This is a genomic window from Sphingomonas sp. Leaf25 (assembly GCF_001421635.1).
Taxonomy (GTDB): domain Bacteria; phylum Pseudomonadota; class Alphaproteobacteria; order Sphingomonadales; family Sphingomonadaceae; genus Sphingomonas.
In genome coordinates this window covers 307-112670 of record NZ_LMKU01000002.1, presented here as the reverse complement: position 1 = coordinate 112670, position 112364 = coordinate 307, and the positions used below count along the sequence as shown (strand labels likewise).

The window sequence follows — 112364 nt, the reverse complement described above, 5'->3', positions numbered from 1 at the left end:
TTCGACATGGTGGCGGTGCGGCACCTGACCCGTGCCGAGCTGCGGACCGAACGGCAGGCGACGCGGACCCGGCGGTTTATCCTGGGGCTGGCGGGAACCGGATTGCTGATGATTCCGTTCGTCAACTTCGTTGCGCCGCTGATCGGCGCGGCGATGGCGACGCACCGGTTCCATCGGATGCGCCCAGGGGGGATGACACCATGCGACGCACCGCCGCGCTCTTTGCGGGACTGACGCTTTCGGCCTGCGCGACCGGCCCGGTCGTGCGCCAGAACGCACTGCCGACGCCCCCTGCCCCCGCCTATGGCACGATCGGGCTGGAGCGGGTGATGGGGCAGAATGCCACGACGATCGGCCAGTTGTTCGGCCAGCCGCTGCTAGACCTGAGCGAAGGGCCGGGGCGCAAGCTGCAATATGGGTCGGACATCTGCGTGCTCGACGCCTATCTCTATCCCCCCGCCGCCGGCGGCGTGCCAGTGGTGCGCCATGTCGACGCCCGGCAGCGCAGCGGCGCGCCGATCGACCGGGCAAGCTGCGTCGCCGCGCTGACCCGCGCACGCGGCGGGCGCTGAACCCTTTTCCCCTGCGGCCGGGCATCGTGCCCGGTGACGCTTTCTACCGGAGCCAGACGATGAAGCAGTTGGTCGCCTTCGACCTCGATGGAACGCTTGCCGAGAGCAAGCAGCAGATGGGCGCGCCGATGGCGGAGGCGCTGGCCGATCTGCTCGGCGTCGCGCATGTCGCGATCATTTCGGGCGGCGACTGGCCGCAGTTCGAGAAGCAGGTCGCGGGGCACCTGCCCGAGCGCGCCGACCTCAACCGGCTGTGGATGATGCCGACCAGCGGGACCAAGCTGTACACCTATGGCGACGGTCGCTGGAACACGGTCTACGCCGACCTGTTCGACGATGCGACCAAGGCGAAGATCCTCGAGGCGTTCGACGCCGCGCTGGAGGCGACCGGCTTCACCCCCGAACAGACATGGGGGCCGCGGATCGAGGATCGCGGGAGCCAGATCACCTTTTCGGCGCTCGGCCAGCAGGCGCCGATCGACGCCAAGGAACATTGGGACCCCGATTTCGCCAAGCGCAAGATCATCCAGGCGGACCTGCGGCAGCGGTTGCCCGGCCTGTCGATCAACATGGGCGGCGCGACGTCGATCGACATCACCAAGGAAGGCGTCGACAAGGCGACCGGCCTTGCCAAGCTGGCCGACATAAGCGGCATCGCCACCGACGCCATGCTGTTCATCGGCGATGCGATCTTCCCCGGCGGCAATGACTATGCGCCAAAGGCGGCGGGGATGGACACGGTGAAGATCCGCGATCCGCAGGAAACATTGGCCGTGATCGAGGCGATCATCGCCTGCCAGAAGTGATCGTTTCCCCCTGCCCCGCGTCGTGCGGGGCAGGTCCAAAGTTTACAAAGTTTACACTTGCGCGCGTTTCATGCGCGCCGTGCCTGTCCGGTAGCAAGCCGTTGAGATCGAACGGTTCAAGGAGCAATCCGGTCCTCGCATGACCCGACAGGTGTAGGACAATGAAAAGGGCCGCGCCTCCCTGTCGGAGACGCGGCCCTTTTTGCCGTCAGGCGCTACCGCTTACGCGGCGAGCTTGCGCAGCACGTACTGGAGGATGCCGCCGTTGAGGAAATATTCCAGTTCGTTGACGGTATCGATCCGGCAGCGGGTCTGGAAGCTCTCGGTCGTGCCGTCGGCGCGGACCATGATGACCTCGACGTCCTGACGCGGGCGGATGGCGGCCACGTTCTGGATCGTGAACGTCTCGTCGCCGGTCAGGCCCAGCGTCTGGCGGGTGACGCCTTCGGCGAACTGGAGCGGCAGCACGCCCATGCCGACGAGGTTCGAGCGGTGGATGCGCTCGAAGCTTTCGGTGATGACCGCGCGGACGCCCAAGAGGTTGGTGCCCTTGGCCGCCCAGTCGCGCGACGATCCGGTGCCATATTCCTTGCCCGCGATCACGACCAGCGGCGTGCCGTCGGCCTTGTGGCGCATCGCGGCGTCATAGATCGGCATGACCTCGCCCTCGTAGCGGCTCATGCCGCCTTCGACGCCGGGGACCATCTCGTTCTTGATGCGGATGTTGGCGAAGGTGCCGCGCACCATGACGTTGTCGTTGCCGCGACGCGCGCCATAGCTGTTGAAGTCGGCACGGGCGACCTGCCGCTCCATCAACCATGCGCCGGCCGGGCTGTCGGCCTTGATCGATCCCGCTGGCGAGATGTGGTCGGTGGTGATCGAATCGCCGAGGATCGCCAGCGGCTTCGCCTCGATGATGTCGGCGACCGGGGCCGGCGTCATCGTCAGCCCGTCGAAATACGGCGGGTTTGCGATATAGGTGCTCGACGTCGGCCAGTTGTAGGTGTCCGACCCTTCGACCTCGATGCCGGCCCAGTGCTTGTCGCCGGCGTAGACGTTGCCGTAGCGCGAGCGGAACATGCCGTCGTCGATGTTGGCGGCCATGAGGTCGGCGACCTCTTCGTTCGTCGGCCAGATGTCCTTGAGATACACGTCCTGCCCATCGGTGCCCTGACCGATCGGCGTGCTGACCATGTCCTCGGTGACGGTGCCCTTCAGCGCATAGGCGACGACGAGCGGCGGCGAGGCGAGGAAGTTGGCGCGCACGTCGGCCGACACGCGGCCTTCGAAGTTGCGGTTGCCCGACAGGACCGAGGCGGCGACGATGTCGTTGCCGTTGATCGCCGCGCTGATCGGCGGGCTGAGCGGACCCGAGTTGCCGATGCAGGTGGTGCAGCCATAGCCGACGAGGTTGAAGCCGACCGCGTTCAGATCCTCGGTCAGCCCGGCCTTGTCGAGATAGTCGGTGACGACCTGCGAACCCGGTGCGAGCGAGGTCTTGACCCAGGGCTTGGGCTTGAGGCCCAGTGCATTGGCCTTGCGCGCGACGAGGCCGGCGGCGACCAGCACCGACGGGTTCGAGGTGTTGGTGCAGGACGTGATCGCGGCGATGACGACGTCGCCGTCGCCGATGTCATGGGTTTCGCCCTCGACCGCGACGCGGACGGCAGCGTCCTTCTTGTAGACCTTGGTCAGATCGGCGTTGAACACGTCGTCGACGTTCGGCAGTTCGACGCGGTCCTGCGGACGCTTCGGGCCGGCGAGCGAGGGGACGACCGACGACATGTCGAGTTCGAGCGTGTCGGTGAAGATCGGGTCGACCGCATTCTCGTCACGCCAGAAGCCGTTGGCCTTGGCATAGGCTTCGGTGAGCGCGATGACTTCGTCGGGCCGCGCGGTGAGGCGCATGTAATCGATCGTCTTGTCGTCGACCGGGAAGAAGCCGCAGGTCGCGCCATATTCGGGCGCCATGTTGGCGATGGTCGCGCGGTCGGCGAGCGTCATCGAAGAGAGGCCGGGGCCGAAGAATTCGACGAAGCGGCCGACCACGCCCTTGGCGCGCAGCATCTGGGTGACGGTGAGCACCAGATCGGTGGCGGTGATGCCTTCGCCGAGCTTGCCGGTCAGCTTGAAGCCGACGACCTCGGGGATGAGCATCGACACCGGCTGGCCGAGCATCGCCGCTTCCGCCTCGATCCCGCCGACGCCCCAGCCGAGCACGCCCAGACCGTTGACCATCGTGGTGTGGCTGTCGGTGCCGACCAGCGTGTCGGGGTACGCGATCGTGCCCGAGCCGTCGGTCGATTCCGACGACCAGACCGCCTGCGCGACATATTCGAGGTTCACCTGATGGCAGATGCCGGTGCCCGGCGGCACGACCGAGAAATTGTCGAGCGCCTTCGATCCCCACTTCAGGAACTCATAGCGTTCGATGTTGCGCTGATACTCCAGCTCGACATTCTGTTCGGCGGCTTTGGGCGTGCCGAATTCGTCGACCATGACCGAGTGGTCGATCACGAGGTGGACCGGAACCTGCGGGTTGATCTTGGCCGCGTCGCCGCCAAGGCCGGTGATCGCGTCGCGCATCGCCGCGAGATCGACGACGCAGGGAACGCCGGTGAAATCCTGCATCAGCACGCGCGCCGGGCGATACTGGATTTCGCGATCCGAGCGCGCATCCTTCTGCCAGTCGACGATCGCCTGTGCGTCTTCACCGGTTACGGTGACGCCATCCTCGAAGCGGAGCATGTTTTCGAGCAGCACCTTCATCGAGAAGGGCAGCCGCGACACGTCGCCGAGCTTTGCCGCGGCCTTGGCCAGCGAATAATAGGAATAAGTCTTGCCGCCGACATCGAGCGTGTCGCGCGTGCCGAGCGTGTCCTGGCCAATTGCGGTCATGCGGGTCCTTCCCATGGGTGACGCGGCGGGGATGGACACCGCCGGTTCGGGAGGAGTGCCCATGGGCGCGCCGCGGTCGCGAATGCGTAGCTTACCGCCGCGCCTTAGCAACGTGGACGTGCCGGGGGAAGTGGGTGAATCCGGGCTTTCGGGCACTGGTAGCGGTATCATTGCATAGCGCAATTGATCGCGATTTGCAATAGCAATTATAGATTGTACAGGCGGCGCAGGAATGCGCGGTGCCGGGGTGAAGGAACCGGGTGCGCGAGGCGTGATCGCGAGGCGGCAAGGGCCTTGCCCGCGCCCGGCGCTGCGCGCAGGGACTGGCACGATATGGGGAGGCGATGATGCGGATGGCGACGATCGGGGGACGGCGGGTGATGTTCGTCATGGCGACGGACCACGAATATGGACCTTCCCTTAGCGAACGCTTCGTGCCGCTAGTGACGGGGGTTGGCCCTGTCGAAGCGGCGATCGGGGTGACGCAGGCGCTGTGCGGGCTGGCGGCCACCGGTGCGTTGCCCGATCTGGTCGTATCGATCGGGTCGGCGGGGTCGCGCACGCTGCCGCTGGGATCGGTGTGGCAGGTGGCGAGCGTGTCGTGGCGTGACATGGACGCGACGCGGATCGGCGTGGCGAAGGGGGTGACGCCGTTCAGCGACCATGCCGCCGAACTGCCGCTGGCGACGCCGATCGCCGGCTGGCCGGTGGCGCGGCTGTCGACCGGCGCGAATATCGTCGGCGGCGACGAGTACGATGCGATCGATGCCGACATGGTCGATATGGAGACGTTCGCGGTGCTGCGCGCGTGCCAGCGCTTCGGCGTGGCGGTGATGGGGTTGCGCGGGATTTCGGACGGGCCGGGCGAGCTGGAGACGCTCGGCGGGTGGACCGCGATGCTGGGGGTGCTCGACGAGCGGCTGGCGGCGGCGGTGGACCGGTTAGGTTAGCGGTCGCGCTGACTGGTTCGCCACGAACGTCATCCCGGCGAAGGCCAGGATCTCCCGCTGATGACGCACGGCAGGCGCCGGTTGAGGCCCCAGCCTTCGCTGGGGCGACAATTTGGGTCAGGCCAGATCGAGGAACACCACGCCGGGGATGGCGAGGCGTTCGGGGGTCACGGTGAGGCGGCCGTCGGCCTCGATTGCGAACACGGTGACGGTGCCGCTGCGTTCGTTGGCGACGAGGAACCGGCGGGCATCCTCCAGCGCGAGGAAGAAGCGCGGCCAGTGGCCGCCGCAGGGGATGTGCTGGATCGGGCGAGCGTCGCCCTTCGCATCAAGGGCGAAGACCGCGATGCTGTCGTCCCCCCGGTTCGAGGCGTAGAGGCGGCGGCCGGTGCGGTCGATCCACAGATGCGCGGCGGCGGACGCGCCGGTGAAGCCGGGCGGGAGTAGCGACTGCGACGCGCGGGTCGTGAAGCTGCCGTCCGGTTTCGCGTCGAGCGTGACGAGGGTGTTGGCGAGTTCGGTCACGACATAGGCGACCGGCAGCCGGGGATGACGCGCGAGGTGGCGGGGGCCGGAGCCGGCGGGGGCCTGCCACGCGAGGCGGGGCTGCGACGGCGTCGTGCCCTGCATCGTGTAGGCGAAGACCGCGTCGGCGCCGAGGTCGACCGCGTGGAGATAGCGGCCATCAGGGGTGAAGCCGACCCAGTGCGCGTGCGGGCCGGCCTGACGATCGGCATTCGGGCCGGTGCCCGTCTGCTGGCGGACGGCGGGCGCGGCGGGAATGCCGCCCCGGTTCAGCGGATAGACCGCGACCGTGCCCGAGGAATAGTTGGCGACGGCGAGCATCCTGCCCGCGCGGTCGATCGCGACATGGCACGGATCGTCGCCGCCGCTGGGCAGGTCGGCGAGGATGCCGCCGGCGCGGTCGGTGGCGATCAGCCGGCCCTTCGCGCTCTCATGGACGAAATACGCCTTGTCGCCGCGCGATACGCCGAACGACAGGTCGCTGAGTTTGCCGATCGGTTCGGCAACCTGCCAGCCGGTGGTGGTCGGATCGATCGGATAGAGCCCTGCCCCGCCGCGCGCCGTATAGGTGCCGGCAACCAGCGCCGGGCGGGTAGTGCGGGCGGCGGCGGGCAGGATAGCGAGCGCGGAGGCGGCTCCGGCCCCGGCGAGGACATGGCGGCGGGTGGTCATCCCCGCACCATGCCCCCGACCGGGCGTTCACGCAATCAGGCGGCGGCGAACACGCCGCAGGCGATGCGGCCGCCCGAATTGCCCGACGGATCGGTGCGATAGTCGTCGGCATTGGCGTGGATGACGAATGCCGCGCCATCGGCGTCGAGCAGGCCGTCCATCGTGCCCGACGGGAGCGTGACGTCGAGCGAACCGCTGCCGTCCGCGCCGATCGTCAGATTGGGCGCGTCGCCGCCGTGCGGGCCGGCGGGGTTGCTGGTGCCGTGCTGGCGCTGGGTCGGGTTCCAGTGGCCGCCGGCGGTGGTGAAATCGGGGCCGTCGCAGCGACCGGTGGTGTGGACGTGCGCGCCGTGCGTGCCCGCCGGCATGTTCCGCGCGACGATACGGACGCGGATGCCGTCGCCGACCTGCGTCGCGGTGACGGTGCCGACATCGGCTCCGGCGGCGGTGCGCAACGGCGCGGTGGCGGTGCGTCCGGCGGTTTCGCCGGTGGTGGTGGCGCAACCGGCGAGCGCGGTGGCGGCAAGACTGGTCAGAAGGGTGGCGCGCAGCATCGTTCAGGACTCCCCGTTGGTTATGGAACGCAATGGTTCAGCGGCGTTCGGGTTCCGGCATCGGCCCGGCGAGCAGCAGCGGATCGATCCGCGCGTCGTTCCATTTCATGCCCCAGTGGAGATGCGGCCCGGTGGCGCGGCCGGTCGCGCCGATCGCGCCGACCGGCTGGCCCTGCCGCACGCGATCACCCGGCTTCACGTCGATCCGCGACAAGTGGAGGAACGCCGAGTTCAGCCCCATGCCATGGTCGATCATCAGCAGATTGCCCTCCAGCGTGAACGGCGCGGGTGCGGCGAGGATCACGACGCCATCGGCGGGGGCGACGACGGGCGTGCCGGTCGGGCGGGCGACGTCGACCCCCGAATGATAGGCGCCGGGTTCGCCGGCATAGATTCGCTGCGAGCCGAACAGGCCGGAGATGCGGCCGGTCGCGGGCCAGATGAAGCGCTGTCGCCAGCCGCCTGAGTCGCTGCTGCGCGTGCGCGCGGCGGCGATCTGCGCCAGTTCGGGGGCGCGGCGACGCTGGAACTCGGCGGACGGTTGCGAGACGCGCGGGAGCGTGGGCAGGCGTTCGATCCGCCACGTGCGCGTCGCTATGGCGAGGGTGCGGGTGATGCGCCGGCCATCGGCGAGCGTCGCGGTGAGCGTGGCGGCGGGGCCGGCGTCGCGATCGAACGCGATCACGAAGGCGCGGTCGGGGGCGAGCCGGACCGGCGTGCCGTCGAGCGTCAGCGCGGTGGTGCCGGCGGGTGCCCGGCCGGTCAGCACCGCCCCCTGCCCCGGGGTGCCGGTGAGGTCGATCGCGGGAACCGGCGCGGGCTGGACGATCGCGGGCGGGGGGAACGCGATCACTTCGGCGCCAGCGCCTCGGTCGCCGCCTCGGCGGTGGCATAGGCTTCCTGTCGCGGGGCGTTCCAGTATTTCAGGTCGTCGAGCGGGATGCGCGTTTGGCTGACCGCGCAGGTGACGTAGTCGCCGTCGACCAGCACGCGGAAATTGTTGGTGAGATACTGGAGCTTGGCGGGGCGGGCGTCGGGCTTCAACATGGGGCGTTCCGGTGTTTGTGGGACGGGCGGGCGTCCGATGGCACTTTCTTGCCCCTCCCTGACAAGGGAGGGGTTGGGGTGGGTTGGCCGGTGGCGGGCGTGGCGTTTCCTCGCAGGCCGACCCACCCCCGGCCCCTCCCTTGTCAGGGAGGGGAGTTTGCCTTGCTACAACAGGCTCGGCTGGGTCGGTTCGACATAGGCTTTGGTGCCCGCGCGCTCAACCTTTGCGTCGAGCGTGCCGTCGCGGAAGTGGAGTTGCAGTCCGCCCGCCGCGCGTGCTTCGGCGGCCGACGCGATCGTCTTGCCGGTCGCGCGGGCGACGACGCGGACATAGCCTTTCTGCAACAGATTGTCGGGGTTCACGCTGTCGAGCATCCGCGCGGTGCCGTCGAACCGGGCGCGGGCGCGCCCCAGCGCCTGGGTCAGCATCGCCGGGCGCAGCGCGCCGCCGCGCCGGTCGAGGTCGCGGCGCGCGCCGGCCAGCCGCCGTTCGAGCGCCAGTGACAGCCGGGCGCTGACGTCGTCGAGCCGCTGGCGCTGCGGGCCGAGCAGCGCGTCACGCCGGGGCATCACGCGGACCAGCGCGGCGAGGCGTTCGCTGCCGCGTTCGTGATAGCGGCGGACATAGCGTTCGGTACGCAGCGACAGGCTGGCGATGGTGTTGGCGAGATCGGCGCGGACCGGCACCGCCATTTCGGCGGCGGCGGTCGGCGTCGGCGCGCGCAGGTCGGCGGCGAAGTCGCACAGCGTGGTATCGGTTTCGTGGCCGACCGCCGAGATGATCGGGATCGGCGAGGCGGCGACCGCGCGGACGACGACCTCCTCGTTGAACGACCACAGGTCCTCGATCGAGCCGCCGCCACGCGCGACGATGAGGAGGTCGGGGCGGTAGACGGTGCGGGGGTCGGCTTCCGCTTCCGTCACCCCTGGCTCGTTCCGGGGTCCACCGTTCGGCAGGAGCAACGGCTGCGGCGTTTGCGGATCGGTGGACCCCGGAACAGGTCCGGGGTGACGAAGGGGGGGGCGTGGCGGCAATGCGCCGAAGCCGCGTATGGCGGCGGCGATCTCGGCGGCCGAGCCTTCGCCCTGCACCTTGCATGGCCAGACCAGCACATGGCTGGGGCAGCGGTCGGCCAGGCGGTGGAGGATGTCGCGGATCACCGCGCCGGTCGGCGAGGTGACGATGCCGATCGTGCGCGGCAGGAAGGGCAGCGCGCGCTTCTTCTCCGCCGCGAACAGCCCTTCGCCGGCGAGCTTGGCCTTCAGTTTCTCGAACAGCGCCATCAGCGCGCCTTCGCCGGCCAGTTCGAGGTGGTCGATCACGATCTGGTAGCGCGAGCGGCCGGGATAGGTGGTGAGCTTGCCGGTGGCGATCACCTCGACGCCGTCCTGCGGCGTGAAGGCGAGTTTGCTGGCCGATCCGCGCCACAGCACGCCGTCGATCAGCGCGGCATCGTCCTTCAGCGCCAGATAGACATGGCCCGAGGTCGCGCGCTTGTAGCCCGAGATTTCGCCGCGCAGGCGGACGCGGCCGAATTCGCCCTCGACCATGCGTTTCAGCCGGCCGGCGAGTTCCGACACGCTTTCGGGGGCGGCGTTGTCGTTGGCGCGCGGCTCGGCTACGAGCCGGCTGGTTGTGAAATCGGGGAAGCGATCGTCCATGAATGTCCTGTTGATCGGATCGGGTGGGCGCGAACATGCGCTGGCATGGAAACTGGCGCAGTCGGATGCCCTCGATACGCTTTATGCCGCGCCCGGCAACCCCGGCATCGGCCGCTGCGCCAAGCTGGTGCCGCTGGACGTGACCGATCACGATGCGGTGGTGCGCTTCTGCGGCGAGGCGTCGGTCGGGCTGGTGGTGGTGGGGCCGGAAGCGCCGCTGGTGGCGGGGTTGGCCGACGATCTGCGCGCCGCCGCGATTCCGGTGTTCGGGCCGTCGGCGGCGGCGGCGCAGTTAGAGGGATCGAAGGGGTTCACCAAGGACCTGTGCCGCGAGGCCGATATTCCGACCGCCGGCTATGTCCGCGTCAGGACGCTGGACGAGGGGGTCGCGGCGCTGTCGCCGTTTTCGCTGCCGGTGGTCATCAAGGCCGATGGCCTCGCGGCGGGCAAGGGCGTGACGATCGCGATGGACCGCGCCGAGGCGGAGGCCGCGCTGGCCGCGATCTTCGAACAGCCCGGCGGCGAGGCGGTGATTGAGGAGTTTCTGTCGGGCGAGGAAGCCAGCCTGTTCGTGCTGACCGATGGCGTGTCGCTGATGCCGTTCGGATCGGCGCAGGACCACAAGCGGGTCGGCGACGGCGATGTCGGCCCGAACACCGGCGGCATGGGGGCATACTCCCCCGCCCCGGTGCTGACCCCGGCGCTGGAACGACTGGCGATCGACACGATCGTCGCGCCGACCGTGGCGGCGATGGCGGCGCGGGGCACGCCCTATTCGGGAGTGCTCTATGCCGGGCTGATGCTGACCGAGCGGGGGCCGAAGCTGATCGAATATAATGCGCGCTTCGGCGATCCCGAGGCGCAGGTGCTGATGGCGCGGCTGGACAGCGACCTGTTGCCGATCCTGCTGGCGGTGGCCGAGGGGCGGCTGGACGAGGCGGCGGCACCGGTGTTCTCGCCGGACGTGGCGTTGACCGTAGTGATGGCCGCGCCGGGCTATCCGGGCACGCCCGAGACGGGCCGGCCGATCGGCGGGATCGACGCGGCGGAGGCGGCGGGGACGACGGTGTTCCACGCCGGAACCCGAAGCGGCGATACGGGCGTTGTGACCGCCGGTGGCCGGGTGCTGGCGGTGACGGGGCGCGGGGCCAGCGTCGCGGCGGCGCAGGCGGCGGCGTATCGCGGGGTCGACACGCTCGATTTCCCTGGTTTCTGCCGGCGCGACATCGGCTGGCGCGAGATCGCGCGCGAGAACGGACAGGCATAAGGACGAATCATGCAGGACAGCGGCACCACTCCCCTCCAGTCGCCGGGCGTGCTCGGCGTGCTGACGACCGCGCATTTCGTGCTGATCGCGGTGCTGATGGTGCTGACGATCGTCGGCATCGCCTATGGCATGAAGCTGGCGCGCCGGCGGCGCGAGGGCACGCGCGAGCTGGAGGAGGCCGGGCATCTGGAGCGCACCGGTGACGGCGCGGTCGACGATCCCGATGCGCTAGGCGAAGCGGTGGCGGCACGTGATGCGGTGCCGGCAAGCGCGGACGGACCGGGACGCGATACGGCGGACGTGGTGCAGGTGGCCGGGCCGGTACGGGACGAAGCACGGACGGTTGCCCCTGCCCCTGCCCCGATCTTTGCGCCGGTAGCCGTGCCGGTCGCGGCGCCGGTTGCCGCTCCCGTGGCGCCGGTGGCGGACGCGACCGACCTGACGCTGCTGAAAGGTCTGGGGCCAAAGGTCGCGGCGATGCTGGTGGATCGGGGCATCGCCGACATCGCGGCGCTCGCCCGGCTTGACGATGCGCAGGCGGACGATGTCGCCGCGACGCTCGGCACCTTCGCACCGCGCATGGCGCGCGATCGCTGGGTCGAACAGGCACGCTATCTGGCGGCGGGAGACAAGGCGGGGTTCGAGGCGGTGTTCGGCAAACTGTGATCGATCGGCTGGCGGTTTGTCCCGCGACCGCCTAACCCGGGCGGATTGTTCCGGGGAGAAGCGAGCCATGTCACCGATCATCACCGCCCTTGCCGTCGCGGTGGTGGCGACCGCCGCACCTACGCTCGCCGCGCCATCGGCCACCGTGCCGCTGAGCGTATCGCCGACCCGGTCGACGACGATGGTGACATGGGTGCCCGACCGGGTGCGCGGCGTCGTGCTGCTGTCGACCGGACACGGGTCTTGGCCCGAACGCTATGAGGATGCCGCCGCCGCGTGGCGCGATGCCGGCTTCGCGGTGATCGCGCCGGTGCATGTCGATTCGATGCACTATCCCGATCGCGCGAAGTTCACGATGCAGGCCAGCTTCATGGAGCGCATCGCCGACCAGCGCGCGGCGGCGACCTATGCCGCGCGGACATGGCCGGGCAAGCCGGTGGTCGCGGCCGGGCACAGCTTCGGCACGCTGATCGCGCTGTGCATAGGCGGCGGGCTGGCGCATATCGCGCCGTTCCGCGAACCGGCGGTGAAGGCGGTGCTGGGCTTCTCGTCGCCCGGCCGCATCCCCGGCCTCATCACCCCCACCGCCTATGCCACCGATGCGCTGCCGATGATGGTCATCACCGGCGATACCGATGTCGTGCCGGGCTTCGTCACCGACTGGCACGATCACCTGTTCCCGGTGCAGAGCGCGCCGGCGGGCGACAAGTTCGCGGTGGTCTATCGCGGCGGCGGCCATGAACTGGTCGGCAAGGCCGATGCGCCGGGCCATGCCGCCGCGATCGCCAACAGCGTGCTGTTCCTGAAAGCATATGGTCTGGACGACAAGGCGGCGAAGCGCACGCTGGCGCGGAAAGCCGACACCGCGCAGGAGGCGTGGACGCGGCGGTAGTAGGAGCCTCCGGGACCCGCACGCAGGCGGGTTCCGGGGCGGTGCCGAGCCGCTATTCGACCTGCGCGACCAGCAGCTTGTCGATCTTGCGGCCGTCCATGTCGACGATCTCGAAGCGCCAGCCCTGTTCGGTGAAATGCTCGCCCTCGGTCGGCAGGTGCTTGAGCACCGCCAGCGCGAGGCCGGCGACGGTCGCGTAATCGCGGTCCTCGTCGAGATCGATGCCGATGCGCTCGGCGAGCTGGTCGGCCGGGGTCTGGCCCGAGACGAGCAGCGATCCGTCCTCGCGGCGGAAGATGTGCGGGTGATCGACCTCGACGTCGGAGGCGAAGTCGCCCGCGATCGCGCGCAGCAGGTCGGCCGGGGTCACGATCCCTTCGAAATGGCCGTATTCGTCGTGGACGAGGCCCATCGGCACGTCGGCGCGGCGGATCGCCTGCAGCGCGTCCATCGCATCGACCTGATCGGGCAGCACCGGCGCCTCGTGGAGCAGCACGCGCAGGTCGAGTACCTCGCCACGCGCCATCGCGCCGACGATGTCGCGCGCCTGCACCACGCCGATCACCGCGTCGACCGATCCTTCGGCGACGGGCATGCGGGTGTGCGGCGCGGCGGCCATCGCCGCGCGGATGCCGGCGTCGTCGAGCGTCACGTCGAGCCATTCGACGGCGGTACGCGGCGTCATCACCTCACGCACCGGCCGGTCCGCCAGGCGCACGACGCCGGAAATGATCGAGCGTTCATGCTCCTCGATCACGCCCGAGCGGCTGGCCTCGGCGACGAGCAGGTGGAGTTCCTCCGCCGTCACCCGATTTTCCGATTCGCGGTTCATGCGCAGCAGCTTGAAGATCAGCGACGAGGTGGTGTCGAGCGCCCACACGAACGGCGCGGTGATCCGCGACAGGTACAGCATCGGCAGCGCCACCAACACCGCGATCGGTTCAGGGCTGCGCAGCGCGAACTGCTTGGGCACCAGTTCGCCGATCACCAGGCTGGCGAAGGTGGTGATGCCGATCACGACGCCGAAGCCGACGTTGGGGCCGAGCGCTTCCGGGACGCCCAGCAGCACTAGCCGTTCGCCGACCGGCCCGCCGAGGCTGGCCCCCGAATAGGCACCCGACAGGATGCCGATCAGGGTGATGCCGATCTGGACGGTGGAGAGGAATTTTCCGGGGTCTTCGGCCAGCCGCATCGCGGTCTGCGCACCCTTGCCCCCCGATTTTGCCAACCCTTCCAGCCGGGCCTTGCGCGCAGAGACGATGGCGAGTTCGGACATGGCGAACACGCCGTTCAACGCCACCAGCGCGAGGATGATGACAACGTCGAACCAAGGGAAGGGGGAAAGAGGTTCCATCGAACTGCGATCACCCATGCCGCAATGCTGACCCCAGCACAACCGCGCTGTCAGCCTTTGTTCAACCGGAGCATATCAAAACGCAAACGGAACAAGCGCGTGGAAACGGGCGTTCCGGGGGCAACAAACCATTGCTATCATCGTGGAGGACAACATGGGCGGCGCATCGAAATTCTGGGTTGCAGGGGCATTGTCGGCGGCATTGCTGACCGGCGGCTGCGTGACCGATCCCGAAACCGGGGAACGCACCATCTCGCGCGCGGCGATCGGCGGCATCGGCGGCGCGGTGGGCGGTTATCTGCTCGGCGACCTCGTCGGCGGGCGGCGCGACCGGACCGAGAAGATTCTGGGCGCGGGCATCGGCGGCCTCGCCGGGGCCGGGATCGGCGCGTACATGGACAAGCAGGAGCGCGACCTGCGCGCCCGCACCGCCGGCACCGACATCGACGTGACGCGGCGTGGCGATGACCTGTTCCTCAACATGCCCTCCAGCATCACCTTCGCCACCGACAGCGCGGCCGTCTCGTCGCAGTTCCGCCCGACGCTCGACCGGGTGGCCGACGTGCTGCGCGAGTACAACCAGACCTATATCGACGTGTACGGCCATACCGATTCGACCGGGTCCGATGCGTATAACCAGACGCTGTCGGAACGGCGCGCGGCGGCGGTGGCCGATGCGCTGGCCGGGCGTGGCGTGCAGGCGGCGCGGATCGGCACACGCGGCTTCGGCGAATCGCAGCCGGTCGCGTCGAACGAAACCGAGGAAGGCCGTGCGGAAAACCGCCGGGTCGAGATCAAGATCGTGCCGATCGAGCAGGGCGACCTGCGGTAAGGTTTCCGGTTTACGCCAAGGCGGCCTCGCATGCGGTTGGCATGCGGGGCTGTTTTCGTTTTCGCTTCCCGAGGAGGGCAGAAGAAGGTTGGTTCGCGCGGAGGCGCGGAGGGGTTTTGTCCGGGGCTTGTGTTGGGTTTCCGTCGTTGGCGCGGCGTTGCCGGGAGCTTCGGAGTCGCGCGAGGTGAGCTTCGTCTTTCCGGCGCAGGCCGGAACGCATCTTCTCCGAGGCCGAAGCAGAAAGCGCTGGCGTTGCGGTTATGGATCCCGGCCTTCGCCGGGATGACGACTATGGCAGGTGTGGTGGGTGCAGGCGGTGTCGGGTATCCCTCTGCGTCTCCGCGTGAACCAAATTTCTGTCGTTCGAGGAAGCAGGATTTCCGGCGCGTTATCGGCGGCAGGCAAAGAAGGTGCGGAGCAGGTCGGCCGATTCGCGTTCGGCGATGCCGCCGTAGATGTCGGGGAGATGGTGGCAGGTCGGCTGGGTGAAGAAGCGCGGGCCGTGTTCGACCGCGCCGCCCTTGGGATCGCTCGCCCCGTAATAGAGCCGGGCGATGCGGGCATGGGCGATGGCGCCGGCGCACATCGCGCAGGGCTCCAGCGTGACCCACAGGTCGCAGTCGTCGAGCCGGTCCTGCCCGAGTGCTGCCGCCGCCGCGCGAATCGCGAGGATTTCGGCATGGGCGGTCGGATCGCACAAGGCGCGCGGGGCATTGGCGGCGACCGCCACCACTACGCCCCGGCGCATCACCACCGCGCCGACCGGTACTTCGCCCGCGCCCGCCGCTTGGGCGGCAGCGGTGAGGGCGTGGGCCATGGGCGTGGCGTCGAACATCGCCCCGCCCTGCCATCCGGGCAAGCGGCGCGCCAGAGCGTCAGTTGGCGTTGGCGGGCTTTTCGACGCTGATCGCCGGCACCTCGACCGTGCGGTTGACGGTGCCGACCTCGACCTTGCTGACGTCGACGTCGAACTTCGGCGCCTGTCCGCCCTCTACCTTGACGCTGGGCAGCGCGGCGGTGCGGGTCTGGTCGATGCTGATGAAGCCGAGCGCCATGAGTCCGGCGCCGATCAGCGCCACCAGTCCCAGAATTGCCAAAATCGCGCGCATGCTCGTCCTCCCACTATATGCCGATCCGAATCGATAGCGTAACAACGCATCGCTCAAGCCGGGGTTGCACCGGTCCGCGACCGGTTGACGCGGGGCCCGGTAATCGCTATCCGCGCCGTCTTTCCGGGGGACTTGCCCCTGCCCAAGAATCAGGATCAACGATCATGTCGCGCATCTGCGAACTGACCGGCAAGGGCCGGCAGGTGGGTCACAATGTTTCCCACGCCAACAACAAGACCAAGCGCACGTTCCTGCCGAACCTGCAGAACGTCACGCTGATGTCGGATGCGCTGGCGCGTTCGATCCGGCTGCGCGTGTCGACCCACGGCCTGCGCTCGGTCGAGCATGTCGGCGGCCTCGACAACTGGCTGCTCAAGACCAGCGACGACGATCTGTCGCTGCGTGCCCGCCGCCTGAAGCGCGACGTGAAGAAGGCGGCGACGGCAACCGCCGCCTGATCTTCTCGACGTTCGACAAGTACAAAAACCCCCGAGCGGTGTCGCCGCTCGGGGGTTTTGGTGTGTGCGCCCGGTATCAGGGCAGATCGACGCGGAACTTGAGCAGCAGCGAGCGTTCCCAGAATTGCTGATTGTCGTCGGAGGCGATCCACAGAATCGGGCGGCCGTTCTCGATCTCCAGCGACAGCGCCTCGAAATTGTCGTGGGCGACGGTCCCCTCGAACCGGGCGATGGTGCGGCCGCGAATGACCGCGCCGGGGCGAAGCTGCGTCAGGTCGGCGATCTGTAGCCGCGCGGTAAAGAGCTGGCGCGGGTCGAAGTCGCGCAACAGCACCAATAGCCGGCCATCGGGCAGCGCCGCCGCGTCGGTGACGCTCCAGCCCTTGTCGGCGACATATTGGAAGCGATACCAGCGCGTGCCCGGCCGGGTCGGGTCGCCGAGAAAATGCAGCGCGGAAAAGCCCGGCTTGCGCGGGAGCATATGGCTTTCGCTCAAGGCCAGCGTCGTGCCGTCGGGCAGCGTCGCCATCGATTCGGGCCCGCTGTTCTCCCACCATTTGCGCATGCCCCGCGGGCGGACCGATGCGAGGGTCGAGGTGAAGCCGGCGTCGTAGCGATAGATCGCATTGGCGCGCTCGAAGCCGACGAGGACGCTGCCGTCGGGGCGGACCGCCATCGATTCGCTGTCGCGGTCCTGCTTCTGCCAGCCGGTGCCGGGACCGCCGGGCAGTTCGGCAGCGGTGGCGTCACGGATGCGCCAGTCGCGCCCCATCGTGAAGCGGACGAGGCCGCCGCCGTCGGACAGCAGCGTGAAGCGGTCGCCCGCGACGTGCATCGACGAAAAGCCGCCGAATGCCGGGTCGTCGCTGTGAAGCTGGACCCCGCCCAGATAGGTGAGCGCGCCGACCCGCCGGTTGCCGCCGCGATCGATCGCGACCGGCGTCGCGCGGATCGCCATCGCGCCGGGGCGCAGCAGCGGCAATCGTTCGGACCCCGACCAGCCGGGGACGAGCAGCAGTCCGGCGAGAATGACGAACAAGATCCGCATGGCCTTGCCGTAGTGGCGGGGGCCGCGCACGGCAACTCGCGGCATTGCACAACGGCGCGGCTTGCGCGATCAGCGCTCCCCATGATCCAGCCCGATGTCGTCGACCTGACCAGCCGCCTGCTCGCCTGCGCGAGCGTGACTCCCGCGATCGGCACGGTGTTCGACGTGGCGGAGGCGGCGCTGGTGCCGCTGGGGTTCCATGTCGACCGCTTCATCGTCGGTGAGGCGCCTGACGGGCCAGTCGAGAACCTGCTGGCGGTGCGGGGGGAGCGCGGGCGGCATTTCGCCTTTGCCGGGCACCTCGACGTGGTGCCGCCGGGCGAGGGCTGGCGGGGCGGGCCGTTCGACGGGCGGGTCGAGCATGGGCTGGTGCATGGGCGCGGCGCGGTGGACATGAAGGGCGCGGTCGCCGCGTTCATCGCCGCCGCCGCGCGGGTGCCGGCCGAGGCGGGGATCGTCAGCCTGATCCTGACCGGCGACGAGGAAGGGCCGGCGGTGTTCGGCACGCGCGCGCTGATCGACCGGATGCGGGTGCGTGGCTTAGCCCCCGACCTGTGCCTTGTCGGCGAGCCGACGTCGCAGGCGCGGCTGGGCGACATGGTGAAGATCGGGCGGCGCGGGTCGGTCAATATCTGGATCACCGTGCCCGGGCGGCAGGGGCATGTCGCCTATCCGCATCTGGCCGACAATCCGGTGCCGAGGCTGGTCGCGGCGCTCTCGGCGATCGATGCGGTGACGCTCGATACCGGCAATGCGTGGTTTCAGGCGTCGAACATCGAGATCACCGACATCACCGTCGGCAATCCGGCGACCAACGTGATCCCGGCGCAGGCCAGCGCGCGGCTGTCGATCCGGTTCAACGACGAACACCGTGGGCACGACCTGATCGATCGGGTGCGCTCGATCGTGCAGGCACATGCGCCCGAGGCGGTCGTGGAGGGGCGGGTATCGGGCGAGGCGTTCCTGACGCCGCCCGGCGCGTTCTCGACGTTGATCGCCGGGGCGATCGAGCGGCACACCGGGATCATGCCCGAGTTGTCGACCACCGGGGGCACGAGCGATGCGCGGTTCCTGTCGGCGCTGTGCCCGACGGTGGAGTTCGGGTTGCTGAATGCGACGATGCACAAGGTCGACGAGGCGGTGGCGGTCGACGACCTGCGGCGGCTGGTCGACATCTATGCCGACATCGCGGTGGCGGGATTGGCGGGGTAAGCGCTACCCATACGTTCGTCATTCCCGCGAAGGCGGGAATCCATAGCCGCCGACGTTTCGGCAAGATTCGCGACCGTCGCGTCTATGGGTTCCCGCCTGCGCGGGAACGACGAAGCGGTGGCGAGGGCGGCTTACCGCTCGCGGCGCAGCACCAGATACAGCGCACCCTGCCCGCCGTGGCGGGGGTGCGCGGGGCGGATCGAGGCGACGCGGTCGGCGTGGCGGCCGGCCAATATCCAGTCGGTGATCGCCGAGCGGATCGCGCCGCGCGCATGGGGCCGTTCCGAATCGGGGCGCGGCGGCTTGCCCGTCACCAGCAGCAGCACGCGGTCGCCGCGCTGGATCGATCGCGCCAGCCCCTGATCGAGCAGCCCGTGCGCCGAGGCCAGCGTATGGCCGTGCAGGTCGAGCGTCGAGTCGGGGATGACCATGCCGCGGGCGATTCGACGGTCCCAGCTTGCATCGAGTGTCGGCCCCGGCTGGCGCGCGCGCGTCGGAGCGACGGGTGCGGGAGCGACAGGCGCGCGGACCGGTTTGGGCGCGGGTGCGCCGTGTTTTTCGAGGCGGGCAAGCGGCAGCGGCGCGACGCGGGCCGGGTGCAGCGGCTTGATCGCCGAAACCACCCGTGCCCATAGCGCCGCCTCGGCCGGATCAAGGCGTCTGGGTGCCACTGCCGATCCGGGCGAGCGTGCCGAGGGGGAGCAGCAGGAAGGCGGTGCCGCGTGCGCTCATGCCGCCGGCGATCGCGCGCGCCTCGTCGCCCGCGCCCCAGAAGGTGTCGAAGCGATTGGCGCCCTTGATCGCGCCGCCGGTGTCCTGCGCGATCCACAGGCCGGTGGCATCGGTGCGGTCCATCGAGAGGAACACCGGCGCGCCCAGTGGTACGAACTTCACGTCGACCGCCGCACTCCCCTGCCCCACCACCGGCAGGCCCATCGCGCCCAAAGGACCGGGACCGGTCAGTTCGCGGAAGAACACGAAACTCTTGTTCTCGCGCATGATCGCGCGACCCTCTTCGGGATTCGCGCGGAGCCAGGCCATGATGCCCTGCATCGACGATTGTCCGGGGGCGAGCAGGCCGCGATCCTTCATCAGCTTGCCGATGCCGGTATAGTCGCGGCCGTTCTGCCCGGCATAGCCGATGCGCATGACGCCGCCATCGGGCAGCAGCAACCGGCCCGATCCCTGCACCTGAAGGAAGAAGATTTCGACCGGATCGGCGGCCCAGCCGATCTCCAACCCGCGTCCGGCCAGCGCCCCTTCCTCGATCGCGGTGCGATCATAATAGGGCACGAACTTGCTGCCATCGACGCGGCCACGGATGCGCTTGGCCTTGAGGTCGGTCGAAAACAGGCCGAGGTCGACCTCGATCAGATCGGCGGGGACGCCGTAGATCGGCGTTTCATAGCCGCTGCGCCGGGTGCGTGCGCCGTGGATTTCGGGTTCGTAATAGCCGGTGGCGAACGCCTTGCCGTCGCCGACCTGCACCGTTTCGAACCAGCGGGCAAAGAAGGCGCGGGCATTGGCCGGATCGGTGGCGCGGGCCGCGTCGCATGCCGGCTGCCAGTCGGCACCGCGCGTCAGCCCGGTCGGATCGGTGCGACGGACGAGCGACGGGCAACTGGTGCGGAACGCGGACAGGGCGCGCGCGGCGGTATCACCGATGATCGGCAGCGTCGCGACCGGCGGACCGGCAACCACGCCGGCAGCGGCGGCGGTCGTCGCCCCGGTAATCGGCATGACGCCCAGCACCGGGGGCAGCGGTACAGCGGCGGTCGGCTGGCGCACCGGCACTGGCCGCACGACCGGCGCGCGGGCGGTATCGCGTGTCGGCGGGCGATCGGGTGCCGGACGCGCGCCGATCGTCTCGGCGCCGCGCGGCACGATCGCGTTCGAACAGCCGCCCAGCAGCAGCGCTACGGCAAATGCCGCCCATCCCCCCCGGTGCATTTGGATCAGGCTTCGTCGGTATCGGCGAGTTTCCAGTTCGGATCGGCGCTGCGCACCGCGCGGGCGAAGGTCCACATGTCATGCGTCTCGACCGCGTCGGACATCGACCCGGCGATGATCGTGCCATCGGCGTCGCGAGTGATCGACGCGATGTCGGCATCGAAACGCACGGTGATGCGGGCGACACCGGCCTCGACCGAGGCTTCGGTGACGGCGGCGCGTTCGATCGTCACCAGCCGGTTGTCGAGGACATGGCCGGCGGCGGTACGTTCGGCAATCGCTTCGACAAAGGCGTCGCGCACCTCGCGTTCGGTCAGCCATTCGAGCGAGTCCTGGTCGCCCTTCCAATAGGCTTCGAGGATCGTGCGATAGGCCGATTTCGCGCCGTCGAGAAACTGCGCAACGTCGAACGAGGGATCGGCGGCGATCACCGCGCGCAGGCCATTCTCCGCGCCGGCATCCACCTGACGCGGGCCGATGGCACGGGGCTCGCCCTGCACCTCGACCGGGCGGGCGACCGGCGGCGTGCCGAGCCGTTCCTCCGCCGCGCGCGGCAGCGGTTCGGCCCCGGTGCGCTTGCCGAGGACGGCGTAGAGCCGCATCGCGAGAAACGCGGCGACCATCGCGAGCAGGACGACAAAAACGAGCATGCCTTCAGTTCCTTCCATCCACCCGACATAGGCCCGATCGGGCAGTGTTTCAAACGCCGTCACGCGGACACGGTGTTTGCGCCGGCCGACCCGTTGAATCGCGTCCGCGCCGCTGCTAGTCGCGCCAGCAGTATAGAACGCGGCAAGCGGCAAAGCTTTCCGCCCGACCCGGTCAGGAACACCGAATGGACGAACAGAACGACGCCATCGACCCCCAGGGCTTTCAAGGCGACGACGATGGCCAGCCGTCGGTCAACGTCATCACCCAATATGTGAAGGACCTGTCGTTCGAGAATCCGAACGCGCCCGGCGTGTACCAGATCCCCGGCCAGCCCAAGCTGGACGTGCAGTTCAACATCGGCGCGGCGCAGGTCGGCGACGGCGTGAACGAGGTGGTGCTCAAGATCGAGGCGCGCGCCGAGATCGACGGACAGGTCATGTACCTCGTCGACCTGTCGTTCGCCGGGCTGTTCGCGCTGCGCAACATTCCCGAAGAGCATCTCCAGCCGTTCCTGCTCGGTGAAGCGCCGCGCATCCTGTTCCCGTTCGCCCGCCGGGTGCTGGCCGATGCGGTGCGCGATGGCGGCTTCCCGCCGCTGATGCTGGAGCCGATCGACTTCGCGCAGCTCTATGTGTCGCAGGCCAATGGGCAGGGTGCGATCGGCGAGGTCGCCGGCCACGCCTGATAGCAGCGGCGCGGCGGCGGGACTGATTCGATGAAGCTGGCGAAATCGCTGGGCTCGGTCGGCGGGCTGACGCTCGCCAGCCGGGTGCTGGCGGTGGGGCGCGATTCGTTGCAGGCGACATTCGTCGGCGCGGGGTTCGCCTCGGATGCCTTCCTCGTCGCGTTTCGCCTGCCCAACATGTTCCGCGCGCTGTTCGCCGAAGGGGCGTTCAACGCCGCCTTCGTGCCGCTGTTCAACCAGAAGGTGGCCGAAGGCGATGCGGCCGGCGCGGACAAGGGCCTGCCCGTGGCACTCGCCTTTGCGCGCGATGTGCTGTCGGTACTGCTGCCAGTGCTGATCGCCGCGACGGTGGTGATGCTGATCGCGGCGTGGCCGCTGACCTGGCTGCTGTCGGGCGGGTTCAACGATCCGACGCCCGACCAGTTCGCCTTTGCGGTCACGCTGTCGCGGATCACCATTCCCTATCTGTTGCTGATCTCGATCGTGTCGCTCTTGGGCGCGATCCTCAATTCGCTCGACAAATTCTGGGTGAATGCCGCCGCTCCCATCCTGCTGAACGTGGCGATGGTCGCGGGTCTGTTGTTCTTTCACGGCCCCGATCCCTATGCGACCGCGCGGGTACAGGCATGGTCGGTGACGGCGGGCGGCGCATTGCAGCTCGGCTGGCTGATCCTTGCCTGTCGCCGGTCGGGCGTGTCGCTCAAACCCCGCCGGCCGCGAATGACCGACGACGTGCGGCGGATGCTGCGGCTGATCGTGCCCGCCGCGATCGGCGCGGGGGCGATGCAGGTCAATCTCGTCATCTCGACCGCGCTGTCGGGCAAGCTGCTGGGCGAAGGATCGATCTCGTACATCTATTATGCCGACCGGCTGAACCAGTTGCCGCTGGGGCTGATCGGCATCGGCCTTGGCACGATTCTGCTGCCCACCATTTCGCGGCAATTGTCGGCGAAGAACGATGCCGGGGCGATGGACACGCAGAACCGGGGGATCGAGCTGGCGCTGCTGCTCACCCTGCCCGCGACCATCGCGTTCCTGACCGTCGCCGAACCGATCATCCGCGCGCTGTTCCAGCATGGCGCGTTCGGGCCGGAAGATACGGCGCGCTGCGCGCAGGCGCTCGCCGCCTTTTCGCTCGGGCTGCCAGCCTATGTGCTCATCAAGGTGCTGACCCCGGGCTTCTATGCGCGACAGGATACGCGGACGCCGGTGCGATTCGCGATGATCGCGATCGGGGTGAACATCGCGTTCAACCTCGCGCTGATTCCGACGATCGCGCATGTCGGCCCGCCGCTCGCCACTGCGATCTCGGCATGGATCAATGTCGCGATGCTCTATGTGACGCTCCGGCGGCGGGGGCATTTCGCGCTTGACCGCCAACTTACCCACCGGCTGCCGCGCTTCGCCATTGCCGCGTTGCTGATGGGCGCGGCGCTGTTCTTCGCCGACCGGTTGGTCGCGCCATGGACCACCGGCGCGGTGCTGACCCGGATCATCGGCATGGCCGCACTCGTCGGGGCCGGGGCGGTCGTCTATGGTCTTGCCTGCATGCTCACCGGAGCGTTCCGGCTGACCGATCTTCGCGCGCTGCTGCGGCGGCGCGCCGCTTGAAGGAACTTTCCATGCGTGTCGTCTCCGGCATCCAGACCACCGGCAATCTCCACCTTGGCAATTATCTGGGCGCGATCCGCAACTGGGTGCGGTTGCAGGACCGGATGGGACCGGACGATACCTGCCTGTTCTTCCTCGCCGATCTTCACGCGCTGACGGTGACGCAGGACCCGAAGCTGATGGCGTCGAACACGATCGAGATGGCGGCGACATTGTTGGCGGCGGGAATCGATCCCGACCGGTCGATCCTGTTCAATCAGGCGCGGGTGCCCGCGCACAGCGAGCTGGCGTGGATCCTGGGCGGCACGGCGCGCGTCGGCTGGCTCAACCGCATGACCCAGTGGAAGGACAAGGCCGGCAAGAACCGCGAAGGCGCGAGCGTCGGGCTGTTCACCTATCCGGTGCTTCAGGCCGCCGACATCCTTGCGTACCGGGCGACGCATGTGCCGGTGGGTGAGGATCAGAAACAGCATCTGGAACTGGCGCGCGACATCGCGACCAAGTTCAACCTCGACTTCGGGGTCGAGCTGTTCCCGCTGCCCGAACCGATGATTCCCGAGGACACGCCGCGCATCATGTCGCTCCGCGACGGCACGGCCAAGATGTCCAAGTCCGATCCGTCGGACATGAGCCGGATCAACCTGATCGATTCGGACGAGCTGATCGCGACCAAGTTCCGCAAGGCCAAGACCGATCCCGAGCCGCTGCCCGATGCGGTCGCCGGGCTGGCCGAGCGGCCCGAGGCACGCAACCTCGTCACCATCTATGCCGCGCTTGCCGGGGAGACGTCGCAGGACGTGCTCGACCGGTTCGCGGGACAGGGGTTCGGCGCGTTCAAGCCGGCGCTGGCCGATCTGGCGGTAGCGACGCTGGGGCCGATCCGCGACCGGCTGGTGGCACTGCTCGAGGATCGGGCGGCGGTCGGTGTGGCGCTGGCCAAGGGCGCGGCGAAGGCCGAGGCGCTGGCGCGGCCGACGTTGCGCGCGGCGCAGGAGGCACTGGGATTGCAGGTCTGATCTGCGAATTAACTGTCGCAGGTCAGGCCGCCGCGATAATGAATCCCCCGTTCCGCAGCATCGGGGGAAATGTTCGTGCCCAGCAATACCGTCGTCACTTCAGCCTTTACTGACCAGAAGCCCGGCACGTCGGGCCTGCGCAAGAAGGTGCGGGTGTTCCAGCAGCCGCGCTATGCCGAGAATTTCATCCAGTCGGTGTTCGACGTGGTCGAGGGCAAGGACGGTGCGACGCTGGTGATCGGCGGCGACGGGCGCTATCTGAACCGCGAGGTCATCCAGACCGCGATCCGCATGGCCGCCGCCAACGGGTTCGGCCGGGTGATCGTGGGGCAAGGCGGCATCTTGTCGACCCCCGCCGCCTCCAACGTGATCCGCAAGCGCGGTGCGATCGGCGGACTAGTCCTCTCGGCCAGCCATAATCCCGGCGGGCCGGACGAGGATTTCGGCATCAAGTACAATGTGTCGAACGGCGGCCCCGCGCCCGAGAGCTTCACCGACGCGCTCTATGCCCGCACGCTGGAGATTGATGCGTACGTCATCAGCGACGCCGGCGACGTCGATCTCGATTCGCCCGGCGAGCAGATGGTCGACGGCATGACCGTCGAGGTGATCGATTCGGTCGCCGATTATGCCGAGTGCATGGAAGGGCTGTTCGACTTCGACGCGATTCGCGCGCTGATCGCGGGCGGGTTCCGGCTGTCGTTCGATTCGATGAGCGCCGTAACCGGGCCGTACGCGACCGAGATTCTCGAACGCCGACTGGGCGCGGCCCCCGGTTCGGTGGTCAACGCCACCCCGTTGCCCGACTTCGGCGGGCATCATCCCGATCCCAATCTGGTCCATGCGCACGAATTGTACGAGCGGATGATGGGCCCGGACGCCCCCGATTTCGGCGCGGCGTCGGACGGCGATGGCGACCGCAACCTCATCATCGGGCGCGGCATCTTCGTGACACCATCCGATTCGCTCGCGGTGCTGGCGGCGAACGCGCATCTAGCCCCGGCGTATAAGGACGGCATTGCCGGGATCGCGCGGTCGATGCCGACGTCGGCCGCCGCCGACCGGGTCGCGCAGGCGCTGGACGTGCCGCTGTATGAGACGCCGACCGGGTGGAAGTTCTTCGGCAATTTGCTCGATGCCGGCCTCGTCACCATCTGTGGCGAGGAGAGCGCGGGGACCGGATCGAATCACGTCCGCGAGAAGGACGGGCTGTGGGCGGTGCTGCTGTGGCTCAACATCCTTGCCGTACGACGCCAGCCGGTGGCGGAGATCATGGCCGACCATTGGGCGCGCTATGGCCGCAACTATTATGCGCGGCATGATTACGAGGGGGTCGCGCAGGCCGGAGCCGATGCACTGATGGCGTCGCTGCGCGGACGGCTGGCAACGTTGCCGGGGACGGCGATCGGGGCGCTGACCGTGTCCGAGGCGGACGATTTCGCCTATCATGACAGCACCGACGGGTCGATCAGCCGCAACCAGGGCATCCGCATCCTGTTCGCCGACGGGTCGCGAATCGTGTTCCGCCTGTCGGGGACGGGGACGCAGGGCGCGACGCTGCGCGTGTATATCGAGCGGTATGAGCCGGTGGAGGGTGATCTAGAGCAGGCGACCGGCGACGCGCTGGCACCGCTGGTGGCGGCGGCGGAGACGCTCGCGTCGATTCGCGAGCATACCGGGCGGGATGCGCCGGACGTTATTACGTAAGAAGAAGGTTGGTTCACGCGGAGGCGCGAAGGCGCGGAGGGGGTGCGACTCGGGCATACCCTTCCGCGATCGGGAGACGCCTGCGCTTCCGGCTGCCGATAAGATGAGGCCGCTGGCGCGGGTGCGGTAGCACCGGGCGCAACGCCTCCGCGCCTCCGCGCCTCCGCGTGAACCCATCTTTTACTGGACCACGCAGAGCCACTACCGCTGCGAATCGAGTCGGATCGTCAGCGTGTATGGATTCCGGCCTTCACCGGAATGACGATGGTGGTGGGCGGTCGCCGGTAAGCGGCAGCCGTTACGCTTCGAGCGAGCGCAGCAGCGAGCGGACCGCGCCGTCGATTTCGCGGTCGACGCCGCGAAGTTCCTCGATTCGGCGGACCGCGTGGATGACCGTGGAATGGTCGCGGTTGCCGAACTTGCGGCCGATTTCGGGCAGCGAGCGGGTGGTGAGCTTCTTGGCGAGGTACATCGCCACCTGGCGGGGCCGCGCGATCGCCTGTGCGCGGCGGGCGGAGATCAGATCGAGCTGCTTCACCTCGAAATGCACCGACACCGCGCGCTGAATGTCGTCGATCGTCACCCGGCGCGCCGGCCCGGCCAGCATCTCGCCGAGCGTCGCATGGGCGAACGGCATGTCGATGACGTCGCCGGTCAGTTGCGCATAGGCGAGCAGGCGGTTCAACGCGCCTTCCAGCTCGCGCACGCTGCCGCGAATCCGCCCCGCGAGCAGTTCCTGCACGTCGTCGGGCACCAGCCCCTTGGGCGAATCGGACAGTTTGGCGGCGAGGATCGCGTGGCGCAGCGCCTCCTCGGGGGCCTTGATGTCGGCGACGAGGCCGCCACCCAGCCGAGAGATCAGGCGCGGATCGATGCCGTCGAGCAGCGCGGGCGAACGGTCGCAGGCGATCACCACCCGCTTGCCGGCGTCCATGAAGGCGTTGATCGTGTGGAGGCATTCCTCCTGCGTCGCGTCCTTGCCGGCGACGAACTGGAGGTCGTCGATCATCAGCAGGTCGACGCCGCGCAGGCGGGCCTTGAAGCTGTGCGTGTCGCGCGCGCGCATGGCGGCGACGAATTCGAACATGAAGCGCTCGGCGGGCAGATAGACCGCGCTGGCGGACGGATCGGCGGCGAGGAAGGCGTGGCCGATGGCGTGCATCAGATGCGTCTTGCCGAGGCCGGTGGTGCTGTGGAGGAACAGCGGGCTGAACCGCGGCGTGCCGGGTTCGGCCAGCGCGCGCGCGGCGTTGAACGCGACCCGGTTGGAGGCGGCGGTGACGAACGTCTCGAAGCGGTAGCGCGGATCGAAGGTCGGGCGCTCCCCCGCCGGGCGCGGCGCGATCGACGGGGCGTAGGGCGGGAAGTCGACATCGTCCGACTCGCCCAGCGGCGCGGCGGGGACGATTCGCGACTGGAGCGGGCTGGCGGTTTCGACCAGCACTTCGCGGACATGGGGCAGTTCGGCGCGGAAGGCGTGGGTCAGCCGTTCGGCATAATGGTTGCGGACCCAGTCGGTCATGAACGCCGAGGGCAGCGTCAGGCGGATCACCGCGCTGTCGTCGTCGGCGACCAGTTCGATCGGCTTCAGCCAGCGGTCGAACAGCCGCTGTCCGGCGGACACGCGCAGGTTCTGGCGCACGCGGGCCCATGCCGCCGCAACCTCAACCTGACCATGATCCACCGCAATCGTCACCAGACACACCTCTCCCGTCCCGGAAAACACGTGTTCCCGGCCAACAGGGCCATCGTTTCAAAATCCCCCTTCGGTCGCCCGGCGGACGACCGCACGCTTGCATAGGCGTGGGCCCCGCACGTCGCAGATCGGCGGCGGGAGTGCTGTTTAGGAACGGGAGCGGATCGGGATCAAGTCACGAAACCGAAATAAAGCCGGTTGACACGCGCTGCGCCGCAGAACTGCGTCGGATTTATTTCTTATCGTTTTTAATCAGTATCTTACGGCAAAATGTCGGATGAAGATCGGCCGAATCCTTGGAATTCCGCCGTTTCTTTGACCCATGATTCGGGGCAGTTTCGGGGAACCGGCGGTCTGTTCCCGAAACGATCCGCAAGACGTTTCCAAGGGGTAAACGGCGCCTGAAACGGGTACGCGAAAAACCCCGCCGGCGCACTCGCCGGCGGGGTAATCAGGTCGCAGCAACGCTAAGGGGTCAGGCGATTCCGCCGACCGCCTTCGTCAGACGCGAGAATTTGCGCGATGCGGTGTTCTTGTGCAGCACGCCCTTGGCAACGCCACGCGCCAGCTCGGGCTGGACGCTCGCGAGCGCGGTGGTGGCGGCTTCGCGGTCACCCGCGACGATCGCTGCTTCGACCTTCTTCACGAAGGTACGGATGCGGCCGACCCGCGCTCCGTTGATTTCCGCGCGACGCGCATTGCGCCGGATACGCTTCTTCGCCTGTGGCGTATTCGCCATGCCGTCCTCGACTCTATCGAAAATGAATAGGGACCGATCGGGCAGACACCCGTCCGGTGAAGGTGCGCCCCTTAGCGAATGGTGCGCTGCCGGTCAACTATCGCTGGCAGGTCGCGCACCAGAAGGTGGAGCGTCCGCCGTCGATTCGCCGCTCGACGGTGCCCCCGCACGGGCATGCCTCACCCTCGCGGCCATAGACGCGGAATTGCTTGGAGAAATAGCCCAGTTCGCCGTCCGGGCGCGCATAGTCGCGCAGCGTCGATCCCCCCGCCTCGATCGCCGACAACAGGACCGCGCGGATCGCATCGACGAGGGCGGCGAGTCGTTCGGGTGCGATTTGGCCGGCGGCGCGAGTCGGCGCGATACGGGCGATGTTCAGCGCCTCGCAGACATAGATGTTGCCGAGTCCCGCGACGATCCGCTGGTCGAGCAGCAGCAGTTTCACCGCGGCGATCCGCCCGGCGAATCGCGCTTCGAGATGCTCAGGCGTAAGATCGGGGCCGAGCGGTTCGGGTCCCAGCGCGACGAACGGCGGCCATGCGGCGATCTCGGCGGTCGGCATCAAGTCGATCGAGCCGAATCGGCGCGGATCGTTCAGCACCACCTGCCGCCCGCTGCCCGTATCGATCTCCAGATGATCGTGCGCCAGCCGTTCGGTCGGGTCGACCCGCCAGCGCCCCGACATGCCGAGGTGAAAGACCAGCGTATCGCCGCGATCGGTATCGATCAGGCCGTATTTGGCGCGCCGGGCAAGCCCGGTGACGGTCGCGCCGGTCAGCCGCTGGCCGAGGTCGACCGGGAACGCACGGCGCAGGTCGGCGCGATTGGCGATGACGCGGGTCAGACGCTGGCCGGTGAGGACCGGGGCAAGGCCGCGGACAGTGGTTTCAACTTCGGGAAGTTCGGGCATGGGGTCCTTTGCCACAGCACAACCGTCACCCCGGCGCAGGCTGGGGTCTCTCGGGGCTGGTGTGCCGCTCCTGCCGCGAGAGATCCCAGCCTGCGCGGGGATGACGCATGGTTCGTACCGATAATCAGCTAGGTTCGGTTTGCTCCGGCCACAAGGCGCGGCTAGGGCTGTCGCCCATGAACGACACGGTATCCTTCGGTTACGAACAGGTAGCCCCCGCCGAAAAGACCAAGCGCGTCGGCGATGTCTTTGCCAGCGTCGCCGGGCGCTACGACCTGATGAACGATGCGATGTCGGGCGGCATGCACCGGCTGTGGAAGGACCGGTTCGTCGCACGGGTGAAGCCGCAGTTCAGCGACACGATCCTCGACATGGCCGGCGGCACCGGCGACATCGCGTTCCGCATGGCGAAATCGGGGGCGGCGATCACCGTCGCCGACATCAACCCGGCGATGCTGGGTGTCGGCATGGAACGCGCCGCCAAGCGCGGGATCGAAGGCCTCGTATGGTCCGAACAGAATGCCGAGGTGCTGCACTTCGACGACAAGTCGTTCGATGCCTATACGATCGCGTTCGGCATCCGCAACGTGACCGACATCCCCAAGGCATTGCGCGAGGCGCACCGCGTGCTGAAGCGCGGCGGGCGGTTCTTCTGCCTCGAATTCTCGACCGTCACCTGGCCGGGGTTCGCCGATGTCTACGACCAATATTCGCACAAGCTGGTGCCCAAGCTCGGCAAGCTGCTGGCGAACGACGAGGACAGCTATCGCTATCTGATCGAATCGATCCGGCGTTTCCCCGACATGCCGACGTTCGAGGCGATGATCGGCGAGGCGGGCTTCGTGCGGACGCGGGTGGAGCCGATCATGGGCGGGCTGGTCGCGATCCACAGCGGGTGGAAGATTTGATGCCGCAGGCATCAAACCCCGGCGCAGGCCGGGGTCCAGAACAAAGAACCGCATGACCTCTACCCTCACCCATTACTGGCGCATCCTGAAATGGGGGCGCACGCTGGCGCGGCATGGCGCGCTGATCGAGATCGAGCGCAATCCGCGCAGCCCGGCGCGGCTGCGGCGGATCGTGCGGCTGGCGCGGTTCGGCGCGCGGGTGCCCGAGGTGCCGCGCTATGCCGAGGCGTTCGCCGCGCTGGGGCCGGCGGCGATCAAGCTGGGGCAGACACTGGCGACGCGGCCCGACATGGTTGGCGAAGAGGTGGCGCAGGACCTGCTGAGCCTGCAGGACCGGTTGCCGCCGCTGTCGTGGGACGTCATCCGCCCGGCGATCGAATCGGGACTGGGCGCGTCGATCGAATCGAAATTCGCCTCGATCGAGGAGACGCCGGTCGGCGCAGCGTCGATCGCGCAGGTCCACCGCGCGATCACGACCGACGGGCGACAGGTGGCAGTGAAGGTGCTGCGCCCCGGCGTCGAGGCACAGTTCTTCGACGCGATCGACACCTATGAATGGGCCGCCGCCAAGATGGAGACGATGGGCGGCGAGTTGCAGCGCCTGCGCCCGCGCCTCGTCATCGAGACGATGAAGCGCTGGACCGCGCGCGAGCTGGATCTGCGGCGCGAAGCCGCCTCCGCGTCGGAACTGGCCGACGGGATGGAGGCCGAACCCGACTTCACCATTCCCGCGATCGACTGGCAGCGCACGACGTCGCGCATCCTGACCACAGAATGGATCGACGGAATCAAGCTGTCGGACCGGCCGGCGCTGGTCGCGGCGGGCCATGATCTCGGCGCAATGGCGACACGGCTGGTGCGCGCGTTCCTGCGGCAAGCGATCGCCGAAGGATTCTTCCACGCCGACATGCACCAGGGCAATCTGTTCGCGCTGGCCGACGGGCGGATCGCGGCGATCGATTTCGGCATCATGGGGCGGATCGACCGGCGGGCGCGGGTGTGGCTGGCCGAGATTCTCTACGGCCTTATCACCGGCGACTATAAGCGCGTCGCGGAAATCCATTTCGAGGCGGGCTACGTCCCCGCGCACCACAATGTCGCCGAGTTCGCGACCGCGCTGCGTGCCGTGGGCGAGCCGATGCGCGGCCTCGCGGTCAAGGACATGTCGGTGGGCATGATGCTCGATTCGCTGTTCAACATCACCCGCGATTTCGACATGCAGACCCAGCCGCACCTGCTACTGCTGCAAAAGACGATGGTGATGGTCGAGGGCGTCGCCACCGCGCTCGATCCCGAGATCAACCTGTGGGAGACGGCCGCGCCGTTCGTACGCGGCTGGATCCGCGACGAGCTGGGGCCGGAGGCGATCGTCGCCGACCGGATCATCACCGACCTGCGCACCTTCGCCCGCCTGCCCGAGCTGCTCCGCAATATCGAGGCACGCTATCCCTCGCCGGGCGGCGCCCCCCCTTCCCCGCCGCTCAAGGAAGTCACCGTCGTGCGCGGCGACGGCTGGCGCTATGCGCTGGTGGCGCTGGGCAGCGGGATCGCGGGCGCGGGGCTGGTGGCGCTGCTGGGATGAGCCGGGCGCGACCGCCGGTGTGGCTGGCGCGGCCGGGACGGTTCGCGGGGGTGCCCCCGGTGGCGGCGGTGGCGGTCGCGCTCGCCGCGCTGTTGCTGATCGCCGCGTCGTGGTTCGTGCCCGCCGACGATGGCGGCACCGCCAGCGTCGCCGGGCAGACCGACCTCGGCCTCTATGCCGCGATCGTCGAAGGGGTGCGCGGCGGTGGCGATTACTACACCGTCGCGGCGCAGGCGCTGCGCGCGGGTGGCTATCCGCTCAAGCCCTTCGTTACCTTCCGCCTGCCGACGCTGGCGGTGGTGCAGGCGGCGCTGCCGAACCTGCTGGTGCTGGCGTTGCTGGCGGGGGTGGCGGCGGCCACGGTGCTGACGTGGCGGCGGGTGATCGAGGCGTGGTTCGCCAGGGGCACGACCCGCGCCGTCGCGTGGTTCCTGCTGGCGGGCGGCATGATCGCCTTCGTCCAGCCGGGGCTGGTCGCGTTCCACGAAATCTGGGCCGGGCTGCTCATCGCATGGGCGCTCGCCTTGCGCAGCGAGGAACGCTGGATCGAGGCGGCGGCGATCGCGCTGTGCGCGATGCTGATCCGCGAGACGGCGGCGCTGTTCGCGTTGGCGATGCTGGCGGCGGCGCTGATCGAGCGGCAGCGGCGCGAGGCGATCGGCTGGGGCGCGGTGCTGCTGGTGTTCGTCGCGATCCTGTCGCTGCATGCGCGGGCGGCGGGGATCGCGGTGGGTCCACTCGATCCGGTGTCGCCGGGGTGGACCGGCGGCCATGGTCCGGGGCTGTTCGCCAATGCGATGGCGCGATCGACGGTGCTGACGCTGCTGCCGTGGTGGATCGGCGCGCCGGTCGCGATGCTGGCGCTGACCGGATGGGCGGCGGCACCGGGGCCGGTGGGCTTTCGCGCCGCGCTGACCTTCGGTGGCTATGCGCTGGCGATCGCGCTGTTCGCGCGGATCGACAATTTCTACTGGGTGCTGGCGGCGGCACCCGCGTTTCTGGTCGGACTGGCGTTTCTGCCCGACGCCGCGCGCGATCTGGCGGTCGCGCTGCTCGACAGGCGGCGCGTTCGGGTGCAGAGGATCGTTCGATGACGCGCATATTGCTGATCGTCGGCGGCGGCATCGCCGCCTATAAGGCGTGCGAGCTGATCCGCGCCCTGCGCCGCCGGGGGCATGGCGTACGCTGCGTGCTGACCGATGGCGGCGCGCAGTTCGTGACGCCGATGACGCTGGCCGCCCTGTCCGAACAACCGGTGCATACCAGCCTGTGGGATTTGAAGGACGAGGCGGAGATGGGCCATATCCAGCTCAGCCGCCAGGCCGATCTGGTCGTCGTCGTGCCGGCCACCGCCGACCTGCTGGCAAAAATGGCCGGTGGGCATGCCGACGATCTCGCCACCACGCTGCTGCTCGCGACCGACAAGCCGGTGCTGGCAGCACCGGCGATGAACGTGCGCATGTGGCAGCATGCGGCGACGCAGGCCAATGTCGCCACGTTGCGCGCGCGCGGCGTGACGGTGCTGGAGCCCGACGAAGGCGCGATGGCCTGCGGCGAATACGGCCCCGGCCGCCTGCTCGAGCCCGATGCTATCGTCGCGGCAATCGAGGCGGCGACCGCGCCGCTTCCCGCGTCGCTCGCCGGTCGCCATGTCCTTGTGACGGCGGGGCCGACGCACGAGCCGATCGATCCGGTGCGCTATCTCGCCAACCGGTCGTCGGGGAAACAGGGCTTCGCCATCGCCGCCGCCTGCGCCGCGCGTGGGGGCCGGGTGACGCTGGTGGCCGGGCCGGTGACGCTGGCGACTCCGCCGGGCGTCGAGCGGATCGACGTGGAAACCGCCCGCGACATGGCCAATGCCGTGGCGCAGGCGTTGCCCGCCGACGCGGCGGTGATGGTCGCGGCGGTCGCCGACTGGTATGTCGAGGCCGCACCGTCCAAGCTCAAGAAAGGCGACGGAGCGCCGGTGCTGACGCTCCAGCCCAATCCCGATATTCTGGCGATGCTGGGGCGCAGTCCGCGTCGCCCGCGCCTGCTGGTCGGCTTCGCCGCCGAGACGGAGGATATGATCGCCCATGCAACCGCCAAGCTGGGCGCCAAGAACGCCGACTGGATCGTCGCCAACGACGTTTCGGGCGACGTGATGGGCGGTGATCGCAACCGCGTCCATCTCGTTACCGCCACGGGGGTCGAGGCGTGGGACGATGCCCCCAAGGCCGATGTTGCCGGCCGCCTTGCCGATCGGATCGCCAATGCGCTGGCGTGAGCTGATCCTCGCCATGGCGCTTGCCGGATGCGCCGGCAGCGGGACGAACGGGCGTCCGCCCGCGCTGGCGGGTCAGGCGTTCGGGCCAGACGCCGCACGCGACGTGCGGACGCTGGTGCTGGTGCTGCACGGCGATGGCGACGGGCTGGTCCCCGCTGACTTCGCGCAGGCGACGCACCGGATCGCCGATGCGATACCGGACACGCGCGCGGTGGCGCTGCTGCGGCCGGGCTATCGCGACAGCGCGGGCAACCAGTCGCCGGGCGAGCGCGGCGGGATGGGGGGCGACAGCTATACCGCCGACCGGATCGCGGCGGTTGCCGACAGCATCCTGCGCTGGCGCAAACGCTATCCACAGGCGCGCACCGTGCTGGTCGGCCAGTCGGGTGGCGCGGCGATGGCGGCGGTGGTCGCCGGATTGCGGCCGGGGCTGGTCGACGGCATCGTGCTGGCCGGGTGCCCGTGCATGCTGCCCGAATGGCGCAAATATCGCGCGCGGCGCGGCGGCGGCGATTTCGCCCGGCCGGTGACGAGCTTCGATCCGTTGATGACGGTCGGCGGTGTCGCGCCGCAGACGCGGGTGACGCTGCTGGTCGGGGCGGACGATGCCGAGACGCCGCAACGCTTCTCGCGCGCCTATGCCGAGGCACTGGCGCTGCGCGGCATCGCGACCGATTACCATGTGCTGCCCGGACGCGGCCACGATCTGCTGGCCGATGGCGACCTGATCGACGCGGTGCGCCGCATCGCCGCCGCGCCGGGGACGGCACCGATGCGCAATGCGATGGTGACGCCATGATCGCGCTGCGCCTCCTCCGCCTGCCCCACGGGCTTGGCCTGCCGCTCCCCGCCTATGCCACCGACGGCGCGGCCGGGATGGACGTGGTGGCGGCCGAGACGGTGACGCTGGCGCCGGGCGCGCGCCATGCGGTGGCGACCGGCTTCGCGCTGGCGATACCCGATGGCTATGAGGTGCAGGTGCGCCCGCGCTCGGGGCTAGCGCTCAAACACGGCATCACCTGCCTCAACACGCCGGGCACGATCGACAGCGACTATCGCGGCGAGGTGAAGGTGATTCTCGCCAATCTCGGGCAGGAGCCCTTCGACGTGGTGCGGGGCGAGCGGATCGCCCAACTGGTCCCCGCCCCGGTGCTGCACGCGACGCTCATCGAGGTCGACTTGCTCGACGATACCGCGCGGGGGGCGGGCGGGTTCGGATCGACCGGCCGATGATCGCGTTTGCCCTGTTCGCGCTGACCCAGACCGGAAGCGCCGTGCCGCTGGTGCCGATCGTGCCGGTGGAAACGCCCGTCCCGCCGCGCGCGGTCGACTGGGCCGCGCTGCCGCCGCTCCCCTATCGCCATATTCCGCGTCCGACGCCGCACATGACCCGCTTCGTCGCGACCGAATTGCGCCGGACCGCCTGCCCGATGCCGGTAGCGGTCGGCGGCCGGGTGCAGGTGCAGGTCGATGTCGCGGTGCTGATCGGTGCCGACGGACTGGTGCGCGCCACCATACCGCGCGCGATCGGCTGCCCCACGGTCGAACAATATGCCGCCGGGCTGGTCGTCAGCTTCGCGCGCGGCAACCTCGTCCCCCGGCTGGTGAGCGAGGGGGCGTGGTATCGCGCGTCGCTGGCGTTCGACTGGGCGGCATGACCTTCTCCGACGCCGAACTCGATCGCTATGCCCGCCATCTCGTGCTGCACGAGGTGGGCGGTGCCGGTCAGGCGGCGCTCAAGGCGGCGCGGGTCGTGGTGATCGGTGCCGGCGGGATCGGATCGCCGGTGCTGCAATATCTCGCGGCGGGCGGAGTCGGCACATTGGTCGTGATCGACGACGACATCGTCGATGCCAGCAACCTGCAACGCCAGACCTTGTTCGGCGATGTCGATATTGGCCGGCCGAAGGTGGCGGCGGCGGCGGACGCCGTGGCGCGGATCAACCCGTTCGTCCGGGTCGAGCCGGTCGCGGCGCGAATCGATGGCGCCAATGCGGCGGAGTTGCTCGCCGGGGCCGATGTGGTGGTCGACGGCTGCGACAACTTCATCACCCGGCTGGCGGTGGCCGATGCCGCGCTGACGGCACGGGTGCCGCTCGTCTCGGCGGCGGTCGGACGGTTCGAAGGGCAACTGGGCGTGTTTCGCGGCTGGGAGGCGGGGCGGCCGTGCTACCGTTGTTTCGTTGGCGACGATCCGGCGCGCGCCGATACGAGTTGCGCCGATCAGGGGGTGCTGGGCGCGCTGACCGGGGTGATCGGCAGCATGGCCGCGCTGGAGGCGATGCGCGCGATCGTCGGCTTCGGAGACGATCCGGCGGGCAAGGTGCTGATCGCCGATCTGCTCGCTTTCCGCTTCCGCACGCTGACGCTGCCCAAGGACCCCGGTTGCCGGTGCGCGGGCTGACGATCATCGTCGCCGGCGCGGAGGGCGACCGGCTGCGCGCGGCGCTCACCATGGCCTGTGCGGCGGCGGCACTGGGCGCGCGGGCGCGGGTCTATCTTCATGAAGCGGCGGTGGCGGGCTTCGCAGCCGATGCGCCGGCCCCGGCGGGACAGCCGACGCTCGGCGAACTACGCGGCATCGCGGCGGAGAGCGGCGTTGAGACTATCGCCTGCCAAAGTGGCCTTGCGCTGGCCGGACTCGCCGCCGACGCGATCGGCGTCAGCGGCGGCGGGATGATCGAATTGCTGGCGACGCTCAGCGACGACCGGCTAGTCGTCGCCTGAACCGCACTTACTGCGCGGCGAGCGCCTCCTCGGCAAACGCCCGCACCGCCGGGCCGATGTCGGCACGCGCCAGCGCCAGTGCGATGTTCGCCTGGACCCAGCCCGCCTTGTCGCCGCAGTCGTAGCGCTTGCCGTCGAAGGTGAAGCCGTGAAACGGTTGCCGGCCGATCAGCTTGGCCATCGCGTCGGTCAACTGGATCTCGCCGCCCGCACCCGGCTTCTGCTGGTCGAGGATGTCCATCACCTCGGGCTGGAGGATGTAGCGGCCGGGGATCATCAGGTTCGATGGCGCCTTGCCCTTGGGCTTTTCCACCAGCGCGGTCACTTCGGTCAATTTGCCGTCAACCTTGCCCGGCGAGATGATGCCGTATTTGTCGGTTTCGCTGTCGGGCACTTCCAGCGCGCCGATGACGTTGCCGCCGACCTGATTGTACGCCTCGACCATCTGCTTGAGGAAACCGCCGACCATCAGCTCGTCGGGCAGCAGCACCGCGAACGGCTCGTCGCCGACGATCTCGCGCGCGCACCATACCGCATGGCCCAGCCCCAGCGGCTCCTGCTGGCGGACATAGACCGGCGAACCCGGCTTCTGGCGGATACCCTCGATCACCGCCATCGACTTGCCGCGCGCCTTCATCGTCGCTTCGAGTTCGTAGGAGACGTCGAAATGATCCTCCAGCGCGCCCTTGCCGCGGCCGGTGACGAAGATGATCTGCTCGATCCCCGCCTCCAGCGCTTCCTCGACCGCATACTGGATCAGCGGCTTGTCGACGACGGTCAGCATTTCCTTGGGCATCGCCTTGGTCGCCGGCAGGAACCGGGTGCCAAGACCCGCCACGGGAAAGACTGCCTTGCGAACGCGCTGAATGGTCATGGGGTCGTGCCTTGATCGCTGTTGTCGATGGATCCGGATGAACCGCGCCATATCGCGCGTATCGCTGCATTGCACCGGAAATCGCGATGACTCGCGGCGGACGGCCATTGCCGCTCCGGTCGGCACAACCTATCTGCGGCGGCTATCGAGGTTGCACGGGAATTGCATGTTCAAGCGTCTGTTCGGCCAACCAAAACGCACGACGCCCGCGTCGATCACGCCCGAGGGCACGCGAATCTATGCGATCGGCGACGTCCACGGGATGCGGCGTGAGCTCGACGTCCTGCTCGACCGGATCATGACCGACGATACCGCGCGGGGACAGGCCGACCGGCTGATCGTGTTTCTCGGCGATCTCGTCGATCGCGGGCCCGATTCGGCGGGGGTGGTCGAGCGGTGTCGCACGCTGGCCGACAGCGGGATCGACGCCGCGTTCCTGATGGGCAATCACGAGGAAGTGATGCTGTCGGCGCTCGAGGGCGATCGCGAGGCGTTGCGGCTGTTCGCGCGAATCGGCGGACGCGAGACGATGCTGAGCTATGGCGTCAGCGAAGCGGACTATGATCTGGCCGATTTCGACGAGCTTCACGCATTGTTGGTACGCTGCGTACCGCAGTCACATCGCGACTTTCTGGCGGCGGGCGAGGATTTCGTCGTTCGCGGGGATTATGCGTTCGTCCATGCGGGCATCCGTCCCAATATTCCGATCGACCGGCAGCGGCCATCGGATCTGCGCTGGATGCGATCGCCCTTCCTCGAACATGCCAGACCACATGAAAAAATCATCGTCCATGGTCATACCGTTACCGAAGAACCCGAATTTCGCGACAATCGTATCGGTATCGACACTGGCGCCTATCGCACCGGCGTATTGACCGCGCTTGGCCTCGGCGAACGCGACAGATGGATCGTTCAGAACGTTTGACCGTTGTGCAATGCGGCAGATTATTACGATGGCATGTGTGAAAAGTCACAAACCCGTGCTAGGGATGACTTCCACAGGACATTGCGACCTGTCGGCAACAATCGGGAACCGGCGTTTCGGGTTGTGATCGTACCGCTTGCCAAACACATCCTTTTGTGTGAGTGAGCGGCAAATTGAGCGTGAAGGGAGTAGATTATGGGTTTCGGTAAGATCATCCTCGCCGCCGCTGCCGCTTCGATGGCAGTTGCCCCGGCCGTTGCGGCCCCGGCTAACGTTGCTTCGAGCCTGTCGGTTGCGAAGTCGGTCCGCGCGTCGGGCACGACCGCTGGCAAGAACGAGCTGGCTGGCGGCGGCATCATCGTCGCGCTGCTCGCAGCAGCCGCTGTTGTCGTTGGCATCGTCGTTGTCGCTGACAGCGACGACGATTCGGACAGCAACTAATCGTTTCGGCGAAAGCCGGAGTGGAGAATAGCGGCCTTCGGGCCGCTATTTTTTTGTGCTTCGTAGATCGCGTTGGCTCCTCGACCGACCAGCGCGTAGTTCACCGCAACGGCGCATCCTGCCGTGCGAGCAGTGGTGGGCGATAGGGAATCGGCGCGCCGGCTGGCAAGGCGGCAATCTCCTGCGCGATCAGTTCGGCGCGCCGGGCGGGAGAGGAATGCGTTCTGCTGTAGAAGATGCCGCCCGCAATCCGTGCCCCCGGCCCCTGCCAGAAGCGGACGGCAAGCCCTGGGTCCCAGCCGGCATTACGGAGCAGATACACGCTCAGCCGGTCCGCCTCGTCCTCGGTCGCGCGGAACAGGCGGCCATTGCGTCCGAATTCGCGGAACACGCCCCGGCTTATGCCGGCCGCATCCAGCCGGCGACGATGCCGCAGGATGTTATGCGCCAGTTCGTGCGCGACGACGACCGCCACCTGATCGTCGCTGAACCGGTCGAGAAAGGCACCGGAGATCTGCACCTGTGCTCCATCGGCGCTGGCGTCGAGCGCGGGGCCGGGGCGTAGCTCGAAATAGCTGCGGCAACCCGGCGACGGCGGGACGACGACCGCCCGGTCGCGCCCCGCCCGGCGCAGCGTCAGCCGCAACGGCCGGTCGACTGGCTGGGCGTCGAGCAGCGCGACGAACGAGTCCCGCGTGCGCACATGCCCTGCCCCGTCGGCTGGCGGAATCGGTCGATCGTTCACGCGGACGATCGATTCGTCGGGACGGATGCCGGCACGTGCCGCCGCGCTGCCCGGCACCACGCCCTCGATCGCGACGGCGGTATCGAAGCCGAATACCGCGCGGGCATCACCCTGTTCGTCGGCGGAATATTGGTCGATCGCATGCACGACCAGCCCGATCGCCGGCACCCGATCGTCGCACAGGACGGCGTTGCCCGTCGCCAGACGATGGCCGATCGCCGCCAGGCGGACGTCGCCGCGCCGCAACTGCTCCAGCGTGGCCCGGTCGGTCGCCGCGATCGCCGAACCGTCAAGCGGCACCAAGGCGAGCATCGCCGCGCAGGCCAGTGACCGGCGCAACCGCGTCACGCGGCAGAGGCGACGTTCAGAAGGCATTCCGGTGAACGACCACGCCGAACGTCTTGAGGATGATGACGAGATCGCGCCAGATCGTCCAGTTATCGAGATATTCAAGGTCGGAGTGGAGGCGGTTGGTCAGATCGCTCTCGACATTGGTCGCGCCGCGATAGCCACGCACCTGCGCCAGACCGGTCAGCCCCGGCTTGACCGCATGACGATGCCAATAGCGTCCGTCGATCTCCCAGAACAGCTTGTCCTCGGCGCGCGAGCCGAGAGCGTGCGGGCGCGGGCCGACGATGCTCATCGTCCCGTCGAGCACGTTCATCAACTGCGGAAGCTCATCGATGCTGGTGCGGCGGATGAACGCGCCGACACGAGTGATGCGGTTGTCGTCGCGCGCCGCCGATCGTGCGCCGGCCGAGTCGCTCTGTTCGACGCGCATGCTGCGGAACTTGCGGATACGGAACTGGCGATTGGCGCGGCCGATGCGGGTCTGGACGAAGAACACCGGCCCACGCGATTCAAGCTTCACCGCCGCCGCGACTAGCAGGAACACCGGCAACAGCAGCAACAGCGTGCCGCCGGCGAAGAGGATGTCGAACAATCGCTTGAGCAGTCGCCCCTGCGGGCTCATCGGGCCATGCGCGACGACCAGCGTCGGGCTGCCGCCGAACCGGCCGAGGCCACGCGGACCGAACGGCTGAAGCTCGTCCATGACGATCTCCGCCTGGACGTTCGCGCCTTGCAGCAGATGAACCCATTTCTCGCGATTGGCGACGCTGCAGGCGACGATCACCCGATCGACCTGTTCGAGCGCACGGGCGAGGCGATCGTACATCTCCGGGTCCTGCCCGGCGGCATCGAACGCCGAGGTCGCCAGCACCATCGAAACGCTCCGCCCGACCGGCATATGCCCCTCGTCGCAGATCATGACGATGTTGTAGGGATTTCCACCGAGGATATGCGCGACACGGCGCAGGAACACATAGCGCGCCGTGGCCAGCGTCAGGACGCCGATCGCCACGCCGAGCGCGAAGACCAGTCGGGAGAAATCCTCGCTCGCCTTCAGGATGAACGCCAGGAACAGGACCGCCGCCGCCGCGAACAGGAACGCCCGTATCGCCCGCCCGATGACGGTGCCGACCCGGTCCATGACGCCGACATTATAGGCCCCGGTGGTAAAGGCGGCGAACAGATAGATTGGCAGGAGCGACGACCCGATGACCGCGACCGATTGGATCTTGTTCTCATAGGCCCAGCCGATCCCGGCGAAGCTGCAAAGGATGCACAACAGGTCGAGCAGCACCAGACCGGCGTAAAGGCGGACCCGCAACAGCCGGCGCGACGGTTGCCAGCGACTGCGCCCCCCCGAACCGGGACGGCCTGCCACCTTATCCAACGGTATGCCCCCGGGAATAACGTTCATCGCCCCTTTTCCGCCAAGTCGGATCTCCGATCGGCTGCCCGACAGTACATAGCCGGATTTGCTGCATCCGCTCAATACGGCGTGATCGTTCGGGCGGATACAACACATCGTCAATCAAGCCAACCGCCCCGACCGACCGTCGTCGATGTTTGACTTGATCCAAGCCAACAAAACGATCGGCGATCATGACGCCGCAACAATATCGGCCATCGCCTGCCGACCGTTATTACAACAAAACGGCGCCGGGATTGCTCCCGACGCCGTTGTTCAAGAACCGGTCGATGCGCTCAGCGTCCAGCCGGCGGCAGCGCCCCCGGAGGCGGCGTGCCGGCACCCCCGCCCTGCTGCATCATCTGCTGCATCTGCAACTGCTGGAGCACGGTTTCGGGGATGAAGTCGACCATCTCGACGTCGAACACCAGCACCTTGCTCGCCATCTCCTGCATCTGTGGCGACATCGGCGGCGCGCCGGCCGGACGCGGGGCACCATAGCCCAGTTCGGGCTTGAGCCAGAAGCGGTAGCGCGATCCCTTGGGCATCAGCTTGAGCGCCTCGCCGAAGCCCGGCACGACGCCCTTGAGCGACATCGGCGTCGGACGCTGGCTCTGATCGAAGACCGTGTCGTCGGTGAACTTTCCGACATAATTGACGAGCGTGACGTCGGCGTCGGTCGGCGTCGGACCACTGCCCTTGGTCAGCACTTCATATTGAAGGCCGCTGGCCGTCGTCACCACACCGGCGCGCGAAGCGTTCGAGGCGAGGAACGAATCGGAGCCGCTGCGCGTGCCGGCCCACGCCAGTCCAACGGCACATAGCAGCGCCAGCGCGATACCGACCCATAGCCAGACGATATAGCCACGCTTCACGGGATGGAGCGGAACGGCAGTAACCGACATCAAAACCCCTAACCGGCGGATCAAACCGACCGCCTCATCACCTGAATTCAAGAACGACGCGAACCGGAACGTCCACGCCGCGACACCTTACCGGGCGCTGTCGCGCTCCACGCGCTTGCGGTCAAGCTTGCGGGCGCGGCTCACGGCGGCGGCATGCTGGCGCGCGCGCTTTTCCGAAGGCTTTTCGTAATGACGGCGCAGCTTCATCTCGCGATACACGCCCTCGCGCTGGAGCTTCTTTTTCAGCGCGCGCAAGGCCTGATCGACATTGTTATCGCGGACGATGATCTGCATGAGGCCGCCAGACTCCGAATTTCTCATAGCAACAGTACGAGGCTCGCCAAAGCATAGCCCGGCGTTATCGGCGTTCCTCTATCGATAGCGGCACGGATCGGCAAGCGCGACGGCCCGCCGGTCAGAACAGCATCTCGTCCTCGTCGGACTTGCGCGCGAGAATGCGGCCGATCGCATCGAACAGTGCGTCCATCGCCACCGGTTTGAACAACACTTCATCGGCACCGGCATTGATACACCGTTCGGACAGATCGACCGCCGCATCGGCGGTAACGACGATGATCGGAAGATCGCGCTTGGCATCGTCGCGCCCACGGATGCTGCGGATCACCTCGAAACCGTCCATGCCGGGCATGCGCAGGTCGAGCAGTATCAGATCGAACGATTCGCGGTCGATCCGGTCGAAGCCGGCCTCCGCGCCATCGGCCTCCACCATGGTCGCCCCGGCAACGTCGAGCATGTCGCGAACCACCCGGCGGTTCATCGCATCATCCTCTATGTAAAGGATGTTCATGACGCTTGCCGCAAGGCAGCCGGAACGGGGGCAACAATGTCGGACATATGCAATGTCGCTATCGCCCTCCCTTGCGCCGGACACAAGAGCCCGTCGCGAGGGGCCGTGTCCACCGACCCCAATACCGTCGAAATTAGTTTCGTTCCAGAAACGGGTTTGCGCAGCACGGTGAAAAATAGTTCGTCCTCGCCGATCGACTGATCGGGTGCCGCCAGCACGATCGCGGTCATACCCGCCGCCTGCGCCGCCGTCGCGATGGCACGCAGATCCTCTACCGGCGTGGCCGAGATCGTCGCGAGTCCGGGCAGATCGATCAGCACGCACCGATGCGAACCGGTGCCGAATGCGGCGATCAGGTCCCCGACGCCATCGGCAAACCGGATACCGGCGACCCGTCCGCCCAACAGCCCGCGAATCTTGCCCCGCGCGATCGGATTGGGCTCGATCACGATCAGTTCCTCGCCCTCGGCTACCTCGGTCGCGCCTGCCGGCGCGGCGACCTCGACGATCGGCAGGTCGAGCGTGAAGGTCGATCCCCTGCCGACGGCGCTGTCGAGCAGGATGTCGCCGCCCAGCGCCTGCGCGAGATTGCGGCAGATGGTCAGGCCAAGGCCGGTGCCGCCATATCGCCGGGTGGTACTGGTATCGGCCTGGCGGAACGATTCGAAGATGTCCTGCTGCCGATCCTCGGGCACGCCGATACCGGTATCGGCAACGGCGATCCGCAATCGCCCGTCCAGCGCCGAGGCGCGCAGCGCGATGCCACCGTCGGCGGTGAATTTGAGCGCGTTGGACAACAGGTTATAGACGATCTGCCGCAGCCGTCCCGGATCGCTTTCAATCCACGGCGGCAGGTCGGCGATGTCGAGCGCGAACGTCAGCCCGCGTTCCTCCGCCTGCGCGTGCCACAGTCGCGCGACGTCACGCAGCACGGCGGCGGGATCGGTCGGTTCGATCGCCACGGCCAGCTTGCCGGTCGTCATCTTGGCGACATCGAGAATATCGTCGACCAGCGCCCGCATCGCCAGCCCCGCCCCCTGCACCACGCTCAGCCGGTCGCGTGCCACCGGTGGCAGCGATCCATCGGCCAGCATCACCTGCGTCATGCCGAGGATGCCGTTCAGCGGGGTGCGGATCTCATGGCTGGTCGTCGCGAGGAATTCGGTCTTGGCGGCCAGCGCGCGGCCCAGCGCATCGTTGCTGTGTTCGAGTTCGGTGTTGGCGGCGCGCACCTCGTCGCGGCTGCGACGCAGGGTAAAGACGCCGAAGCCGAGCAGCGCGATGACCACCGCGACCGCGCCGGCGCCGATCCCGAACAGGATCCGTTCGAACCGGGCGCGCGACCGTTCGAACGCGACATTGCGGCGCAGTTCGGCCTGTTTCAGCCCGGCGATGCGCAGTTCCTGATTCTGGAAATCGAACCGCGCGGACATCAAGGCGGTCTTGGCCGAGGTCGCGACCTGAGTCGCCTGATCGTCGAGCCGGTTGAGCGCTTCGAGATGGGCGAGCGCCTTGGCGGTGTCGCCGGCCGCGGCATAGACGACATAGGCGTTGCGATGATTGTCGCGCTCGGCAAGCGAGGTGCGCTTGAGGTCGACGCCGGCGAAGATGCGATCGATCAGCGCGACCGCGCGTGCCCGATCGCCGCGTTCCATCGCGATCCGCGCCGAGATCGACTGCAACGCGCCGAGCGCCTGCGGCGAATCGCCACGGCGGGCGATGGCGATGCCGCGCGACACCGAGGTCCATGCCGCGGCGAAGTCGCCGATCGCCACCTGCGACCGGGCGAGATTTCCCCAGATGCGCGCGGCGAACATCGAATTGTCGGTGCGGCCGACGAAGGTCTGCGCCCGTTGAAAGTCGCGCAGCGCCTGCCGGTCGCGACCCATTTCCGACAGCACGTTGCCGCGATTGTTGTAGATCGATGCCATCAGCGTCGGATCGCCGCCAATATCCGCCGCCTCTCCCAGATAGCGCAGCGCCGATTCGAAATCGCCGCCCTGCCGATAGAGCGAGGCGATACTGGTCAGCGCCAGCGCCCGGCTGCGCGCATTGCCATGCGCGACATAGATGTGATGCGCGGCCTGATAATCGCCCAGTGCCGAGGCAACGTCGCCCGCGTCGGTGGCGATATCGCCGCGCGTCCGCAGCAGATCGCCTTCGATCGCGGTCCGCTGCCCCCGAACGGTGTCGAGGCCCTGTTCGACCAGCCGGCGCGCCACGTCGTCGCGGCCGAGCCGTGCGTTGCTCTCGGCGCGGAGCCACTGGATCGTCGCCGATTCGGCCGGACTGCGTCTCGCGAGACGTTCGAGCGCGATGCTTTCGCGCAACGCCGTTTCCGGGTCGCTGACTGCCTTCGCGCGCAATTCCGCGACCCTCCGGTCGAACTGTGGATTGGCGACAGCCGGCAGCGGCGCGGCCGAGGCGACGACCGCGAGGATAAGGAATGCCGGCAGGGCCAGGGCGGGGCGGCGCATGACGGGGTTTTCGCAGGTGAAAGTTAAGGCGGTGTAACCATCACCGGCCGATCCAGCCTGCTTCGGATCGCCGGAACGACAGCCGCGGGCTGGCAACGGTTTCGATATGCGCCCGATCGACGAGGAACCGCCGCAGTGCGTCGAGTTCGATCGGGCGGCTGATGAGATAGCCCTGCACCATGTCGCACCCCATCACGCTCAGCAACGCCATGACGGCTGGCGTCTCGACCCCCTCGGCGGTGACTTCCATGTCGAGCGCATGGGCAAGGTCGATGGTCGAGCGGACGATCAGCGGATCGCGGTTGCTGCTGGTCAGTTCGGTGACGAATGACTTGTCGATTTTCAATTCGCCTGCCGGCAGGCGCTTGAGATAGGACAGCGACGACAGTCCTGCGCCGTAATCGTCGATCGCCAGCCGGACGCCGATCGTCGCCAGCCGTTTGAGGTTCGCAATCGCGGTTTCGGGATCGCGGATGACGGCGGTTTCGGTGATCTCGATCCCGATCTGCGCCCCGCTGTCGCGGATCAGGTCGCATGCCTCGGCAACGAACACCTCGTCGGACAGCAACACGCCCGAGATGTTGACGAACAGCGGAAAATCATGGCCCTCGGCCGCAAGCGCGCGCTGATCCACCGCCGCCTGGCGCAAGGTCCAGAGCGTCAGACCGGCGATCTCCAGACAACGCTCGGCCATTTCGATGAAGCTGCCCGGCAGGATCAGCCCGCGCGTCGGATGCCGCCAGCGGACCAGCGCTTCGGCGCTGGCGACGCACTGGCGACGGACGTGCAATTTGGGCTGATAGTGCAGGAATATTTCGCCATTGGCGATCGCGGCAGGCAGATCGCGCATCAGGTCCATCGGATCGATCGCAAATCGCGGATCGCCCAGATCGTCGAGGCGATCACCCCCGCGCAGCCGCGCATCGTGCAGGGCGCGTTCGGCGGCTTCGATCAGATCGATGTCGGCGATGTCGGCTTTCGGCCCGCCGGCCCCGCCGATCGCCGTACGGACGATATGACATTCACCATCGAAGCTGACCGGATGGACCAACGCCTGGTGCAGACGATCGAGCAGCATGCGGCCGCCGGCAAAGTCCTCGACATCGAAGGTGATCTCGATCGTCGAGCTGCCGATGACCGCGACGGTCGCATCGGCGACCGATCGTTCGAGATGATCGGCGATGCAGGCCATCAATCGCTCGCCCTGCGCCAATCCCGCCCGGCGACGAACGACCGGGAAGTTCACGATGAAGACGAGCAGAACGAATCGGTATCCGGTGCGGGATAGCGGCACGACATCCGCCCCGGCCGGAGTCGGCAGGCACTGCCAAGCCACCGATGCACCGGTCGGCGGCTCGGGCGCGGCTCGGGTGGCCGACAAAGGGACATTCGACGACGGCATCCTGCATCGGGATTAGCCCGGAATGGACGAACTAACGGTTAACGCCGCACGACCGTTCGCCCCGCATGATTCCGGTTTGTGTGCTGGTTAATTCGGTGTTAACCATGCGAATGCGCTTCGGCGCAACTGGGAGAAAGAAAATGCAGGCGTTTTTCGCTCTGTTCCGTGACACTTACGGCGACGATCTTCGTCCCTTGTAAGCGGAACCGTCGTCTGGGCCGCAACGGCCTGGCCCGCGCGGCCCAGACGATTTTTGCTCCTGTTATTTGGGCGTCGGCAGCGCAGGCGTGCTGCCCGTGACGCAGGGATAGCGCTGCTTGAGCGCCACCACGACCACCGACGAGGCCTCGCCCGAACGATAGGCGGGATTGCGCGCGAGATATTCGAGGAACACGCGGCGCAGATCACCCTGCGGCGGGCGAAGCGGCACGCAGAATTCCTTGAGATTCAGCCATGACTCATACGCCTTCACCGTGTCGTACACGCCGGTGACATAGGCGAAGCAATAGGATGCCGTGGCCGGCGCGTTCGATTGGCAGCGCGTTTCGAGGTCGCCGGCGCGCAGGAAGCCGATCGGCGAGTCGTCGCCGATCTGGGCGGTTGCGGCGAGTAGCAGGGCGGACAGCAGCATCGGCGGAAACCTCGAACGATCGTCAGTGGACCATCGGGTACATCGCCTGCCGAAGCCGGGATAGGGCTGAACCGCAGTTGCGGAGGAACAGGCGGCGCGGTAGCGCCCTGTCCGTGGATTCTCCTGCGCCCGATTCCCGCCCGGCCGACGAGCCCTCGCTCGACTGGTTGCTTGCGCCGCGACCGCGCCGACGGCCGCATACCGGACGGATCGTCCTGCTGTTGCTGCTGGCGGTCGGTGCCGCGCTCGCGACATGGTGGTGGTGGCCGGAGTCGCGGGGCGTTGCGCCGGCCGGCCAGACCGGCCTTGCCCGGCGGACCGCACAGTTGCTGCGCGCCCCGTTCGCCCCCGAAGCACTCCGCCCGCTGGATCCGCGACAGGCGCAGCAGTGGAATGCCGCCATTCCCGCCGCCGATCCCGCGACGCCCGCCGCCACCGGTTTCGCGGGGACGACGGCGGCCGCGCTCGATCTCACCCGTTCGGTCGACTGCCTGACCGACGCGATCTATTACGAAGCAGGCAACGAACCGACCGAGGGGCAGCGCGCGGTGGCGCAGGTAGTGCTGAACCGCGTTCGTCACCCGGCCTATCCCGACAGCGTCTGCGGCGTCGTCTACCAAGGCGCGGCGCGGCGATCGGGGTGCCAGTTCAGCTTCGTGTGCGACGGATCGCTCGCCCGGCCGCGCAGCCCCTCCGGCTGGGCGCGGGCGCGGCTGGTCGCGGAAACGGCGCTGGGCGGCTATGTCTATGGTCCGGTCGGCTGGGCGACGCATTACCATGCCGATTACGTCGTCCCCTATTGGGCGGCGTCACTGACCAAGGTCACGACGATCGGCGCGCATATCTTCTATCGCTGGCCCGGGGTGCAGGGGACACGGGCGGCATTCACCGATCGCTATGCCGGGCACGAACCCGCGGTGGGCGGCGTGCCGGCCGCCGAACCGAGCGCGACGCCGACCGCCACGGCCGACGGACCGCCCAAGGCCGTGACCGAGGCCGAGCGTCCGGTGATCTTCAGCAATGCCGCCGCCCCCGAAACGCCGACGCCGACCGCCACCCCGTCGCCCGCCACCGAACGCTGGGTGATTGGGCGACCTTGAGACGGTTTTCGACTCTTCAGCGTTCGATGCGCATCGGCGGCACCTCGATCGGGCGATCGGTCGGGTAGCGCCAGCGGGTTTCGCCGTCGGGACCATCGCCGGCGGGATCGAAACCCAGTTTGGCATAATGATCGCGGACCAGCGCATTGCGCGGGGTCGGGCGATAGACGCCGACCAGCCAGTCGATCCCCGCCGAGCGCGCCTGCCGACACAGTTCGGCCAGCACCGCGCGTTCGACGCCACGACCGAGCACCCGGCAGCTCATCAGCCAGCTATCGATTTCCCACGCATCGGGCGCGGCGGCGCGGACGATCACGACCGCGATCATCCCGGTGTCGCCGAACATGTCGCGCAACCGCACCTGCAACGTCACCGCCGCGTCCTGTTCGAACGCGGCGATGGCGTTGGCGTCGTAGCGGCGGGTCGTCAGGTTGAACTGGTTGGACTTGGCGACCAGTTGCACGATGCGGTCGCGCCCGACCGCGTCGAACGCCGCGAAACCGACCACCATGTCGAGCGAGGCGAGATAGGCGTCGAGCCCGTCCGACCCCGCCGCCAGCGCCGCGCGATCGACATTCGCCCGGTAAGATGCGGCACGACCACGATCCTCGTCGGAAAAACCGGTCGCCTCGAAATAGCCTGCCGCCGCGATCGTGCGGACATAGAGCGCAGGATCGGCGGGCAGCTCGGGCACCGCCACGTCGGGCAACAGCCGGCGCACCAGCGCGCGTTCGACCGGATTGTCGTCGGCCAGCACGAACGATCCGAGCCCCAGCGACAGCGTGTCGGCGATGGCGCGGATGTTGGCGGCCTTGTCGGTCCAGTTCGCCTGGAACACCGCGATATGCTCCTCGCGCAGCAGCATGTCGGGGTGCGAGCGGAAGGCGGACCGGGCGATCGCATCGTCGTTCTTGGACGATACCGCCAGCACCACGCCGCGTTCGTGCAGTTGCAGGGCGTAGCGCTGCATCGCGAGGAACGCCTCGCCGGTGGCGTCGCCCTGCCCCAGCCGGATACCGGCCAGCCCGTCGTCGCCGATCACCCCGCCCCACAGCGTATTGTCGAGATCGAGGACGAGGCAGCGCCGTGCCCGCCCCCGGATCGTGCCGAGCAGTCGCGCGACATGATCGGCGTAGATCGGCAGGCAGCGGGTGGCGAACGGCAGCTTCGCCAGATGCCATTCGTTCGGCGCATGCCATTCCGCCAGCCCGACGGTGGCGGCCAGCGCCGCCACGTCGAGCAACTGGTCGCCGCTGCCCGCCAGCCGTTCGATCAGCCCGACGTTGATGTCGTCGATCGTCCGCGTCAGGCTGGTCGCGACGCGCCGGTCGTAGCTGCCGAACAGCGTTTCGGGTGGGGGTGCGATCGTCTGGACGATGCTCGGCGCGCCGCCATGGGCGAGCAGCGCGGCGCGGATCGCATCGATTTGGGCGAGCGCGGCGGCGGCCGCGCGCTCGCGTGCCGCCAGCGTCGGGGCGATCGGCAGGTCGCGGTGGTCGAGCGCGATCAGCACCGCGTCGCACCGTGCCCGGTTCAGCGCCGAGCCGGGATCGAGCGCGTCCTGCATCGCCTGGCCATAATCGGCGCGGACGATCTCCAGCGCGAAGCCGTGCCGGGCGGCGGTGGCGACGAGCGCCGGTGCGATCAGGTCGAGCGTACCGGTGCCGACGATGCCGAGCCGGAACGGCAGCAGCGGATCGAGCGGGGTGCCGCCGACCCGCAGCGAATCGATCGTCCGCCCCAGCCGGTCGAGCTGGTTGGGCGACAGCGCATGGCTGGCGAGCGTGGCGATGTCCGCGCCCGGTGCCGCACCACCCCGGATCGTGGCGATCCGCGCCCGCAGGTCAGCGGGCGGCGGCAACAGCCAGGCGAGGTCGAGGTACAATGCAGCCGTCATGGGGTCCGGTCAGGTAAAGTGCAGCGCGGCGGCGGTCGCGTTGAGCGCGAAGCCGAGCGCGACGCTCTTGATGAGTTCGCGCGCCGTCACCGGCAGATTGGCGTTGATGATCGCCGCCGTGACCGAGGTGATGCCGGCGAACAACAGCACCGACCACCAGCGCGGGAACACCGGATCGACGCGGTAGGGCCATTCCGCGATCAACGGCAACAACACCATCAGGAAATGGCCGAAGCAGGAGGCGATCCAGTGGACCACCATGCGCGGCACCGTCTCGCCCAACTGGGTATGCGGATTACCGGTCATCATCGCCCAGATCGTCGCCGGTGTGCTGCATGTCCTCGATCAACGCTTCGACCAGATATTCGTAATAGATCGCCGATTCGGGACCGACGTCGATCCCGGTCGCCACGCCGCGCACGGCGAGCTTGGTCCGGGCGGCGCGAATCTGCCATTCGGCCATTTCGCGCCATGTCGCGGCGTCACGCGCGGCGATCGCCTGTTGCGCCAGCGCGATCAGCATCACCAGTGCGCCGACGACCGCGATGGCGGCGGCACCATAATAGCTGCCTTCATAGGCGGCACGCCGCAACAGGCCATAGATGACGGTCACGACCACCGTGACCAGCGCGAGCAGGCACACCAGATCGATCGCGCGATTGAAACGCTGCGACCATAGACCTGTCGGTTCCTTGCCCAGCGCCCCGCCCCTCCTGCTGATTATGGGAAGACGCTTCCCTCCCATCCAATCCTAGAGCAGCACTGCAATACTGCCAAGTATCGCTTAGTCGCGCAGGATCTTGTGGATGGCGGGCCAGAGCACCGGAGCCAGTCTCTGTACGAACGGGACCGATAAATGGCTGTTGTCGTGATAGACGACGACGCCGTCGATCAGCACCGGACAGGTCGTGGTGGTGCAGAGACGATCGGTAAGGTCGAGGTAGCGGACCCCGGCGACCGGCGGCGCACCGTCGAGCGGGCTGGGGGTCGAGAGATGCGACGCCCGGTCGAGCGCGCAGCGGGCGAAATCGGTCCGGTGGCGATCGATACACACGGGCACGCGGTAGGTTTCGGCGCGGGGATTGTCGCGGATCGCCAGCATCGGAATGCCGGCCGTACGCCATTTCCGCCATGCCGCGACGAAACCGGGCGGCAGTTCGTCGCCATGATTGCCGGGGCCGGGCCGGGTCGCGGTGGTGATGACGAGCGCGGGGCGCAGCGCGCGGACACGGGCGACCGCCGCCGTCGCCCACGCCCGGCAATTTGCCGCCGACGATCCGGTTCGGGCGAAGCCGTTATACTCACCGTCGATCGGGCAGGCGCTTTTGGTGATCGACAGCAGGCGCAGGCCGTGGCGCTCTGCGATATGGCGCAGCGCCGGATAGAATTGGGTCGAATGCGATCCGCCGACCAGCGCGATCACCGGCGCGTCTGGCTTTCGCGAACCGACCGCGCAGACGACGACCTGGGCCGATGGTTCCTTGACGTCGCAGCCGTTGCCATAGGGTTCGGGCAGCAGATTGCCGATCGCGACCAGTTGCGCGTCGATCCCCGGCGGCAGGCGGCGATCGGCCCGCGCCGGATCGGGAAGCGGACCATAACGACGCGGCATCGCCAGATACCGCGCCTCGACACCGGCGAAATGACGCTGCCAGCCATAGGCATAGCCGAGGTTCGGCAGGGTCAGCGCACCGGCGGCGGCGAGCAGCAGGACCGGGCGAAGCGCCGGACGCCGGCGAGTGATCCAGCGGGCGTCTCCCATGCGGCGCATCGGGTCCTCGACAATCCGCTTGAGCGCCATCGCCAGCAGGATCGACAGCAGGATCACCACCCCGCCCTGCACGATGGTCAGTCGCGTCGTGCCGAGCACTTCCTGGGCATAGGTCAGGATCGGCCAGTGGCACAGATAGACGGTAAAGGAGATGGCGGCGGCACGTTGCAGGAGCGGCCGCGACAGCAGCGCCGCCGCACTCCCGCGCAACCCCGCATCGCCGCCCGCCAGCAGCAGCAGCGCCGCCCCGCCGACCGGCAGGAGCGCGGCGACCCCCGGAAACGGCGCACCCGCCGGGATAACCCATGCCGTCGAGACGATCGCGACGAGGCCGGTCCAGCCCATGACACGGGCAAGGGCCTCACCCGGCCGCCAGCGTTCGACCGCGACCGCCAGTATCGCGCCGGCCGCGAACTGCCAGAACCGCGCCGCCGGGTTGAAGTAATGCGGTGCGGGGTTGCGCGCCAATATCCAGACGGCGAAGGCGAACGATGCCAGCCCGAGCACCCCAAAACAGGCGAGATGGACGCGACGGTCATAGCCCCCGCTCCGCCCGATCCGCGCGCAGGCAAGGATCAGCAACGGCAGGATCGCGAAGAACTGCATCTGCGTGGAGAGCGCCCAGAATTGCTGGAACGGGCTCGCCGGGGTGTCGCGCGCCAGATAGTCGGTGGATTCGCGCAACAGTTGCAGGTTTTCGAGCTGGATCACCGCCATCGTGCCGTTGAGCGCGAACGGTTTCCACAGGGTGATCGGCAACAGGAAACTGCCCGCGACGAACGTCAGGAACGCGACCGCCATCGCCGCGGGCAGGATGCGCAGCGCGACCCGCGCCCAGAAACCGGGCGGGTCGACCGTACCGCGCTCCGCCCGACCGATCAGCGAACCCGTCATGAAGAAGGCGGAGACGACGAAGAACACATCGACCCCGCCGGTCACGCGGTCGAGCCAGATATGGCCGATGACGACCAGCGCCATGCCGATCGCGCGCAATCCCTGAACGTCGGTGCGATACCGGGCAGGGACCGCCCGGTCGCCGCTCGTCATGCCTGTGGCCTCACCGGCCGACGGCGGCGCATTGCACGCTCGCCAGCGGGGCGAGCGGCGCCGGGCGGCAAGGCGCGGGTTCGCCCCACATATAGCCCGACCCCTTGTAGCCGATATAGACCCGCCCGAACACGTCGGGATCAGCACCGATCGCCGTCACCTGATCGAGACTGCCGACCGGAAAATCGACCAACCGCTGCCAGCTCGCGGCATTGTCGACCGAACGCCAGATACCGTAGGCTCCGCTGACCCGGCCAGATATGAAGATCGTCGGATAGGACGCCCCGGTCGCGGCCTTGCCAAACGCGACATCGTCGACGCGGGTGACGTTTGGCACCAATGCCCAGCTTGCCCCGCCATCGATGCTGCGGCGAAGCGCGGTGTCGCCGCCCCCGGCATAACCGTTGGTAAAGAACAGGTGGCCGGCATGGCCCGGCACCGAGCGCAGCTTGGCGGCGGCGTTCCCGAACGGCGCGATCTCGCCCTGATATACCTGCTGCCATTCCGCCCCGGCGTCGCGGCTGCGCCAGAGGCCGGTCAGCCCCTGATTGGGCGCTTCGCCGCTGTGGTAGAGATAGAAGGTCCCCGACGTCGTCTTGTCGGCGGCCAGCGTCTTGCGCTGATACCATTGATGTTCGAACGATCCGGGATTGTCGCCCTCGGCACCGGGCAGGCGGACCGCCTGCCAGCTACTGCCGCGGTCCGTGGTGTAGAATGGCATCCGGTTGAACGCGGGTGCCCACACGATATTGTCGGGATCGCCCGACGATACCGCGATCGTGCCGAACGACATGCGCCATGGATCATCGTCCTTCGTCCCCGGCGGCGTGGGCAGGCTGGCGAACATCGACCAGCGCTGACCGCCGTCGCGGCTGTAGCCGGCCATTACCGCCTTGCCGTCCTGCGAACAGCAGTTCATCCGCGTGTCCGACGCATTGGTGACGACGAACGACGGGTCGGCGGGCGACCAGTCGAGCTGCTGCGCGGCGATCAGCGTGCGCTCGCCCGGCTGGAACGTCGTCGAATAGGCGTTGAGATCGGGCTTGATATGGATGCCGAAGTCCCAGCCGGCGAACAACGGCGCATGGCCCGGCGTCTGGACAATGTCGTTGGCGACGATCTCCTCGATCCCACGCGACTGGCTGACCCAGTCGGCCGAGACGCTGTCGGGCGTCACGTCGGCATGGAACACGCCCATGCCGCCCGCGACCCACAGCCGATTGGGCACGACCGGATCGAAGCGGACGTCGGCGGTCGGGAAATAGGCCTGATCGGCCAGTCGCAGCCACGGCGGATCGCCCGGACCGGCGCTGGCGGTGTGCGACAGCGTGCGCCACGTCCGCCCGCCATCGGTCGATTGATGGCCGCCGCCGCCCGAATCGAACACCACGACCTGATCGGCATTGGGATTGGGATTGGCGGCGATTGCGCCATAGCGTTTGGTCGGCAGGCCCGCTTCGCTGGTCAGATTGTGCCATTGCCCGTCGCGCAGTGACCAGAGCGTCTGCGTCTCCTCATCCGCGCCGAAGAACACGCCCTTGCGATCGAACGTGCCGTGCTTGAGGGTGAGCGGCGCGGCCCCGGCGGCGGCGAGCGCACGGAAGCTGGCGCCGCGATCGGCCGAGACGAACATGCCCCGCCCGGCGACCATCGCGAACACGCGCCCGTTTGCGCCGGGTTCGAACCAGAGCATCGTGCCGGGGGCCTGAAGCCCCGGACCGGGCTTGCGATCGGCGCTGACCGGCACCGATCCGACCCGGCTCCAGCTTGCCCCGGCATTGGCCGAACGCCACAGGCCGCTTTGCGGCGTGCCGAGCAGCACCACATCGGGATTCGCCGGATCGACCGCCATGAACGGGCCGTGCAGGCGGAATTCGCTGTTCGCGTCCCATGGCAGCGGGAATGGGCCGCCGGCACCGGTCAGGATGAAATGCGCGCCGCGATCGTCGCTGCGATACACCTTGCCGTCGACCGCCATGTAAATGCGCTGCGACCGCGATGGCGCGACCGCCAGCGCATAGACGCCGGTCGCGATCCCGTCCTGCACGCGGTCGGCAGCGGGCATCGTCGCGGCGGTGACGAGCTGTTGCCAGCGATCCGCCTTTTTATCCCAGATATACGCGCCATAGACGTCGGAGCGGGCGACGAACGTCTCGCCCTTCGGATCGAGCGACAGACCGGTGACGAAGCCACCGCCACCGATCGCGACCGCTTTCCACTGATACGCCTCGTTCGCGACCGGCTTGCCTGCCTGCGACAGCGCGGGCGGGGCCGGCGCGGCGTCGGCGGGGCGGGTCAGCCACCACCATGCACCGGCGGCGAGCGCCACGAGCAGCAGAACGCCCAGCACCACCCATGGCCAGCGCTTGCGCTTGCGCTTGACGAACTGGTCGTAGCGGATCGCACTTCGGTCCCGTCGCTGCATCGCATCCCCCGACCCGGCGGGCCTGCGGCGCGGGGTCGTCCGTTCGTCAGTCATGAGTCTTGAGCGCCAGATGATAGAGGGCAATCGGACTGGTCACAAGATAACGCCGCCCCAGCCGCCACGGATCGCGCGCGGCGCGGTAGATCCATTCGAGCCCGACCGCCTGCATCCATGCCGGCGCGCGCGATACGCCGCCGCCGTAATGGTCGAACAGCCCGCCACAGGTGCGGACCCATGCGACGCCGGGCAGCCGGTCGCGCATCTCGACCGCGATCCGTTCCTGCAACGGGCTGCCCATGGCGAGCCACAGCACGTCGGTTCGCGCCGCGACGATCCGCTCGCAGATCGCGTCCAGCCGGTCGGGCGGGAAATAGCCCGATCGCGTGCCGACGATCTGGAGCGCCGGAAAGCGGCTGCGCAGATGCTCCGCCGCGCGCGCCGCGACCCCCGGCCGCGCACCGAGGAAATAAAAGCGGATGCCCTGTTCGGCCGCCGCCTGCGCCGCATCGAGCAGGAAATCGGTCGTCGCGGTCCGCTCGGTCAACGGATGGCGGCACCGCAGCCGGCTGGCGAACACCAGCGGCATGCCGTCGGCATCGATGATGTCGGCGGCATCGAGCGATCGACGGAACGCCGGGTCGAGGTGATAGGACGCCACGACGCTGCCGTTGGCCGAGGTGACGATACGCGGCCGGTCGAGCGTTCCGGCGCGGGCGGCCGCGACATCGGCACTCATCCGCGCGGCGAGTTCGGGCCGGGTCAGCCGGGCGATCGGCAGGCCGCCGATCGTCAGCGTATCCGGCCTGCCGGAACCCGAAGCCGCCTCAGCCATCGTTGCCGCCCCCGCCCGCTGCCCGTTCGTCCCGCTTTGTCATGCCCCTTGTCCGGCGGCAAGGGCGTGGCCGGGGACGAGCAGCGCTTCATAGGCATCGATCATCGCCCGGTTCGATGCGGCATGACCGAGCGTACTGGCTTTGGCGGCAAGATCGGCACGCAGCGCCGGATCGTCCAGCACCCGGGTGATCGCGGCGGCGAGCGCCGTGGGATCGTCCAGCGAAACGATCAGGCCACAGCGCGTGCCGGCGGCATCGGTAATCCCCTCCACCTGTACTGGAATGTCCGACACGATCAGCGGCAGGCCGAAGCGGGCGGCTTCGATCAGCGCGAGGCTATGGCCTTCGAACAGGCTGACCTGCACGAACAGGTCGGCGGCGGCGGCATGGACCAGCGCTTCGCCGCGCGTCACTTGCCCTGTGAAATGGACGCGGTCGGCGACCCCCTCGCGGTCGGCCAGCGCGCGCAGCATCGCTTCGTCCTCACCGCCGCCGACGATGGTCAGCGTCGCCTGTCCGACCAGCGCCATGGCACGAAGGAGCAGCGGATAATTCTTCTGCGCGGTCAGTCGGCCGAGCGCGACGATATGTCGTCCGTTGCCCCCGGTGCGCGGTGCGGCGTCGATCGCACGTTCAACGCCGTCGGGCAGCGCGTTATGGATCGTCCTTCGTTTGGCGCGGTGCCACGCGGGTTTGCCATCGAGCGTCGCGCCGACCGCGTCGGACACGCTGACGACGGTCGCGACGCAGGGCAGGCAGCCGGTCCAGTCGTCGAGGCGGTTGAGGCCGGGATTGTCGGTGTCGGCCGGCGAGTGATGCGACGGATAGACCCGCGTCGATAGCCGCGCCAGCGTCACCGCGATCGGCATCAGGGCGTTAGCGAGCGGCATCGCCGTCACTACCGCCGCCGGACGCCGCTGCCGCAGCCAGCCGACCAGCGCGAAAAGCAACCGGGGCAGATCGCGGCCGCCCGCTGGTCGCCATGGCACGACATGCTCCCATGGCCGGGTCCCGTCATCGGGCGCTTCGAGGCATGATTCGGCGGGATAGAGCGCGAAGCAGCCGACATCGTGGCCCCGCGCCGCCAGCCCTTGGCTGACATCGTTCCACAATTCGCGCAGACCACCGGCCGCCGAATGGGTCGTCGCGAACCAGATCCCGCCGGTCATCGTGCCGCCCCCGCCAGCAACGGCGCGACCGCCGCCGCCACCCGCACCGATGCCTGTTCCGCGCCGCGACGATTGAGGTGCGCCGCGCTCTGGTACAGCGTCGGATCGCGCGACAGGTCGCGGAAGGCGAATACCGGGCCGATCGCGCGATAGGCGCGGTCCTCGCCGGGCGACTGGACCGGGCCATAAAGCGGCAGCTTGAGGAACGCGACGCGGACGCCCTTTGCGCGTGCATCGGCGGCGATCGTCGCGACATAGTGGCGGTCGACCGCCAGCCGCCGGTCGTCAGGCAGCCAGCGGGTCCAGCGCAGCCCCGCCACCTGCCGCGCGACCGCCGCGCGGCTCATCGCCGCCAACTCAGGCGCGGGGCGGTGGAGATCGCCGTTGATCGATTCGCCACCCGGCACGCGGTAGCCGAGTGTGCGGTCGAGCCCCGCCCCGGCATAGGCGGCGGAATCGAACCGGCGGGTGATGCCGAACGCCGCCGGCCAGACCTGCTGCGCAACGTTGGTCAGGTTGCGGTACGGCAGCGCCAGCAGGTTCGGCAGATAGCTGCCGTTCACCACCGCCGGCGCGGCCAGCAGGTCGCGGGCGCTGGCGGTTTCGCGGAACATCGGGTGCGAATTGACGATGTCGCCGTCATCGGTCAGCAGGATCAGGCGTACTTCGGGATGATGATCGAGGAGCAGCCGCACCGTTGCGGCGGTAAAGTCGCGGCCGGGCATCACCAGCGACAGATTGGCGACCGGCACCGAGCGGCCAAGACGGCGGGACAGGCCGGCCGAAAGAATGGTGGGACTGATCCCCGATTCCAACCGCGACGATCCGATCACCGCGACCTCGATCGGCGTGCGGTCGAAGACGATGCGTTCGTAGATCCAACGCGAATGGAACATCTGCGTGCCCGATGCCGCCTGCCACGCAAGGTAGCGATCGAACGGCAGCGCCAGCGTCGCGCCCAGCACGATGGCGAGCGTCGCGGCCATCACCGCCGACATACGCAACACCCGGCGCGGGGCGATCGGTTCAGGGGCGGTGTCGATGGTCATCGCGGGATTAATAGCCGAAATACACGAAGCTGCCCGATCCGCGTGCGATCATCGCCAGCGCGGCGAACAGCATGACGGCGGTAACGATCGCCCAGCCGGCGGTCGGCGCCCACGTCAACCGGATCGCCGGCAACGACACCCCGCGCCAGCCGCGCCAATCGAGCACGGGTTCGAACCGGTCGAGCCATTGCATCGAATTGGGCAACATCCAGCAAATCGCGAGCGCCAGCGCGATAAGCGCGGCGAACGTGCTCCACCCGGCGGCGGGGAGCAGCGGCAGGTTGGCCGCGCCCGGTCCGGCGCCGATCATCGACTGCCACAGATGCAGCGCGGTCGTCATGTCGACGGCGCGGAACGGCACCAGCGCGACGAGCACCGCCAACAGCGTCAACTGGTTGCCGAGCAGGCCGTGCCACCACCGCGCCACCCGCCCCTTGCGACGCTTGCGCCGGGCGAAGCGCCAGCTTTCCGCCACGACCATGTAGCTGGCGTGGAGCAGGCCGAACACGATGAACGTCCAGTTCCCGCCGTGCCACGCCCCGATCACGAACATTGAACAGAAGGTCGGCAGCAATACGCCCCACGCCTGCATCGCCTGGCGCCCCATGCGGCGGGTCGCGGCGAAACGGGTGAGCGGCAGCGCCAGCGGCTGGAAGATATAGTCGCCGACGAACCGGCCCAGACTCATGTGCCACCGCCGCCACCAGTCGATGATACTGGTCACGCGCAGTGGCGAATGGAAATTGGCGGGCAGCCGCACCCCCATCATCCGCGCGGCACCGATCGCCATGTCGCTATAGCCCGAAAAGTCGAAGTAGAGCTGCATCAAATAGCCGAGCGTCATGCCCCATGCCACAGCAGCCCCCGTCGTCTCGCCGCTCGCCGCACCGGCGAACAGCGGATCGACCCACAAGGCCAGCGTGTCGGCGATCACGACCTTCTTGAACAGCCCGATCGACAGCAGGACAAGCCCGACGAGCAGATCGGCGGGAACCCGCGCCCGATCGGCGGGTGCTTCCAGTTGCGGCGCGAACTCGCGGAAATAGGTGATCGGGCCGGAGACGATCGTCGGGAAGAACAGGATCGAGGCGGCATAGGACAGCGGCTTTGCCGGCCCGGTACGCTCGCGCGCGGTATCGACGAGGAACGCGACCTGCTGAAAGGTGAAGAAGGAAATACCGAGCGGCAGGGCAATCATGACGAGAAAGGCGTTGCCGCCGACGATCGCCGGCAGATTGCTGCCCAGGAACCCGCCATATTTGACGCCAACCAGCAAGGCGACATTGGCGACCACTCCGAACGTCAGCCAGCGATACCGCGTGACGCCGGTATTGCGCACGATCGCCCGCGACAACAGCCAGTTGCCGATGACCGATCCGAGCAGGACCGGCAGCGCCCAAGCCGCCGCCAGCGTGTAGAAGGCGAGCGTCGCGGCGATCAGCACCGGCGCGCGCGCGCGCACCCCGAATGCCGCGACCGCCAGCCAGTGACAGAACACCACCAGCGGCAGGAACAGCAGCAGATAGCCGTAGGAGTTGAACGCCACGCCGCCCCCGCCGCGTGCGATCAGGCGGTGGTCAGCAGATCGACCAGATCGCCGACCCGCGCCATCGACTGCCACTGGGCGATCGTCAGCCGCGTGCCGAACGCCTGCTCCACCGCGACCATGAAGCGGATGTTGCTGAGGCTGTCCCATCCGGCCACGTCGCGCGCGGTCAGATCGTCGCGATAGACGAGGTCGTCATCGTCGAACGTGTCGATCAATACGTCGGTCAGTCGCTCGATTACCTGGTCGCGGGTCATGCCGTCTCCCCTTGTCGCAAATCGCCCGCCGGTCAAGGAAGCGCGTCGGGCGCGATCGTCCGCGCCGGAATCGCCTGATCGGGCGGCAGGCGACGACGCACGATGCCTTGCAGCAACCCGATGGCGATGACGTTCCACGTCGCCAGCGAATAGAGCCCGTGGCGCACCCCGCCGCGCCGCCACGACAGGAACAGCGCCGGCAGCAGCAGCACGATTCCGGTGGCGACGAATTTGCCGGACAACAGCAGCGCCACCAACACCAGCCACCAAACCACGACGACGGCGGCATGGCGCAGATTGCTGAAGCCGAGCAGCACTGCCCGCCGGTGCGGACCCACCAGCGCCGCGCGCAGCACCTCGCCCGCCCCGCCGGCATAGCCGCTGCGGATCCGTCGCCACAGCAGGCGATAGCCGCCGGTCGCATGGCCGTGATGGTCGACCGCATGCACGCCAAGCCGGGCGAGCTTCCACGCTGCGGCGCGCAGCCGCGCACCCAGTTCATATTCCTCGAAGGCGTGCAGGTTGCGGTCGGCGAACCAGCCGACGCTGCGCACCGCCGCACTCCGGTACAGCCCGCCGCAGTCGAGCCGGTCGACGTCGCCGCTGATCGCGCTGCCCTTTTCACGGTCGTTGCGCTGGCGAATCTGGAATTCGATGCTGGTGGTCTCGGCCTCACGGACGATGCCGCCCACGGCGGCATGGCCGGGATTGGCTTCGAGAAACGCGATACCGGCGGTCACGAACGCGGGGTCGAGCACCATGTCACCGTCGAGCAGGTAGAAATACCGCCCCCGCGCCGCCTGAAAGGCCAGTTGCGCGCCGGTCCCGCACGACCGCTGCGCCGGATCGGCAAGCTGCACGATCCGCACACCCGGATAGCGCCGGGCGATGGCGATCGTCGCGTCGGTCGATCCGCTATCGGCAAGCACGACCTCGCCACCGACCAGTGCCACCGCCGCCAGCGCGCTTTCGAGCGAGGCGGCGATGTGGCGTTCCTCGTTCAGCGCCTTGATGCCGATGGTCAGCGGCGCGGTATCGGCCTCCCGGTCCTCGATCGCGACCGGCGAATGCGGACCTTCCAGCGGCGGCATCAGGCGAGCTTCGCCCCGCCCCGCCGACGCCGGCGCATCGTGCGCAACACGTCGTCGCCCACATCGCGCTTGGTTCGGCGCTGATCGACGTCGGGCGTCGCATATTGCGCGAACGCGACCGCGAACATCATCAGCACCCCGACCAGCGCATCGCGCTCGAAGATGCTGCTCTCGGTGACGTTGTGCCCCAGACAGAACAGCAGCAACGCGGTCAGCAGCGCCCCGCGCGCCGGGGTGATCCGAGTGCTCGACAACAGCCGCCACACCGGCCAGACGATCACCGCGAACACGATCATGCACAATCCGGGCAGGCCGATCGTCACGAGCAGATCGAGATAGCCGTTGTGCCCGACCGACACGAGCGTCGGAAACCCGACGGCATAGCGATACACCGGGCTGTTGCCGCCGATGTTCCAGAACGATCCGAATCCGGCACCCGTGACCAGATTGTCCCCGGCATAGCGGGCCAGCACCGCCCAGATCTGCCCCCGCCCGGTAAAGGCCCGCGGTTCGAGATAGTTGAGTTCCAGCACGTCGCGATAGGCGCTCGTCATCACCCAGATCGTGGCACCGACGATCATGGTGATCGGGACGAGATAGTTGCGCAGCCGACGGGTCAGCGTCTGGAACATCCATCCGGTCAGGATCGCCATGGCGACCATGCCCGCCGACGTCTTCGACTGGGTCCTGAACAGAAAATAACCGGCGGCGACGATCACGACGACGCGCAATACCGGAGGAATCTTCTTGGCGTCGAACAGAAACAACAGGATCAGGATCGCCGACGCTGCACCGGCGAAATTCTTGTGCGCCATGATGCCGCGCCAGTTGCCGACCAGCGCGGTCGACATCCCGGCATCCTTCTGAAAGTGGACGCCGACCAGCGGATCGGTGAACACGACGAAGTAATTGACCAGCAGCGCAACGACGAGCGCGCCGCGCAGAATATCCATCATCGCGCGGTCGCCACCGAACTTCACGAGGACGAACACCGTCCAGATCGCGATCGTGGTCAGCAACAGACGACGGAACCCGATGTCGGGATCAATCGCCCAGAAAAGGCTGAGACAGCACCACCCCAGCGTGATGAGGATCGGCCAGGGAATGGCGATGATGCCGAGCCCCTGTTCGAACGGCCGGACCGCCCACAGCGCCATGCCCAGAATGATGAAGTAGCTGGTCTGTCGATAGATACTGCCGGCACCGGTCAGTCGCACGTCGTTCAGCGTCATGAGCGGCGCCAGAACCACCATGACGAGGAAGGCGACTGCCGCGACGCGCAGCATCTGGTCGCGCAGGTCAACATAGCCCCCGGTCACGGTTTCACGCCGTGCCCCGACCTGCAATTGCTCGAACAAGCGGCTGCTCGCGCCCGACGGCTCCATGACGATCTTCACTCCACGTCGACATTGGTTGTTCGGGAAACGTCGGCGCGTCGTTCGACGAATCAGCAATTGGTTCCGACGCGACCCAATTTTGTCTAGCGCTTCACGGCACGCTCGGCAAATTCGGCGAGCAGCGCCGCATACTGCGCCAGAACCGAGTCCCATGTGAAGTCCGCCTGCCAACGCGCCCTTGCCGCCGATCGCATCGCCGATCGCTGCGCAGGGGCCGCGATCAACGCCTCGATCGCAGCATCGCATTCCTCCGCGGTCGCAAAGAAGCGTCCGGCGTCGCCACACACCCAGCGGTTGAAGCGATTGTCGTGCGCGATCACCGCATTGCCCGCCCCCAGCGCCTCGACGAGCGACGGGTTGGTTCCGCCGACCCGGTGTCCGTGGAGATAGGCGAAACAATGGAACCGCAACGCGCGCAGGATCGCCTTGTCATAGATTGCACCGGCGAACACGACCTCGCTGCCGGCGGCATCGAGCACGGCGGCCTGATAGGCATTGCTGCGGCAATAGGTGCCGAGCAGGATCAGCCGATACCCGCGCGGCCGGGCCGAGAAACCGCGCACGATCTCCAGTACCGAATTTTCGGGCTCGGGCCGGGCGATCAGCGTGAAATAGCGATCGGGCTCGACATCGAAGGGCGCGAGAAGGGCGGGATCGGCCGTCTCGATCGATTCGGCACCATAGGGGATCGTGGTGATCCGCCGCCGCGACGTATGACGGGCGAGATGGTCGGCGATCGCGGGATGATCGGCGATCAACCGGGTTGCCGCCATCGCCGCCAGTCGCTCGTTGATCCAGAGATAGATCCGGTGCGCCCAACGGTATTTGGCGCGCTTCCATTCGAGCCCGTCCATGTTGACGAGGTTCCTGCGGCGGAAGGCGGCGGTCTTGAAACACAGGAAGCCGGTATTGTAGCCGAGCGTCAGCAGCACGCCCGGTCGGCGCAGTGCGTCCGCCGTCGCCTTGATGTCGAACTCGATCGTACCGATCGGGCCTTTCGCCGTCACCGGGATATGCACGCGCCGGATGCCGTTCCACTCGTCTTCGAACCGCGTGTCGCGCTCGCTGCCCTGACAATAGACCAGCACGTCCCAGCCGATGCCGACCAGATACAGCGCCAGGACTTCGACGAATGTTTCGAAGCCGCCATGGGCCGCAGGAATCCCCCGTACGCCCAGCACCACGAGCTGCCGCATCTGTCCCCCGTTTCGACTCCCGCACGGTGCCCCCACCGCCACGATCGATCCGGCGGAAGGGATATGATGTACGATCCGACAAGGCCATGATTATTTCGATCACGAAATAGAGGCGATACTCGAGCTATCGCGGGTCGGCTGCGCCGGTCCGCCTCGACGGGTAAGGATTGCCGCCACGTCGACCATCGGCGAGAAGCATGACCATGCTCCGCATATCCTGTTTCATCGTCGCACTTTTTCTCGCGTTGTGCGCCGTTCCGGCAACGGCCGCGCCACAATGCACCGCGGAGATGATCGGCTCGGTTGCGACGGGTACGACCGGACGGACGACGGCGTTGCACCGGCCATCATCGGCAGTCCCGAACCGCCCGCTTCCGCTCGTCCTGCTCCTGCACGGCAGCGGCGGCACCGGCGCGGCGATCTTGCGCAACTCCCGGCTGGGCGACAGCGCCGATCGCCATGGCTTCCTCGTCGTCGCGCCGAATGCCGGGATCGTGCATGAACAGGGCTATGTCTGGAACATTCCCGGCGTGCCGACCGTCGCGGGAACGGTGCCCGGACCCGATGCTCCCGATGACGTGGCGTTCCTCGGCGCGATGATCGATCGGCTGGTCCGTGCCGGCTGCGTCGATCGCGCGCGGGTCTATGTGACCGGCCTGTCGGGCGGCGGGCGGATGACGTCGTGGCTCGGCTGCGTCGCGGCCGGCCGGTTCGCGGCGATCGCCCCGGTCGTGGGCCTGCGCGCCGGCAATCCGCTGGCAAGCGATCCTCGCCGGCCCGATCCCGCGACCTGCCGTCCTGCCCGCCCCGTCCCGGTGATCGCCTTTGCCGGCGATGCCGATACGACCAACCCGATCGCCGGCGGCGGTGCATCCTACTGGTCCTATTCGATGCACGCCGCCGAGCAGCGCTGGGCGACGATCAACGGCTGTACCGCGCCGCCTACCACCCGCCGGGTCGCGGCGAGCGTGTATGAGGAACGCTACACCGGCTGTCGCGGCGGGGCGGACGTCGTCGGGCGGATCACCGTCGGCGGCGGCCATGGCTGGGTCGTCGACAATGACGCGCTGTGGGCGTTCCTGTCGGCGCACCGGCGCTGACCCTTTCCTTGGGACGGCGATTGGGGCAAGCGCTGCGGCCATGACCAGCCGTGCCCTGTTCCCGACCACACTCTACGAAGCCGCTATCGACGACGCCGGGCTGATCGAGGAACTCGACGCCTCGGTTCGCGCGCTGGCGGAGGAGGATCGCGCCGGGCGCGGCTGGTCGAAGGAACATGGCTATCGTGGCTATACCTCCTATGCCTCGCTCAACGACTTGCCGCTGCGCGATCCCGTATTCGCCGATCTGAAGCGCATGCTCGACAAACATGCCGCCAGGTTCGCCGCCGAATGCGGCATGGAACTGGCCGGGCGGAAGCTCAAGCTCGACAGCCTGTGGGTCAATCTGCTCAAACCCGGTGGCGGTCATTCGGGGCATGTCCATCCGCACAGTGTCGTATCGGGCACCTTCTATGTCGCGGTGCCCGAGGGTGCCGGCGGCATCCGGTTCGAGGACCCGCGTCTCGGCCTGTTGATGGCCGCCCCGACCCGGCCGGGCACGTTCGAGACGGTACGACCGCACCCAGGCACGCTGCTGCTGTGGGAAAGCTGGCTGCGCCACGAGGTCCTGCCGCATGCCGGCAAGGGCGAGCGGATCAGCGTAAGCTTCAACTATCGCTGGTAGCAAAACGGAGGATCACCCGCTAAAGGCACGGGCTTTCCATCATCACCGGGATTGCGCCAAGTGGGTTTTCGCTGCGGTATCGTCGGCCTGCCGAATGTCGGCAAGTCCACCCTGTTCAACGCGCTGACGCAGACGCAGGCGGCGCAGGCCGCCAACTACCCGTTCTGCACGATCGAGCCGAACGTCGGCAACGTGGCGGTGCCCGATCCGCGGCTCGACACGCTGGCTGCGATCGCCGGATCGGCGAAGATCATCGAGACGCAGCTCGCCTTCGTCGACATCGCGGGCCTCGTGCGCGGCGCGTCGAAGGGCGAGGGGCTGGGCAACCAGTTCCTCGGCAACATCCGCGAGGTGGACGCGATCGTCCATGTCCTGCGCTGTTTCGAGAATGACGACATCCAGCATGTCGACGACCGGGTCGATCCGATCGCCGACGCCGATACCGTCGATACCGAACTGATGCTGAGCGACCTCGAAAGCCTCGAGAAGCGCGTTCCCAATCTGGCCAAGAAGGGCCTGCAGGGCGACAAGGAGGCCAAGGTCGCCGCCGCCGTGCTGGGCCGCGCGCTCGATCTGCTGCGCGAAGGCAAGCCCGCGCGGCTGACCGAGGTGAAGGACGAGGAGGAGCAGCGGCTGTTCGATCAGGCGCAACTGCTGACCGCCAAGCCCGTTCTCTACGTCTGCAACGTGAACGAGGAGGATGCCGCCGAGGGTAACGACCTGTCGGCCAAGGTGTTCGCCAAGGCGAAGGCCGAAGGTGCCGAGGCGGTCGTCGTCTCGGCGGCGATCGAGGCGGAGATCGCGACGATGGAGCCGGCCGACCGCGCCGAGTTCCTGTCCGATCTGGGTCTGGCCGAAACCGGCCTCGCCCGGGTGATCCGCGCCGGCTATTCGCTGCTCCATCTGCTGACCTTCTTCACGGTCGGGCCGAAGGAAGCGCGCGCGTGGACGATTCCGGTCGGGGCCAAGGCACCGCAGGCGGCAGGCGCGATCCACAGCGATTTCGAACGCGGCTTCATCCGCGCCGAGACGATCGCCTATCCCGATTACGTCGCCCACAAGGGCGAAAGCGGCGCGCGCGATTCGGGCAAGCTGCGCGCCGAGGGCAAGGAATATGTCGTGCAGGACGGCGACGTGCTGCTGTTCCGCTTCAACGTCTGACGCCCGGCGCATCACGCCATATTGCTGTCACGGGCCGGGAGTAGCGGGGCGGCTTCGCCTCCTGTCCCGGTGAGTTGTATCATGCGTATCCCTGCCCTGTTCCTCGGTCTGGCGGCGCTTGCCGGTTGTGCCGCCACGCCGCGCCCGGCAGCGCGGGTCGCCCCCGAGCGGCGGGAACCGGTCACGATCCTGATCGGGGTCGACGGCGCGCGGCAGGACTATCTGTCCGCCGGGCTTACCCCCAACCTCGCGCGGCTGGCGGCACAGGGCGTGTCGGCGGCGATGCAGCCGTCGTTCCCGACCAAGACCTTTCCCAATTTCTGGACGATGGCGACCGGGGTCCGGCCCGACCGCAGCGGGATCGTCGGCAACACCATGGAAGATGCCGCCCGGCCGGGCGAACGCTTCACCATGACGACCGACGATCCGTTCTGGTGGAACGCCGCCAAGCCGATCTGGATCGCCGCCGAAGAAGCCGGCATCCGCAGCGCCACGATGTTCTGGCCGGGCAGCACGATCGGCTGGGGCGGCAGCGGCAAGGCCGACCACGGCGTCTATGCCGGCGGAAGCTACCCATCGGACTGGCAGGCGTTCGCCAGCGCCATTCCCGCACCCAAGCGGGTCGATGCGGTGGTCGACTGGCTGCGACGTCCCGCCGCCACCCGGCCGCGCTTCGTGACGCTGTATTTCGACGATGTCGACATTGCCGGGCACGACAATGGCCCCGATGCGCCGGCGACGCGGGCGGCGATGCACATGGTCGACAGCGAGATCGGGCGGTTGCAGCGCGAGCTGGCGGAACTGGGTCAGCCGGTCAATCTGATCGTCGTCGCCGACCATGGCATGGCGGCGACCCCGGCGGGGCAGTTCATCGCGCTCGACACCATCGCCCCGGCGGACAGCTTCCGCACGATCGAGACCGGCCCCTATGCCTCGATCGAGCCACAGCCGGGCAGGCAAGCGGTGCTGGCCGCCGCGCTGTCTAGGCCGGTGCCGCATGTGCGGTGCTGGCCCAAGGCGGCGATCCCGGCGCGGCTGCGCTATGGCACCCATCCGCGCGTGCCGGCGTGGCTGTGCCTTGCCGAACCCGGCTGGATCGTGCTGGCGACCCGGCCCGCCAAGGATACGGACAAGGGCGCGCATGGCTATGACGACGCCGCGCCGGAGATGCAGGCGCTGTTCGTCGCCGGGGGACCGGCGTTTCGCGCCGCCGGGCGGTTGCCGGCGTTCCGTAATACCGCGATTCACCCGCTGTTGCGCCGGGTGCTGGGGATGGCAGCCGACCCAAGCCTCGACGGCGATGCGGCGGTGTTCGCCCCTGCCCTCAAATAGCGGTTGCGGCGGGGCGGGTTCGGGCGGACACTCCGCCGATGCGCTATTTCGAGGATATGCAGGTGGGCGAGACCGCCCGGTTCGGCAGCTATGCGGTGACGCGCGAGGAGGTGCTCGACTTCGCCCGGCGCTATGACCCGCAGCCGTTCCACCTGTCCGACGAGGCCGCCGCCGCAACCCATTTCGGGCGGCTGTCGGCCAGCGGATGGCATAGCTGTTCGATGAGCATGGCGATGCTGGTCGAGGAACTGGAACGCAATCCGATCGCGAGCCAAGGCGCGGCGGGGATCGACGAGCTGCGCTGGCGGCGGCCGGTCTATCCCGGCGACACCCTCACTTGCGAAACCGAGGTGCTGGAAAAGGAGGAAACGCCCAGGCGCAGCGATATGGGCCGGGTGCGCAGCCGGATGCGCGTGCGCAACCAGCAGGGCGAGGTCGTGCTGACCTTCGTCTCGCTCCTGCTGGTCGCTACACGACCCGTCTAGTCGCGGTTGGGCCGGCCGCCGCTACCACGGTTGCCACGCCCGCCGCCGTCTGGACCGCGCCGGCCACCCCAGCTTCGCGCACCGGGGCTGGCACCTTCGGGACGCTGCCAGCCGCCGCGACCCGCGCCGGGGGTGGCACCGTCGGGACGACGCCAGCCACCACGACCCGCGCCCGGCGTCGCGCCGTCCGGGCGACGCCATGTGCCACGATCGGCTCCGGGTGCGCCGCGATCGGGCCGTTGCCAGCCGGGACGCTGGCCGGGATAAGGCGACTGGCTGCTGCCGCGCGGCACGTTCTGGAACCCGGGACGGCGATCGAAGCCGGGGCGGCCGTAATCGCCGCGCGGCCGGTCCCAGCTATCCCAGCGCGGACGATCGAACCGGTCGCCGCGCCATGCGCCACGCCGGCCGCTCCAATAGTCGCGCTGGCGATCGTTCCAGCGGAACGGGCGGCGATAGCGGTCGTAGACGTAATAACCCGTGCCCGGATAATAATAGTCGCCGTACCAGCCCCAATAGGGATCACCGAACGCGCCGCCCCCGCCATAGCCCGGACCGCCGAGGCCGTCGTAATAGCCATAGCCGCCATTACCATATCCCCCGGCGCCATAGCCGACCGACACGCCACCATAGCCGTAATCATCGTAGACGCAGGCCGAAACGCCGACACCTGCCGCGATCGCCAGAGCGATCATGCGAAGCCGCTGGATCATGCGAAAGCTCCCGAACCGCGGGGCAATGTGCCCGCGAATGATGGTTAAGAACGAAGCCGGTGCCGGCACGGTTCCAGCGGTGCCGGGGCGGCGAAAGTTTACAAAGTTTATACTTAAGCGTGACGGAGACGGGGTGAATAGCGGCTGAATACAGAGAGTCGTTTGGCAGCATGTGCTGCGGAAGTTTACACTTGGACGGCGGTAAGTTTACAATTGGACAGGGTCGGATTTACACTTTTCCACGGCGAAGTTTACGCTTCGGCAGTTGGTGCGTTTCGGACGGTTGGTGGCGGTCGCGTCGGACATGACCGGAGACTGGCACGGAAGCTGGGCTGTAGGACAGGGACTCGTTCGGGTGGCGTTGGTTCACGCGAAGGTGCGGAGACGCGGAGAAAACAAGAAGATGATGGTCGCGCAGAGGCGCGGAGGCGCAGAGGGGTTGCGCCGGTGGCGCTTCCTTTACGTCCGGGAGACATTGGTGTGCGGGGCTGCGAGGACGAAGGCCGCTGACGCGGCAGGGCAGCAGCCACGGTCGCGCCGCCTCTGCGCCTCTGCGCGACCATCCCTTCTTCCTGCTTTGCGCCTTCGCGCCTTCGCGTGAACTACAGCCCAATGGCCTCACGCGAGGGTCGTGATCGTTTTGGGGCTGATATGCCGCTGAAACGGCTCGGGCGGTCAGTGCCCCGGAAAGCCGACCAGTGCCGAGACGGCGATGCCATCCGCCCGGAGCGCGTCGGCGCCGCCCAGATCGGGCAGGTCGATCGCGAACGCGGCCTGTTCGACGGTCGCGCCGGCCTTGCGCAGCAGGCGGACGGCGGCGCGGGCGGTGCCGCCGGTGGCGATCAGATCGTCGACCAGCAGGACCCGGGCACCCGGCGTGCAGGCATCGGCGTGGATCGCGATCCGGTCGGTGCCGTATTCCAGCGCATAATCCTCGGCGATGGTCGCGCCGGGCAGCTTGCCGTCCTTGCGGATCAGCAGCACGCCCGCGCCCAGCGCCAGCGCGACGGCGGGCGCGAACACGAAGCCGCGCGCCTCGATCCCCGCCACCAGATCGATCGGGCCGTCAACCATCGCCACCAGTCCGTCGACCGCGAGGCGCAGGCCCTGCGGATCGAGGATCAGCGTGGTGATGTCGCGGAACTGGATGCCGGGTTTGGGAAAGTCGGGAATGGTGCGGATACGCCGGGCGATCGCATCGCGCCCGGCGTCGTCCAATCCGCTCAATGCTTGATGCCGCGCCAGATGTTGCGATAGGCACCAAAGGCCAGACCGGTGAAGATCAGCAGAAAGATCACCGCTGCCAGACCCGCCGAATGACGCTTTTCGAGGTTGGGTTCGGCGGTCCATGTCAGGAACGCGGCGACGTCCTTCGCCATCTGATCCACGGTCGCGCGGGTGCCATCCTGATACTGGACCTGATCGGCCGCGGTCAGCGGCGGAGCCATCGCGAGGTTCAGCGTCGCGAAATAAGGGTTGTAGTGCAGCCCCTCGGGCGTCTTGGCCTGCGGGAATTTCTTGAGCAACTCGGCCGGCTGCGGACCATAGCCGGTCAGCAGCGAATAGACGTAGTTCGAACCGTCGTCGCGCGCCTTGGTCATCAGCGACAGGTCGGGCGGGACCGCATTGTTGTTGGCGGCACGCGCCGCGACGTCGTTGGCGAACACCAGCGGGAAACGATCCGACGCCAGGTTCTTGCGGGTTGCCGGCTCGCCCGTTTCCGGGTTCACGCTGGGCTGTTCGATCTGCCAGTCGGTGGCGATCGTCTTTACCTGACCCTCGTCATAGCCGAGCTGTTCGAGGTCGCGGAACGACACCAGCCGGATCGAATGGCAGGCCGAACAGACTTCCTTGTAGACCTGGAACCCGCGCTGGAGCTGCTGCTTGTCGAAGGTGCCGAACAGGCCCGCCGATTGCAGCCCCGCGTCGCGCCGCTCCTTGATGTGGAATTCATGTTCGGCGGATTCGGCAGGGTGCTCGGTCAGCATGCCGCTGACGGTCGAGAAGATCCCGAGCAGCAGCGCAAAGAGGAAGCCCGCCCCGATGACGAGGTTGAGGTTGCGGGCGAGGAAGCGAGACGCGAAGGACAGCATCTGAGATCCTTACTCGGCCGCGGCCGGGGTGGCATGACCATGGGCGGCGGTTTGCGCGGGCGAAGTGCCGCCCTCGCCCTTCAGCACCGCTTCGGTGATCGAATTGGGCAGCGGACGCGGACGCTCCATCGCCGAGACGATCGGCAGGATCACGAGGAAATGCGCGAAATAATAGGCGGCGGCGATCTGGCTGAGCAGGACCGTCACCGGCGACGCTTCCGCACCCCCGAGATAGCCGAGCAGCAGCACGTCGAGCAGCAGCACGATCAGGAAGATGCGGTAGGTCGGGCGATAGTTGGCCGACTTGACCGGCGACTTGTCGAGCCACGGCAGGAAGAACAGCAGCAGGATCGAGCCGAACATCGCCAGCACGCCCCACAGCTTCGCCGGGAAGATGAAGTCGACGGTGAACGCCTTCAGGATCGCGTAGAACGGCAGGAAATACCATTCGGGAACGATGTGCGCCGGGGTCGAGAGCGGGTTGGCCGGGATATAGTTGTCCGGGTGGCCGAGCAGATTGGGCGCAAAGAAGATCAGCGAGGCGAACACGATCAGGAAGATGCCGAGCCCGAAGCCGTCCTTCGCGGTGTAATAGGGGTGGAAGGGAACGGTATCCTGTTCGCCCTTCACCTCGACGCCGGTCGGGTTGTTGGAGCCGGGGATGTGCAGCGCCCAGATGTGGAGAATGATGACGCCGGCGATAACGAACGGCATCAGATAATGGAGTGAAAAGAAGCGGTTGAGCGCCGCATTGTCCGGCGCATAGCCGCCGAGCAGCCACACGCGCACCGTTTCGCCGACGCCCGGGATCGCCGAGAAGAAGCCGGTGATGACCTGCGCGCCCCAGAAGCTCATCTGTCCCCAGGGGAGGACATAGCCCATGAAGGCGGTGGCCATCATCAGCAGGAAGATGACGACACCGAGCAGCCACACCATCTCACGCGGGGCCTTGTACGACCCGTAATAGATGCCGCGCGAGATATGGGTGTAGACGACGATGAAGAACATCGACGCGCCGTTGGCGTGGGCATAGCGCAGGAACCAGCCCGAGGGCACGTCGCGCATGATGCGTTCGACCGAATCGAACGCGACCGCGCCATTGGCGGCATAATGCATCGCCAGCACGATGCCGGTGATGATCTGCACCGCGAGCGCTGCCCCGGCGAGCACGCCGAAGTTCCAGAAATAATTGAGGTTGCGCGGCACCGGATAGCCGGCGCCGATCGCGTTATAGGCGAGGCGCGGCAGCGGCAGGCGGGCGTCGACCCACTGCATCAGCGGGTTCTTCGGCGCGTAATGCTTGGCCCAGGGGAAGCTCATCGCGATTCTCTCCTCAGCCGACCGTCACGACGGTGTCGGACGTGAACGCATATTCGGGGACATGCAGGTTCTGCGGCGCGGGGCCGGAGCGGATGCGCCCGGCGGTGTCATAGGCCGAACCGTGGCACGGGCAGAAATAGCCGCCGAACGGGCCCTTGTTCTCGCCCTCGCCCGCGCCCAACGGCACGCAGCCCAGATGGGTGCAGACGCCCAGCGTGATGAGCCAGTTGGCCTTGCCTTCCTTGGTCCGTTCCGCCAGCGTCTGCGGATCGCGCAGGTCGCTGACGGCCACGCTGTTCGCCTCGGCGATCTCGGCCGGGGTCAGGTTGCGCACGAACAGCGGCTGTTTGCGGAAGGTGGCCTTGATCGCCTGTCCCGGCTCGATCGACGACAGATCGATCTCGGTCGTCGACAGCGCCAGCGTGTCGGCGGCGGGCGACATCTGGTTGATGAGCGGGAGCGCGATCACGCCCGCGCCGACCCCGGCGAAGGCGACCGCCCCGATCGAGAGATAGTCGCGCCGGCGCGGATTTTCGGGCGCGCCGTCCAGCGCCGCTGCGCCGCCGGTGGCCTCGTGCTGATCGTTGTCAGTCGCCATTCAACCGCCCTTGTCGTCGGGCGCGTGAGTGCGCGCCCTGTATAAGCCCCTCTCCGGCGCACCCATTTCGGTAGGCATCGCCGGACCGAGACGGTGTTCCGTCCAGTCTTACCGGGTGATAGACGGCGCGGGGCGACTTTGCCAACCTCCTTTTGGGTATGGCGGGTGTCGATGGCGGTCCGGTCGGCCGCATCGGGGGCCGTCACGGCGCGATGGGGTTCTATTCCAAGTCCCCAGTTCGTCACTCCCGCGAAGGCGGGAGTCCATAGCCGGGACGCTTGCGCCCCTGCCCGGACGTTGGCGTGTATGGATTCACGCCTTCGCGGGAATGACGGGCCTCTTCCGCCTCACCCGATGTTCGGATTGGCGGGCGCGATGACTTGGTCTATGCGACGCGACCATATTCCTTCCCCATCCTTGCGTGTAACGGGAAATCCATGCGTATCTTCGCCCTGCTGTTCGCGTTCGTCGCCTCGCTCCTCGCCTGGCCGGCGGCTGCCCAGATCATCGACGTGCCCGGCCGCGCGCCGCCGCCTGCGACCACCGACGCGCGCAACCTGTGGCTGCTCGACCTGTCGACCGGCGGGCGGGTGACGGTTTGGCTGCGCCCCGATGTCGCGCCCAAGATGGTCGCACGGATCAAGACGCTGACCCGCGAGAAATTCTACGACGGCCTCACCTTCCACCGCGTGATCGAGGGCTTCATGGCGCAGGGCGGCGATCCGACCGGCGACGGCACCGGCGGATCGAAGCTGCCGAACGTGGAAAAGGAGTTCAACTATCTCCCTCACGTGCGCGGCGCGGTGGCGGCGGCGCGCGCCAATGACGAGAACAGCGCGAACAGCCAATTCTATATCATGCTCGCCCCGCGGCTTGGCCTCGACAAGAAATACACCGTGTTCGGCCGGGTGATCGACGGCATGCAATATGTCGACACGATCGAGCGCGGCGAACCGCCGGCGAACCCGACGCGGGTGGTCCATGCCTATATGGCGAGCGACAATCCGCCGCCGTATCAGGCCGCCGCGGTCGCGCCGCTGCCCGAGACGGTCGCGCCGCTGCCGGCCACCGCGCCGCGCCGGGCGGCCCCTGCCCGCCGCCCCGCTCCGGCGAAGTAACGCTCTCACCCGCGCCATGAACGTCGACCTGTTCGATTTCGAGCTACCGGCGGAGCGCATCGCGCTGCGCCCGGCGGCCCCGCGCGATTCGGCGCGGATGCTGGTGTTGGACGGCGACGCGACACTCGACCGGGGGGTGGGCGACCTGGCCCAGTGCCTGCGGCCCGGGGACCTGCTGGTCTTCAACGACACGCGGGTTATTCCCGCACAACTGGAAGGACGGCGCGGCGAGGCGACGATCGGCGCGACGCTCCACAAGCGCGAGGGGCCACGGCGCTGGCGCGCGTTCGTGCGCAATGGGCGGCGGCTGCGCGACGGCGACACGATCGATTTCGGTAACGGCGTGACGGCGGTGGCGGGCGAACGCGGCGACGACGGCAGCTTCGTGCTCGACTTCGCCGGGGACGAGCCGGTCGAACTGCTGCTGGAGCGTGCCGGGCGCATGCCGCTGCCGCCCTATATCGCCGCTCGGCGTGGCGGGGCGGATGCCCGCGATGCCGAGGATTACCAGACGCTGTTCGCGCGCGAGGCCGGGGCGGTGGCGGCCCCCACCGCCGCGCTGCACTTCACGCCCGGGTTGATGGCGGCGCTGGCGACGGCGAGGATCGAGCATGCCACGCTGACGCTGCATGTCGGCGCGGGCACTTTCCTGCCGGTCAAGGCCGGGGATACCGACGAACACCGGATGCACGCCGAATGGGGGCGGATCGATGCCGCCACCGCCGACCGGCTGAACGCAGTGCGCGCGCGCGGCAACCGGGTGATCGCCGTCGGCACCACCAGCCTGCGCCTGATCGAAAGCGCTTGCGGTGAGGACGGGCAGGTCCAGCCGTTCGAGGGCGACACCGCGATCTTCATCACGCCGGGCTATCGCTTTCGCGGGATCGACGGGTTGATGACCAACTTCCACCTGCCGCGATCGACGTTGTTCATGCTGGTTTCGGCGCTGATGGGGCGCGAGCGGATGCAGGCCGCCTATGCCCATGCGATCGCGGAGGGCTATCGCTTCTATTCGTACGGGGATGCGTCGCTGCTGCTGCCCGCATCTGGCCAGCGCGCCGCCTAGCTGGCAGAGGGGAGGCATGATCGTCGCCCTCGCCCTTGCCCTTCAGGCCGTATCGCCGCCGCTCCTGCCCCCCGGCGAGCGACCGGCGGCGGCGACCGTCGTCGTCGAGCCGGTCGGCATGATGCTTGCCGGATTCGACGCCGATGGCGATGCGCGCACCACTCGCGCCGAGGCGGAGGCGGGCATCGCGCGCGGCTTTGCCGAGGTGGCGAAGGGGCAGCCGACGATCGGCTATATCGCCTATGCCGACTGGGCCGAACGCTGGCTGGGCGACCGCGCCGCGCTGCCCGGACCGTTCGAAGTCGATCGCGACAACGACAACCGCATCACGCTGGCCGAGGTGCAGGGGCGGATCGCGGCGATTTTCGCGCGGATCGACCGCAATGGCGACGGGGTACTGACCCGCGCCGAACTGCTGACGATCCGGGCGATGCCGGGCGACCTGCGGCGGGGGGGGCGCTGATGGGCGCGCATCACGACCATGGGCATGGGCATGGGCATCATCATCACGGCCATTCGCACGCCCCCGCCGATTTCGGGCGGGCGTTCCTGATCGGCACGCTGCTTAACCTCGGCTTCGTGGTGGTCGAGGGGGCGGCCGGCTTCTGGACCAATTCGGTCGCGCTGCTGGCCGATGCCGGGCATAATCTGTCCGACGTGCTGGGGCTGCTCATTGCATGGGGCGGGGCGGAACTGGCCAAGCGGCCGGCGTCGGCGCGCTTCACCTATGGGCTGGGGGCGTCGACGATCCTCGCCGCGCTGGCCAACGCGCTGGTGCTGTTGCTGGCGGTCGGCGCGATTCTGCTCGAAGCGGTGCAGCGGCTGGGCGATCCCCGGCCGGTCGACGGCTGGCCGGTGGTGTGGGTGGCGCTGGCGGGAATCGCGGTGAACCTTGGCACCGCGCTGCTGTTCGCGCGCGGGCGGCATGGCGATGTGAACATCCGGGGTGCCTATCTGCACATGGCGGCCGATGCGGCGGTGTCGGCCGGGGTGGTGATCGCCGGGCTGGTGATCCTGTGGACGGGTGCCACGTGGATCGATCCGCTGGTCAGCCTGATCGTCGTCGCGGTGATCCTGATCGGGACGTGGGGGCTGCTCAGCGAATCGCTGTTGCTGGCGTTGCAGGCGGTGCCGCCGGGCGTCGATGCCGGCGCGGTCGAGGCGATGCTGCGCGGCCTGCCTGGCGTCGAGCGGGTGCACGACCTGCACATCTGGCCGATGAGCACGACCAAGACCGCGCTGACCGCGCATCTGGTGATGCCGGCCGGGCATCCGGGCGACCCGTTTCTCAGCGAAACGGCGGAGCGGCTGGAGCATGACTTCGGGATCGGCCACGCGACGATCCAGATCGAGCGCGATGCCGAGTGCGGGCTGGCGCACGCGCATTAGGATCGCGAGGATTGGTTCACGCGGAGGCGCGGAGACGCGGAGGGGGCTGTGACCGCCGTTCCGTTTGAGGCGTTTGATTCACGCGAAGGCGCGAAGGCGCGAAGTGGGTTCCGGACGCGGTAGCGTCCTTTCCTGTTACCGGCGTCGGTGGATCGGGCGACCGGTATCGCCTGGCGATAGCCCTTCGCGCCTTCGCGCCTTCGCGCCTTCGCGCCTTCGCGTCTTCGCGTGAATCATTCTGGGAGTCGGTTCGTGCGGAGCGCTGTCGAATACGGCGCTGGTCAGTGGAAGGACGACCACAACGCCGCATTCGGAAACCCCCTCCGCGCCTCCGCGTGAACCATCCTTCCTTTGCCAAAAGATGTTCGCGCAGGGGAGGCAGAGCGCGCAGAGGGGTTCGCGCGGAGTCGCTATCGTAGCGTCATGCCGCCGCCCGTCGGACGGACGAGACGCTGCCGCGTCCGAAGACGTCTCTGCGTCCTTCGCGTCCTCTGCGCGCAAAGCCCTTGGACTGGACCGGCATTCAACGTGCAGACACGGAACGACTGCCCCTTGCCCTGTCGTCATTCCGGCGGAGGCGGACGTTCACAGGTGCCAGCGTCGCGAATCCAGCCTAAACGTCAGCGGCTATGGATTCCCGCCTGCGCGGGACTGACGAACATTTCCGGTCGCCGCTGACCGTCGATTGGTTCTAGCCGTCGCCCAACCGTTCGATGTCGGCGCCGACCGCCTGAAGCTTTTCCTCCAGCCGTTCATACCCGCGATCGAGGTGATAGACCCGGCTGACCGACGTCTCGCCCTCCGCCGCCAAGCCGGCGATGATGAGGCTCATCGACGCGCGCAGGTCGGTCGCCATTACCGGCGCGCCGATCAGCGGTGCCGGCCCCTTCACCACCGCCGAGCGGCCGGTGACGGTGATGTCCGCCCCCATCCGCGCCAGTTCGGGGACGTGCATGTAGCGGTTCTCGAAGATCGTCTCGGTCAGCACGCTGGCACCATGCGCACGGGTGAGCAGCGCCATGAACTGCGCCTGCATATCGGTCGCGAAACCGGGATAGGGCGCGGTCGACAGGTCGATCGGGCGGATGTCGCCGCCGGCCTCGACGAACAGCGAGGTCGCTTCCTCGCGCACCACCACGCCGGCCTCGACCAGCGCGTCGATCGTCGCGCGCATGTCCGACGGCACGACATTGGCCAGTTCGACCGACCCGCCGGTGATCGCGGCGGCACAGGCATAGCTGCCCGCCTCGATCCGGTCGGGCATCACCGCATAGGTCGCGCCATGGAGCTTCGCGCGGCCCTCGATGGTCAGCGTGTCGCTGCCGATGCCGTCGATCGCCGCGCCCATCGCGACGAGGCAGCGGCACAGGTCGACGATCTCGGGCTCGCGCGCCGCGTTTTCGAGGACCGAGGTGCCGCGCGCCAACACGGCGGCCATCACCGCATTCTCGGTCGCGCCGACCGAGACGACCGGGAAGCGATAGCGCCCGCCCGGCAGCCGTCCGCCCGGCGCGGTCGCCTTTACATAGCCCGCCGCCAGCTCGATCTCGGCACCCAGCGCTTCGAGGGCCTTCAAGTGGAGATCGATCGGGCGGTTACCGATCGCGCAGCCGCCGGGCAGCGACACCGTAGCCTCGCCCGCGCGCGCCACGAGGGGACCGAGCACGAGGATCGAGGCGCGCATCTTGCGCACGATGTCATAGGGCGCGACCGTCGAGGTCAGCCGCTGCCCGCGCATCGTCATCACCCGGCCGAATTCGGACGGATGCGACCCCTCGACCATCGTCGACACACCGAACTGGTTGAGCAGATGGCCGAAGCTGTCGACATCGGCGAGGCGCGGCAGGTTGCGCAGCGTCAGCGGCTCCTCGGTGAGCAGCGCGCACGGCAAAAGGGTGAGCGCGGCATTCTTCGCGCCCGAAATCATGATGCGGCCGGAAAGGCGATTGCCGCCGCGGATGACGATACGGTCCATCGCGTGGCTTCTAATGGTTGATGGTGCGCGCGCAAGGGGGACACTTGCCGCCGGTCACGCGAACGCGCATCCTTCCATCATGCTACGGTCGATCATCAGCCTGATTACGGTGTCGCCAGTATTCCTTGCCAGTTGCGCATCGCCGCCACCGTCGGTCGCGATCACGGCGGCGGCGCAGCACCCGGCGACGTTCTTCGGGCGGACGATCCGGCTGTGCGGCGATCCGGGCGGGGCCTATCAGAGCAGCTTCGACGGCAAAACGTACGGATTCCCACTCTATTCGCCCAATGGCGAGGGTAGCGTGATGCACGGGCGGGTCGGAGTATTCGTACCCCGTCGACCGGGCATGGATCTTAGGAAGAACGCCGCGGTTTGCGTGACCGGGAGGATCGTCCATGCCAGCGGCAAGACGCCGGCCGAGGTAGCGCGCCAGACCGGACAATATTACACTAGCAGCGCGGTCGACGATCAGTGGTGGTTCGAAGCGAGCGATGCGACACGATCCGCGCGACCGGCGCGGCTCACTTCGTCGCGCGGCTGATCCGCCGGAACAGCAGGAACGGGGCGAAGTTGGGGTTTTCGATCACCAGCGTCACCGGTCTGCCTTGGGTCGAGCATTGCGCGACGTGATCGCCGCCGTCGCCGCAGCGCCATGGCAGGCGATCGATCTCGGCCTTCAACTCGCCGGCCATGATTCGTTCGAGGATGCCGAACTTGCGTTGCCGCGCGGCCCAGTCGGCGAAACAGGCGTCGTCGCCGCGAACGCGCCAGCTTTCGGCGAACAGGCCCTCCCCGCGCACGTCGCGCAGGCGGGCGATATTGGAGCAGCGCGGCAGGCCGAACTCGCGCGCAAGCGCGGCGGCGGCGCGATCGTCGAGCGGGATTTCGGGTTCGGGCGACGGCCGGACCAGGGGAACCGTGCGATTGCCCGCCATCCGTTCGGCGAGCATCGCCAGATTTTCGGTCGAGAGTGGTGCCGGCGGCTCGGCCGCGCAGCCCGCGATCAACAGCGCGCAGGCGAGCGGCGCGCCGCGAATCACCTCACGCCTTCTCCAGCGTGCATTGCAGCGGGTGCTGGTTCTGCTTGGCGAAGTCCATCACCTGCGCGACCTTCGTTTCGGCGACCTCGTAGGTGAAGACGCCGCACACGCCCACGCCGCGCTGGTGGACGCTCAGCATCACCCGCGTCGCCTCCTCCATCGTCATGCGGAAGAAGCGTTGCAGGACGAGGACGACGAATTCCATCGGCGTGTAATCGTCGTTCAGCATCAGCACGCGGTAGGGCGTGGGCTTCTTGACGCGGGTCTGGGTCGCGACGCCGATGCCGGTCGTGCGATCGTCGTCATGGTCGCGGTCGTCACCGGCCATCAGGGGGCTGAGCTGTCGATACATGTCACGCGGAAATATGGCATCGGACGGCCTTGGGGCAAGGGGGTGCGTCACGCGCCGGCCGGATGGCGGACCGTGCCGATCCGGGGCGGCAGGATCAGCAGCGCCAGCCCGCCGAACAGGATCGGCAGGCTGAGCGTCTGTCCCATCGTCAGCCCCCACGACAGATGCTCCAGCCCGCGATCGGGCTGGCGCACCCATTCGAGCGAAAAGCGCGCGATCGCGTACCAGGTGAGGCCCGCGCCGGCCAGCCGGCCCGGCACATGGCGCGCGCCGGTCCGCCAGAACAGGAAGCCGAGCAGCAGCAACATCACGACGCCTTCGAGCAGCGCTTCGTAGAGCTGGCTGGGGTGGCGCGGCATGCCATCGCCCGCGCCGGGAAACACCATGCCCCATGGCAACGTCGTCGGGCGGCCCCACAGTTCGCCGTTCACGAAATTGGCCAGCCGGACGAGGATCATCCCGAACGGCGTCGCGCAGCCGACATAATCGAGCAACCGCAGCAGCGGCACGCCATGGTTTCGCGCAAACAGCGTCAGGCCGATCAGCAGCCCGATCAGCCCGCCATGGAACGACATGCCGCCATGCCATGGCTGCACCAGTTCGAGCGGTGCTGCCCACAGCCCCGGCTGATAGAAGGTCGCATAGCCCAGTCGTCCGCCAAGGATCACACCGGCCACGGCATACAGGAACAGGTCGTCGACCAGCTCCGGCCGCATCGGCGCGCCCGGTTCGCGCAACAGCCGCCGGAGATACCAGCCGCCGAGCAGGAACGTCGCGAGAAAGGCCAGCGCGTACCAGCGGACCGGCAGCGGCCCCAGATCGAACGCTACCGGCGACAAGCCGAGATCCTGCCATCGCAACGCCGCGGTCGCATCGCCCGTCATCGCCACTTCCCCCGATTCACCGCCATCACGCATCCCTATCACGCGAAAGGCCTATCACGCGAAAGGGGCGGCCGCTCGCGCGACCGCCCCCTTGCTTGCCATCCGGCAGATCCGTCGCTTACGCGGCGGTCTTCACCTTGTCGGCGGCAACCGCGACGCGGTTGCTGATCGGCTGCGCGGCGTCGCCGGCGAGCTTCATCATCATTTCGGTGGTCTTCGACGCTTCGGCGACGAACGAGTCGAACGACTGGCGGACATAGTCCGACTGCAGCTTCATGAACTCGGTCGGCGACTTGACCGACGCCAGCGTCTTGGCGGTCGAGGTCGCGTGCTCGAACGACTTGCGGCCGTATTCGGCCATTTCCTGGCCCAGCGTCTCAAGGCCCTTGGCGGCGATGCGGCTGGCTTCGACCATCGCTTCGATGTTGCCCTTGGCCATCTCGTTCATTTCCTCAAAGCCCTTGGCGCCCTTTTCCATGGCGGCCTTGGCCTTCTCGTTGAAGTCGGCGGTCATCGCCTGCGCCTTGGCGGTCGCGTCCTGCGTGAAGGCCTGCGCCTTGTCGGCGGCGGTCTGGGTGGCGGCGGTCGCTTCGTTGGTGACGTCCATGGTCTTTTCCTCGACTTGGGCGGCGACGATGTCGACCGCGGGGGTTGCTTCGGGCGTTGCTTCGGCGGGCGTTTCGGTCACGGTCGGGGCGACCGGTTCCTGATGCTCGACCACCTCGGCGATCGCCGCTTCGATCTTTTGCTCAAGCTCGACCGGAGCGGGCGCGGGATCGGCGACGAAGGGCACGGGCGGCACGGCCGCCTGCACCGGTTCGGCATCGACCACGACCGGTTCCGGCGCGGCAGCCACGGCGGGTGCCTGAGACGTCACCGGCCTCGACCGGGAATTGGCAGGCTTGCGCGTGCCGGTCTTCGGACCTCTGCTGGCCACTAGACATCCTCCACTATGTTGCTGCTGCACCGCAGCATCTACGCGCTTCGCATGACGTTTTCAAGACGCCATATGGTGCGGTGCAGCAATTATTTTGTGGTAGCGTTATCAACGGGTTCGGACATACTCCCCCGGCGCGTCGGCCAGCGCGGGCAGCTTGCCTTCCCCGGGCACCCGGATGCCGGTGGCGGGCACTTCCGCGCCATCGGCAGCGCGGATCCACGCGCGCCAGTCGGGCCACCAGCTCCCCTTCGTCTCGCTGGCACCGGCGACGAAGTCGGCGAGCGAGGCGGCGGGATGGTCGTTGGTCCAATACTGGTATTTCTGCGCCGAGGGCGGGTTCACCACCCCGGCGATATGCCCCGATCCGGCCAGCACGAAGCGCAGCGGGCCGGCGAAATGGTCGGTGATCTTCCACACGCTTTCGGGCGGAGCGATATGATCCTCGCGCCCCGCCTGGATATAGGACGGCGTCCTGACGGTCGTGAGGTCGATGCCCACGCCGTCGACGCGCATCGATCCGGGCTGCGCCAGCCGGTTGTCGCGGTAGAGATCGGTCAGATAGCCCAGATGCCAGGTCGCGGGCAGGTTGGTGACGTCGGCGTTCCAGTGGAGCAGGTCGAACGGCGCATAATCGTTGCCAAGCAGATAATTGTTGGTGACGTAGTTCCAGATCAGGTCGCGCCCGCGCAGCAGGTTGAACGTCATCGCCATGTAGCGCCCGTCGAGATAGCCGTCCTTCCCGACCTGGCGAATCATCTTCAACTGCTCGTCATCGACGAACAGCGACAGTTCGCCCGCATCGGCGAAATCGACCTGCGCGGTGAAGAAGGTGGCAGTGGCGACCTTCGCCGCCTGCCCCCGCGCCTCCAGCAGCGCCAGCGTCGCGGCGAGCGTGGTGCCTGCCACGCAATAGCCGATGGCGTGGACCGATTCGACGTCGAGCACCTCGCGCACGGTGTCGATCGCGTCGATCTGCCCGCGCACGACATAATCGTCCCACGTCACGTCCTTCATCGACGCATCGGCCGAGCGCCACGACACGACGAACACTGACAGCCCCTGCTCCACCGCCCAGCGGATGAAGCTCTTCTCGGGCGTCAGGTCGAGGATGTAGAAACGATTGATCCACGGCGGGAAGATCAGCAGCGGCACCGCCCCCACCTTTTCAGTGGTCGGGGCGTAATGGATCAGTTCGTAGAGCGGGGTGCGCCGGATGACCTTGCCCGGCGTCATCGCGACGTTGCGGCCGAGTTCGAACGCGCTGGTGTCGCTCTGCGTCATCTGGCCCTTGGCCATGTCGGCGAGCAGGTTCTGCACGCCTTTCAGCAGATTCTCGCCGCGCGTCTCGATGATCTTTTCCATCACCAGCGGATTGGTGGCGGGAAAATTGGTCGGGCTGAGCGCATCGATCAGGCCGCGCGTGGCGAAGCGGAGCTGCTCCTTCTGTTTCGGATCGACGCCGTCGATCGCGTCGACGCCCTTGAGCATATGGTCGGCGACGAGGAAATAGCTCTGGCGGATGAAGGCATAGACCGGATCGTCGTGCCACTGTTTCGCCTTGAACCGGCGGTCGCGGGCGCGTTCGGGCGATTCGGGCGCGGGCTGCGCGGCGGGGTCGAGGAAGCGCTGCCACAGCTTCATCGTGTCCGCCCAGAAATCGGTCTGCGCCCGGATCATCCCCGTCGGATCGGGCCCGACCGGCGCGCGCTCCACCAGGTCGATACCCTGTTCGAGCATCAGTTGCTGCGCGCGGCCCAGCATCTGCGTCCAGTGTTGCAGTTCCTCGAGCGTCATCGCCGCCGGTGGTACGGCGGACTTCGTCTCGTCGGGCATTTTCCTCTCCTCGGGCGCCGTGCAGGTCTACCGATTAGCCGCTTACTCGCGTAAGGGCGATGACGAAAGGAACGAGAATGTCCGACGAATTCTACCGCATGAAACGCCTGCCGCCCTATGTCATCGCCGAGGTGAACGCGATGCGGGCAGCAGCGCGCAGCGGTGGCGAGGACATCATCGACCTCGGCATGGGCAATCCCGACCTGCCCCCGCCCGACCATGTGATCGAAAAACTGGTCGAGGTCGCCCGCATGCCCTCGGCGCACGGCTATTCGCAGTCGCGCGGCATTCCCGGGCTGCGCCGCGCGCAGGCCAATTATTACGGCCGCCGCTTCGGCGTCGACATCGATCCCGAAACCGAGGTTGTGGTGACGATGGGATCGAAGGAGGGGCTGGCCAGCCTTGCGACCGCGATCACCGCGCCTGGCGACGTCATCCTCGCACCCAACCCCAGCTACCCGATCCACATGTTCGGCTTCATCATCGCCGGGGCCACGATCCGTGCGGTGCCGACGACCCCCGACGAGCAGTATTTCGAGAGTCTCGAAAAGGCGATGGCATTCACCGTGCCCAAGCCCAGCGTGCTGGTGATGGGCTATCCGTCGAACCCGACCGCCGAGGTCGTCGACCTCGCGTTCTACGAACGGGTCGTCGCCTTCGCCAAGGAACACGGGCTGTGGGTCATCTCCGACCTCGCCTATAGCGAGCTGTATTACGACGGCTGCCCGACGCCCTCGATCCTGCAGGTCAAGGGCGCGAAGGACGTGGCGATCGAGTTCACCTCGCTCTCCAAGACCTATTCGATGGCCGGCTGGCGGATGGGCTTCGGCGTCGGCAACAAGAAGCTGATCGCGGCGATGACGCGGGTGAAGTCGTATCTCGACTATGGCGCGTTCACCCCGATCCAGGCGGCGGCGTGCGCGGCACTGAACGGCCCGCAGGACATCGTCGAGAAGAACCGCCAGCTCTATCACAAGCGCCGCGACGTGCTGGTCGAAAGCTTCGCCCGTGCCGGATGGGACATTCCCTCGCCGCGCGCCTCGATGTTCGCATGGGCGCCGCTGCCCCCCGCCCTCGCCCATCTGGGGTCGCTCGAGTTCTCCAAGCAGTTGCTGACCGAGGCCAAGGTCGCCGTTGCCCCCGGCGTCGGCTATGGCGAGAACGGTGAGGGCTATGTCCGCATCGCCATGGTCGAGAACGAACAGCGGCTGCGCCAGGCGGCGCGCAACGTGAAGAAATATCTCCAGTCGATGGGCGTCAACACGCCGGCTGGACGCAACGCGGTGTAGTTTCTTCTCCCCTCCCTGGCAGGGAGGNNNGGCCCGCGAGGGAAGGCTACCGTGCGACAACGAGCCAACCCACCCCCGGCCCCTCCCTTGTTCAAGGGAGGGGAGCGGCGCCCATGGAACCCGCGCCCACACCCGTCGCTATAGCGCACAACCACACCGGAGCACCGACGATGACCGACCTGCCGACCGAACTGCTGGTGCTTGCGTGGTCGACGGTGCTGCTGGTCGCCGCGATCCTGTTGCAGGGCCAACTCGCCACCCGCGAGCTGGGCGTCGGGTGGAACGCGGGCGCACGCGACGGCGATGCCCATCCCAAGAATGTCTATGCCGGCCGCGCGCAGCGTGCGCTCGACAATCTCAAGGAAACCTATCCGGCGTTCATCGCACTCGCGCTCGCGCTGGCGGTGAGTGGGCGGACCGGGGGACTGGGATCGGCGGGCGCGCTGCTGTGGCTGGTCGCGCGGATCGTCTATCACCCGCTCTATCTGTTCGGCGTGCCCTATCTGCGCAGCCTCGTCTGGCTCGCGTCGATGGCCGGGTTGCTGCTGATGTTCGTCCGATTGGTGTGACGGGTTCGACCCGAACAATCGTACTGATATAAATCAGCTAGTTGCGTTCCACCGTCCCCTTCCGCCGATGGTGCGCGTTGGCGGCCTGTTCCGCTGTTGCGCGAACGCGAAGGAGATGATGATGTCCCGACTAACGATGTTCGCCGCCGCCGCGGCCATGGCGGCCGCCGCGCCGCTGATGGCGCAGACCACCGATGCCACCACGTATGTCGCCAAGGCCGGCGCCAGCGACATGTACGAGCGCCAGTCGAGCCAGCTCGTGCTGCAATCGACTCGCGACGCCAAGGTCCGCGATTTCGCGACGATGATGGTGCGCGACCATGCCAAAAGCACCGCCGACGTGAAGCGCGCCGCGATGCAGGCCCGCGTCCGCGCGCCCGCGCCGAAGCTGGAGCCGATGCAGGCGCGGATGATCGCCGACCTGCGCCGCGCGACCGGCCCGGCGCGCGACCGGCTGTACGTCCAGCAGCAGCAGACCGCGCACCAGCAGGCGCTGGCGCTGCACAGCGGCTATGCGCAGCAGGGCAGCGTCGCGCCGCTCAAGACCGTTGCCGCCGCCACCGCCCCGGTCGTCCAGCATCATATCGAGATGTTGCAGGCGATGTAACGGTCGCCCCGTGCGGCTCCCCTCCCAGACAAGGGAGGGGAGATTTCCTTATGCCCCCGCCGCGACGTCCTGCGGCAGCGACCAGAGCAGGTCGCCCTGCCCCAGCACCCGCCCGTCCTCGGACAGCACGGCGACCGCCGCCACCGGCCGCCGGTCGCGCGCGTCGACCAGCACCGGCGTGGCGGGCTTACCGGTTTCCCAGCGTTCGCCCCATTGGCGCAACGCCACCAGCATCGGCAGCAGCGCATAGCCCTTATCGGTCAGGCGATATTCGATCTTGCGGCGATCCGCCTCGACCGTGCAGCGCTCGAGGATGCCATGCCCCACCAGCCGCGACAGCCGGCTGGCAAGGATGTTGCGAGCGATGCCCAGTTCCGACTGGAATTCCTCGAAATGCTGCAACCCGTTAAACGCGGCGCGCAGGATCAGCAGCGACCAGCGCTCGCCCATCGCCTCCAGCGCGGCGGGCAGGCTGCAACGGCTGGCCAGTTCGCGCAGCGGCTCTCGAAGCGTCGTCATGGCCGCCGGTCTAGCGCATCGCCCCGGCGAAAGGAAACACCGCGAATCTTGCGATGCAGCACCAGTAGCATATTGCTACTTACAACGATGTCCACTACCCGATGGCGACTGATTCAAGCCACCGGAGTCCCGTTCGATGAAGCCCTTCGCCCTGTTCGCCGCCGCCCTCCTCGCCCTGCCGTTCGCGGCTGCGGCACAGCCGGCGAAGGGCTATAGCGCGACCCCGGCGACCGCGCCCGCGGTCGACAGCCTCATTACCCGCAGCACGCCCTGGACCTGCGGCGACACCGTCTGCACCGCCGGCAAGACCGCCGGCAGCCCGCTGGCGATGTGCCAGTTGACCGCGCGGCAACTGGGTCCGCTGACCGCGTTCGTCGCCAACGGCACCGCTTTTGCGGCCGATCAGCTCGAAAAGTGCAACGCCCGCGCGAAGTGATCGGATGATGGGCGGGCAAAAACGGTTGCATTGCCCGCCCGGCTCGCCCCATCTACATCCCATGCTGCGCCAGTATGAATTGGTCGAGCGGGTCAAGGCCTATGATCCCGATGCAAACGAGGCCTTGCTCAACCGCGCCTATGTGTTCTCGATGCACGCGCATGGCAGTCAGAAGCGTGCCTCGGGCGATCCCTATTTCAGCCATCCGATCGAGGTGGCGGGGATTCTGACCGACCTGCACCTCGACGACGAGACGATCGCGACCGCGATCCTGCACGACACGGTCGAGGATACGGTGGCGACGCACGAGGAAATCCGGGCCAAATTCGGGGTCAACGTCGCCCGGCTGGTCGAGGGCGTGACCAAGCTCAGCAAGATCGAAGCGCAGACCGAGAACGAGCGCGCGGCGGAAAACCTGCGCAAGTTCCTGCTCGCCATGTCGGACGACATTCGCGTGCTGCTGGTGAAGCTGGCCGACCGGCTGCACAACATGCGCACGCTCCATCACATATCGAAGCCCGAGAAGCGCAAGCGGATCGCGCGCGAGACGATGGACATCTATGCCCCGCTTGCCGAGCGGATCGGCATGTACGAATTCATGAACGAGATGCAGACGCTGGCATTTCGCGAGATCGAACCCGAGGCGTATGAATCGATCACCCGCCGCCTCGAACAACTGGAGGAAGGCGGCGGCGACCGCGTCACCAAGATCGGCGGCGACCTGAAAGCGATGCTCGACCGCCATGGCATCGCGGCCGACGTGTCGGGACGGCGCAAGCATCCCTATTCGATCTGGCGCAAGATGTCCGAGCGGCACGTCAGCCTCGAACAGCTCTCCGACATCGTCGCCTTCCGTGCGATCGTCGACAGCGAGGAGGAATGCTACCGCGCGCTGGGCATCATCCACCGCCGCTGGCCGATGGTGCCGGGACGGTTCAAGGACTATATCTCGACGCCCAAGCGCAACGGCTATCGCTCGCTTCACACCGCGGTGATCCATGCCGAGAACATGCGGATCGAGGTGCAGATCAGGACGCGCGAGATGCACGCGCAGGCCGAATTCGGTCTCGCGGCGCACTGGGCCTACAAGCAGGATGCGGTGCGCCCCGATACGCAGGTGCGCTGGATCCGCGACCTCGTCGAAATCCTCGACAATGCGGAGAGCCCCGAGGAACTGCTCGAACACACCCGCATGGCGATGTACGCCGACCGCATCTTCGCCTTCACCCCGAAGGGCGAACTGCACCAGTTGCCCAAGGGCGCGACGCCGATCGATTTCGCCTATGCGGTGCATACCGATCTGGGCGATCAGGCGGTCGGCGCAAAGGTCAACGGCGGCGTCGTGCCGTTGCGCACCGAACTGAAGAACGGCGACCAGGTGCAGATTCTGCGCTCCAAGGCGCAGCGGCCGCAGGCGAACTGGCTGAACTTCGCGATCACCGGCAAGGCGCGCGCCGCGATCCGCCGCTATATCCGCCACCGCGAGCGTGAGGAAACGGTCGCGCTGGGCACCAAGCTGTACCACGAACTGGTCGCCCGCCTGCCGGTGCCCGCCGGCAGCGACGCGCTGGGCGAGGCGCTCAAGCGGCTCAAGATCGCCGACGAGGCGACGCTGTTCGAGGGACTGGCGCGCGGCAAGCTGACCGAGGAAGCGGTGATGGAGGCGGTGATGCCCGGTGCCGTCGCCGATCCGAAGATCGAACCGATCCCGGCGCAGCGCGCGCCGATCGAGATCAAGGGGCTGACCGCCGGGGTCGGCTATGATCTCGCCACCTGCTGCCATCCGGTGCCCGGCGACCGCATCATTGGCGTGCGCAGCGACGACGGTCGGTTCGAGGTCCACGACATCGCCTGTCGTCAGGTCGACGCAATCGATCCGCATCACTGGATCGACCTGACGTGGGGCGACAATGCCGAAGGGGCGACCGCGCGGATCGCGGTGACGCTGAAGAACGAACCCGGCGCGCTGGGCGTGATCGCCACCGTGATCGGCGGCCACCGCGCGAACATCCTCGGGCTCCGGCTCGACAATCGCGACACGACGTTCCACACCAACACGATCGACGTGGAGGTGCGCGACGCGGCGCATCTGATGAAACTGCTCGCCGGCCTGCGCGCGGCCGACGCGGTGAACGCGGCGGAGCGGGTGTAACCACCCCCTTTCGTCATTCCCGCGAAGGCGGGAATCCATACACGCCAACGTTCGCGATGGAGGCGAGGCGGCAGCGGCTATGGATTCCCGCCTTCGCGGGAATGACGAAGGTATCGGCGACACCCTTGCCCTTGTCCCCACCAATCCCCAAAGCATGCCGCATGGTACAGGACTCCCCGCTCGACCGGTTTCGTGACGTGTTGCGCGGCACGTCGCGCGCGATCGCTGAAGAACCCGAGATCGAGCTGGCGTTCACCGCCGACGCGCCGGTCGCGTCGGGCAAGCATATTAAGGTGCCGATGCCTGCCCGCGCGCTGCCCGCCGATCAGGTGGCAGAGGCGCGGGGTCTGGCCGACGGTTTCGCGCTCAGGATGCGCCATCACGACGCCGCACTCCACGCGCGCGGCGCGCCCGGCGACGCGGTGGCGCGCGCGGTGTTCGACGCGGTCGAACAGGCACGGGTCGATGCGCTGGGGTCGGACGGCTATGCCGGCATCGCCGACAATCTCGACCATGCGCTCAATCTGCGAATGCGCTCCGATCCGATCACCCGCGCACGCACCCGTGCCGAGGTGCCATTGTCGACCGCGGTGCAACTGGTCGTGCGCGAACGGCTGACCGGCCGGCTGCCCCCGGCGGTCACGGCGCCCGGCATGGCGCTGATCCGCGACTGGATCGAGGCGCGCGCGGGTACGCAGCTCGATACGCTGTCGGCGCTGGTCGCCGACCAGTCGGCATTCGGGCGCGGCATCACCCGGCTGCTCGAGGACCTCGAACTGATCGAGGGCGAGGTCGAGCCCGAACAGGCCGACGACGGTGGCGACGATGCCGAGGGCGAGGACGACCAGACCCCCGAGGACGACGGCGACGACGAGGGCGAGCAGCAGGGCGGCGAGGGTCAGGTCGAGGCGCGGGGCCAGGACAGCGGCGACGACACCGAAACCGGCGAATCGGACGACAGCGCCGAGAACGACGACGCGCAGGGCGACGACATGGCCGATGGCGAGGACGAGGGCGGCATGATGCCGGTCCGTCCCAACCGCCCGGTGCCCGACCTGAACGCCCAGTTCGACTATCGCCCGTTCACCACGAAGTTCGACGAAGTGGTCGCCGCCACCGAACTCTGCGAAGCCGACGAGCTGGAACGGCTGCGCGCCTATCTCGACCAGCAACTGGTACAGTTGCAGGGCGTCGTCACCAAGCTCGCCAACCGGTTGCAGCGGCGGTTGATGGCGCAACAGTCGCGCTCGTGGGATTTCGATCAGGAAGAAGGCATGCTCGACGCCGCGCGGCTGGCGCGGGTGGTCATCAACCCGGCGCAGTCGCTCAGCTACAAGATCGAGCGCGACACCGATTTCCGCGACACCGTCGTCACGCTGCTGATCGACAATTCGGGGTCGATGCGCGGCCGCCCGATCGGCATCGCCGCGATCAGCGCCGACATCCTCGCCCGCACGCTCGAACGGGTCGGGGTGAAGGTCGAGATCCTCGGCTTCACCACCCGCGCGTGGAAGGGTGGGCAGAGCCGGGAGGCATGGCTGGCGGCGGGCCGCCCGCCGCAGCCCGGCCGCCTCAACGACCTGCGCCACATCGTCTACAAACAGGCCGACGAGCCGTGGCGGCGCGCCAAACAGTCGCTCGGGCTGATGATGCGCGAGGGGTTGCTGAAGGAAAATATCGATGGCGAGGCGTTGCTGTGGGCGCACGGCCGGCTGATCGCGCGGCCCGAGGATCGCAAGGTGCTGATGGTCATCAGCGACGGCGCGCCGGTCGACGATTCAACGCTGTCGGTCAATTCGGGCAGCTATCTCGAACGCCATCTGCGGCAGGTCATCGCCTATATCGAGGGCAAGTCGCCGGTCGAACTGGTCGCAATCGGCATCGGCCATGACGTGACGCGGTGGTATTCGCGCGCGGTCACGATCATGGATGCCGAGCAACTGGCGGGCACGATGATCGAACAGCTCGCGTCGCTCTTCGACAGCCCGTGAAGGTCGCCGCCCCGCCCGGCGGCTTTCGCGGGCCGGTGAAGCGATCGATCACCATCGCCGGCCACGCCACCTCGATCAGCCTCGAACCCGGTTTCTGGACGGCGCTGGAGGCGCAGGCGGTGGCCCACGCCCTGCCGCTGTCGGCGCTGGTCGCGGCAATCGACGCCGCGCGGATCGAAAGCGCCGATCCGCCGAACCTCGCGAGCGCGATCCGGTCGTGGTTGCTGGGCGCGGTGGCCGCCGGCTGACGCCGGGCATTGGCACAACCTGCCCCCCTCCCTGACAAGGGAGGGGCCGGGGGTGGGTAGGTCTGGGGCGGATGCCGCCGTTCCCTCGCAACCCGACCCACCCCCAACCCCTCCCTGACAAGGGAGGGGAGTAATCGGAACAGCCCGCGACAATCCTGCGACAAACATGAAAGCCACTCGCATTAGCATTGACTCTGCGAACGCATCGCAATAGCGGCGTCGGCATCGAAAGGGGATTTTCGTGACCGACACCCATACTACCGGCAGCACCTCGCCGGCCTTCCTCGCGCTCGCCTGCGTGGGCTTTATCGCCTCGGCCCCGGCCATGGCCGCCCCGCGCGACACCGCCGCGCCCGCCGCCCGCGCCGATGCGACCGACAATGATCCGCAGACGATCCTCGTCGAAGGCAAGCGCACCAAGACGCTCGAAAGCCCGAAGGCGACCGCCGAACTGATCGACACGCCGCAGACGATCACCGTCGTATCGGATCAGGTGATCCGCAAGCAGAACCTCCAGACGCTGCGCGACATCCTCCAGACCGTGCCCGGCATCACCTTCGGCGCGGGCGAAGGCGGCGGCGGCTATGGCGATTCGATCAACCTGCGCGGCTTTTCGGCGAACAACGACATCACCGTCGACGGCATTCGCGACAGCGCGCAGTACAGCCGGACCGATCCGTTCAACCTGCAACAGATCGAGGTCTACAACGGCGCCAATTCGGTGTTCAACGGATCGGGATCGGTCGGCGGCACGATCAACCTCGTCAGCAAGACGCCGGGGGGCGACGACCTGACGATCGTGCAGGGATCGGTCGGCACCGATCGCTATTATCGCGGCGCGATCGACGCCAACCGCCGTATCACCGACACGGTCGGCGTGCGGCTGAACGCCGCCTATCACCATAACGACGTGCCCGGCCGCGACGTCGAGAAGTTCGAACGCTGGGGCGTCGCCCCCTCGGTCACGATCGGGCTCGGCACGCCGACCAGCCTGACCCTCGCCTATGTCCACCAGCGCGACGACAATACGCCGCTGTACGGCCTGCCCTATTTTGACAACGGCACGATTCGCGGCTTCCTGCCCGGCACCGATCGCAGCGATTATTACGGCTATCGCAACCTCGACCGGCAGCAGACGACGGTCGACCGCTTCACCGCCACCTTCGCCCATGCGGTCGATGCCCATGTGTCGGTGCGCAACCTCACCCGCTGGCAGCGCGTCGGCCAGGATACCGTGACCACCGCGCCGCAGGGCACCTTCTGCCTCGCCAACAACCGCCAGCCGGTCGCGACCAGCGCGACCAACCCGGCGGGCCTCGCCTGTCCGGCGGGGGTGACGCCCGGCAACTGGCTGCCCAGCGGCCCGCGCGGGCTGGTGCGCGATCAGGAGAACCAGTTGCTGGTCAACCAGACCGACCTGCGCCTCGAACACGGCGCGCGCGGCGGCATCCGCAACGTCGCCAACATCGGCGTCAGCGGCATGATCGAGGATTATGCGATCACCAGCGGGTCGCTGCTGCGCAACGCCGACGGATCGGCGACGACCCCGCTGCCGCTGCTGTCGATCGTCAACCCCGACACGACCTATCGCGGGCCGGTGAACTTCGTCACCACCGCGAAATCGCGCGGCACGTCGCGCAACGTCGCGGTCTATGCGTTCGACACGCTCGAACTCGGGCGGATGTTCGAACTGAACGGCGGGGTGCGCTGGGAGCATCAACGCTCGGTGTTCCAGGCGTTGCCGCTGCTGACGCTCGCGCCGGGCGTGGCCCAGCCGGCGGCGGCGCTTCAGGCGCGGCAGGTCAACGACGAAACGCTGTTCAGCTACCGCGTCGGCGCGGTGTTCCACCCGGTCGAGCGGGTCAGCCTCTACGCCGGCTATGGCAATGCGCGCACGCCGTCGTCGATCAGCGTGCGCGGCGGCTGCGTCGCGGTGTCGGGCACGGTCGTGACGAACACCTGCGACGTCGCACCCGAAACCGCGAAGAACTACGAAGCCGGGATCAAGGCCGGGCTGCTGAACGGCAAGCTCGAACTGACGGCGGCGGTGTTCCGCAACGAACGCACCAACTACCGTATCCCCTCGAACGATCCCGCGCTGCCGACCATCCAGGTGCTCGACGGCAAGAGCCGGGTCGACGGCGTGGCGCTCGGGGTTTCGGGCACGATCACTCCGGCATGGACGGTGTTCGCCAACTATACCTATCTCGACAGCGAGGTACGCCAGTCGGTCAGCGACTTCTGCCTCGCCCGCCCCGGCAGCATCGGCTGCGGCAACTCCGTCGCCAATCCCGATCCGCAAGCCGGCGCGAAGCTGGTGCAGACCCCCGACCATTCGGGCAGCCTGTTCACGACCTATCGCCTGCCGTTCGGCTTAGAGATCGGGTACGGCCTGACCTATCAGGGCAGCTTCACCACCTATGTCCCGAACCTTGCCAACGCCAATGCGCTGAAGGCGGAGGATTATCTGATCCACCGCGCCTATCTCGGCTACACGATCGGTCAGGGCTGGAGCGTGCAGCTCAACGTCCAGAACCTGACCGACGAACGCTATCTGACCGGCGTGCGCAACAACATCAACGCGACGACCGGCGTCGTCAACGGCGGCTGGGCGATGCCCGGCGACCGGCGACAGGCGGTGCTGAGCGTATTCAAGAGCTTCTGACCGCGCACCCCGCCGGTCGGATTTCCTGCCCGTTCCCGGTGCTGCCACAGGGAACGGGCATTTTTCGGTTGATGGACCACCGCCCATGCTGATCGCCATTCCCGACGTGCTGACCCCCGATCAGGTTGCCGGCCTGCGCGCCCTGATCGACGGTGGCGAGTGGATCGACGGCAACGTCACCTCCGGTCCGCAATCGGCGCTGGCCAAGCGCAACGCGCAACTGGTCGAGGGGTCGGCGGCGGCGCGCGAGGGCGGCGGGCGCGTGCTCGATGCGCTGGGGGCCAATCCGCTGTTCGTCGCCGCCGCGCTGCCGGCGAAGGTCTTTCCGCCGCTGTTCAACCGCTATGCCGGGGGTCAGGCGTTCGGCGCGCATGTCGACAATGCGGTGCGTATCCAGCGCGGCTCGGACTTCCGCATCCGCAGCGACCTGTCGGCGACGCTGTTCCTGTCCGATCCAGCCGAGTACGACGGCGGCGAGCTGGTGATCGAGGACCTGTTCGGCACGCAATCGGTAAAGCTGCCCGCCGGGCATCTGGTGCTCTATCCCGCCTCGTCGCTCCACCGCGTCGAACCGGTGACGGCAGGCACGCGGGTGGCGTCGTTCTTCTGGATCCAGTCGATGGTGCGCGGCGACGGCGAGCGCCGCATCCTGTTCGACATGGACCGCGCGATCCAGCGGCTCGTCGGGCAGGTCGGCCACGGCGACCGCTCGGTGATCGAACTGACCGGCGTGTACCACAACCTGCTGCGGCGGTGGGCCGAGGTGTAAGAGTCGGTTTCACGCGAAGGCACGAAGAAGAAGGGTTGATCGCGCAGAGGCGCCGAGGCGCAGAGGGGTTGCGCTTGCAGGTGCGTTTGCCGCGTCAGCGGCCTTATCGTTCTCGTGGAGGGTGAAAGGCGGCTTTGCCGCATGCGCAACCCCTCTGCGCCTCCGCGCCTCTGCGCGAACCATTGCTTCTACTTCTTACCGCCTCCGCGCCTTCGCGTAAAAACGGCTCCTAAGCGCCCTGATCGGGCAACACCGGGGCCACCGTAACCTCGCCATGGTCGCCCGCGCGATAGCCCAGGCTCGCCCGCCCGCGCACCGGCCCGGCGACGTCGGCGACCAGATACAGCGGCCGCCGCTTCGATTCGACGTACAGCCGCCCGAGATACTCGCCGATCATCCCCAGTACGAACATCTGCGCCGCGCCGAGGAACACGACGACCAGCATCGTCGAGGTCCACCCCTGCACCGCGCTGCCCGACAGCCAGCCGACCGCGATATAGGCGAACAACAGCAGCGACAGCCCGGTCAGCACCAGCCCGAGATGGCTGGCGAGCCTGAGCGGCGCGGTGGAAAAGCCCGTCACCGCGTCCAGCGCGAAGCGGATCATCTTGCCCAGCGGATATTTGCTCTCGCCCGCCAGCCGCTCGTCGCGGTCATAGGGAAACGGCACCTGCCGAAACCCGACCCACGCCACCATGCCGCGAATGAATCGCGCCTGTTCGGGCAGCGACAGCAGCGCATCGAGCGCGCGCCTGCTCATCAGCCGGAAATCGCCGGTGTCGAGCGGAATCGGCGTATCGGTCACGCGGTCGAGCACGCGGTAGAAGGCGGATGCGGTCAGCTTCTTGAAGAACGTCTCGCCCTCGCGCTTGCGCCGCACGGCATAGACGACGTCGGCCCCTTGCGCGTCCATGACGCTAAGCATTTCGCCGAGCAGTTCGGGCGGGTCCTGCAAGTCGGCGTCGATGATGAGGATGCGCTCGCCCGCGCACAGGTCAAGCCCGGCGGTCAGCGCCAGTTGATGGCCGTGGTTGCGCGACAGGTTGATCGCCACCAGCCGGGGATCGACGGCGGCGAGTCGCTCCATCACCGCCCAGCTCTGGTCGCGCGATCCGTCGTTCACCAGCACGATCTCGTGATCGTCGCCGACGACCGCGCGCACCGCCGCCGACACGCGCGCATGCAGCACGTCGAGACAGGCGGCCTCGTTATAGCAGGGGACGACGACGGAGAGCGCGGGACGGTTCATAGGCGTCCGCGTTACCCTATGGCGCGCGACAGGAAAAGCGGGTGGCGATTGCATCGCCGCACCACGTGGTTAGGGTATCGCCTCCACCGTAGGAACCGCCGATGCGCCTCATCCTGTTGCCGCTGCTGATCGTCGCCACGCCAGCCATGGCACAAATCTGGGACGGGGGACGCAGCGTCGCGCGGCCCGCCCCCCGGCAGATCGATCCCGATGTCTTCGCGCGATCGCGCGAGGCGCGCGGGATCGACCGTTCGATCCGTGACGGCGTGCGGCGCGGCGAACTCACCCGGCGCGAGGGCCGCGAACTGCGCGCGCAGGCCGGCGCGATCGGTCGCACCTCGGGCGGCCTGTCCGCCGGGATCGGTCCGCAGCAAACCACGGCGTTGCTCGGCCTGCGCGGGCTGGTCGACGCCCGCCGTGCGCAGGGTCGCGAGCGCAAGGCCGGCCGCTGACGCCCCTTGCCCGCCACCGCCACCCGCCCTAGGCAGGAGGCGGATAGCTACCATCCAGTCTCATTTTATCTACTTACCCCAAGGACTCCTGTACCGTGGCCGAAGTCATCCACTGCATCATCACCTCCAGTCTTGAAGGCAAGGGCGCGTTCGGCGTCCGCAAGGATACCGACGAGAATTGCTATTTCCCGGTGAGCGTCGCCGAAGCGCTCGACATCGAAGCGTTCGAGGAGGTCGAGGCGATCGTCGTGCGCAACGACCGCGCCGACCCGGCATGGCGCGCGATCAAGGCGCGGCGGGTCGAGCGCACCTGACCGGCAGGGCGTGACCGGCGACCCGTCGCTCGGCTGGGAAGCGGTCGCGCCGGACTTCGCGGCCGTCCGCTCAGGGGTCGGTGCCGAAATCGTGCGCCGCTGGTCGCGCCACCTGCCGCCCGGTGGCAGCGTGCTCGACATCGGCTGCGGCACCGGGATGCCGGTGGCCACGACGCTCGCCGATGCGGGGTTCGCGCTGTATGGCATCGATCCGTCGCCGACGATGCTCGCCCGGTTCCGCGCGCAGGTGTGTCACGCCGACGCTGCCTGCGAAGCCGTGCAGGACAGCCGGTTCTTCGATCGCCGTTTCGACGGAATCGTGATGATCGGCGTCCTGTTCCTTTTGCCCGAAGCGGCGCAGCAGGCCGCGATTCACCGGATCGGCCGTGCGCTGTTGCCCGGCGGACGGTTGCTGTTCACCGCGCCGCGCATGGCCTGCCGTTGGACCGACAGCCTGACCGGCCAACCGTCGCAGTCGCTGGGCGAAGCGCGGTATCGCGCGCTGCTCGCCGACGCCGGCTGCTGCCTGACCGACATCGTCCGCGATGCCGGTGGGAACGACTATGTCGATGCCGTGGCCGGTTGACCCTCCAGCCGCGCCAGCGCCCACTGCGCCGCCTCCGCTACCGCCGCGTCGGCATCGTCCAGCAACGCCCGCACCGGCCTGACCAGCGCCACATCGCCGCTGTTCCCCGCCGCGATCAGCGCGTTGCGCACCATCCGGTCGCGGCCGATGCGCTTGATCGGCGATCCGCGAAACACCTCGCGAAAGCCCGCATCGTCGAGGTCGAGCAGATCGGCCAGCCGTGGCGCGGCGAACTCGGCGCGCGCGGCGAATGCGCGGTTGGCGGCGGCGGCATCGGCGAACTTGTTCCACGGGCACACCGCGAGGCAATCGTCACAGCCATAGATGCGGTTGCCGATGCCGGCGCGAAACTCATGTGGGATGGGACCTGCATGTTCGATCGTCAGATACGAGATGCAGCGCCTTGCATCGAGGCGGTACGGTGCGGGAAACGCATCGGTCGGGCACGCCCGCTGGCAGGCATCGCACGATCCGCAGGTGTCGGCCCCCGCCCGGTCGGGCGTCAGGTCGAGCGTGGTGTAGATCGCGCCGAGGAACAGCCAGCTCCCATGGGTCCGGCTGACGAGGTTGGTGTGCTTACCCTGCCAGCCCAGCCCCGCCGCCTCCGCCAGCGGCTTTTCCATCACCGGCGCGGTATCGACGAATACCTTGAGGTCGCAGCCCGCCGTCTGCGCCAGCCAGCGGCCCAGTGCCTTCAGCGCCTTCTTGACCACGTCATGATAATCGCCGCCCTGCGCATAGACCGAGATGCGCCCGCGGTCGCCGACCCCCTCCAGCGCCAGCGGATCGACCAGCGGGGCATAGCTCATGCCGAGCGCGATGACGCTTCGCACCTCGCTCCACAGCGCGGCGGGCGATCCGCGCTGGTGGGCGCGTTCCTCCATCCAGATCATCGATCCGTGCCGCCCCTCGTCCAGCCACTGGCGCAGCCGCTCGGCGGTGCGCGGCGCGGCATCGGCACGCGCGATGCCGCAGGCGACGAAGCCCAGCTCGGCCGCCTTCGCCCGGATGGCGGCGGCAATATCGGCGGGGGGGGCCTTGTGTTCGCGCATCAACCCCCGCTACCCTCTTGCGGCACCGGGCAAAAGTCCCGGCGAGCAGGGGGGCGATCAGTTTGCGTAGCGATGCTTTGGCGCTCAGCGCCACCGGACTGGTCAAGCGGTTCGGCGACCGGCGCGTGGTGGACGGCATCGACCTCGCCGTGCCGACCGGATCGGTCTACGGCGTGCTCGGCCCCAATGGCGCGGGCAAGACGACGACGCTGCGCATGCTGCTCGGCATCATCGAACCCGACGAGGGGCAGCGCAGCCTGCTCGGCCACATTGCCCCACGCGACGCCTCCGATCGCGTCGGCTATCTGCCCGAGGAACGCGGCCTCTATCCCGGCATGAAGGCGCGCGAGGCGATCGCCTTCATGGGCGCGCTGCGCGGGCTCGACTGGTCGACCGGGCGCAAGCGCGCCGGCTCGATGATGGAGGCCGCCGGCCTCGGCCACGCCGCTGACCAGAAGATCCGCAAGCTGTCCAAGGGCATGGCGCAGTTCGTCCAGTTGCTCGGCAGCGTGGTGCATCAGCCTGAATTCCTCGTCCTTGACGAACCCTTTTCCGGCCTCGATCCGGTCAATCAGGAACGGCTCGAAGGACTGATCCGCGCCGAGCGCGATCGCGGGGCGACCATCCTGTTCTCGACGCATGTCATGGCCCATGCCGAACGGCTGTGCGACCGGCTGTGCATCATCGCCGGCGGCAAGCGTCGGTTCGAGGGGACCGTCGACGACGCCCGCGCAATGCTGCCGATGAAGGCGCACTACGTGCCGCATCACCCCTCCCCCGACATCGCCCGGCTGCTCCCCGCCGATGCGCAGCCGGTCGACCCCACGCGCGGCGGCGGCTGGCGCTTCACCCTGCCCGCGCAAGGTATCGAAGGAATATTGGTGCGGCTGATCGACGCGGGCTACGGCATTTCGGGACTGTCGATCGAGCGCCCCGGCCTGCACGACGCCTTCGTCCGCATCGTCGGCGAAGCCGCCGCCAACCCGGAGATCGCGGCATGAGCGGCACCCGCAAACTGATCCGCCAGACGCTGACCATCGCCCGGCGCGATTTCACCGCGACCGTCATGACGCCGATGTTCCTCGTGTTCCTGCTGGCGCCGTTGTTCTTCGTCGGATTCGGCGCGGTTGGCGGCCTCGGCGCGTCGGCGGCACGCGGCGGAACCGAGGGCAAGGTGCGCATCTATGCCATCGCCGCCCCAGCCGACGCCGCACGGTTGCGCCAGGTCGATTCGACCCTGCGCCCCGCGCTGCCCGAGGAACGCGGACCGCCCCCGTTGTTCACGCTCAGTCCGTCGGCCGATCCGGCGGCGCAGGCGCGCAAGCTCCTCGCCGATTCGAAGATCGACGTGCCCGCCGTCCTCTACGGCACGATCGACCGGCCGACCGTGCTGCACGCGAACAAGACCTCGACCTCGGCCGACTATCTCGCCGGCCTCGCCGAACAGGCGCTGCGCACCCGCCCCGACCTGACCGACGCGCCGCTGACCCGCCCGACCTTCGTCCGCGTCGCGCGCAGCGGCACGTCGCTGGGCGGCAAGAACGCGGCGGGGTTCTTCTCGGTCGTCACGCTGTTCATCGTCACGCTGATGCTGGCGGGACAGGCGGTCGGCACCATGGCGGAGGAACGCTCGAACAAGGTGATCGAGGTGCTCGCCGCCGCCGTGCCCCTGGAATCAGTGTTCCTCGGCAAGCTGATCGGCATGTTCGGCGTGGCGGTGCTGTTCCTCGCCTTCTGGGTCACGATCGGGGCCAATGTCGGCGCGCTGCTGCCCGAGGATATGGCGCAGGGGCTGAGTGGCATCGCCCCCGCGATCGGCCTGCCCGCCTTCGCCGCGCTCTACGTCGTCTATTTCACCATGGCGTACATGCTGCTCGGATCGGTGTTCCTGACGGTCGGCGCACAGGCATCGACCCCGCGCGAAATCCAGATGCTATCGCTCCCGATCACCATCTTCCAGATGGCGATGTTCGGCTTCGCGCTCTCGGCGGTTGGCAAGCCCGGCACGTGGATCGCCACCGCCGCGCAGCTTTTTCCGTTCAGCTCGCCCTTCGCCATGGCCGCCCGCGCCGCGACCGACGGCGCGCTGTGGCCGCATTTCGCCGCGATCGCGTGGCAGTTGCTGTGGGTGACACTGACGATCGCGCTGGGCGCGCGGCTGTTCAGGCGCGGGGTGTTGCAGTCGGCGGGGCCGAAATGGCGGTGGTGGAAGCGGGGCTGACCTGATCGACCATCCAGCGCCCGCCGACGATGCCGATCGCGGCGGCGAGGATGCCGGCCACCAGATCGACGACATAATGGCCGCCGATCGGCACCGCCGCCGCCAGCATCAGCGCGTTGAGCAGCGCGAACGGCCAGCGCAGCGGCGGCAGGTGCCAGAAGCCATAGCCGAGCAGCACCGCCGCCCCGGCATGGAAGCTCGGATAGTTGATGATGCCGTCCAGCGTCGCGAACGAGATGGTGCCGATCGTCCCGTCCTGTAACGCCAGCAGCAGTCGCGGCTGGTTCCACGGCACCGGATCGAGCATCGCGGGCACCTGCGCCGCCGCGATGCCGAAGTGATGATAGGCGCCCAGTGCCGGATGATGGGCGAAAAACGCCATGACCACGCACAGCGTCAGGACCCATGCGGCAAGGAAATGCCACAGCCGCCGGTGCCGCCCGCCCAGCGCATGGAGCGCGATCAGCAGCGCGGGTTGCCAGCCGATGCTGGCATAGGCGATGTTGGCGATCCGCACCGGAAGGCCGGACCGGTCGAAGGCCAGCATCGCGCGCGGCCAGTCGAACCCCGGAAGCAATATCCGGTCGGCGCGGGCGAGCGCGCCGTCGAAATAGGGATGCGGCCCCGCCGCCAGCACGAAGGTCAGCAGGCAGACGGTGGCGCAGATCGCGGTGAACAGCGCATAGCCCTCGATCATCGTCGCCAGCCGGAGCAGACCGCGCGCCCGCAGGCACCATGCGAACCACAGGATGCCGAGCATCATCCCGCCGAACATCGCGAACTCGTCGACCGCGATATGCAGCCCGGTCCGGTGCAGCGCGAACGGCATTCCCGCCCAGCCGAGCAGCAGGAACAGGTAGACCGGCACCGCCCCGACCGCGAACGGTCGCTGGCACCCGATCGGCATGGCGTGGAGGGCGGCGGCCGGCATCGCCGCTCCCTGCACCATCATCCCTTAAGGATGCGCAAATCCGTCACCCGCGCGACAGGCTCCGGCGGGCGACATGACGGCGGTCAGCCCCGCTCCACCAACGTCACGATCGACAATCCCAACCGGCAGATCGCCTCGAACGATGGTCGCCTAGCAGCCGGCAGCCGGGTTTCGCCCAAGCCATTTCAGGTCGACGCGAACCGGGTTCCACAATCGGATGCTGCGGTCTTCCACTTCTGTCCGGGCCCGATAGCCGATCTCGACGGTGCTACCGTCGATCCATCGAACGCTCGTCGAGCAGACCCGGTCCAGGACGGCGATCCTCGTGCCCAGACGTGGGGCGTCGCCTTTCGTTACGAGGAAGAATTTCGTTGCAGGGCTCACCGTCGCATCGTCGCTTACGTCCCACATCCGGACGATCTCGCGCTGGCCGTCCGGCGCAACGAAACGGCCAAATTCCTTTCCCGACGCCTCTTGGCCACCACAAGCGGCCAAGCCGAATGCTCCCAGCAGGAGCAAAGTCGCTGACATGCGAGTGCAGGAAGGCATGCCATACCGTATCGTGAAGAAGCCGGCAGGCAACCTGTCTCAAACCAAATCATGTTCGGGTATTTCGAGCGACTTCCCTACCCTCGCTCCACCAACGTCACGATCGACAATCCCGGCGGCAACGGCACGCGGCCGACCAGAAACCGCTCCAGCCGGAAGATCGCCTCGAACGCGGTATTGAGCACCTTGGGTGGGGGCGAATCGTCGCTGTCGTCCTTGCCGGTCAGCTTGCCCGCCACCCGCGCCGCGACGGCAGCGGGAAACAGCAGCGAGTTGAAATAGCGCAGGCCGTTGTGCTTCAATCCGGCGTCCGCAATCGCCTTGGCCAAGGTCGCCTTGGAATACCGCCGGTGGTGGTGGTTCACCACGTCGTGTGCGCTCCACATCCACTGATGCGCCGGCACCGTCACCAAGATCTTGCCACCCGGCGCCAGCCGCTCGGCCATGCCGCGAAACGTCGCGACATCGTCCTCGATATGCTCGACCACGTCCAGCACCGCGATCAGGTCGTAGCGGCCGGTCACGCCGTCCAGCGTCGGCAGCGGCGCGGTGCCCACCGGCTTGCCCAGCCGCTCGCTGGCGATGGCGCGCGCGGCGGGATCGATCTCGATCGCCTCGACCTCGCCGAACGCGCCCAGCATCGGCAGGTTGTGCCCGGTGCCGCAGCCGATTTCGAGGATGCGCGACCCCGGCTTCAACCCGGCATAGCGCGCGACATAGTCGGCGAGAATGTCGCGCCGCGCGCGATACCACCAGTGGGTGGAATCATGCGCCGCCATGCGGTCATAGACGATGCGGTCCATCTTATCCGAATACCCATGTACGATTGAGCGCGAAGGTGGCGAACGGGGTGACGAGCATCGCCGGGATCAGCGGCACCCACTGCGCCCACCCCATCCAGTCGGCCAGCACCAGCGTGAACAGCGCGTTGAGCATCATGCCGAACCCCTGCACCACCATGAACTTGACCGGCTGTACCGCGCCCGCCTCGCGGCTGCCGTGCCCTTGGAAACTCCAGCGGCCATGCGCGAAAAAGCCGAAGGCGGCGGCGACGAGGAACGCGGGCGGCACCGCAAGGAACGCGCGACCCTGCGGCAACACCCAATAGACCAGCGGCAGATAGACCGCCGAATAGATCGCGGTCGACAGCAGCCCGACGATGCCGAACCGCACGAGTTGCCCCAGCACCCCGCTGCTTCGCATCGCCTCGATCCGTCCGGTCATTCCCTGCACGTCTTGTCCTTTGCGCGCCATCCGATAGAGCGCGAGCGATCACCAGTCCGCGCCGTATAAGCTGCGGCGCGCGGGGGGAAGCGATTTTGAACGACCGACGGATGCGCTGGAGCGACCTCGACCGGCACTGGCTGCGCTGGGTGCTGCTCGCGTGGGTGACGATCGCCGCATGGTTCCTGTGGCAGCGGTGGAACGCGGTCCACTGGCTCGCGCTGTCCGACACCGACGACAACATGCGACTGATGCAGGTGCGAAGCTGGCTGAACGGGCAGAGCTGGTACGACCTGCGCCAGTATCGCCTCAACCCGCCCACCGGCCTCGACATCCACTGGTCGCGGCTGGTCGACCTGCCGATCGCCGGGCTGTTCCTGCTGCTCAAGCCCTTCGCCGGCGCGGTCTGGGCCGAACGGCTGGCGGTCGGCATCGCACCGCTCCTGCCGATGGGGGTGGCGCTGGTCGCGCTGGCGGTCAGCGTGCGGCGGCTGGTCGCGCCGCTGGCGTGGCCGCTGGCGGTGGCGTTCCTGCTGGGCTGTTCGTCGACGCTGCTGATGTTCATGCCCGAACGGATCGACCATCACGGCTGGCAGCTCGCCTGCCTCGCATGGACCGTCGCCGGGCTGGCCGATCCGAAACAGGCGCGCGGCGGGCTTGCGGTCGGGCTGTCGTCGGCGCTGTCGCTGACGATCGGCCTCGAACTGCTGCCCTATTGCGGCATGGCCGGGGCGATCGTCACGCTGCGCTGGGTCTGGGACCGGGGCGAGGCGCGCCGCCTCGCGGTCTATGGCGCTACGCTGGCGGGGGCGAGTGGCTTGGGCTTCGTCGTGTTCGCCTCGAACGCCAATTACGCGATGCGCTGCGACGCGCTGACCCCGGTGTGGCTGTCGGCGGTGGTCGCGGGCGGCGCGCTGCTGGTGCTGCTCTCAGCGCTCCGGGTCGATCGGCTGCCGGTCCGGCTGGTGCTGGGGCTGATCGCCGGCGGCGCGCTCGCCGCCGCGTTCGCCACGCTGTTCCCGCACTGCCTGTCGCGGCCCGAAGGCGTGTCGGAAGAACTGGCGCGCACCTGGCTCAACAACGTGCGCGAGGCCAAACCGCTCTACACCATGCCGTGGCGCACGATCCTGCCGATCGTGACCGGGCCGATCATCGGCCTGTTGGGCGCACTCTTCGCGACATGGCGCGCGCGGCGTTCGCCCAGTGTCGTCGGCTGGGCGGCGGTGACGCTGTTCACCGCCTTTGCGGTCGCGATGCTGTTCTGGCAGATCCGCTCCGGCCCCGCCGCGCAGTTGTTGGCCGTCCCCGGCATGGTCGCGCTGGCATGGATCGTCGTGCCGTGGCTGCTGACGCATCGCAGCGTGTTCGTCCGCGTCGGCGGCACGGTGGCGGCGTTGCTGCTGCTGTCGAGCACCGCCGTCAGCCTCATCGTCCAGCGATTGAAGATCGACCCGCCCGACAACCGGACCAAGGTGGTATTGCGCGCCGGCGCCCGCTGCGGCAGCCTGCCCGCGCTCCAGGCGCTGAACCGCTTGCCCAAGGCGGTGATGTTCACCCATGTCGATCTCGGCCCGCGCCTGATCGTCGCGACGCACCACGACGGCATCGCCGGACCCTATCACCGCAACGGCGACGCGATCCTCGACGTGCATCATGCGTTCCAGGGGCCACCCGACCAGTTCCGCGGAATCGCCCGGCGGCACGGCGCGAGCTATCTGCTCACCTGCCCCAACATGGCGGAGACGACGGTCTACCGCGCGCGCTCGCCCGGCGGCTTCTACGACCGGCTGGCGCATGGCAAGGTGCCGCCATGGCTGACCCCGGTGGCGCTGCCCAAGGGGTCGCCGCTGAAACTGTGGCGAATCAGCTACTAATTCCCCTCCCTGACAGGGAGGGGAGCAGGAAACGGAACCCGCCCCCGCCCCATCGGTTCGTCAGGACCGACCAACCCGGTTGAGCCGCACCCCCGGTTCGTCCTATCAGACGCGCGACCGCCCCCGCCGGGGCAGCGAAAGGCCCGCATGAGCATCACCGACACCATTCCCCAGTCCAGCGACACCACGATCCTCGCCGCGCCCGACCGGATGGTGAAGGCGCGCGAGATGTTTGGCATCGACAGCGATCTCGAAGTGCCCGCCTTCTCGGTCGCCGACGAGCGTGTGCCCGATGCCGATCCGGCCTATGTGTTCGATCCCGACACCACGCTCGCGATCCTCGCCGGCTTCGCGCACAACCGCCGGGTGATGGTGCAGGGCTATCACGGCACCGGCAAGTCGACGCATATCGAACAGGTCGCCGCCCGCCTCAACTGGCCGTGCATCCGCATCAACCTCGACGCGCATATCAGCCGCATCGACCTGATCGGCCGCGACGCGATCGTGCTCAAGGACGGGCAGCAGGTCACCGAGTTCCGCGAGGGGCTGTTGCCATGGGCGCTCCAGACGCCGACCGCGCTGGTGTTCGACGAATATGACGCCGGCCGCCCCGACGTGATGTTCGTAATCCAGCGCGTGCTGGAAACCGAAGGCAAGCTGACGCTGCTCGACCAGAACCGCGTGATCCGCCCCAACCCGTATTTCCGCCTGTTCGCCACCGCCAACACGGTCGGCCTGGGCGACACGTCGGGCCTGTATCACGGCACGCAGCAGATCAACCAGGGGCAGATGGACCGCTGGAACATCGTCGTCACGCTCAACTACCTGCCTGCCGCCACCGAGGCACGGATCGTGCTGGCCAAATCGGGCGAGTACGACAAGGTCGGCGGCAAGGAGACGGTGGAAAAGATGGTCCGCGTCGCCGACATGACGCGGCGTGGCTTCGTCAACGGCGACATCTCGACCGTCATGTCCCCGCGCACCGTCATCACCTGGGCGCAGAACGCGCTGATCTTCGGCGACGTCGGCTTCGCCTTCCGCCTGTCGTTCCTCAACAAATGCGACGAGGCCGAACGCGCGCTGGTCGCCGAATATTACCAGCGGGTGTTCGGCAAGGACCTCCCCGAAAGCGTCGTCGCCAAGAAGTAGACCGCTCCCTCCCCTCCCTTGAACAAGGGAGGGGGCCATCGATCATTGACAATGATGTCAGTAACGCGCAGCGTGTTTCAATGGCACATCAGCATCCGGTCGCGGTAACTCCCGGCGACATCGACCACATGGGTCATGTCAACAATGCCGTCTACCTCTCGTGGGTGCAGGACGCGGTCGTCGCCTATTGGGAACGGGTCGCACCGGCCGAAGCGGTCGCGCAGCACCTGTGGGTCGCGCTGAAGCACGAGATCACCTACCGCCGCCCCGCGTTTCTCGACGACACGATCGTCGCGACCGTCGTCGCCGAACGGGTAGAGGGCGTGCGCGCCTATTTCTCGACGCTGATCGAACGCGGTGGCGAAGTGCTGGTCGAGGTCAAGAGCACCTGGTGCTCGCTCGACGCGATCACGCGGCGCCCGGCGCGACTGGCGCGCGACGTCGTCCATCGCTTCCTCCCCGAATAACGATTTCGTTTTGTGCAATTGCGATGAGAACCTTCGCATTTGCAGCATGACGCTGCACCGCGGCATAACTCCGGCAACGAAACGACGCGACGAAGCGTCACCCCCCAGCCCGGAGAATACCCCATGCGCGCTTTGTTCGCTGCCGCCGCCGTTCGTGTCGCCATCGTCGCCGCTGGCCTGCTCGTCCCCACCTTCGCCGCGCAGGCGAACGAGATCGAGCGTAACGGCTACACCTTCGACTATACCAGCACCACCACCACCGATGGCGCGACCGTACTGGCCGGCACGATCAAGAACAGCGGCGAGCCGTTCCGCTTCGTCGTCCGCGACCGGCTCGTCACCGGCAACGTCGATGGCCGCGAAGTCCGCTTCCGCATCGCCAAGCCGCTGAACAACGCGCGCCAGCTCGCCGCGCGCTAAGGCCTGATCCACGCGCGCCGAACCGGGCGTCCTCCCAGCCAAGGTTGGGACTTCCCGGCGTGAGCGCGCGATGGGAACCGCTCCGGTTCCGGCCTGTCGATCGACCGACACGCAACGCCCGTCCCCTGCCAGGGGGCGGGCGTTGCGGCGTCAGGCAAACGCCCGCGACGTCCGCAACTGCTGATACGCCGCGATCACCTTCTGCAACGCCGCCTCGTGGGCGCGGTCGCCGCCGTTGCGATCGGGGTGATACCGCCGCACCAGTTCCGAATAGCGTTTGCGAAGCGCGCTGCGATCGGCATCGACCGCCAGCCCCATGACCTTCAGCGCCGACCGGTCGAGCGAGGTGAGCGGTCGCCCGTCCTGCCGCTCGGCCCGCGCCGCCGCGCGTTCGGCCGCGCGGTCGCGAATCGTCGCGCCGATCGCCTCCAGCGGATCAGCAAAATCGGCCCATGCCGGCGCGGGATCGGCCCCGGCATGCGCGAACGCCCGCGTCTCGCGCTCCCACCCGGCATAGGGGCGCTGGGCGTCGTGGATTTCCTCGACGGTCATCCCCGCGAAGTAATTATAGCCGGCGTTGAACGCGCGGACATGCTCCAGACAGAACCAGCGATAGCCGCCCGGCCCGTCGCCCTGACGCCCGCCATCGCGGCGCGGCGCGCGGAATTCGCCCGCCTCGTCGCATCCCGGCGCCTCGCACCGGCGGCCATCGGCTTCCACCCGCCCATGGAACCGTGCGCCGGGACGCTCCTTGCTGATCTTCTCGCGCGCCACGCGACTCCCTTTGGCAAAAACAGGCTATATAGGGCGGATGACCGACACCACCACCGCCCCGGCCGCATCTCCCTTGGCCGACATCATCGCCGATCGCCTGCGCACAGCGCTCGATCCGATCCGGCTGACCGTCACCAACGACAGCCATCATCACGCCGGCCACATGGGCGACGACGGCACCGGCGAAAGTCATTTTTCCGTGGATGCCGTAGCGGAAATCTTTGCCGGCCAGTCGCGCGTCGCGCGGCAGCGGCTGGTCAACCGGGCGCTCGCCGATCTATTGCAAAGCCGGATACACGCACTGGCGATCCGCGCCCGCGCACCGGGAGAGGGCGATTGAACTATCAGCTATGGTATTGGCCGACGATCCAGGGGCGGGGCGAATTCATCCGCCTGCCGCTGGAAGCCGCCGGTATCGATTATTGCGACTGCGCCCGCGAGGAAGGAATCGCGGCGATGCAGGCGCGCATGGCGAAGGCCGCCCGCGCGCCCCTCGCCCCGCCGTTCCTCGACCTCGACGGCATGGTGATCGCGCAGGTCGCCAACATCCTGCAATATCTCGGCGAACGCCACGACCTCGCCCTCTCCAGCATGCGCGACCGCCTCTGGGCCAACCAGTTGCAACTGACCGTCGCCGACCTCGTCGCCGAAATCCATAACGTCCACCACCCCGTCGGCACCGGTGAATATTACGAAGGCCAGCGCACCGAGGCCGCCCGCACCGCGCGGCAGTTCCGCGAGGAGCGCCTGCCCAAATTCCTCGATTATTTCGAGGATGCCATCACCGGCCACGGCGGTCCCTGGGCGATCGACCACCGCTGGACCCATGTCGATACCTCGCTGTTCCAGTTGGTCGAAGGGCTGCGCTACGCCTTCCCCCGCCGCATGGCGACGCTCGAGCCGCGCTATCCCAAACTGGTCATGATCCGCGACCGGACGGCCGAACTGCCCGGCATCGCCGCCTATCTCGCCAGCGACCGCCGCGTGCCGTTCAGCAACGACGGCATCTTTCGCCATTATCCCGAACTGGACGCCGACTGATGGAAAACGACCGCTTCTTTCTTCAGACGATCGCGCCGGTCACGCACGACCTCGGCGGGTTCAAGGTCCACCGCACCTTGCCCACCCGCACGCGCACGATGGTCGGCCCGTTCATCTTCTTCGATCAGATGGGGCCGGCCGAACTCGATCCCGGTCAGGGGATCGACGTTCGCCCGCATCCGCACATCAACCTCGCCACCGTCACCTATCTGTTCGGCGGCGCGATCGACCATCGCGATTCGCTGGGCACCCACGCCCGGATCGAGCCCGGCGCGGTCAACCTGATGACCGCCGGCCACGGCATCGTCCATTCCGAACGCTCGCCGGACGACGAACGCGCCGGCGGCCCGCTCCTCTCAGGCATCCAGACATGGCTGGCCGTCCCCGAGGACAAGGAAGAGATCGACCCGGCGTTCGAACATGTCGAGGCGCATCGCCTGCCCATGGTCGAAAGCGGCGGCGCGCGGGCGCGGGTGGTGATGGGCGACCTGTGGGGCGTCTCCGCCCCCACCACCCAATATGCCGCGACGATCTATGCCGACATCGTGCTGGACACCGGCGGCGCGATCCCGATCGACGCGGACGCCGACGAACGCGCGCTGTATCTGACGCATGGCGACGCCGCGCTCGACGGGATGACGCTCGAACCGATGACGCTGTACGTGCTGCGCCCCGGCATCGCCGCCACGCTGCGCTCGTCGGGCGGCGCGCGAGTGATGCTGTGTGGCGGCGAGGCGTTCACGACTCCGCGCCATGTCTGGTGGAATTTCGTGTCGTCGCGCCGCGACCGGATCGATCAGGCGAAGGCCGACTGGAAAGCGGGCCGCTTCCCCACAGTGCCGGGCGATTCGGCGGAATTCATCCCGATCCCCGAAGTCCCCAAGACGGTCAGCTATCCTTGAACGAGCCCGTCCTCCCCGACGACCCCGGCCCATGGTGGCGGCCAAACGGCCTCACCTGGGCGATGTGGGCGCTCGTCGCATGGTGCGGCATCGCCGGCGCGATCGGGCTCAACACCCGCATCACTAACAGCGATCCGGCCGGCAACGGCATGGCCACCGGCATGATTCAGGGACTGGCGATGCTGTTGCTCGCCGCGACCGGCATCGTCGCCGGCCTGTACCTGCTGATCCGCTGGCGGCCGCTGCGCTACGTCTGCGTGGCGCTGCTGACGGTCCTCGCCATCGTATCGACGGTATTCGTGCGGTAAGCGGCACCTTCATCCGGCCCGCACGCCGCACACCCACTATCGTCATCCCCGCGCAGGCGGGGATCCATACGCGCTACCGTCGCGGCTCCAGCCTGACCGTCGGCGGCTATGGAGTCCCGCCTCCGCGGTAAGACGAGGATCGGCGGCAGTCCTTACCCCCGCACTACCTTGGCGACCGCGTCGAGCAGCCCGTTGACGAACCCCTTCTCGCGCCGGTCGTAGAACGCATCGGCCACGTCGAGATATTCGCTGATGACCGCCGCAACCGGCACGTCGGCCCGCGCGAGCAGTTCATAGGTGCCCGCGCGCAAAATCTGCCGCATCGGCTTGTCGAGCCGGTCGATCGTCCACCCGGTCGACAGCTTGGCGGCGATCAGCGCGTCGATCTCCTCGCGCCGCGCGTCGACGCCCTTGACCACATCGTCGAAGAACGGGACGTCGGCCTCGGCATATTCCACGTCCTCGATCGTCGCGCCCAGCCGGTGCTGGTGGAACTCGTGGAGCAGCGCAGGGATCGGCGTCGCTTCCATGTCATGCTGGTACAGGGCCTGCACGGCGGCAAGACGGGCTGCGGCGCGGGCCTGACGGGCGCCGCGCGGACGGGTGCTCTTGGTGTTCATATGCCCCCGCTTTACCGGCCATCGCGCCACTTAGTCGAGGGGCGAAACGCGCTTTCCTACAGCCGGCGTTCCGGGGCAGGCTGGGCGCCGCTGTTTGAACCGTCGATCCTATGGGGAAGCGAGCGCGGCCCCATGCCCGCCGCTTCGCGTTGCGATACGTTCGCAACAACTGCGCGGTTAGGCCGCGTCTGCATTTATCGTAGCCAGATCATGGCGCATGCGAGGTGGACGAAGCCCATGAAGGCGGT

116 protein-coding genes (1 of these 116 running past the window's edge) are annotated in these 112364 nt (G+C 67.9%); 59 read left to right on the top strand and 57 right to left on the bottom strand.

What is annotated here, in order from left to right:
* The 3 genes in view from ASE78_RS01115 to ASE78_RS01105 are tightly spaced (at most 59 nt apart) and all read left to right on the top strand, a layout consistent with a single transcriptional unit that may run on beyond the window.
* On the top strand, positions 1 to 234 hold the end of the coding sequence (locus ASE78_RS01115; protein ID WP_056492143.1) for an EI24 domain-containing protein. 492 nt of this gene lie to the left of the window's left edge; the window shows 234 of its 726 coding nt (coding positions 493-726); the start codon falls outside the window, past its left edge; its stop codon occupies positions 232 to 234.
* Positions 201 to 572, top strand: a complete 372-nt coding sequence (locus ASE78_RS01110) for a hypothetical protein (protein ID WP_055757049.1) — start codon at positions 201 to 203, stop codon at positions 570 to 572. The genes ASE78_RS01115 and ASE78_RS01110 overlap by 34 nt, the downstream gene beginning before the upstream one ends.
* Positions 573 to 631: 59 nt before the next feature.
* A complete protein-coding gene (locus ASE78_RS01105; RefSeq protein WP_056492140.1) occupies positions 632 to 1378 on the top strand; it encodes an HAD-IIB family hydrolase in 747 nt (248 codons plus the stop codon).
* A gap of 222 nt (positions 1379 to 1600) precedes the next feature.
* On the opposite strand, the gene acnA is transcribed toward ASE78_RS01105, so the two are convergent.
* Positions 1601 to 4276 (bottom strand): aconitate hydratase AcnA, encoded by a 2676-nt coding sequence (gene acnA / locus ASE78_RS01100; protein ID WP_056492137.1) that lies wholly within the window; start codon positions 4274 to 4276, stop codon positions 1601 to 1603.
* 344 nt (positions 4277 to 4620) lie between these two features.
* Between acnA and ASE78_RS01095 the strand changes: the two genes are divergently transcribed.
* The gene (locus ASE78_RS01095; RefSeq protein WP_056492134.1) at positions 4621 to 5226 is read left to right on the top strand and encodes a 5'-methylthioadenosine/S-adenosylhomocysteine nucleosidase; all 606 of its coding nucleotides are present in this window, start codon (positions 4621 to 4623) and stop codon (positions 5224 to 5226) included.
* Between the two features lie 117 nt (positions 5227 to 5343).
* Here the strand turns inward: ASE78_RS01095 and ASE78_RS01090 are convergent, their stop codons facing one another.
* The 5 genes from ASE78_RS01090 to xseA all read right to left on the bottom strand — a co-directional run bounded on the left by ASE78_RS01090 (position 5344) and on the right by xseA (position 9686).
* Entirely contained in the window at positions 5344 to 6423 is a 1080-nt protein-coding gene (locus ASE78_RS01090) for a lactonase family protein (protein WP_056492130.1), read from the bottom strand.
* A gap of 35 nt (positions 6424 to 6458) precedes the next feature.
* On the bottom strand, positions 6459 to 6977 hold the full coding sequence (locus ASE78_RS01085; RefSeq protein WP_082466926.1) for a superoxide dismutase family protein: 519 nt from the start codon (positions 6975 to 6977) through the stop codon (positions 6459 to 6461).
* 37 nt (positions 6978 to 7014) lie between these two features.
* Complete coding sequence (locus ASE78_RS01080; RefSeq protein WP_056492127.1) at positions 7015 to 7830, bottom strand: M23 family metallopeptidase; 816 nt, start codon at positions 7828 to 7830, stop codon at positions 7015 to 7017.
* Positions 7827 to 8024 carry a DUF2093 domain-containing protein gene (locus tag ASE78_RS01075; RefSeq protein ID WP_055757058.1) on the bottom strand — a complete coding sequence of 66 codons (198 nt, stop codon included), beginning with the start codon at positions 8022 to 8024 and terminating at the stop codon, positions 7827 to 7829. Before ASE78_RS01075 ends, ASE78_RS01080 begins: the two co-directional genes overlap by 4 nt.
* Positions 8025 to 8189: 165 nt before the next feature.
* Positions 8190 to 9686, bottom strand: a complete 1497-nt coding sequence (gene xseA, locus ASE78_RS01070) for an exodeoxyribonuclease VII large subunit (protein ID WP_056492124.1) — start codon at positions 9684 to 9686, stop codon at positions 8190 to 8192.
* On the opposite strand from xseA, the gene purD reads away from it, so the two are divergent.
* The 3 genes from purD (at position 9685) to ASE78_RS01055 (ending at position 12511) form a co-directional block, all read left to right on the top strand.
* The gene (gene purD / locus ASE78_RS01065; protein ID WP_056492120.1) at positions 9685 to 10953 is read left to right on the top strand and encodes a phosphoribosylamine--glycine ligase; all 1269 of its coding nucleotides are present in this window, start codon (positions 9685 to 9687) and stop codon (positions 10951 to 10953) included. The genes xseA and purD overlap by 2 nt on opposite strands.
* Before the next feature lie 9 nt (positions 10954 to 10962).
* On the top strand, positions 10963 to 11619 hold the full coding sequence (locus tag ASE78_RS18870; RefSeq protein ID WP_056492117.1) for a hypothetical protein: 657 nt from the start codon (positions 10963 to 10965) through the stop codon (positions 11617 to 11619).
* A gap of 67 nt (positions 11620 to 11686) precedes the next feature.
* Positions 11687 to 12511 carry a serine aminopeptidase domain-containing protein gene (locus ASE78_RS01055; protein ID WP_056492114.1) on the top strand — a complete coding sequence of 275 codons (825 nt, stop codon included), beginning with the start codon at positions 11687 to 11689 and terminating at the stop codon, positions 12509 to 12511.
* A 52-nt stretch (positions 12512 to 12563) separates the two neighbouring features.
* Here ASE78_RS01055 and ASE78_RS01050 read toward each other — a convergent pair whose 3' ends face one another.
* A complete protein-coding gene (locus ASE78_RS01050; protein WP_055757069.1) occupies positions 12564 to 13865 on the bottom strand; it encodes a hemolysin family protein in 1302 nt (433 codons plus the stop codon).
* Between the two features lie 154 nt (positions 13866 to 14019).
* Between ASE78_RS01050 and ASE78_RS01045 the strand changes: the two genes are divergently transcribed.
* Positions 14020 to 14697, top strand: coding sequence for an OmpA family protein (locus ASE78_RS01045; RefSeq protein WP_055757071.1), 678 nt, complete (start codon positions 14020 to 14022; stop codon positions 14695 to 14697).
* Between the two features lie 388 nt (positions 14698 to 15085).
* On the opposite strand, the gene ASE78_RS01040 is transcribed toward ASE78_RS01045, so the two are convergent.
* Together ASE78_RS01040 and ASE78_RS01035 are read right to left on the bottom strand one after the other, a co-directional pair.
* On the bottom strand, positions 15086 to 15514 hold the full coding sequence (locus ASE78_RS01040; RefSeq protein ID WP_056492341.1) for a nucleoside deaminase: 429 nt from the start codon (positions 15512 to 15514) through the stop codon (positions 15086 to 15088).
* A gap of 58 nt (positions 15515 to 15572) precedes the next feature.
* Entirely contained in the window at positions 15573 to 15806 is a 234-nt protein-coding gene (locus ASE78_RS01035; protein ID WP_056492112.1) for a hypothetical protein, read from the bottom strand.
* A 164-nt stretch (positions 15807 to 15970) separates the two neighbouring features.
* Here ASE78_RS01035 and rpmB point away from each other — a divergent pair, with 164 nt between their 5' ends.
* The gene (rpmB, locus tag ASE78_RS01030; RefSeq protein ID WP_055757074.1) at positions 15971 to 16264 is read left to right on the top strand and encodes a 50S ribosomal protein L28; all 294 of its coding nucleotides are present in this window, start codon (positions 15971 to 15973) and stop codon (positions 16262 to 16264) included.
* A gap of 76 nt (positions 16265 to 16340) precedes the next feature.
* Here rpmB and ASE78_RS01025 read toward each other — a convergent pair whose 3' ends face one another.
* Positions 16341 to 17312: an esterase-like activity of phytase family protein gene (locus ASE78_RS01025; protein ID WP_082466925.1), complete on the bottom strand. Its 972-nt coding sequence runs from the start codon at positions 17310 to 17312 to the stop codon at positions 16341 to 16343.
* A gap of 81 nt (positions 17313 to 17393) precedes the next feature.
* Here ASE78_RS01025 and dapE point away from each other — a divergent pair, with 81 nt between their 5' ends.
* The gene (gene dapE / locus ASE78_RS01020) at positions 17394 to 18524 is read left to right on the top strand and encodes a succinyl-diaminopimelate desuccinylase (RefSeq protein ID WP_056492108.1); all 1131 of its coding nucleotides are present in this window, start codon (positions 17394 to 17396) and stop codon (positions 18522 to 18524) included.
* Between the two features lie 131 nt (positions 18525 to 18655).
* Here the strand turns inward: dapE and ASE78_RS19035 are convergent, their stop codons facing one another.
* From ASE78_RS19035 to ASE78_RS01005, 3 genes are read right to left on the bottom strand one after another with little or no spacing between them, the layout of a single operon-like run.
* On the bottom strand, positions 18656 to 19195 hold the full coding sequence (locus ASE78_RS19035; protein ID WP_055757080.1) for a Smr/MutS family protein: 540 nt from the start codon (positions 19193 to 19195) through the stop codon (positions 18656 to 18658).
* Positions 19176 to 20474 carry a murein transglycosylase A gene (locus tag ASE78_RS01010; protein ID WP_056492105.1) on the bottom strand — a complete coding sequence of 433 codons (1299 nt, stop codon included), beginning with the start codon at positions 20472 to 20474 and terminating at the stop codon, positions 19176 to 19178. Before ASE78_RS01010 ends, ASE78_RS19035 begins: the two co-directional genes overlap by 20 nt.
* Positions 20475 to 20479: 5 nt before the next feature.
* On the bottom strand, positions 20480 to 21124 hold the full coding sequence (locus ASE78_RS01005; protein WP_156351233.1) for a Tim44/TimA family putative adaptor protein: 645 nt from the start codon (positions 21122 to 21124) through the stop codon (positions 20480 to 20482).
* A gap of 185 nt (positions 21125 to 21309) precedes the next feature.
* On the opposite strand from ASE78_RS01005, the gene secB reads away from it, so the two are divergent.
* The 4 genes from secB to ASE78_RS00985 all read left to right on the top strand — a co-directional run bounded on the left by secB (position 21310) and on the right by ASE78_RS00985 (position 26144).
* Positions 21310 to 21810: a protein-export chaperone SecB gene (gene secB, locus ASE78_RS01000; protein WP_055757085.1), complete on the top strand. Its 501-nt coding sequence runs from the start codon at positions 21310 to 21312 to the stop codon at positions 21808 to 21810.
* 30 nt (positions 21811 to 21840) lie between these two features.
* Positions 21841 to 23421, top strand: a complete 1581-nt coding sequence (gene murJ / locus ASE78_RS00995) for a murein biosynthesis integral membrane protein MurJ (protein ID WP_055757087.1) — start codon at positions 21841 to 21843, stop codon at positions 23419 to 23421.
* A gap of 11 nt (positions 23422 to 23432) precedes the next feature.
* A complete protein-coding gene (trpS, locus tag ASE78_RS00990) occupies positions 23433 to 24437 on the top strand; it encodes a tryptophan--tRNA ligase (RefSeq protein ID WP_055757088.1) in 1005 nt (334 codons plus the stop codon).
* Positions 24438 to 24512: 75 nt separating this feature from the next.
* Entirely contained in the window at positions 24513 to 26144 is a 1632-nt protein-coding gene (locus tag ASE78_RS00985) for an alpha-D-glucose phosphate-specific phosphoglucomutase (RefSeq protein WP_235514834.1), read from the top strand.
* Between the two features lie 298 nt (positions 26145 to 26442).
* Here ASE78_RS00985 and dnaA read toward each other — a convergent pair whose 3' ends face one another.
* The 3 genes from dnaA to mutM all read right to left on the bottom strand — a co-directional run bounded on the left by dnaA (position 26443) and on the right by mutM (position 29489).
* Positions 26443 to 27840, bottom strand: a complete 1398-nt coding sequence (dnaA, locus tag ASE78_RS00980; RefSeq protein ID WP_235514833.1) for a chromosomal replication initiator protein DnaA — start codon at positions 27838 to 27840, stop codon at positions 26443 to 26445.
* Positions 27841 to 28315: 475 nt separating this feature from the next.
* The gene (gene rpsT, locus ASE78_RS00975) at positions 28316 to 28579 is read right to left on the bottom strand and encodes a 30S ribosomal protein S20 (RefSeq protein WP_055757092.1); all 264 of its coding nucleotides are present in this window, start codon (positions 28577 to 28579) and stop codon (positions 28316 to 28318) included.
* Positions 28580 to 28676: 97 nt separating this feature from the next.
* Entirely contained in the window at positions 28677 to 29489 is an 813-nt protein-coding gene (mutM, locus tag ASE78_RS00970) for a bifunctional DNA-formamidopyrimidine glycosylase/DNA-(apurinic or apyrimidinic site) lyase (RefSeq protein WP_056492099.1), read from the bottom strand.
* A 176-nt stretch (positions 29490 to 29665) separates the two neighbouring features.
* Between mutM and ASE78_RS00965 the strand changes: the two genes are divergently transcribed.
* Genes ASE78_RS00965 through ASE78_RS00925 form a run of 9 tightly spaced genes read left to right on the top strand, consistent with a single transcriptional unit; the run spans position 29666 to position 36972 of the window.
* A complete protein-coding gene (locus tag ASE78_RS00965) occupies positions 29666 to 30397 on the top strand; it encodes a class I SAM-dependent methyltransferase (protein ID WP_056492096.1) in 732 nt (243 codons plus the stop codon).
* Between the two features lie 52 nt (positions 30398 to 30449).
* Complete coding sequence (ubiB, locus tag ASE78_RS00960) at positions 30450 to 31979, top strand: 2-polyprenylphenol 6-hydroxylase (protein ID WP_056492093.1); 1530 nt, start codon at positions 30450 to 30452, stop codon at positions 31977 to 31979.
* Positions 31976 to 33073, top strand: a complete 1098-nt coding sequence (locus ASE78_RS00955; RefSeq protein WP_056492090.1) for a hypothetical protein — start codon at positions 31976 to 31978, stop codon at positions 33071 to 33073. Before ubiB ends, ASE78_RS00955 begins: the two co-directional genes overlap by 4 nt.
* Positions 33070 to 34245, top strand: coding sequence for a bifunctional phosphopantothenoylcysteine decarboxylase/phosphopantothenate--cysteine ligase CoaBC (gene coaBC / locus ASE78_RS00950; protein WP_056492088.1), 1176 nt, complete (start codon positions 33070 to 33072; stop codon positions 34243 to 34245). Before ASE78_RS00955 ends, coaBC begins: the two co-directional genes overlap by 4 nt.
* Positions 34232 to 35044 (top strand): alpha/beta hydrolase family protein, encoded by an 813-nt coding sequence (locus ASE78_RS00945; RefSeq protein WP_235514832.1) that lies wholly within the window; start codon positions 34232 to 34234, stop codon positions 35042 to 35044. Before coaBC ends, ASE78_RS00945 begins: the two co-directional genes overlap by 14 nt.
* Entirely contained in the window at positions 35041 to 35478 is a 438-nt protein-coding gene (gene dut / locus ASE78_RS00940) for a dUTP diphosphatase (RefSeq protein ID WP_056492085.1), read from the top strand. The genes ASE78_RS00945 and dut overlap by 4 nt, the downstream gene beginning before the upstream one ends.
* A complete protein-coding gene (locus ASE78_RS00935) occupies positions 35475 to 35903 on the top strand; it encodes a hypothetical protein (RefSeq protein WP_235514831.1) in 429 nt (142 codons plus the stop codon). Before dut ends, ASE78_RS00935 begins: the two co-directional genes overlap by 4 nt.
* A complete protein-coding gene (locus ASE78_RS00930) occupies positions 35900 to 36649 on the top strand; it encodes a HesA/MoeB/ThiF family protein (protein WP_056492082.1) in 750 nt (249 codons plus the stop codon). The genes ASE78_RS00935 and ASE78_RS00930 overlap by 4 nt, the downstream gene beginning before the upstream one ends.
* On the top strand, positions 36637 to 36972 hold the full coding sequence (locus tag ASE78_RS00925) for a DsrE family protein (protein ID WP_056492326.1): 336 nt from the start codon (positions 36637 to 36639) through the stop codon (positions 36970 to 36972). Before ASE78_RS00930 ends, ASE78_RS00925 begins: the two co-directional genes overlap by 13 nt.
* A gap of 7 nt (positions 36973 to 36979) precedes the next feature.
* On the opposite strand, the gene galU is transcribed toward ASE78_RS00925, so the two are convergent.
* On the bottom strand, positions 36980 to 37846 hold the full coding sequence (gene galU, locus ASE78_RS00920; protein ID WP_056492079.1) for a UTP--glucose-1-phosphate uridylyltransferase GalU: 867 nt from the start codon (positions 37844 to 37846) through the stop codon (positions 36980 to 36982).
* Between the two features lie 166 nt (positions 37847 to 38012).
* Between galU and ASE78_RS00915 the strand changes: the two genes are divergently transcribed.
* Both ASE78_RS00915 and ASE78_RS00910 read left to right on the top strand, forming a co-directional pair.
* Entirely contained in the window at positions 38013 to 38771 is a 759-nt protein-coding gene (locus ASE78_RS00915; protein WP_055758627.1) for a metallophosphoesterase family protein, read from the top strand.
* Between the two features lie 195 nt (positions 38772 to 38966).
* Positions 38967 to 39212, top strand: coding sequence for a hypothetical protein (locus tag ASE78_RS00910; protein ID WP_056492076.1), 246 nt, complete (start codon positions 38967 to 38969; stop codon positions 39210 to 39212).
* Positions 39213 to 39312: 100 nt separating this feature from the next.
* Here the strand turns inward: ASE78_RS00910 and ASE78_RS00905 are convergent, their stop codons facing one another.
* The 8 genes from ASE78_RS00905 to ASE78_RS19305 form a co-directional block, all read right to left on the bottom strand.
* Positions 39313 to 40305: a M48 family metallopeptidase gene (locus ASE78_RS00905; RefSeq protein ID WP_156351232.1), complete on the bottom strand. Its 993-nt coding sequence runs from the start codon at positions 40303 to 40305 to the stop codon at positions 39313 to 39315.
* A 16-nt stretch (positions 40306 to 40321) separates the two neighbouring features.
* Complete coding sequence (locus ASE78_RS00900) at positions 40322 to 41629, bottom strand: exopolysaccharide biosynthesis polyprenyl glycosylphosphotransferase (RefSeq protein WP_162236444.1); 1308 nt, start codon at positions 41627 to 41629, stop codon at positions 40322 to 40324.
* A gap of 380 nt (positions 41630 to 42009) precedes the next feature.
* Entirely contained in the window at positions 42010 to 42618 is a 609-nt protein-coding gene (locus ASE78_RS00895; protein WP_056492071.1) for an FKBP-type peptidyl-prolyl cis-trans isomerase, read from the bottom strand.
* Positions 42619 to 42705: 87 nt separating this feature from the next.
* A complete protein-coding gene (gene rpsU, locus ASE78_RS00890; protein ID WP_055758614.1) occupies positions 42706 to 42912 on the bottom strand; it encodes a 30S ribosomal protein S21 in 207 nt (68 codons plus the stop codon).
* 121 nt (positions 42913 to 43033) lie between these two features.
* Complete coding sequence (locus ASE78_RS00885; RefSeq protein ID WP_055758611.1) at positions 43034 to 43426, bottom strand: response regulator; 393 nt, start codon at positions 43424 to 43426, stop codon at positions 43034 to 43036.
* Complete coding sequence (locus tag ASE78_RS00880; RefSeq protein ID WP_056492068.1) at positions 43423 to 45903, bottom strand: ATP-binding protein; 2481 nt, start codon at positions 45901 to 45903, stop codon at positions 43423 to 43425. Before ASE78_RS00880 ends, ASE78_RS00885 begins: the two co-directional genes overlap by 4 nt.
* Positions 45904 to 45943: 40 nt before the next feature.
* Entirely contained in the window at positions 45944 to 47197 is a 1254-nt protein-coding gene (locus ASE78_RS00875) for an EAL domain-containing protein (protein ID WP_235514830.1), read from the bottom strand.
* A gap of 370 nt (positions 47198 to 47567) precedes the next feature.
* Positions 47568 to 47936 carry a Rap1a/Tai family immunity protein gene (locus ASE78_RS19305; protein ID WP_056492065.1) on the bottom strand — a complete coding sequence of 123 codons (369 nt, stop codon included), beginning with the start codon at positions 47934 to 47936 and terminating at the stop codon, positions 47568 to 47570.
* A 113-nt stretch (positions 47937 to 48049) separates the two neighbouring features.
* Here ASE78_RS19305 and ASE78_RS00865 point away from each other — a divergent pair, with 113 nt between their 5' ends.
* A complete protein-coding gene (locus tag ASE78_RS00865; protein ID WP_235514829.1) occupies positions 48050 to 49036 on the top strand; it encodes a cell wall hydrolase in 987 nt (328 codons plus the stop codon).
* 16 nt (positions 49037 to 49052) lie between these two features.
* Here ASE78_RS00865 and ASE78_RS00860 read toward each other — a convergent pair whose 3' ends face one another.
* The 13 genes from ASE78_RS00860 to ASE78_RS00800 form a co-directional block, all read right to left on the bottom strand.
* Positions 49053 to 50933, bottom strand: a complete 1881-nt coding sequence (locus ASE78_RS00860; protein WP_056492059.1) for an HAD-IIIC family phosphatase — start codon at positions 50931 to 50933, stop codon at positions 49053 to 49055.
* A gap of 9 nt (positions 50934 to 50942) precedes the next feature.
* The gene (locus ASE78_RS00855) at positions 50943 to 51242 is read right to left on the bottom strand and encodes a hypothetical protein (protein ID WP_055758597.1); all 300 of its coding nucleotides are present in this window, start codon (positions 51240 to 51242) and stop codon (positions 50943 to 50945) included.
* On the bottom strand, positions 51229 to 51576 hold the full coding sequence (locus tag ASE78_RS00850) for a hypothetical protein (RefSeq protein ID WP_056492053.1): 348 nt from the start codon (positions 51574 to 51576) through the stop codon (positions 51229 to 51231). The genes ASE78_RS00855 and ASE78_RS00850 overlap by 14 nt, the downstream gene beginning before the upstream one ends.
* 141 nt (positions 51577 to 51717) lie before the next feature.
* On the bottom strand, positions 51718 to 53751 hold the full coding sequence (locus ASE78_RS00845; protein ID WP_056492051.1) for an acyltransferase family protein: 2034 nt from the start codon (positions 53749 to 53751) through the stop codon (positions 51718 to 51720).
* A gap of 10 nt (positions 53752 to 53761) precedes the next feature.
* A complete protein-coding gene (locus ASE78_RS00840) occupies positions 53762 to 56176 on the bottom strand; it encodes a sialidase family protein (RefSeq protein WP_082466937.1) in 2415 nt (804 codons plus the stop codon).
* A 46-nt stretch (positions 56177 to 56222) separates the two neighbouring features.
* Positions 56223 to 57008 (bottom strand): WecB/TagA/CpsF family glycosyltransferase, encoded by a 786-nt coding sequence (locus ASE78_RS00835; protein WP_056492049.1) that lies wholly within the window; start codon positions 57006 to 57008, stop codon positions 56223 to 56225.
* 39 nt (positions 57009 to 57047) lie between these two features.
* A complete protein-coding gene (locus ASE78_RS00830) occupies positions 57048 to 58178 on the bottom strand; it encodes a glycosyltransferase (protein WP_056492044.1) in 1131 nt (376 codons plus the stop codon).
* Entirely contained in the window at positions 58175 to 59227 is a 1053-nt protein-coding gene (locus tag ASE78_RS00825) for a hypothetical protein (protein WP_056492040.1), read from the bottom strand. The genes ASE78_RS00830 and ASE78_RS00825 overlap by 4 nt, the downstream gene beginning before the upstream one ends.
* A gap of 7 nt (positions 59228 to 59234) precedes the next feature.
* A complete protein-coding gene (locus tag ASE78_RS00820; protein WP_056492037.1) occupies positions 59235 to 60773 on the bottom strand; it encodes an MBOAT family O-acyltransferase in 1539 nt (512 codons plus the stop codon).
* Positions 60774 to 60793: 20 nt separating this feature from the next.
* Positions 60794 to 61030, bottom strand: a complete 237-nt coding sequence (locus tag ASE78_RS00815) for an acyl carrier protein (protein ID WP_056492034.1) — start codon at positions 61028 to 61030, stop codon at positions 60794 to 60796.
* A gap of 32 nt (positions 61031 to 61062) precedes the next feature.
* Positions 61063 to 62121: a glycosyltransferase family 2 protein gene (locus ASE78_RS00810; RefSeq protein WP_082466919.1), complete on the bottom strand. Its 1059-nt coding sequence runs from the start codon at positions 62119 to 62121 to the stop codon at positions 61063 to 61065.
* The gene (locus ASE78_RS00805; protein ID WP_056492031.1) at positions 62121 to 63518 is read right to left on the bottom strand and encodes an O-antigen ligase family protein; all 1398 of its coding nucleotides are present in this window, start codon (positions 63516 to 63518) and stop codon (positions 62121 to 62123) included. Before ASE78_RS00805 ends, ASE78_RS00810 begins: the two co-directional genes overlap by 1 nt.
* A gap of 83 nt (positions 63519 to 63601) precedes the next feature.
* Positions 63602 to 64714 carry a DUF1972 domain-containing protein gene (locus tag ASE78_RS00800; RefSeq protein WP_056492028.1) on the bottom strand — a complete coding sequence of 371 codons (1113 nt, stop codon included), beginning with the start codon at positions 64712 to 64714 and terminating at the stop codon, positions 63602 to 63604.
* Between the two features lie 290 nt (positions 64715 to 65004).
* Here ASE78_RS00800 and ASE78_RS00795 point away from each other — a divergent pair, with 290 nt between their 5' ends.
* From ASE78_RS00795 to ASE78_RS00775, 5 genes are all read left to right on the top strand, one after another.
* The gene (locus ASE78_RS00795) at positions 65005 to 65814 is read left to right on the top strand and encodes an alpha/beta hydrolase family esterase (protein WP_056492309.1); all 810 of its coding nucleotides are present in this window, start codon (positions 65005 to 65007) and stop codon (positions 65812 to 65814) included.
* Positions 65815 to 65854: 40 nt separating this feature from the next.
* Entirely contained in the window at positions 65855 to 66439 is a 585-nt protein-coding gene (locus tag ASE78_RS00790) for a TIGR02466 family protein (RefSeq protein ID WP_056492025.1), read from the top strand.
* 60 nt (positions 66440 to 66499) lie between these two features.
* Positions 66500 to 67600: a redox-regulated ATPase YchF gene (gene ychF / locus ASE78_RS00785; RefSeq protein ID WP_056492022.1), complete on the top strand. Its 1101-nt coding sequence runs from the start codon at positions 66500 to 66502 to the stop codon at positions 67598 to 67600.
* Between the two features lie 81 nt (positions 67601 to 67681).
* A complete protein-coding gene (locus ASE78_RS00780; protein WP_056492019.1) occupies positions 67682 to 68932 on the top strand; it encodes an ectonucleotide pyrophosphatase/phosphodiesterase in 1251 nt (416 codons plus the stop codon).
* A gap of 38 nt (positions 68933 to 68970) precedes the next feature.
* Positions 68971 to 69417, top strand: a complete 447-nt coding sequence (locus tag ASE78_RS00775; protein ID WP_056492016.1) for a MaoC family dehydratase — start codon at positions 68971 to 68973, stop codon at positions 69415 to 69417.
* On the opposite strand, the gene ASE78_RS00770 is transcribed toward ASE78_RS00775, so the two are convergent.
* From ASE78_RS00770 to petA, 5 genes are all read right to left on the bottom strand, one after another.
* Positions 69414 to 70130 (bottom strand): hypothetical protein, encoded by a 717-nt coding sequence (locus ASE78_RS00770; protein ID WP_056492013.1) that lies wholly within the window; start codon positions 70128 to 70130, stop codon positions 69414 to 69416. The two genes, ASE78_RS00775 and ASE78_RS00770, sit on opposite strands and share 4 nt — an antisense overlap.
* Positions 70131 to 70805: 675 nt before the next feature.
* Positions 70806 to 71357: an adenine phosphoribosyltransferase gene (locus ASE78_RS00765; RefSeq protein ID WP_235514828.1), complete on the bottom strand. Its 552-nt coding sequence runs from the start codon at positions 71355 to 71357 to the stop codon at positions 70806 to 70808.
* Positions 71354 to 72223 (bottom strand): cytochrome c1, encoded by an 870-nt coding sequence (locus ASE78_RS00760; RefSeq protein WP_056492010.1) that lies wholly within the window; start codon positions 72221 to 72223, stop codon positions 71354 to 71356. Before ASE78_RS00760 ends, ASE78_RS00765 begins: the two co-directional genes overlap by 4 nt.
* A gap of 9 nt (positions 72224 to 72232) precedes the next feature.
* Positions 72233 to 73543, bottom strand: a complete 1311-nt coding sequence (locus ASE78_RS00755; protein ID WP_056492007.1) for a cytochrome b — start codon at positions 73541 to 73543, stop codon at positions 72233 to 72235.
* A gap of 13 nt (positions 73544 to 73556) precedes the next feature.
* A complete protein-coding gene (gene petA, locus ASE78_RS00750) occupies positions 73557 to 74141 on the bottom strand; it encodes a ubiquinol-cytochrome c reductase iron-sulfur subunit (protein WP_056492004.1) in 585 nt (194 codons plus the stop codon).
* A gap of 437 nt (positions 74142 to 74578) precedes the next feature.
* On the opposite strand from petA, the gene ASE78_RS00745 reads away from it, so the two are divergent.
* Genes ASE78_RS00745 through ASE78_RS00730 form a run of 4 tightly spaced genes read left to right on the top strand, consistent with a single transcriptional unit; the run spans position 74579 to position 77714 of the window.
* A complete protein-coding gene (locus ASE78_RS00745) occupies positions 74579 to 75259 on the top strand; it encodes a peptidylprolyl isomerase (protein WP_055758549.1) in 681 nt (226 codons plus the stop codon).
* 16 nt (positions 75260 to 75275) lie between these two features.
* A complete protein-coding gene (gene queA, locus ASE78_RS00740) occupies positions 75276 to 76325 on the top strand; it encodes a tRNA preQ1(34) S-adenosylmethionine ribosyltransferase-isomerase QueA (RefSeq protein ID WP_056492001.1) in 1050 nt (349 codons plus the stop codon).
* A 16-nt stretch (positions 76326 to 76341) separates the two neighbouring features.
* Positions 76342 to 76788, top strand: a complete 447-nt coding sequence (locus tag ASE78_RS00735; RefSeq protein WP_056491998.1) for a hypothetical protein — start codon at positions 76342 to 76344, stop codon at positions 76786 to 76788.
* Positions 76788 to 77714, top strand: a complete 927-nt coding sequence (locus ASE78_RS00730) for a cation diffusion facilitator family transporter (protein WP_056491995.1) — start codon at positions 76788 to 76790, stop codon at positions 77712 to 77714. Before ASE78_RS00735 ends, ASE78_RS00730 begins: the two co-directional genes overlap by 1 nt.
* Before the next feature lie 691 nt (positions 77715 to 78405).
* On the opposite strand, the gene murA is transcribed toward ASE78_RS00730, so the two are convergent.
* Entirely contained in the window at positions 78406 to 79689 is a 1284-nt protein-coding gene (gene murA, locus ASE78_RS00725; RefSeq protein WP_056491991.1) for a UDP-N-acetylglucosamine 1-carboxyvinyltransferase, read from the bottom strand.
* Between the two features lie 79 nt (positions 79690 to 79768).
* Between murA and ASE78_RS00720 the strand changes: the two genes are divergently transcribed.
* Positions 79769 to 80230 (top strand): hypothetical protein, encoded by a 462-nt coding sequence (locus tag ASE78_RS00720; RefSeq protein ID WP_056491988.1) that lies wholly within the window; start codon positions 79769 to 79771, stop codon positions 80228 to 80230.
* Here the strand turns inward: ASE78_RS00720 and ASE78_RS00715 are convergent.
* The 5 genes from ASE78_RS00715 to ASE78_RS00695 form a co-directional block, all read right to left on the bottom strand.
* Complete coding sequence (locus tag ASE78_RS00715) at positions 80211 to 80729, bottom strand: hypothetical protein (RefSeq protein ID WP_056491985.1); 519 nt, start codon at positions 80727 to 80729, stop codon at positions 80211 to 80213. The genes ASE78_RS00720 and ASE78_RS00715 overlap by 20 nt on opposite strands.
* Position 80730: 1 nt before the next feature.
* On the bottom strand, positions 80731 to 81057 hold the full coding sequence (clpS, locus tag ASE78_RS00710; protein ID WP_056492306.1) for an ATP-dependent Clp protease adapter ClpS: 327 nt from the start codon (positions 81055 to 81057) through the stop codon (positions 80731 to 80733).
* Positions 81058 to 81128: 71 nt separating this feature from the next.
* A complete protein-coding gene (lgt, locus tag ASE78_RS00705) occupies positions 81129 to 81965 on the bottom strand; it encodes a prolipoprotein diacylglyceryl transferase (RefSeq protein WP_235514827.1) in 837 nt (278 codons plus the stop codon).
* Between the two features lie 118 nt (positions 81966 to 82083).
* A complete protein-coding gene (phaP, locus tag ASE78_RS18060; RefSeq protein WP_235514826.1) occupies positions 82084 to 82821 on the bottom strand; it encodes a phasin family protein in 738 nt (245 codons plus the stop codon).
* 189 nt (positions 82822 to 83010) lie between these two features.
* On the bottom strand, positions 83011 to 84738 hold the full coding sequence (locus tag ASE78_RS00695) for a PHA/PHB synthase family protein (RefSeq protein WP_056491976.1): 1728 nt from the start codon (positions 84736 to 84738) through the stop codon (positions 83011 to 83013).
* A 77-nt stretch (positions 84739 to 84815) separates the two neighbouring features.
* Here ASE78_RS00695 and ASE78_RS00690 point away from each other — a divergent pair, with 77 nt between their 5' ends.
* The 3 genes from ASE78_RS00690 to ASE78_RS00680 all read left to right on the top strand — a co-directional run bounded on the left by ASE78_RS00690 (position 84816) and on the right by ASE78_RS00680 (position 87203).
* Positions 84816 to 86027 (top strand): LL-diaminopimelate aminotransferase, encoded by a 1212-nt coding sequence (locus ASE78_RS00690; RefSeq protein WP_056491973.1) that lies wholly within the window; start codon positions 84816 to 84818, stop codon positions 86025 to 86027.
* A gap of 170 nt (positions 86028 to 86197) precedes the next feature.
* Complete coding sequence (locus ASE78_RS00685; RefSeq protein ID WP_056491970.1) at positions 86198 to 86596, top strand: MAPEG family protein; 399 nt, start codon at positions 86198 to 86200, stop codon at positions 86594 to 86596.
* A 121-nt stretch (positions 86597 to 86717) separates the two neighbouring features.
* A complete protein-coding gene (locus tag ASE78_RS00680) occupies positions 86718 to 87203 on the top strand; it encodes a DUF4142 domain-containing protein (RefSeq protein WP_082466935.1) in 486 nt (161 codons plus the stop codon).
* Positions 87204 to 87251: 48 nt separating this feature from the next.
* Here ASE78_RS00680 and ASE78_RS00675 read toward each other — a convergent pair whose 3' ends face one another.
* Positions 87252 to 87722 (bottom strand): winged helix-turn-helix transcriptional regulator, encoded by a 471-nt coding sequence (locus tag ASE78_RS00675; RefSeq protein WP_056491967.1) that lies wholly within the window; start codon positions 87720 to 87722, stop codon positions 87252 to 87254.
* Between the two features lie 136 nt (positions 87723 to 87858).
* Here ASE78_RS00675 and ASE78_RS00670 point away from each other — a divergent pair, with 136 nt between their 5' ends.
* The 6 genes from ASE78_RS00670 (at position 87859) to ASE78_RS00645 (ending at position 95983) form a co-directional block, all read left to right on the top strand.
* Positions 87859 to 88158, top strand: a complete 300-nt coding sequence (locus ASE78_RS00670; RefSeq protein ID WP_056491964.1) for a CC_3452 family protein — start codon at positions 87859 to 87861, stop codon at positions 88156 to 88158.
* 61 nt (positions 88159 to 88219) lie between these two features.
* Complete coding sequence (locus ASE78_RS00665; protein WP_056491960.1) at positions 88220 to 90310, top strand: RelA/SpoT family protein; 2091 nt, start codon at positions 88220 to 88222, stop codon at positions 90308 to 90310.
* 161 nt (positions 90311 to 90471) lie between these two features.
* Entirely contained in the window at positions 90472 to 92301 is a 1830-nt protein-coding gene (gene cobT / locus ASE78_RS00660; protein ID WP_056491957.1) for a cobaltochelatase subunit CobT, read from the top strand.
* Complete coding sequence (locus tag ASE78_RS00655; RefSeq protein WP_056491954.1) at positions 92298 to 92549, top strand: ribbon-helix-helix domain-containing protein; 252 nt, start codon at positions 92298 to 92300, stop codon at positions 92547 to 92549. Before cobT ends, ASE78_RS00655 begins: the two co-directional genes overlap by 4 nt.
* Before the next feature lie 325 nt (positions 92550 to 92874).
* Complete coding sequence (locus tag ASE78_RS00650; protein ID WP_056492300.1) at positions 92875 to 95214, top strand: TonB-dependent receptor; 2340 nt, start codon at positions 92875 to 92877, stop codon at positions 95212 to 95214.
* Between the two features lie 85 nt (positions 95215 to 95299).
* Positions 95300 to 95983 carry a Fe2+-dependent dioxygenase gene (locus tag ASE78_RS00645; protein WP_056491951.1) on the top strand — a complete coding sequence of 228 codons (684 nt, stop codon included), beginning with the start codon at positions 95300 to 95302 and terminating at the stop codon, positions 95981 to 95983.
* A gap of 229 nt (positions 95984 to 96212) precedes the next feature.
* Here ASE78_RS00645 and ASE78_RS00640 read toward each other — a convergent pair whose 3' ends face one another.
* On the bottom strand, positions 96213 to 97232 hold the full coding sequence (locus tag ASE78_RS00640) for a glycosyltransferase family 2 protein (protein WP_055758503.1): 1020 nt from the start codon (positions 97230 to 97232) through the stop codon (positions 96213 to 96215).
* 101 nt (positions 97233 to 97333) lie between these two features.
* Here ASE78_RS00640 and ASE78_RS00635 point away from each other — a divergent pair, with 101 nt between their 5' ends.
* From ASE78_RS00635 to ASE78_RS00625, 3 genes are all read left to right on the top strand, one after another.
* Positions 97334 to 97684, top strand: coding sequence for a hypothetical protein (locus ASE78_RS00635; RefSeq protein WP_056491948.1), 351 nt, complete (start codon positions 97334 to 97336; stop codon positions 97682 to 97684).
* A gap of 95 nt (positions 97685 to 97779) precedes the next feature.
* Positions 97780 to 97998: a hypothetical protein gene (locus ASE78_RS00630; RefSeq protein ID WP_055758498.1), complete on the top strand. Its 219-nt coding sequence runs from the start codon at positions 97780 to 97782 to the stop codon at positions 97996 to 97998.
* A gap of 10 nt (positions 97999 to 98008) precedes the next feature.
* Positions 98009 to 98584 (top strand): class I SAM-dependent methyltransferase, encoded by a 576-nt coding sequence (locus tag ASE78_RS00625; protein WP_056491945.1) that lies wholly within the window; start codon positions 98009 to 98011, stop codon positions 98582 to 98584.
* Here the strand turns inward: ASE78_RS00625 and queG are convergent.
* Positions 98560 to 99636, bottom strand: coding sequence for a tRNA epoxyqueuosine(34) reductase QueG (gene queG, locus ASE78_RS00620; protein ID WP_056491942.1), 1077 nt, complete (start codon positions 99634 to 99636; stop codon positions 98560 to 98562). The genes ASE78_RS00625 and queG overlap by 25 nt on opposite strands.
* 62 nt (positions 99637 to 99698) lie before the next feature.
* On the opposite strand from queG, the gene ASE78_RS00615 reads away from it, so the two are divergent.
* Positions 99699 to 100637: an ABC transporter ATP-binding protein gene (locus ASE78_RS00615; RefSeq protein WP_414886710.1), complete on the top strand. Its 939-nt coding sequence runs from the start codon at positions 99699 to 99701 to the stop codon at positions 100635 to 100637.
* On the top strand, positions 100634 to 101857 hold the full coding sequence (locus ASE78_RS00610; RefSeq protein WP_056491939.1) for an ABC transporter permease: 1224 nt from the start codon (positions 100634 to 100636) through the stop codon (positions 101855 to 101857). The genes ASE78_RS00615 and ASE78_RS00610 overlap by 4 nt, the downstream gene beginning before the upstream one ends.
* On the opposite strand, the gene ASE78_RS00605 is transcribed toward ASE78_RS00610, so the two are convergent.
* Entirely contained in the window at positions 101799 to 102788 is a 990-nt protein-coding gene (locus ASE78_RS00605) for a phosphatase PAP2 family protein (protein ID WP_162236443.1), read from the bottom strand. The two genes, ASE78_RS00610 and ASE78_RS00605, sit on opposite strands and share 59 nt — an antisense overlap.
* 30 nt (positions 102789 to 102818) lie before the next feature.
* Between ASE78_RS00605 and ASE78_RS18475 the strand changes: the two genes are divergently transcribed.
* Complete coding sequence (locus ASE78_RS18475; protein WP_156351230.1) at positions 102819 to 103316, top strand: hypothetical protein; 498 nt, start codon at positions 102819 to 102821, stop codon at positions 103314 to 103316.
* A gap of 98 nt (positions 103317 to 103414) precedes the next feature.
* On the opposite strand, the gene ASE78_RS00595 is transcribed toward ASE78_RS18475, so the two are convergent.
* Entirely contained in the window at positions 103415 to 104140 is a 726-nt protein-coding gene (locus tag ASE78_RS00595; RefSeq protein ID WP_056491931.1) for a class I SAM-dependent methyltransferase, read from the bottom strand.
* A gap of 1 nt (position 104141) precedes the next feature.
* The gene (locus tag ASE78_RS00590) at positions 104142 to 104561 is read right to left on the bottom strand and encodes a GtrA family protein (protein WP_235514839.1); all 420 of its coding nucleotides are present in this window, start codon (positions 104559 to 104561) and stop codon (positions 104142 to 104144) included.
* 110 nt (positions 104562 to 104671) lie between these two features.
* Here ASE78_RS00590 and ASE78_RS00585 point away from each other — a divergent pair, with 110 nt between their 5' ends.
* The 4 genes from ASE78_RS00585 (at position 104672) to ASE78_RS00570 (ending at position 108471) form a co-directional block, all read left to right on the top strand.
* Positions 104672 to 106435, top strand: a complete 1764-nt coding sequence (locus ASE78_RS00585; RefSeq protein ID WP_156351239.1) for an AcrB/AcrD/AcrF family protein — start codon at positions 104672 to 104674, stop codon at positions 106433 to 106435.
* A gap of 147 nt (positions 106436 to 106582) precedes the next feature.
* Positions 106583 to 107584, top strand: coding sequence for a cobaltochelatase subunit CobS (gene cobS, locus ASE78_RS00580; RefSeq protein WP_056491925.1), 1002 nt, complete (start codon positions 106583 to 106585; stop codon positions 107582 to 107584).
* A gap of 80 nt (positions 107585 to 107664) precedes the next feature.
* Positions 107665 to 108051, top strand: coding sequence for an acyl-CoA thioesterase (locus ASE78_RS00575; protein ID WP_055758476.1), 387 nt, complete (start codon positions 107665 to 107667; stop codon positions 108049 to 108051).
* A 123-nt stretch (positions 108052 to 108174) separates the two neighbouring features.
* Positions 108175 to 108471: a hypothetical protein gene (locus ASE78_RS00570; protein WP_055758473.1), complete on the top strand. Its 297-nt coding sequence runs from the start codon at positions 108175 to 108177 to the stop codon at positions 108469 to 108471.
* A 150-nt stretch (positions 108472 to 108621) separates the two neighbouring features.
* Here the strand turns inward: ASE78_RS00570 and ASE78_RS00565 are convergent, their stop codons facing one another.
* Positions 108622 to 109245 (bottom strand): J domain-containing protein, encoded by a 624-nt coding sequence (locus tag ASE78_RS00565; RefSeq protein WP_056491922.1) that lies wholly within the window; start codon positions 109243 to 109245, stop codon positions 108622 to 108624.
* Positions 109246 to 109282: 37 nt separating this feature from the next.
* Between ASE78_RS00565 and ASE78_RS00560 the strand changes: the two genes are divergently transcribed.
* The 4 genes from ASE78_RS00560 to ASE78_RS00545 are packed head-to-tail and all read left to right on the top strand — an operon-like array spanning position 109283 to position 111496.
* Entirely contained in the window at positions 109283 to 109585 is a 303-nt protein-coding gene (locus ASE78_RS00560; protein ID WP_055758467.1) for a BolA family protein, read from the top strand.
* On the top strand, positions 109582 to 110286 hold the full coding sequence (locus ASE78_RS00555; protein WP_055758464.1) for a glutathione S-transferase: 705 nt from the start codon (positions 109582 to 109584) through the stop codon (positions 110284 to 110286). Before ASE78_RS00560 ends, ASE78_RS00555 begins: the two co-directional genes overlap by 4 nt.
* Positions 110286 to 111188, top strand: coding sequence for a pirin family protein (locus ASE78_RS00550; RefSeq protein WP_056491919.1), 903 nt, complete (start codon positions 110286 to 110288; stop codon positions 111186 to 111188). The genes ASE78_RS00555 and ASE78_RS00550 overlap by 1 nt, the downstream gene beginning before the upstream one ends.
* The gene (locus ASE78_RS00545) at positions 111185 to 111496 is read left to right on the top strand and encodes a hypothetical protein (RefSeq protein WP_156349084.1); all 312 of its coding nucleotides are present in this window, start codon (positions 111185 to 111187) and stop codon (positions 111494 to 111496) included. The genes ASE78_RS00550 and ASE78_RS00545 overlap by 4 nt, the downstream gene beginning before the upstream one ends.
* 152 nt (positions 111497 to 111648) lie before the next feature.
* Here ASE78_RS00545 and nusB read toward each other — a convergent pair whose 3' ends face one another.
* Positions 111649 to 112116, bottom strand: a complete 468-nt coding sequence (gene nusB, locus ASE78_RS00540) for a transcription antitermination factor NusB (protein ID WP_056491916.1) — start codon at positions 112114 to 112116, stop codon at positions 111649 to 111651.
* Positions 112117 to 112364 lie beyond the last annotated feature (248 nt).

Coding starts and splice junctions, on each gene's coding strand:
- ASE78_RS01110 (WP_055757049.1), top strand. CDS start 201: ATGCGACGCACCGCCGCGCTCTTTGCGGGACTGACGCTTTCGGCCTGC.
- ASE78_RS01105 (WP_056492140.1), top strand. CDS start 632: ATGAAGCAGTTGGTCGCCTTCGACCTCGATGGAACGCTTGCCGAGAGC.
- acnA (WP_056492137.1), bottom strand. CDS start 4,276: ATGACCGCAATTGGCCAGGACACGCTCGGCACGCGCGACACGCTCGAT.
- ASE78_RS01095 (WP_056492134.1), top strand. CDS start 4,621: ATGATGCGGATGGCGACGATCGGGGGACGGCGGGTGATGTTCGTCATG.
- ASE78_RS01090 (WP_056492130.1), bottom strand. CDS start 6,423: ATGACCACCCGCCGCCATGTCCTCGCCGGGGCCGGAGCCGCCTCCGCG.
- ASE78_RS01085 (WP_082466926.1), bottom strand. CDS start 6,977: ATGCTGCGCGCCACCCTTCTGACCAGTCTTGCCGCCACCGCGCTCGCC.
- ASE78_RS01075 (WP_055757058.1), bottom strand. CDS start 8,024: ATGTTGAAGCCCGACGCCCGCCCCGCCAAGCTCCAGTATCTCACCAAC.
- purD (WP_056492120.1), top strand. CDS start 9,685: ATGAATGTCCTGTTGATCGGATCGGGTGGGCGCGAACATGCGCTGGCA.
- xseA (WP_056492124.1), bottom strand. CDS start 9,686: ATGGACGATCGCTTCCCCGATTTCACAACCAGCCGGCTCGTAGCCGAG.
- ASE78_RS18870 (WP_056492117.1), top strand. CDS start 10,963: ATGCAGGACAGCGGCACCACTCCCCTCCAGTCGCCGGGCGTGCTCGGC.
- ASE78_RS01055 (WP_056492114.1), top strand. CDS start 11,687: ATGTCACCGATCATCACCGCCCTTGCCGTCGCGGTGGTGGCGACCGCC.
- ASE78_RS01050 (WP_055757069.1), bottom strand. CDS start 13,865: ATGGAACCTCTTTCCCCCTTCCCTTGGTTCGACGTTGTCATCATCCTC.
- ASE78_RS01045 (WP_055757071.1), top strand. CDS start 14,020: ATGGGCGGCGCATCGAAATTCTGGGTTGCAGGGGCATTGTCGGCGGCA.
- ASE78_RS01040 (WP_056492341.1), bottom strand. CDS start 15,514: ATGGCCCACGCCCTCACCGCTGCCGCCCAAGCGGCGGGCGCGGGCGAA.
- ASE78_RS01035 (WP_056492112.1), bottom strand. CDS start 15,806: ATGCGCGCGATTTTGGCAATTCTGGGACTGGTGGCGCTGATCGGCGCC.
- rpmB (WP_055757074.1), top strand. CDS start 15,971: ATGTCGCGCATCTGCGAACTGACCGGCAAGGGCCGGCAGGTGGGTCAC.
- ASE78_RS01025 (WP_082466925.1), bottom strand. CDS start 17,312: ATGCGGATCTTGTTCGTCATTCTCGCCGGACTGCTGCTCGTCCCCGGC.
- dapE (WP_056492108.1), top strand. CDS start 17,394: ATGATCCAGCCCGATGTCGTCGACCTGACCAGCCGCCTGCTCGCCTGC.
- ASE78_RS01010 (WP_056492105.1), bottom strand. CDS start 20,474: ATGCACCGGGGGGGATGGGCGGCATTTGCCGTAGCGCTGCTGCTGGGC.
- ASE78_RS01005 (WP_156351233.1), bottom strand. CDS start 21,124: ATGCTCGTTTTTGTCGTCCTGCTCGCGATGGTCGCCGCGTTTCTCGCG.
- secB (WP_055757085.1), top strand. CDS start 21,310: ATGGACGAACAGAACGACGCCATCGACCCCCAGGGCTTTCAAGGCGAC.
- murJ (WP_055757087.1), top strand. CDS start 21,841: ATGAAGCTGGCGAAATCGCTGGGCTCGGTCGGCGGGCTGACGCTCGCC.
- trpS (WP_055757088.1), top strand. CDS start 23,433: ATGCGTGTCGTCTCCGGCATCCAGACCACCGGCAATCTCCACCTTGGC.
- rpsT (WP_055757092.1), bottom strand. CDS start 28,579: ATGGCGAATACGCCACAGGCGAAGAAGCGTATCCGGCGCAATGCGCGT.
- mutM (WP_056492099.1), bottom strand. CDS start 29,489: ATGCCCGAACTTCCCGAAGTTGAAACCACTGTCCGCGGCCTTGCCCCG.
- ASE78_RS00965 (WP_056492096.1), top strand. CDS start 29,666: ATGAACGACACGGTATCCTTCGGTTACGAACAGGTAGCCCCCGCCGAA.
- ubiB (WP_056492093.1), top strand. CDS start 30,450: ATGACCTCTACCCTCACCCATTACTGGCGCATCCTGAAATGGGGGCGC.
- ASE78_RS00955 (WP_056492090.1), top strand. CDS start 31,976: ATGAGCCGGGCGCGACCGCCGGTGTGGCTGGCGCGGCCGGGACGGTTC.
- coaBC (WP_056492088.1), top strand. CDS start 33,070: ATGACGCGCATATTGCTGATCGTCGGCGGCGGCATCGCCGCCTATAAG.
- ASE78_RS00945 (WP_235514832.1), top strand. CDS start 34,232: ATGCGCTGGCGTGAGCTGATCCTCGCCATGGCGCTTGCCGGATGCGCC.
- dut (WP_056492085.1), top strand. CDS start 35,041: ATGATCGCGCTGCGCCTCCTCCGCCTGCCCCACGGGCTTGGCCTGCCG.
- ASE78_RS00935 (WP_235514831.1), top strand. CDS start 35,475: ATGATCGCGTTTGCCCTGTTCGCGCTGACCCAGACCGGAAGCGCCGTG.
- ASE78_RS00930 (WP_056492082.1), top strand. CDS start 35,900: ATGACCTTCTCCGACGCCGAACTCGATCGCTATGCCCGCCATCTCGTG.
- galU (WP_056492079.1), bottom strand. CDS start 37,846: ATGACCATTCAGCGCGTTCGCAAGGCAGTCTTTCCCGTGGCGGGTCTT.
- ASE78_RS00915 (WP_055758627.1), top strand. CDS start 38,013: ATGTTCAAGCGTCTGTTCGGCCAACCAAAACGCACGACGCCCGCGTCG.
- ASE78_RS00910 (WP_056492076.1), top strand. CDS start 38,967: ATGGGTTTCGGTAAGATCATCCTCGCCGCCGCTGCCGCTTCGATGGCA.
- ASE78_RS00895 (WP_056492071.1), bottom strand. CDS start 42,618: ATGTCGGTTACTGCCGTTCCGCTCCATCCCGTGAAGCGTGGCTATATC.
- rpsU (WP_055758614.1), bottom strand. CDS start 42,912: ATGCAGATCATCGTCCGCGATAACAATGTCGATCAGGCCTTGCGCGCG.
- ASE78_RS00885 (WP_055758611.1), bottom strand. CDS start 43,426: ATGAACATCCTTTACATAGAGGATGATGCGATGAACCGCCGGGTGGTT.
- ASE78_RS00880 (WP_056492068.1), bottom strand. CDS start 45,903: ATGCGCCGCCCCGCCCTGGCCCTGCCGGCATTCCTTATCCTCGCGGTC.
- ASE78_RS19305 (WP_056492065.1), bottom strand. CDS start 47,936: ATGCTGCTGTCCGCCCTGCTACTCGCCGCAACCGCCCAGATCGGCGAC.
- ASE78_RS00860 (WP_056492059.1), bottom strand. CDS start 50,933: ATGACGGCTGCATTGTACCTCGACCTCGCCTGGCTGTTGCCGCCGCCC.
- ASE78_RS00855 (WP_055758597.1), bottom strand. CDS start 51,242: ATGATGACCGGTAATCCGCATACCCAGTTGGGCGAGACGGTGCCGCGC.
- ASE78_RS00845 (WP_056492051.1), bottom strand. CDS start 53,751: ATGACGAGCGGCGACCGGGCGGTCCCTGCCCGGTATCGCACCGACGTT.
- ASE78_RS00840 (WP_082466937.1), bottom strand. CDS start 56,176: ATGCAGCGACGGGACCGAAGTGCGATCCGCTACGACCAGTTCGTCAAG.
- ASE78_RS00835 (WP_056492049.1), bottom strand. CDS start 57,008: ATGGCTGAGGCGGCTTCGGGTTCCGGCAGGCCGGATACGCTGACGATC.
- ASE78_RS00830 (WP_056492044.1), bottom strand. CDS start 58,178: ATGACCGGCGGGATCTGGTTCGCGACGACCCATTCGGCGGCCGGTGGT.
- ASE78_RS00825 (WP_056492040.1), bottom strand. CDS start 59,227: ATGACCATCGACACCGCCCCTGAACCGATCGCCCCGCGCCGGGTGTTG.
- ASE78_RS00815 (WP_056492034.1), bottom strand. CDS start 61,030: ATGACCCGCGACCAGGTAATCGAGCGACTGACCGACGTATTGATCGAC.
- ASE78_RS00810 (WP_082466919.1), bottom strand. CDS start 62,121: ATGCCGCCGCTGGAAGGTCCGCATTCGCCGGTCGCGATCGAGGACCGG.
- ASE78_RS00800 (WP_056492028.1), bottom strand. CDS start 64,714: ATGCGGCAGCTCGTGGTGCTGGGCGTACGGGGGATTCCTGCGGCCCAT.
- ASE78_RS00795 (WP_056492309.1), top strand. CDS start 65,005: ATGATCGGCTCGGTTGCGACGGGTACGACCGGACGGACGACGGCGTTG.
- ASE78_RS00790 (WP_056492025.1), top strand. CDS start 65,855: ATGACCAGCCGTGCCCTGTTCCCGACCACACTCTACGAAGCCGCTATC.
- ASE78_RS00780 (WP_056492019.1), top strand. CDS start 67,682: ATGCGTATCCCTGCCCTGTTCCTCGGTCTGGCGGCGCTTGCCGGTTGT.
- ASE78_RS00775 (WP_056492016.1), top strand. CDS start 68,971: ATGCGCTATTTCGAGGATATGCAGGTGGGCGAGACCGCCCGGTTCGGC.
- ASE78_RS00770 (WP_056492013.1), bottom strand. CDS start 70,130: ATGATCCAGCGGCTTCGCATGATCGCTCTGGCGATCGCGGCAGGTGTC.
- ASE78_RS00760 (WP_056492010.1), bottom strand. CDS start 72,223: ATGCTGTCCTTCGCGTCTCGCTTCCTCGCCCGCAACCTCAACCTCGTC.
- ASE78_RS00755 (WP_056492007.1), bottom strand. CDS start 73,543: ATGAGCTTCCCCTGGGCCAAGCATTACGCGCCGAAGAACCCGCTGATG.
- petA (WP_056492004.1), bottom strand. CDS start 74,141: ATGGCGACTGACAACGATCAGCACGAGGCCACCGGCGGCGCAGCGGCG.
- ASE78_RS00745 (WP_055758549.1), top strand. CDS start 74,579: ATGCGTATCTTCGCCCTGCTGTTCGCGTTCGTCGCCTCGCTCCTCGCC.
- queA (WP_056492001.1), top strand. CDS start 75,276: ATGAACGTCGACCTGTTCGATTTCGAGCTACCGGCGGAGCGCATCGCG.
- ASE78_RS00735 (WP_056491998.1), top strand. CDS start 76,342: ATGATCGTCGCCCTCGCCCTTGCCCTTCAGGCCGTATCGCCGCCGCTC.
- ASE78_RS00730 (WP_056491995.1), top strand. CDS start 76,788: ATGGGCGCGCATCACGACCATGGGCATGGGCATGGGCATCATCATCAC.
- murA (WP_056491991.1), bottom strand. CDS start 79,689: ATGGACCGTATCGTCATCCGCGGCGGCAATCGCCTTTCCGGCCGCATC.
- ASE78_RS00720 (WP_056491988.1), top strand. CDS start 79,769: ATGCTACGGTCGATCATCAGCCTGATTACGGTGTCGCCAGTATTCCTT.
- clpS (WP_056492306.1), bottom strand. CDS start 81,057: ATGGCCGGTGACGACCGCGACCATGACGACGATCGCACGACCGGCATC.
- lgt (WP_235514827.1), bottom strand. CDS start 81,965: ATGACGGGCGATGCGACCGCGGCGTTGCGATGGCAGGATCTCGGCTTG.
- ASE78_RS00695 (WP_056491976.1), bottom strand. CDS start 84,738: ATGCCCGACGAGACGAAGTCCGCCGTACCACCGGCGGCGATGACGCTC.
- ASE78_RS00690 (WP_056491973.1), top strand. CDS start 84,816: ATGTCCGACGAATTCTACCGCATGAAACGCCTGCCGCCCTATGTCATC.
- ASE78_RS00685 (WP_056491970.1), top strand. CDS start 86,198: ATGACCGACCTGCCGACCGAACTGCTGGTGCTTGCGTGGTCGACGGTG.
- ASE78_RS00680 (WP_082466935.1), top strand. CDS start 86,718: ATGTCCCGACTAACGATGTTCGCCGCCGCCGCGGCCATGGCGGCCGCC.
- ASE78_RS00675 (WP_056491967.1), bottom strand. CDS start 87,722: ATGACGACGCTTCGAGAGCCGCTGCGCGAACTGGCCAGCCGTTGCAGC.
- ASE78_RS00670 (WP_056491964.1), top strand. CDS start 87,859: ATGAAGCCCTTCGCCCTGTTCGCCGCCGCCCTCCTCGCCCTGCCGTTC.
- ASE78_RS00665 (WP_056491960.1), top strand. CDS start 88,220: ATGCTGCGCCAGTATGAATTGGTCGAGCGGGTCAAGGCCTATGATCCC.
- cobT (WP_056491957.1), top strand. CDS start 90,472: ATGGTACAGGACTCCCCGCTCGACCGGTTTCGTGACGTGTTGCGCGGC.
- ASE78_RS00650 (WP_056492300.1), top strand. CDS start 92,875: ATGGCCGCCCCGCGCGACACCGCCGCGCCCGCCGCCCGCGCCGATGCG.
- ASE78_RS00645 (WP_056491951.1), top strand. CDS start 95,300: ATGCTGATCGCCATTCCCGACGTGCTGACCCCCGATCAGGTTGCCGGC.
- ASE78_RS00640 (WP_055758503.1), bottom strand. CDS start 97,232: ATGAACCGTCCCGCGCTCTCCGTCGTCGTCCCCTGCTATAACGAGGCC.
- ASE78_RS00635 (WP_056491948.1), top strand. CDS start 97,334: ATGCGCCTCATCCTGTTGCCGCTGCTGATCGTCGCCACGCCAGCCATG.
- queG (WP_056491942.1), bottom strand. CDS start 99,636: ATGCGCGAACACAAGGCCCCCCCCGCCGATATTGCCGCCGCCATCCGG.
- ASE78_RS00610 (WP_056491939.1), top strand. CDS start 100,634: ATGAGCGGCACCCGCAAACTGATCCGCCAGACGCTGACCATCGCCCGG.
- ASE78_RS00605 (WP_162236443.1), bottom strand. CDS start 102,788: ATGCCGGCCGCCGCCCTCCACGCCATGCCGATCGGGTGCCAGCGACCG.
- ASE78_RS18475 (WP_156351230.1), top strand. CDS start 102,819: ATGCGCAAATCCGTCACCCGCGCGACAGGCTCCGGCGGGCGACATGAC.
- ASE78_RS00595 (WP_056491931.1), bottom strand. CDS start 104,140: ATGGACCGCATCGTCTATGACCGCATGGCGGCGCATGATTCCACCCAC.
- ASE78_RS00590 (WP_235514839.1), bottom strand. CDS start 104,561: ATGACCGGACGGATCGAGGCGATGCGAAGCAGCGGGGTGCTGGGGCAA.
- ASE78_RS00585 (WP_156351239.1), top strand. CDS start 104,672: ATGCGCTGGAGCGACCTCGACCGGCACTGGCTGCGCTGGGTGCTGCTC.
- cobS (WP_056491925.1), top strand. CDS start 106,583: ATGAGCATCACCGACACCATTCCCCAGTCCAGCGACACCACGATCCTC.
- ASE78_RS00575 (WP_055758476.1), top strand. CDS start 107,665: ATGGCACATCAGCATCCGGTCGCGGTAACTCCCGGCGACATCGACCAC.
- ASE78_RS00570 (WP_055758473.1), top strand. CDS start 108,175: ATGCGCGCTTTGTTCGCTGCCGCCGCCGTTCGTGTCGCCATCGTCGCC.
- ASE78_RS00560 (WP_055758467.1), top strand. CDS start 109,283: ATGACCGACACCACCACCGCCCCGGCCGCATCTCCCTTGGCCGACATC.
- ASE78_RS00550 (WP_056491919.1), top strand. CDS start 110,286: ATGGAAAACGACCGCTTCTTTCTTCAGACGATCGCGCCGGTCACGCAC.
- nusB (WP_056491916.1), bottom strand. CDS start 112,116: ATGAACACCAAGAGCACCCGTCCGCGCGGCGCCCGTCAGGCCCGCGCC.